This is a genomic window from Cupriavidus necator N-1, assembly GCF_000219215.1.
Taxonomy (GTDB): domain Bacteria; phylum Pseudomonadota; class Gammaproteobacteria; order Burkholderiales; family Burkholderiaceae; genus Cupriavidus; species Cupriavidus necator.
Genome location: NC_015726.1, coordinates 3,267,754 through 3,381,814 on the forward strand (window position 1 = coordinate 3,267,754; position 114,061 = coordinate 3,381,814).

At 65.9% G+C, this 114,061-nt stretch carries 99 protein-coding genes, 1 tRNA gene, 2 rRNA genes and 2 pseudogenes (2 of these 104 running past the window's edge); 34 read left to right on the top strand and 70 right to left on the bottom strand.

Annotated features, from left to right (window positions below; all coding sequences use genetic code 11):
- On the bottom strand, positions 1-87 hold the 5' end (the start) of the coding sequence (locus tag CNE_RS15315) for a LysR family transcriptional regulator (RefSeq protein WP_013958007.1). The gene continues 792 nt to the left of window position 1, outside the view; only the first 87 of its 879 coding nucleotides appear in the window; its start codon is at positions 85-87; the stop codon falls past the left edge of the window.
- A 130-nt stretch (positions 88-217) separates the two neighbouring features.
- On the opposite strand from CNE_RS15315, the gene CNE_RS15320 reads away from it, so the two are divergent.
- The 3 genes from CNE_RS15320 (at position 218) to CNE_RS15330 (ending at position 3,134) form a co-directional block, all read left to right on the top strand.
- Positions 218-610 carry a tautomerase family protein gene (locus CNE_RS15320; protein ID WP_013958008.1) on the top strand — a complete coding sequence of 131 codons (393 nt, stop codon included), beginning with the start codon at positions 218-220 and terminating at the stop codon, positions 608-610.
- 203 nt (positions 611-813) lie between these two features.
- Positions 814-2,205 (top strand): GntP family permease, encoded by a 1,392-nt coding sequence (locus CNE_RS15325; protein WP_013958009.1) that lies wholly within the window; start codon positions 814-816, stop codon positions 2,203-2,205.
- Positions 2,206-2,300: 95 nt separating this feature from the next.
- Entirely contained in the window at positions 2,301-3,134 is an 834-nt protein-coding gene (locus CNE_RS15330; RefSeq protein WP_041228465.1) for an aldo/keto reductase, read from the top strand.
- A 22-nt stretch (positions 3,135-3,156) separates the two neighbouring features.
- Here the strand turns inward: CNE_RS15330 and CNE_RS15335 are convergent, their stop codons facing one another.
- The gene (locus CNE_RS15335; protein ID WP_013958011.1) at positions 3,157-3,579 is read right to left on the bottom strand and encodes a hypothetical protein; all 423 of its coding nucleotides are present in this window, start codon (positions 3,577-3,579) and stop codon (positions 3,157-3,159) included.
- Between the two features lie 203 nt (positions 3,580-3,782).
- Between CNE_RS15335 and CNE_RS15340 the strand changes: the two genes are divergently transcribed.
- Both CNE_RS15340 and CNE_RS15345 read left to right on the top strand, forming a co-directional pair.
- The gene (locus CNE_RS15340) at positions 3,783-4,361 is read left to right on the top strand and encodes a BPSL1445 family SYLF domain-containing lipoprotein (RefSeq protein WP_041228137.1); all 579 of its coding nucleotides are present in this window, start codon (positions 3,783-3,785) and stop codon (positions 4,359-4,361) included.
- 109 nt (positions 4,362-4,470) lie between these two features.
- The gene (locus CNE_RS15345; RefSeq protein ID WP_013958013.1) at positions 4,471-5,370 is read left to right on the top strand and encodes a recombination-associated protein RdgC; all 900 of its coding nucleotides are present in this window, start codon (positions 4,471-4,473) and stop codon (positions 5,368-5,370) included.
- Between the two features lie 54 nt (positions 5,371-5,424).
- Here the strand turns inward: CNE_RS15345 and CNE_RS15350 are convergent, their stop codons facing one another.
- Complete coding sequence (locus tag CNE_RS15350) at positions 5,425-5,868, bottom strand: thioesterase family protein (protein ID WP_013958014.1); 444 nt, start codon at positions 5,866-5,868, stop codon at positions 5,425-5,427.
- Positions 5,869-6,152: 284 nt separating this feature from the next.
- On the opposite strand from CNE_RS15350, the gene CNE_RS15355 reads away from it, so the two are divergent.
- Together CNE_RS15355 and CNE_RS15360 are read left to right on the top strand one after the other, a co-directional pair.
- Positions 6,153-7,145, top strand: coding sequence for a Bug family tripartite tricarboxylate transporter substrate binding protein (locus tag CNE_RS15355; protein ID WP_013958015.1), 993 nt, complete (start codon positions 6,153-6,155; stop codon positions 7,143-7,145).
- Between the two features lie 241 nt (positions 7,146-7,386).
- Entirely contained in the window at positions 7,387-8,889 is a 1,503-nt protein-coding gene (locus CNE_RS15360; protein WP_013958016.1) for a methyl-accepting chemotaxis protein, read from the top strand.
- Between the two features lie 12 nt (positions 8,890-8,901).
- Here the strand turns inward: CNE_RS15360 and CNE_RS15365 are convergent, their stop codons facing one another.
- Positions 8,902-9,609 carry a FadR/GntR family transcriptional regulator gene (locus CNE_RS15365; protein ID WP_013958017.1) on the bottom strand — a complete coding sequence of 236 codons (708 nt, stop codon included), beginning with the start codon at positions 9,607-9,609 and terminating at the stop codon, positions 8,902-8,904.
- 93 nt (positions 9,610-9,702) lie between these two features.
- Positions 9,703-11,037, bottom strand: coding sequence for an MFS transporter (locus CNE_RS15370; protein WP_013958018.1), 1,335 nt, complete (start codon positions 11,035-11,037; stop codon positions 9,703-9,705).
- 345 nt (positions 11,038-11,382) lie between these two features.
- Between CNE_RS15370 and CNE_RS15375 the strand changes: the two genes are divergently transcribed.
- Positions 11,383-11,931 carry an ureidoglycolate lyase gene (locus tag CNE_RS15375; RefSeq protein ID WP_013958019.1) on the top strand — a complete coding sequence of 183 codons (549 nt, stop codon included), beginning with the start codon at positions 11,383-11,385 and terminating at the stop codon, positions 11,929-11,931.
- 49 nt (positions 11,932-11,980) lie between these two features.
- On the opposite strand, the gene CNE_RS40995 is transcribed toward CNE_RS15375, so the two are convergent.
- The 8 genes from CNE_RS40995 to CNE_RS15410 all read right to left on the bottom strand — a co-directional run bounded on the left by CNE_RS40995 (position 11,981) and on the right by CNE_RS15410 (position 19,556).
- Positions 11,981-12,163 (bottom strand): nuclear transport factor 2-like protein, encoded by a 183-nt coding sequence (locus CNE_RS40995; RefSeq protein ID WP_148271590.1) that lies wholly within the window; start codon positions 12,161-12,163, stop codon positions 11,981-11,983.
- Between the two features lie 301 nt (positions 12,164-12,464).
- Positions 12,465-13,325, bottom strand: a complete 861-nt coding sequence (locus CNE_RS15380; protein ID WP_013958021.1) for a c-type cytochrome — start codon at positions 13,323-13,325, stop codon at positions 12,465-12,467.
- A 288-nt stretch (positions 13,326-13,613) separates the two neighbouring features.
- On the bottom strand, positions 13,614-14,087 hold the full coding sequence (locus CNE_RS15385) for a cupin domain-containing protein (protein WP_080569556.1): 474 nt from the start codon (positions 14,085-14,087) through the stop codon (positions 13,614-13,616).
- A gap of 310 nt (positions 14,088-14,397) precedes the next feature.
- On the bottom strand, positions 14,398-15,213 hold the full coding sequence (locus tag CNE_RS15390; RefSeq protein WP_013958023.1) for an enoyl-CoA hydratase/isomerase family protein: 816 nt from the start codon (positions 15,211-15,213) through the stop codon (positions 14,398-14,400).
- Positions 15,210-16,445, bottom strand: coding sequence for a CaiB/BaiF CoA transferase family protein (locus CNE_RS15395; protein ID WP_013958024.1), 1,236 nt, complete (start codon positions 16,443-16,445; stop codon positions 15,210-15,212). The genes CNE_RS15390 and CNE_RS15395 overlap by 4 nt, the downstream gene beginning before the upstream one ends.
- Before the next feature lie 76 nt (positions 16,446-16,521).
- Positions 16,522-17,487, bottom strand: coding sequence for a Bug family tripartite tricarboxylate transporter substrate binding protein (locus tag CNE_RS15400; protein WP_013958025.1), 966 nt, complete (start codon positions 17,485-17,487; stop codon positions 16,522-16,524).
- Between the two features lie 62 nt (positions 17,488-17,549).
- A complete protein-coding gene (locus tag CNE_RS15405; RefSeq protein WP_013958026.1) occupies positions 17,550-18,488 on the bottom strand; it encodes a LysR family transcriptional regulator in 939 nt (312 codons plus the stop codon).
- A gap of 222 nt (positions 18,489-18,710) precedes the next feature.
- Positions 18,711-19,556 (bottom strand): GDSL-type esterase/lipase family protein, encoded by an 846-nt coding sequence (locus tag CNE_RS15410; protein WP_063712334.1) that lies wholly within the window; start codon positions 19,554-19,556, stop codon positions 18,711-18,713.
- Between the two features lie 597 nt (positions 19,557-20,153).
- On the opposite strand from CNE_RS15410, the gene CNE_RS15415 reads away from it, so the two are divergent.
- The gene (locus CNE_RS15415; RefSeq protein WP_041228469.1) at positions 20,154-21,197 is read left to right on the top strand and encodes an SGNH/GDSL hydrolase family protein; all 1,044 of its coding nucleotides are present in this window, start codon (positions 20,154-20,156) and stop codon (positions 21,195-21,197) included.
- Positions 21,198-22,301: 1,104 nt separating this feature from the next.
- Here the strand turns inward: CNE_RS15415 and dapA are convergent.
- Positions 22,302-23,198 carry a 4-hydroxy-tetrahydrodipicolinate synthase gene (gene dapA, locus CNE_RS15425; RefSeq protein WP_013958029.1) on the bottom strand — a complete coding sequence of 299 codons (897 nt, stop codon included), beginning with the start codon at positions 23,196-23,198 and terminating at the stop codon, positions 22,302-22,304.
- Positions 23,199-23,516: 318 nt separating this feature from the next.
- Positions 23,517-24,491, bottom strand: a complete 975-nt coding sequence (locus CNE_RS15430; protein WP_049800577.1) for a LysR family transcriptional regulator — start codon at positions 24,489-24,491, stop codon at positions 23,517-23,519.
- Between the two features lie 98 nt (positions 24,492-24,589).
- Here CNE_RS15430 and CNE_RS15435 point away from each other — a divergent pair, with 98 nt between their 5' ends.
- The 3 genes from CNE_RS15435 (at position 24,590) to CNE_RS15445 (ending at position 28,841) form a co-directional block, all read left to right on the top strand.
- Positions 24,590-25,930: a D-serine ammonia-lyase gene (locus CNE_RS15435; RefSeq protein WP_013958031.1), complete on the top strand. Its 1,341-nt coding sequence runs from the start codon at positions 24,590-24,592 to the stop codon at positions 25,928-25,930.
- Between the two features lie 141 nt (positions 25,931-26,071).
- Positions 26,072-27,283 (top strand): MFS transporter, encoded by a 1,212-nt coding sequence (locus CNE_RS15440; RefSeq protein WP_013958032.1) that lies wholly within the window; start codon positions 26,072-26,074, stop codon positions 27,281-27,283.
- A gap of 34 nt (positions 27,284-27,317) precedes the next feature.
- Positions 27,318-28,841 carry a M81 family metallopeptidase gene (locus CNE_RS15445; protein ID WP_013958033.1) on the top strand — a complete coding sequence of 508 codons (1,524 nt, stop codon included), beginning with the start codon at positions 27,318-27,320 and terminating at the stop codon, positions 28,839-28,841.
- A gap of 34 nt (positions 28,842-28,875) precedes the next feature.
- Here the strand turns inward: CNE_RS15445 and CNE_RS15450 are convergent, their stop codons facing one another.
- On the bottom strand, positions 28,876-29,499 hold the full coding sequence (locus tag CNE_RS15450; RefSeq protein WP_041228145.1) for a hypothetical protein: 624 nt from the start codon (positions 29,497-29,499) through the stop codon (positions 28,876-28,878).
- A 266-nt stretch (positions 29,500-29,765) separates the two neighbouring features.
- Between CNE_RS15450 and CNE_RS15455 the strand changes: the two genes are divergently transcribed.
- Positions 29,766-30,608 (top strand): PGN_0703 family putative restriction endonuclease, encoded by an 843-nt coding sequence (locus CNE_RS15455; protein ID WP_013958035.1) that lies wholly within the window; start codon positions 29,766-29,768, stop codon positions 30,606-30,608.
- 1,117 nt (positions 30,609-31,725) lie between these two features.
- On the opposite strand, the gene CNE_RS15465 is transcribed toward CNE_RS15455, so the two are convergent.
- From CNE_RS15465 to CNE_RS15495, 7 genes are all read right to left on the bottom strand, one after another.
- Positions 31,726-32,910 carry a ribonucleotide-diphosphate reductase subunit beta gene (locus CNE_RS15465; RefSeq protein WP_013958036.1) on the bottom strand — a complete coding sequence of 395 codons (1,185 nt, stop codon included), beginning with the start codon at positions 32,908-32,910 and terminating at the stop codon, positions 31,726-31,728.
- 138 nt (positions 32,911-33,048) lie between these two features.
- Positions 33,049-35,982 (bottom strand): ribonucleoside-diphosphate reductase subunit alpha, encoded by a 2,934-nt coding sequence (locus CNE_RS15470; RefSeq protein WP_013958037.1) that lies wholly within the window; start codon positions 35,980-35,982, stop codon positions 33,049-33,051.
- A gap of 493 nt (positions 35,983-36,475) precedes the next feature.
- A complete protein-coding gene (gene ampD, locus CNE_RS15475; protein ID WP_013958038.1) occupies positions 36,476-37,093 on the bottom strand; it encodes a 1,6-anhydro-N-acetylmuramyl-L-alanine amidase AmpD in 618 nt (205 codons plus the stop codon).
- Positions 37,090-38,712: a sigma-54-dependent transcriptional regulator gene (locus CNE_RS15480; protein ID WP_013958039.1), complete on the bottom strand. Its 1,623-nt coding sequence runs from the start codon at positions 38,710-38,712 to the stop codon at positions 37,090-37,092. Before CNE_RS15480 ends, ampD begins: the two co-directional genes overlap by 4 nt.
- Before the next feature lie 25 nt (positions 38,713-38,737).
- On the bottom strand, positions 38,738-40,843 hold the full coding sequence (locus CNE_RS15485; RefSeq protein WP_013958040.1) for a sensor histidine kinase: 2,106 nt from the start codon (positions 40,841-40,843) through the stop codon (positions 38,738-38,740).
- Positions 40,840-41,145, bottom strand: a complete 306-nt coding sequence (locus CNE_RS15490; RefSeq protein WP_013958041.1) for a PP0621 family protein — start codon at positions 41,143-41,145, stop codon at positions 40,840-40,842. Before CNE_RS15490 ends, CNE_RS15485 begins: the two co-directional genes overlap by 4 nt.
- A 6-nt stretch (positions 41,146-41,151) precedes the next feature.
- Positions 41,152-42,090: a cytochrome C assembly family protein gene (locus CNE_RS15495; RefSeq protein WP_013958042.1), complete on the bottom strand. Its 939-nt coding sequence runs from the start codon at positions 42,088-42,090 to the stop codon at positions 41,152-41,154.
- A gap of 132 nt (positions 42,091-42,222) precedes the next feature.
- On the opposite strand from CNE_RS15495, the gene ffh reads away from it, so the two are divergent.
- Positions 42,223-43,617 carry a signal recognition particle protein gene (gene ffh, locus CNE_RS15500; protein ID WP_013958043.1) on the top strand — a complete coding sequence of 465 codons (1,395 nt, stop codon included), beginning with the start codon at positions 42,223-42,225 and terminating at the stop codon, positions 43,615-43,617.
- 54 nt (positions 43,618-43,671) lie between these two features.
- Positions 43,672-44,214, top strand: a complete 543-nt coding sequence (locus tag CNE_RS15505; protein WP_013958044.1) for a hypoxanthine-guanine phosphoribosyltransferase — start codon at positions 43,672-43,674, stop codon at positions 44,212-44,214.
- Between the two features lie 47 nt (positions 44,215-44,261).
- Here the strand turns inward: CNE_RS15505 and CNE_RS15510 are convergent, their stop codons facing one another.
- From CNE_RS15510 to CNE_RS15520, 4 genes and pseudogenes are all read right to left on the bottom strand, one after another.
- Positions 44,262-44,876: a LysE family translocator gene (locus CNE_RS15510; RefSeq protein WP_013958045.1), complete on the bottom strand. Its 615-nt coding sequence runs from the start codon at positions 44,874-44,876 to the stop codon at positions 44,262-44,264.
- 106 nt (positions 44,877-44,982) lie between these two features.
- Positions 44,983-45,465 carry a type II secretion system protein gene (locus CNE_RS15515; RefSeq protein ID WP_202947887.1) on the bottom strand — a complete coding sequence of 161 codons (483 nt, stop codon included), beginning with the start codon at positions 45,463-45,465 and terminating at the stop codon, positions 44,983-44,985.
- Positions 45,437-45,828: pseudogene (locus CNE_RS39280) on the bottom strand (type II secretion system protein). The gene CNE_RS15515 and the pseudogene CNE_RS39280 overlap by 29 nt, the downstream one beginning before the upstream one ends.
- Positions 45,803-46,213 (bottom strand): general secretion pathway protein GspG, encoded by a 411-nt coding sequence (locus CNE_RS15520; RefSeq protein ID WP_013958047.1) that lies wholly within the window; start codon positions 46,211-46,213, stop codon positions 45,803-45,805. Before CNE_RS15520 ends, CNE_RS39280 begins: the two are co-directional and overlap by 26 nt.
- Between CNE_RS15520 and CNE_RS41000 the strand changes: the two genes are divergently transcribed.
- A complete protein-coding gene (locus CNE_RS41000) occupies positions 46,213-46,641 on the top strand; it encodes a general secretion pathway protein GspG (protein ID WP_013958048.1) in 429 nt (142 codons plus the stop codon). The genes CNE_RS15520 and CNE_RS41000 overlap by 1 nt on opposite strands.
- A 16-nt stretch (positions 46,642-46,657) precedes the next feature.
- Here CNE_RS41000 and CNE_RS15530 read toward each other — a convergent pair whose 3' ends face one another.
- Genes CNE_RS15530 through CNE_RS15540 form a run of 3 tightly spaced genes read right to left on the bottom strand, consistent with a single transcriptional unit; the run spans position 46,658 to position 50,018 of the window.
- The gene (locus CNE_RS15530) at positions 46,658-47,551 is read right to left on the bottom strand and encodes a 2OG-Fe(II) oxygenase (RefSeq protein WP_013958049.1); all 894 of its coding nucleotides are present in this window, start codon (positions 47,549-47,551) and stop codon (positions 46,658-46,660) included.
- The gene (locus CNE_RS15535) at positions 47,548-48,291 is read right to left on the bottom strand and encodes a lytic transglycosylase domain-containing protein (RefSeq protein WP_013958050.1); all 744 of its coding nucleotides are present in this window, start codon (positions 48,289-48,291) and stop codon (positions 47,548-47,550) included. Before CNE_RS15535 ends, CNE_RS15530 begins: the two co-directional genes overlap by 4 nt.
- A 5-nt stretch (positions 48,292-48,296) precedes the next feature.
- A complete protein-coding gene (locus CNE_RS15540) occupies positions 48,297-50,018 on the bottom strand; it encodes a proline--tRNA ligase (protein ID WP_013958051.1) in 1,722 nt (573 codons plus the stop codon).
- A gap of 192 nt (positions 50,019-50,210) precedes the next feature.
- Between CNE_RS15540 and CNE_RS15545 the strand changes: the two genes are divergently transcribed.
- A complete protein-coding gene (locus CNE_RS15545; protein WP_013958052.1) occupies positions 50,211-50,894 on the top strand; it encodes an RNA pyrophosphohydrolase in 684 nt (227 codons plus the stop codon).
- Positions 50,887-51,468, top strand: a complete 582-nt coding sequence (locus tag CNE_RS15550; RefSeq protein WP_013958053.1) for a CNP1-like family protein — start codon at positions 50,887-50,889, stop codon at positions 51,466-51,468. The genes CNE_RS15545 and CNE_RS15550 overlap by 8 nt, the downstream gene beginning before the upstream one ends.
- A 90-nt stretch (positions 51,469-51,558) precedes the next feature.
- Here CNE_RS15550 and proB read toward each other — a convergent pair whose 3' ends face one another.
- From proB to rplU, 4 genes are all read right to left on the bottom strand, one after another.
- Entirely contained in the window at positions 51,559-52,677 is a 1,119-nt protein-coding gene (gene proB, locus CNE_RS15555) for a glutamate 5-kinase (RefSeq protein ID WP_013958054.1), read from the bottom strand.
- 97 nt (positions 52,678-52,774) lie between these two features.
- Positions 52,775-53,872 carry a GTPase ObgE gene (obgE, locus tag CNE_RS15560; protein ID WP_013958055.1) on the bottom strand — a complete coding sequence of 366 codons (1,098 nt, stop codon included), beginning with the start codon at positions 53,870-53,872 and terminating at the stop codon, positions 52,775-52,777.
- A gap of 133 nt (positions 53,873-54,005) precedes the next feature.
- Positions 54,006-54,266 (bottom strand): 50S ribosomal protein L27, encoded by a 261-nt coding sequence (gene rpmA / locus CNE_RS15565; protein ID WP_010814747.1) that lies wholly within the window; start codon positions 54,264-54,266, stop codon positions 54,006-54,008.
- Positions 54,267-54,305: 39 nt separating this feature from the next.
- Positions 54,306-54,617 carry a 50S ribosomal protein L21 gene (gene rplU, locus CNE_RS15570; RefSeq protein ID WP_006576525.1) on the bottom strand — a complete coding sequence of 104 codons (312 nt, stop codon included), beginning with the start codon at positions 54,615-54,617 and terminating at the stop codon, positions 54,306-54,308.
- A 530-nt stretch (positions 54,618-55,147) separates the two neighbouring features.
- Between rplU and ispB the strand changes: the two genes are divergently transcribed.
- Positions 55,148-56,077 (top strand): octaprenyl diphosphate synthase, encoded by a 930-nt coding sequence (ispB, locus tag CNE_RS15575; RefSeq protein ID WP_049800579.1) that lies wholly within the window; start codon positions 55,148-55,150, stop codon positions 56,075-56,077.
- 130 nt (positions 56,078-56,207) lie between these two features.
- Positions 56,208-56,284 (top strand) — tRNA-Pro (locus CNE_RS15580).
- Positions 56,285-56,356: 72 nt separating this feature from the next.
- Here the strand turns inward: CNE_RS15580 and CNE_RS15585 are convergent.
- The gene (locus CNE_RS15585) at positions 56,357-56,677 is read right to left on the bottom strand and encodes a helix-turn-helix domain-containing protein (RefSeq protein WP_013958057.1); all 321 of its coding nucleotides are present in this window, start codon (positions 56,675-56,677) and stop codon (positions 56,357-56,359) included.
- 240 nt (positions 56,678-56,917) lie between these two features.
- On the opposite strand from CNE_RS15585, the gene pilB reads away from it, so the two are divergent.
- From pilB to CNE_RS15615, 6 genes are all read left to right on the top strand, one after another.
- Positions 56,918-58,648 carry a type IV-A pilus assembly ATPase PilB gene (gene pilB / locus CNE_RS15590; RefSeq protein ID WP_013958058.1) on the top strand — a complete coding sequence of 577 codons (1,731 nt, stop codon included), beginning with the start codon at positions 56,918-56,920 and terminating at the stop codon, positions 58,646-58,648.
- Between the two features lie 79 nt (positions 58,649-58,727).
- The gene (locus CNE_RS15595) at positions 58,728-59,999 is read left to right on the top strand and encodes a type II secretion system F family protein (RefSeq protein ID WP_013958059.1); all 1,272 of its coding nucleotides are present in this window, start codon (positions 58,728-58,730) and stop codon (positions 59,997-59,999) included.
- 3 nt (positions 60,000-60,002) lie between these two features.
- Positions 60,003-60,905, top strand: a complete 903-nt coding sequence (locus CNE_RS15600) for a prepilin peptidase (RefSeq protein WP_013958060.1) — start codon at positions 60,003-60,005, stop codon at positions 60,903-60,905.
- Positions 60,906-60,968: 63 nt separating this feature from the next.
- Positions 60,969-61,595 carry a dephospho-CoA kinase gene (coaE, locus tag CNE_RS15605; RefSeq protein ID WP_013958061.1) on the top strand — a complete coding sequence of 209 codons (627 nt, stop codon included), beginning with the start codon at positions 60,969-60,971 and terminating at the stop codon, positions 61,593-61,595.
- Between the two features lie 209 nt (positions 61,596-61,804).
- Positions 61,805-62,563, top strand: coding sequence for a cell division protein ZapD (gene zapD / locus CNE_RS15610; protein WP_035826777.1), 759 nt, complete (start codon positions 61,805-61,807; stop codon positions 62,561-62,563).
- Positions 62,564-62,580: 17 nt separating this feature from the next.
- The gene (locus CNE_RS15615) at positions 62,581-62,769 is read left to right on the top strand and encodes a DNA gyrase inhibitor YacG (protein ID WP_013958063.1); all 189 of its coding nucleotides are present in this window, start codon (positions 62,581-62,583) and stop codon (positions 62,767-62,769) included.
- Positions 62,770-62,800: 31 nt separating this feature from the next.
- On the opposite strand, the pseudogene CNE_RS15620 reads toward CNE_RS15615, so the two are convergent.
- The 5 genes and pseudogenes from CNE_RS15620 to secA all read right to left on the bottom strand — a co-directional run bounded on the left by CNE_RS15620 (position 62,801) and on the right by secA (position 70,528).
- Positions 62,801-64,840, bottom strand: a pseudogene (locus tag CNE_RS15620) (OPT family oligopeptide transporter).
- Between the two features lie 94 nt (positions 64,841-64,934).
- Positions 64,935-65,381 carry an NUDIX domain-containing protein gene (locus tag CNE_RS15625; protein WP_013958064.1) on the bottom strand — a complete coding sequence of 149 codons (447 nt, stop codon included), beginning with the start codon at positions 65,379-65,381 and terminating at the stop codon, positions 64,935-64,937.
- Positions 65,378-66,283, bottom strand: coding sequence for an ATP-binding protein (locus CNE_RS15630; RefSeq protein WP_013958065.1), 906 nt, complete (start codon positions 66,281-66,283; stop codon positions 65,378-65,380). The genes CNE_RS15625 and CNE_RS15630 overlap by 4 nt, the downstream gene beginning before the upstream one ends.
- Before the next feature lie 90 nt (positions 66,284-66,373).
- Positions 66,374-67,600, bottom strand: coding sequence for a bifunctional glutamate N-acetyltransferase/amino-acid acetyltransferase ArgJ (gene argJ, locus CNE_RS15635; RefSeq protein ID WP_013958066.1), 1,227 nt, complete (start codon positions 67,598-67,600; stop codon positions 66,374-66,376).
- A gap of 150 nt (positions 67,601-67,750) precedes the next feature.
- Positions 67,751-70,528 carry a preprotein translocase subunit SecA gene (gene secA / locus CNE_RS15640; protein ID WP_013958067.1) on the bottom strand — a complete coding sequence of 926 codons (2,778 nt, stop codon included), beginning with the start codon at positions 70,526-70,528 and terminating at the stop codon, positions 67,751-67,753.
- Between the two features lie 294 nt (positions 70,529-70,822).
- Between secA and CNE_RS15645 the strand changes: the two genes are divergently transcribed.
- Positions 70,823-71,326, top strand: a complete 504-nt coding sequence (locus CNE_RS15645; RefSeq protein WP_013958068.1) for a hypothetical protein — start codon at positions 70,823-70,825, stop codon at positions 71,324-71,326.
- Positions 71,327-71,390: 64 nt separating this feature from the next.
- Here CNE_RS15645 and lpxC read toward each other — a convergent pair whose 3' ends face one another.
- The 18 genes from lpxC to coq7 all read right to left on the bottom strand — a co-directional run bounded on the left by lpxC (position 71,391) and on the right by coq7 (position 92,021).
- Entirely contained in the window at positions 71,391-72,308 is a 918-nt protein-coding gene (lpxC, locus tag CNE_RS15650) for a UDP-3-O-acyl-N-acetylglucosamine deacetylase (RefSeq protein ID WP_013958069.1), read from the bottom strand.
- A 153-nt stretch (positions 72,309-72,461) separates the two neighbouring features.
- Positions 72,462-72,968 (bottom strand): peroxiredoxin, encoded by a 507-nt coding sequence (locus CNE_RS15655; RefSeq protein ID WP_013958070.1) that lies wholly within the window; start codon positions 72,966-72,968, stop codon positions 72,462-72,464.
- 450 nt (positions 72,969-73,418) lie between these two features.
- On the bottom strand, positions 73,419-74,612 hold the full coding sequence (gene ftsZ / locus CNE_RS15660; RefSeq protein ID WP_010814764.1) for a cell division protein FtsZ: 1,194 nt from the start codon (positions 74,610-74,612) through the stop codon (positions 73,419-73,421).
- A 179-nt stretch (positions 74,613-74,791) separates the two neighbouring features.
- Entirely contained in the window at positions 74,792-76,024 is a 1,233-nt protein-coding gene (ftsA, locus tag CNE_RS15665; RefSeq protein ID WP_010814765.1) for a cell division protein FtsA, read from the bottom strand.
- Positions 76,021-76,935, bottom strand: a complete 915-nt coding sequence (locus CNE_RS15670; protein WP_010814766.1) for a cell division protein FtsQ/DivIB — start codon at positions 76,933-76,935, stop codon at positions 76,021-76,023. Before CNE_RS15670 ends, ftsA begins: the two co-directional genes overlap by 4 nt.
- A 27-nt stretch (positions 76,936-76,962) precedes the next feature.
- Positions 76,963-77,946: a D-alanine--D-alanine ligase gene (locus CNE_RS15675; RefSeq protein WP_013958071.1), complete on the bottom strand. Its 984-nt coding sequence runs from the start codon at positions 77,944-77,946 to the stop codon at positions 76,963-76,965.
- Positions 77,943-79,376 (bottom strand): UDP-N-acetylmuramate--L-alanine ligase, encoded by a 1,434-nt coding sequence (gene murC, locus CNE_RS15680; protein WP_013958072.1) that lies wholly within the window; start codon positions 79,374-79,376, stop codon positions 77,943-77,945. Before murC ends, CNE_RS15675 begins: the two co-directional genes overlap by 4 nt.
- Before the next feature lie 22 nt (positions 79,377-79,398).
- Positions 79,399-80,469 (bottom strand): undecaprenyldiphospho-muramoylpentapeptide beta-N-acetylglucosaminyltransferase, encoded by a 1,071-nt coding sequence (gene murG / locus CNE_RS15685; RefSeq protein WP_013958073.1) that lies wholly within the window; start codon positions 80,467-80,469, stop codon positions 79,399-79,401.
- Positions 80,466-81,707, bottom strand: a complete 1,242-nt coding sequence (ftsW, locus tag CNE_RS15690; protein ID WP_013958074.1) for a putative lipid II flippase FtsW — start codon at positions 81,705-81,707, stop codon at positions 80,466-80,468. Before ftsW ends, murG begins: the two co-directional genes overlap by 4 nt.
- Positions 81,704-83,215, bottom strand: a complete 1,512-nt coding sequence (gene murD, locus CNE_RS15695) for a UDP-N-acetylmuramoyl-L-alanine--D-glutamate ligase (protein WP_013958075.1) — start codon at positions 83,213-83,215, stop codon at positions 81,704-81,706. The genes ftsW and murD overlap by 4 nt, the downstream gene beginning before the upstream one ends.
- A gap of 70 nt (positions 83,216-83,285) precedes the next feature.
- On the bottom strand, positions 83,286-84,455 hold the full coding sequence (gene mraY / locus CNE_RS15700) for a phospho-N-acetylmuramoyl-pentapeptide-transferase (protein WP_013958076.1): 1,170 nt from the start codon (positions 84,453-84,455) through the stop codon (positions 83,286-83,288).
- Between the two features lie 13 nt (positions 84,456-84,468).
- On the bottom strand, positions 84,469-85,869 hold the full coding sequence (locus tag CNE_RS15705) for a UDP-N-acetylmuramoyl-tripeptide--D-alanyl-D-alanine ligase (RefSeq protein WP_013958077.1): 1,401 nt from the start codon (positions 85,867-85,869) through the stop codon (positions 84,469-84,471).
- A complete protein-coding gene (locus CNE_RS15710; RefSeq protein WP_013958078.1) occupies positions 85,866-87,428 on the bottom strand; it encodes a UDP-N-acetylmuramoyl-L-alanyl-D-glutamate--2,6-diaminopimelate ligase in 1,563 nt (520 codons plus the stop codon). The genes CNE_RS15705 and CNE_RS15710 overlap by 4 nt, the downstream gene beginning before the upstream one ends.
- Positions 87,425-89,230 (bottom strand): peptidoglycan D,D-transpeptidase FtsI family protein, encoded by a 1,806-nt coding sequence (locus CNE_RS15715; RefSeq protein WP_013958079.1) that lies wholly within the window; start codon positions 89,228-89,230, stop codon positions 87,425-87,427. The genes CNE_RS15710 and CNE_RS15715 overlap by 4 nt, the downstream gene beginning before the upstream one ends.
- Positions 89,227-89,544 (bottom strand): cell division protein FtsL, encoded by a 318-nt coding sequence (gene ftsL / locus CNE_RS15720; protein ID WP_013958080.1) that lies wholly within the window; start codon positions 89,542-89,544, stop codon positions 89,227-89,229. The genes CNE_RS15715 and ftsL overlap by 4 nt, the downstream gene beginning before the upstream one ends.
- Positions 89,541-90,542: a 16S rRNA (cytosine(1402)-N(4))-methyltransferase RsmH gene (gene rsmH / locus CNE_RS15725; RefSeq protein ID WP_013958081.1), complete on the bottom strand. Its 1,002-nt coding sequence runs from the start codon at positions 90,540-90,542 to the stop codon at positions 89,541-89,543. The genes ftsL and rsmH overlap by 4 nt, the downstream gene beginning before the upstream one ends.
- Positions 90,543-90,549: 7 nt before the next feature.
- Positions 90,550-90,978, bottom strand: coding sequence for a division/cell wall cluster transcriptional repressor MraZ (gene mraZ / locus CNE_RS15730; RefSeq protein ID WP_013958082.1), 429 nt, complete (start codon positions 90,976-90,978; stop codon positions 90,550-90,552).
- A 419-nt stretch (positions 90,979-91,397) separates the two neighbouring features.
- Entirely contained in the window at positions 91,398-92,021 is a 624-nt protein-coding gene (gene coq7 / locus CNE_RS15735) for a 2-polyprenyl-3-methyl-6-methoxy-1,4-benzoquinone monooxygenase (protein ID WP_013958083.1), read from the bottom strand.
- A 336-nt stretch (positions 92,022-92,357) separates the two neighbouring features.
- On the opposite strand from coq7, the gene CNE_RS15740 reads away from it, so the two are divergent.
- The 4 genes from CNE_RS15740 to CNE_RS15755 all read left to right on the top strand — a co-directional run bounded on the left by CNE_RS15740 (position 92,358) and on the right by CNE_RS15755 (position 95,760).
- Positions 92,358-93,497 carry a porin gene (locus CNE_RS15740; RefSeq protein ID WP_013958084.1) on the top strand — a complete coding sequence of 380 codons (1,140 nt, stop codon included), beginning with the start codon at positions 92,358-92,360 and terminating at the stop codon, positions 93,495-93,497.
- A gap of 184 nt (positions 93,498-93,681) precedes the next feature.
- Positions 93,682-94,683, top strand: a complete 1,002-nt coding sequence (locus tag CNE_RS15745) for a tripartite tricarboxylate transporter substrate binding protein (protein WP_013958085.1) — start codon at positions 93,682-93,684, stop codon at positions 94,681-94,683.
- Between the two features lie 130 nt (positions 94,684-94,813).
- Positions 94,814-95,317: a MarR family winged helix-turn-helix transcriptional regulator gene (locus CNE_RS15750; protein WP_013958086.1), complete on the top strand. Its 504-nt coding sequence runs from the start codon at positions 94,814-94,816 to the stop codon at positions 95,315-95,317.
- The gene (locus tag CNE_RS15755; protein ID WP_013958087.1) at positions 95,314-95,760 is read left to right on the top strand and encodes a hypothetical protein; all 447 of its coding nucleotides are present in this window, start codon (positions 95,314-95,316) and stop codon (positions 95,758-95,760) included. Before CNE_RS15750 ends, CNE_RS15755 begins: the two co-directional genes overlap by 4 nt.
- Before the next feature lie 72 nt (positions 95,761-95,832).
- Here the strand turns inward: CNE_RS15755 and CNE_RS15760 are convergent, their stop codons facing one another.
- The 4 genes from CNE_RS15760 to CNE_RS15775 form a co-directional block, all read right to left on the bottom strand.
- Complete coding sequence (locus tag CNE_RS15760) at positions 95,833-97,515, bottom strand: long-chain fatty acid--CoA ligase (RefSeq protein ID WP_013958088.1); 1,683 nt, start codon at positions 97,513-97,515, stop codon at positions 95,833-95,835.
- 189 nt (positions 97,516-97,704) lie between these two features.
- The gene (locus CNE_RS15765; RefSeq protein ID WP_013958089.1) at positions 97,705-98,367 is read right to left on the bottom strand and encodes a TetR/AcrR family transcriptional regulator; all 663 of its coding nucleotides are present in this window, start codon (positions 98,365-98,367) and stop codon (positions 97,705-97,707) included.
- A 32-nt stretch (positions 98,368-98,399) separates the two neighbouring features.
- On the bottom strand, positions 98,400-99,533 hold the full coding sequence (locus CNE_RS15770) for an aminopeptidase (RefSeq protein ID WP_013958090.1): 1,134 nt from the start codon (positions 99,531-99,533) through the stop codon (positions 98,400-98,402).
- Positions 99,530-101,638, bottom strand: coding sequence for a molybdopterin-containing oxidoreductase family protein (locus tag CNE_RS15775; RefSeq protein ID WP_013958091.1), 2,109 nt, complete (start codon positions 101,636-101,638; stop codon positions 99,530-99,532). Before CNE_RS15775 ends, CNE_RS15770 begins: the two co-directional genes overlap by 4 nt.
- A gap of 287 nt (positions 101,639-101,925) precedes the next feature.
- On the opposite strand from CNE_RS15775, the gene CNE_RS15780 reads away from it, so the two are divergent.
- Positions 101,926-103,128, top strand: coding sequence for an ABC transporter substrate-binding protein (locus CNE_RS15780; protein ID WP_013958092.1), 1,203 nt, complete (start codon positions 101,926-101,928; stop codon positions 103,126-103,128).
- Positions 103,129-103,175: 47 nt separating this feature from the next.
- Here CNE_RS15780 and CNE_RS15785 read toward each other — a convergent pair whose 3' ends face one another.
- The 5 genes from CNE_RS15785 to CNE_RS15805 all read right to left on the bottom strand — a co-directional run bounded on the left by CNE_RS15785 (position 103,176) and on the right by CNE_RS15805 (position 108,899).
- Positions 103,176-104,207: an ABC transporter ATP-binding protein gene (locus tag CNE_RS15785; RefSeq protein WP_167540182.1), complete on the bottom strand. Its 1,032-nt coding sequence runs from the start codon at positions 104,205-104,207 to the stop codon at positions 103,176-103,178.
- Between the two features lie 26 nt (positions 104,208-104,233).
- Positions 104,234-105,232 (bottom strand): ABC transporter ATP-binding protein, encoded by a 999-nt coding sequence (locus CNE_RS15790; RefSeq protein ID WP_013958094.1) that lies wholly within the window; start codon positions 105,230-105,232, stop codon positions 104,234-104,236.
- A 13-nt stretch (positions 105,233-105,245) separates the two neighbouring features.
- Entirely contained in the window at positions 105,246-106,178 is a 933-nt protein-coding gene (locus CNE_RS15795; RefSeq protein ID WP_013958095.1) for an ABC transporter permease, read from the bottom strand.
- A gap of 3 nt (positions 106,179-106,181) precedes the next feature.
- Complete coding sequence (locus CNE_RS15800) at positions 106,182-107,159, bottom strand: ABC transporter permease (protein WP_013958096.1); 978 nt, start codon at positions 107,157-107,159, stop codon at positions 106,182-106,184.
- Between the two features lie 153 nt (positions 107,160-107,312).
- Positions 107,313-108,899 carry an ABC transporter substrate-binding protein gene (locus CNE_RS15805; protein WP_013958097.1) on the bottom strand — a complete coding sequence of 529 codons (1,587 nt, stop codon included), beginning with the start codon at positions 108,897-108,899 and terminating at the stop codon, positions 107,313-107,315.
- A 330-nt stretch (positions 108,900-109,229) separates the two neighbouring features.
- Here CNE_RS15805 and CNE_RS15810 point away from each other — a divergent pair, with 330 nt between their 5' ends.
- A complete protein-coding gene (locus tag CNE_RS15810; RefSeq protein ID WP_013958098.1) occupies positions 109,230-110,423 on the top strand; it encodes a M20 aminoacylase family protein in 1,194 nt (397 codons plus the stop codon).
- 49 nt (positions 110,424-110,472) lie between these two features.
- Positions 110,473-111,498 (top strand): DUF2891 domain-containing protein, encoded by a 1,026-nt coding sequence (locus CNE_RS15815; protein WP_013958099.1) that lies wholly within the window; start codon positions 110,473-110,475, stop codon positions 111,496-111,498.
- Between the two features lie 18 nt (positions 111,499-111,516).
- Here the strand turns inward: CNE_RS15815 and CNE_RS15820 are convergent, their stop codons facing one another.
- The 3 genes from CNE_RS15820 to CNE_RS15830 form a co-directional block, all read right to left on the bottom strand.
- Positions 111,517-112,467, bottom strand: a complete 951-nt coding sequence (locus CNE_RS15820) for a DUF3047 domain-containing protein (RefSeq protein ID WP_013958100.1) — start codon at positions 112,465-112,467, stop codon at positions 111,517-111,519.
- Positions 112,468-112,744: 277 nt separating this feature from the next.
- A 5S ribosomal RNA gene (rrf, locus tag CNE_RS15825) occupies positions 112,745-112,857 on the bottom strand.
- 126 nt (positions 112,858-112,983) lie between these two features.
- Positions 112,984-114,061 (bottom strand): 23S ribosomal RNA (locus CNE_RS15830); it runs 1,803 nt beyond the window's last position.

A 114,061-nucleotide genomic window follows, 5' to 3' on the forward strand; every position in this document is an offset into this window, starting at 1 on the left:
GAACAGTCTGGGCGCCGCCGCTGACAGGCTGCCGCTGTCCGCGACCGTGACAAAGGTGCGCAACTGGTCGGTTTCGAATCCACGCATGGCAAGGCTCCGGCAAGGGTGGCATTACTTCGGATAACCCGATGGTCCACATCGGATATTCCCGCTTTTCCGATACTACACCACCCCCTACCATGGCATCACCCACCCACGCAAAAGCAAGGAGCCAGCCATGCCCCACATCGTCCTGCACCTGTCCGGCCAACCCGATGCCGCCCTCACCCGCCGCAGCGCCAGGGCGATCGCCGACCTGACCGAGCGCGTGCTCGGCAAGAAGCGCGACGTGATTGCCGTCACGGTCCAGTACATCCCGCACGACAGCTGGATCATCGCCGACATGCCGCTGTCGGAGCAGGGCCGCAACGCCTTCCACCTGGACATCAGCGTGACCGATGAAACCAACACCAAGGCGGAGAAAGCGCAGTTCATCGAGGCCGTGTTCGAGACCATGTCGGGGCTGCTGGGCAAGCTGCATCCGGTGTCGTACGTGCACGTGATCGACGCCCGCGCAGCGGCCTATGGCTACGGCGGGCGCACGCAGGAGTATCGCCACCAGCACGGCTGAAACAGCGCATCGCCTTCATGCCGGCCGCTGTCATCCCAGTGCCCCGCGGCGAGACCAGAGGTTTCGCTGCGGGCCAAGCTGTGGCACAGTCGCCCGCTGATCCCTTTTCCTGACGGACTGACAGAGACAAGGCGCCACAAGCGCCAGCCCCCGCGCGGCAAACGGACCGCACCTCAGGACAAGGCAACCCTGAAGGAGATCCGATGTCGTTTCTGATCGTGCTGGCAGCCCTTGCCTTTCTGATGTTCGCCGCGTACCGCGGCTACAGCGTGATCCTGTTCGCGCCCATCGCCGCGCTGGGCGCGGTGCTGCTGACCGACCCGTCCGCGGTCGCACCGGTGTTCACCGGCATCTTCATGGAGAAGATGGTCGGCTTCGTGAAGCTGTATTTCCCCGTGTTCCTATTAGGCGCGGTATTCGGCAAGGTAGTTGAGCTGTCCGGCTTCTCCGAGTCCATCGTCGCCGCAGCGATCCGCTATATCGGGCGCTCGCGCGCCAACGCGGTGATCGTCACAGTGTGCGCGCTGCTGACCTATGGCGGCGTGTCGCTGTTCGTGGTGGTGTTCGCGGTCTATCCGTTCGCGGCCGAGCTGTACCGCCAGAGCAACATCCCCAAGCGGCTGATGCCGGGCGCGATCGCGCTGGGCGCGTTCTCGTTCACCATGGATTCGCTGCCGGGCACGCCGCAGATCCAGAACATCATCCCCACCAACTTCTTCAACACCACCTCCTGGGCCGCACCGGTGCTGGGCGTGGCCGGCTCGCTGTTTATCCTGGTGGGGGGCCTGAGCTACCTGGAATGGCGCCGCCGCGGCGCCGCCGCGCGTGGCGAAGGCTACGGCACCAACCTGCGCAACGAGCCCGAGCGCAGCCAGTCCGGCAAGCTGCCGCACCCGCTGCTGGCGCTGCTGCCGCTGGTGGTGGTGGGCGTGGCCAACTTCTGGCTGACGCGGATGATCCCGCTCTGGTACGGCCCTTCCAACAGCGTGGCGCTGCCGGGCCTGCCCAAGCCGGTGGAAACCAAGATCGCCAGCGTGACCGCGATCTGGGCAGTGGAAGGCGCGCTGCTGCTGGGCATCGCCGTGGTGCTGGTGACCGCCTTCGGCGCCCTGCGCGAGCGCTTTGCCGAGGGCACCAAGGGCGCCGTCGGCGGCGCGCTGCTGGCGTCGATGAACACGGCATCGGAATACGGCTTCGGAGGGGTCATCGCCGCCCTGCCCGGCTTCCTGGTGGTCAGCGACGCGCTGCGCGCGATCCCCAACCCGCTGGTCAATGCCGCGGTCTCGGTCAGCACGCTGGCCGGCATCACCGGCTCGGCCTCGGGCGGCATGAGCATTGCGCTGGCGGCGATGTCGCAGACCTTTATCGCGGGCGCGCAGGCCATGCAGATCCCGCTGGAAGTACTGCACCGCGTGGTGTCGATGGCCAGCGGCGGCATGGACACGCTGCCGCACAACGGCGCCGTGATCACGCTGCTGGCGGTGACCGGCCTGACCCACCGCGAGTCCTACCGCGATATCTTCGCCGTCACAATGATTAAGACCGCCGCGGTGTTCTTCGTCATCGCCGTGTATTTTCTGACCGGACTGGTCTGAAGCAATCCCGGCCCACGCGGCTTGTACATTCCAGGTGTTGTTAACAGTGTGGTTGGATGCCGCCGGGCACCGGCCCGGCAAACCAGGAAGCCAACATGAAGCAAGTCACCCTGCCCGACGGCGAGCGCGTCCCGGCGCTCGGCATGGGAACGTGGAATATGGGCGAGTCGCGCGCAGCGCGCGCCGAGGAAGTCGCCACGCTGCGCCTGGGCCTGGACCTTGGCCTGCGGCTGATCGATACCGCCGAGATGTATGGCGAGGGCCAGTCCGAGGAAATGATCGGCGAGGCCATCGCCGGGCGCCGCGACGAGGCCTTCCTCGTCAGCAAGGTCTATCCCTTCAACGCCAGCCGGCGCGGCACCGTGCAGGCCTGCGAGCGCAGCCTGAAGCGGCTGCGCACCGACCGCATCGACCTCTATTTATTGCACTGGCGCGGCGGCGTGCCGCTGGAAGAGACCGTGCAGGCCATGGAGGCGCTGCAGCGCGACGGCAAGATCCGCCGCTGGGGCGTGAGCAACCTGGACCTGTCCGACCTGCAGGAGTTGTGGGACGCGCCGGGCGGCGACCGACTGGCCACCAACCAGCTGCTGTACAACCTGGGCCGGCGCGGCATCGAATGGGACCTGCTGCCGTGGCTGCGCCAGCGCGGCGTGCCGGTGATGGCCTATTCGCCGATCGAGCAGTCGCGCCTGTTGGGCAACCCCGGGCTGAAGCGCTTTGCGCGCGACCACGGCATGACGGCGGCACAGGCGGCACTGGCCTGGCTGCTGGCGCAGGACGGCGTCATCGCCATCCCCAAGACCGGCCGGCGCGAGCGCCTGCAGGAGAACCTGGGCGCGCTGTCGCATACGCTGTCGGCCGCCCAGCTGGCCGAACTCGACCGCATCTTCCCGCCGCCCGACGGCCCGGGCCTGCTGGAAATGCTCTGACCAGGCTGCCGGGCGCGTGCCCTCAGGGCACGCGGGCCACGTAGCGCTCGCGCTCGACGTAGCGCACCAGGTAGCTGCGCGCCTTCTCGCGCGTGTCGGTGGTCACGCGCGCCGCTGCCTGGCGCGCGCTGCTCTTGCCGTGCGACGACGACATCTGCGCATCCAGGTAGGTGCGAAAGGAATCATGCATGGCGTTCAGTTCAGGCTCGCACGCAGCCAGCGCCAGGTTGGCCACGTCCTTGGGCTGGCCCTTGGCCGACAGGTTGTCGTTGGCCTTCTTCTGGGCGCAATCCATGTATTTGGCGCGCAGCGCCTGCCAGCCGCTGCTGTCGACGGCCGACTGCGATCCGGCACCCGCGGCGTCGGCGTCATTGGAAGAACCCGAAGGATGTGAAGCGCACGCGGCCAGGAAGGCCAGCGGCAGGGCGGTCAGGAGTTTTTTCATGGAAGGATGATGCTGTCACGGCGCATTGGCCACCCCATGTGTCAGCCATGGGACGTTCCGGGCGCAAGACTGACTATTCTTGCCGCGAATGCCCCCCGGCACCACCTTCGTCACAAATGGAAACGTCTCTGCGCGGTCCGGCATTTGCCCGGGTGCTTCCGGCGCCTATGCTTCAAAGACGACAACAACACCAAGGAGACGAGATGAAACGTCGAACCTTCCTTTCGGCCAGCGCGGGTCTGGCCCTTGGCAGCCTGGCCCTGGGTGCCTGCACCACCACCAAACCCGAAGCCACCAGCGACAAGGCCGCGCGCCGGCGCGAGCTGGATTCCGGCGTGGACGGCACGCTGTCGCGCCTGTACGACTCGGTCAAGGGCTCGCGCGAGCTCGGCAACCGAGCACGCGGCATCCTGGTGTTCCCGAAGACGCTGACGGCAGGCTTTATCGTCGGCGGCGAGTATGGCGACGGTGCCCTGCGCTCGGGCGGCGCCACGCGCGGCTACTACCGCCTGATCGCCGGCTCGGTGGGCTGGCAGATCGGTGCGCAGTCCAAGGCCGTGATCCTGATGTTCCTGACGCCGGATGCCTACGACAAGTTCGTGCGCAGCAGCGGCTGGACCGCGGGCGTCGATGCCACTGTGGCGGTGGCCACCATTGGCGCAAACGGCGTGCTGGACACCAACACCGCCCAGCAGCCCATCGTCGGCTTCGTCATGACCAATGCCGGCCTGATGGCGGGCCTGAGCTTCGAGGGCAGCAAGATCAGCAAGCTCGACCTGTAAGGGCGGACCTTCGGTGACCGCCGCGCGGCTTGCGTGCTGCGCGGCGCCCTCCTTTTTTCGCGTCCGCGGGCCGCGAGAGGATAGAATTCGTCCCTTTGGCCGAATTCCCATGTGGTTCAAGAATCTGCAGGTCCATCGTTTCTCCGCCCCGTGGTCGCTGAGCGCCGACGAGGTTGAAGCCAGCCTGGCGAAGCACGCCTTCTTCCCCGGCACCAGCCTCGAAATGCAGACCCAAGGCTGGGCCTCGCCGCGTGACAACGGCCAGCTGGTCCATACCGTCGGCGGCCAGATGCTGCTGACGCTGCGCACCGAAAAGAAGCTGCTGCCCACCACCGTGGTCAACCAGGTCACGCGCGCCCGCGCCGCGGAAGTCGAAGAGCAGCAAGGCTACAAGCCGGGCCGCAAGCAAATGAAGGAACTGAAGGAGCAGGTCACCGAAGAACTGCTGCCGCGCGCCTTCAGCATCCGCCGCGACACGCGTGTGTGGATCGACCCGGACAACGGCTGGCTTGCCATCGACGCCGCCGCCACGGCCAAGGCCGATGAAGTGCGCGGCATGCTGTTCAAGGCGCTGGATCCGCTGCCGCTGATCAACCTGCACGTCAACCAGTCGCCGGTGGCGGCCATGACCGAATGGCTGGCCGGGGATGCGGCACCGGGCGGCTTCACCGTCGACCAGGAAATCGAGTTGCAATCCGGCGCGGAAAGCAAGGCCACCGTGCGCTATGTGCGCCACCCGCTGGACCCGGAAGACCTGCGCCGCCATATCGCCGCCGGCAAGCGCTGCACGCGCCTGGCGATGACGTGGAACGACCGGGTGTCGTTCGTGCTGACCGACGGGCTGGTGGTCAAGAAGATGGCCCCGCTCGACGTGATCAAGGAACAGGCCGATGGCACGGCGCACGATGAAGATGAGCGCTTCGACGCCGATTTCACCATGATGGCCGGCGAACTCTCCGGCATGCTCAGCGACCTCACCGAGGCGCTGGGCGGCGAGCGCAAGGCGTAAGCCGAATTTCTTGCAGGAACGTGTCGCTGTCGAAAGACAGCGCCACGCTGGCGGTTACTCGACCCAGTTCACCTTCGGGAACCGCCCGGCAAACCCCTCCGGCATCGCCACAACATTCTTCCCCACGTAGTCGAAGAAGACAAAGCCCGACTTGGCCATCGCGATCAGCGCGCCATCGGCCGGCCGCGTGATGCGGAAGATGATGTCGCCGCCGTACTTGTTGAAGTCCATCACCCCCACCTCGAACTGCAGCTGGTCGCGCGCATGTGCCTCGTTGCGGTACATCGTGGCCAGGTCGGTCACGATGATGCCCACCCCTTCCTGCCGTACATCCTCGCTGCCGAATTCATACAGGAACCGCGCCCGCGCCTCGGAGATCATCGAGATCATCGAATCGTTGGCAAGGTGGTTGGCCGAGTTGATGTCGGTCACGCGCACGGTCAGGTGCGTGGCGTAGCAGAACTGGTCGGCAGGCAGGTCGAGTTTGAGGCGGGCCATGATGGAACAAGCAAGAAATGGATCGGGCGCCGCACGGGATCAGGCAGGCAAGCGGCAGAGACGGCGGCGGCGCCCATCATAAGGGAAACGCCGGTTCGGATTGCGGCACTGCCGCATAAACCCTCCCGCACATGCCCCCGGGTAAGTACTCCCCACTCTTTTCGTCCATCCCGCCGATGCCCCGGCATGGCGCTGCCTCGTAGGCTGCGGGTTGCCGTGGTCACTGGCGCCCTGGCGCACCCGTACCGCGCACCGACACGATGTCAACGACTGGAGGAAACACGATGCAAGCCGACCGCCGCAAAGTCCTGCACTGGCTGGGAGCAGGTTCCCTGGCCGCCACCGCCTCGACCCTTGGAATCAACCGGGCGCGGGCCCAGCAGGCTTACCCGTCGCGCCCGGTGCGGCTGGTCGTGCCCTACCCGCCCGGCGGTGCCACCGACGTGCTGGCGCGCGCGCTGGGCGACCCGCTCAGCAAGCTGTGGCAGCGCCCGGTGATCGTGGAGAACCGCCCCGGCGTGGGCGGCATGATCGGCGCCGACGTGGTCGCCAAGGCGCCGGCGGACGGCTACACCCTGCTGCTGGCCCTGCCCAGCCTGGTGCAGACGCCCTATATGGTGGCCAAGCCGCCGTTCGACCCGCTGCGCGACCTGACCGCCATCAGCCAGCTATGCACCACCAGCCTGGTGCTGACCGCCAGCAGCGCCATGCCGCGCACGCTGCCGCAGATGATCAGCCTGGCCAAGTCCCAGCCCGACAAGTATTCCTATGGCACCTATGGCATTGGCACCGGCGCCCATCTCTACATGCAGGTCTTCCTCAAGGGCGCGGGCGCCCAGCTGGTCCATGTCCCGTACAAGGGCGAAGCCCCCATCGCCACCGACCTGATCGGCGGCCAGATCTCGCTGGGCACGCTGTCGCCGATGACCGTGCGTCAGCATGCGCGCACCGGCAAGCTCCAGCCGCTGGCCGTTACCGGCAATACCCGCGCGCCGATGCTGCCGGATGTGCCAACCTTCCAGGAACTCGGCTACAAGGGGCTGGATGGCCCGGCCTGGTTTGGCCTGTTCACCACCGCCGGCACGCCGCAGGCCATCGTCGACAAGATCTCGGCCGATGTGGAAACGGTGATGGCCGCGCCGGAGATCCGCCAGCGCCTGGCCGAGCTGGGGCTGATCGTCAAGACGACGCAGCCGGCGGCGTTCGCGGCGGCGACCAGAGCGGATCAGGCGTACTGGGGCAACGTGATCAAGGAAAACAATATCCGGCTGGACTGAGGCATGGCGACTGAAGCAGCGCCGCGGGCCGCGCCGGCACATCGTAGCGCCTGGCGCCGGCTCTGAACATCACTCAATTGCAGCAATTTTCCCGCGGTGTTGCGCGGCTGCGCCATGGCCTGTCGCAGCCGATAGGCGTCGATATAATCAGCCGCGCAACACCATAAAGTAAGACATTAGAACAATAAGCCATCAGGCGAACGGGGTGCAGCGTCTTCTCGACTTACGCTGCGAGGGAACCATGATCAGCGCTGACCACGCCCTGACCGGACGGCTGTCCGCGACCATCCCTGCCCGCCGTGCCGCGGGCAGTTCCGTTTCTGCGCAAGCCGCGCCGCACACCCCGCTGCTGCAAGGCGTGCACCGCCGCGCAGACCAGTTGATGACGGCCATGCTGTGGGTGCTGAGCCTCCTGTCGCCGATCGTCGGCAATCACTATGGGTCGACCGGGCTGACGCTGGCGCTGGGCTTGCCGATGGCGCTGCTCGGCACGCTGATGGCGGTCACCCTGCCCGCCCGCCTGGCTACGCGGCTGGCGATGGCCGTGCTGCTGATGATCTTCGTCGCATTGCTGATCCACCAGGCGCACGGGCAGGTGGAATTCCACTTCCTGGTGTTCGTCTCGCTGTCGCTGCTGCTGGCCTACCGCGACTTCCGCGTGATCCTGCTGGCGGCGGCGGTGATCGCGTTGCATCACCTGAGCTTCAACTTCTTCCAGCAGTGGGGCTGGAACACCATCTGCTTCACCGACCCGAGCTTCAATATGGTGCTGTTCCACGCCGCCTTCGTCATCGTGCAGACCGGCGTGCTGTGCGTGATCGCGTGGCGGCTGGAGCGCGATGCCCACTCCACCGATGAACTGAGCGCCCTGGCCGCGGGCATCGAACGCGAACCCGGCTACCTGACGCTGACCGCCGATGGCACCCACCCGGACAGCGACTTCGCGCGCGCCTTCCGCAAGACGCTGGACACTGTGCGCCAGACACTGCTGCAGGTACGCAACACCGCCGGTACCGTGGCCGACGCGGCTGGCAACATCCTGGACACCAGCGCCACCGTCGTCCGCCGGACCGACGAACAGGCTCGCACCGTGGCGCACACCATGCAGGACATGCAGGCGCTGACCCAGGCCGCCCGCGCCAGCGCCGACCAGGCCCGCGGCGCGTGCGAACTGGCCGGGGCCTCCAGCACCGTGGTCGCGCGCGGCAGCGGCGAGATCCTGTCGGTGATCCACACCATGGGCGAGATCAACGAGGCCTGCGGGCGCATCACCGAGATCATCGGCGTGATCGACAGCATCGCCTTCCAGACCAATATCCTGGCGCTGAACGCCGCCGTGGAGGCCGCGCGCGCGGGCGACCACGGCAAGGGCTTTGCGGTGGTGGCTGGCGAGGTCCGGCAACTGGCGCATCGCTGTGGCGCCGCGGCCAAGGAGATTCGCGGGCTGATCAATACCTCGGTCGAACGCGCCCACGCCGGCACCAAGTTGGTCGGCCATACCGGCGAGACCATGAACGAGGTGGTGGCCAGCATCGGCAAGCTTGCCACGTTGGTAGAGGAACTGGCGACGCTGGGCGACAACCAGCGCAGCGGCATCGACGGCATGGCCCGGCGCGTGGCGGAGATCCAGGCGGCATTCGAGGAGAATGCAGAGTTGGTGGCCAGTGCCGCCGAAGCTGCGCGGGTGCAGCGGCAGCAGACGGAGGGGCTGAACCGGGCGGTCGGGGTGTTCCGGCTGGGCTGACACCCGCTCAGCTCAATCCTCTTTCTCGTCCCCCGTGGGGAAATGCACGCCTGCACGGCGCGCCGCCAGCATGATGTGGCGCTCCATCGCGCGCTGCGCCTGCTCCGGCTGGCGGGCGGCCAGCGCCTCGATGATGGCGCTGTGCTCGGTGAAGGTGGCATTGCGCGCGCCGCGCCGGTAGTACGGCAGGCGCTGGCTCTCGCGCATCACCTCGGCGCTTTCGCGCAGGATCTCGCGGATGACCTGGTTGCCGGACACCGTGACGATCAGCGTGTGAAATTCATAGTCGAGCTGCGAGGCTTCGTCATAAGCATCCGCCTCGATCGCCCGCTGCATCGTGGCCGCGTTCTGGCGCAGCTGTTCGATCTCGTTCTCGGAGATGGCCAGCGCGGCCAGCCGTGCGGTCAGCCCTTCCAGCGCGAAGCGCAACTGGTAGATATCGATCAGCGAATGCGTGGCCGCAAAACGCCAGGGCGGCGTGGCTGCGGCGCTGTCGCCGGCGGCCGTCACGTAGACGCCCTTGCCCGGGCGCGACACCACCACGCCCATTCCCTGCAAGGTAGAGATCGCCTCACGCAGTGACGCGCGGCTGATGCCGACCTTCTCCGCCAGCTCCCGCTGCGCCGGCAGCAGCGTGCCCGCGGGGAACGTGCCGTCGCGCACCCATTGCTGGATAAGGCTGACAGCCTGGTTGGCGACGGAGGTGGAAGATCCTGTCATACGTGAGGGGGGGTGACCAGTAAGAGGTGACGCACAAGGGGCGCGAAGCCGGTTGCCGGAAATTCTAGCCGACAAACCGGCCTGCCCTGCCCCTTACTTGTTGACCAGCCTGGCCGGCACCGAATAGGTCAGCAGCGCGCCGCACAGCAGCACCGCCGCCAGCACGAACATCGCGGCATCCGTGCTCCGGGTGGCATCCTTGATCAGGCCGATCATGTACGGGCTGATAAAGCCGGCCAGGTTGGCGAACGAGTTGATCAGCGCAATGCCCGCCGCCGCGCCCACGCCCGACAGGATGGACGTCGGCAGGCTCCAGAACAGCGGCGAGGTAGCTAGGCTGCCGCCGGCGGCCAACGCCAGCGCTGCCAGCGACAGCGCAGTGTTATGGCTGAAGACCGCGCTCAGCACCAGGCCCGTGGCCGCGCAGCAGAACGGCACGATCAGGTGCCAGCGGCGCTCGCGCATGCGGTCAGAGCTACGGCTGACCAGGATCATCGAACACACCGCCACGCCAAACGGGATCGCGGTCAGCAAACCCACGTCCAGCACGCTCTTCACGCCGGTCTGCTTGATCAGCGTGGGCAGCCAGAAAGTCAGCCCGTACTGGCCCATCACCGTGCAGAAGCAGATCATCGTCATCTTCAGCACGCGCGAGTCGGTCACCAGCGTGCGCAGCGACATATGGGCGGACTTCTGTGCGTTTTCGGCGGCGATATTGCGCTCCAGCAGCGCCTTTTCATCGGCCGTCAGCCAGCGCGCCGACTGGATGTTGTTGTCCAGGTACCAGAGCACGGCCACGCCCACCAGCAGCGACGGCACGGCCTCGATCACGAACATCCACTGCCAGCCGCGCAGGCCGTTGACGCCGTGCATGGCCTCCATCACCCAGCCCGACAGCGGCCCGCCGAAGATGCCCGAGATCGGAATCGCCGCCATGAACAGCGCCACCATGCGCGCGCGCCGGTGCGACGGGAACCAGTAGGTCAGGTACAGGATCATGCCGGGATAGAAGCCCGCCTCCGCCGCGCCCAGCAGGAAGCGCAGCACATAGAACTGCGTGCTGGTCTGCACGAACATCATCGCCGCGGAGATCAGGCTCCACAGGATCATGATGCGCGAGATGGTGGCCTTGGCGCCGATGCGGTGCATCAGCAGGTTGCTGGGCACCTCGAAGAAGAAATAGCCGATAAAGAACAGCCCCGCGCCCAGCCCGTAGACCGCCTCGCTGAACTGCAGGTCGGCCAGCATGCTCAGCTTGGCAAAGCCCACGTTGACCCGATCCAGGTAGGCCACCACGTAGCACAGCATCAGGAACGGCAACAGCCGCCAGGCCACCTTGCGGTACACCGCGTCCTCCCTGGCCTGTGCCTGCGCCTGCGGCACGGAAATGGCATCCGGCCCGGCATGGGCGGTTTCAGTCGGAATCATGGAAGTCTCCTTGGTTTTGTTCGAGTCATCGGCGTGGCAAAGCCTGGATCGCATCCGGCACGACGCCAAATCGTCATACCGGTCTGACCAGTAGATGCCGAATGGTAGGGAGGCACCTTGCCGGTGTCAAGGAGCGATTGGACTGGGGAAAGCCCGTATCTGCAGGCCGATTTTGGCGAGAATGCCCGCTGCGTGGGGATCGCACCAAACTCCGCCGCTTGTGCAAAATCGAGACTTGCTGCAAAATCCGGCACAACTGGTCCGACCAGTTGAGGCTGGCCCACATGATGCGTGCCACAGGGCAGCCAGCCGCTTGCCGGCCCGACCTTCAGCTAGGAGACTTTGATGGGAACCACGCCCCCGCTCATGGCATCAGCCATGGTGCGCCTGCATCCGCTGCCGCTGAGCGCGGCCGCCTTTGCGCCCTTCGGTGACGTGATCGAGGCGCGCCCAGCCGGCGACCCCGGCGCCTTTCCGATCAACGGCGGCATGGTCATGCGACACCACGACCTGGCTGCCGTCGAACTGGAAGGTGGCCGGGCCCTGATCAACCTGTTCGAGGCCAAGCCCTACGCGTATCCGCTGGAGATCGCAATGCTGGAACGCCATCCGCTCGGCAGCCAGGCCTTTATCCCGCTATCGGAGCAGCCCTTTGTGATCGTGGTGGCGCCAGCTGGCGACGTGCTGGATCCCGCTTCGCTGCGCGCCTTCATCACCAACGGGCGGCAGGGCGTCAACTACCGCCGCGGCGTCTGGCACCACATGCTGCTGGCCGTGGGCGTGCCGGCGCGCTTTGCCGTGATCGATCGCGGTGGGGATGGCAACAACTGCGAGGAGCGCACGCTGGCGCAGCCGTTGCTGCTGGAACTCCCGCCGGCGCTACACGCCGCATGAGTGTGTGGAGGCAACCGCGACAGGCCGCGGTTGCACCAGCCCGTCGCGCTTACTTGGCGTCCGGCCAGGAGACCTGCTTCCAGTAGGCCTCTTTCGAGCGGATCTTGCCATTCACCACCCGGTAGACCTCCAGCCCGGCTGCGTCCACTTTCTTCTTCCCGCCGCTGGCCGGCACCCGCACGCGGAAGCGCATGATGGCCAAATCACCGCTGTACTCAAGCTTGACGTCCACTAGATGGGCAATGACTGGTTGTCAAGTGACACCAGAAAATAAGCACAATCCGAGTGGATCGGAGCATTGTATTTGGACTGGCCCGAGCGGGCGTTGAGAGGACTCTGGAATCGGCGGAAACGAAGTCGTAGCCAGCATCTTGCTACGCTGGTCGAGGGCTTGCCATCATGCGGATCTCCTGCGCGCTGGCAGAATGAGTCAGCCAACGGGCCGGAGCGCAATACTTGCCTAGCGCAGCGGTATTGGGAGACGAAGATCCCGCAAGGCAGCGCGCAGAGATTTGTCGACGCGGCCGGGCCGGTTACTCCTTGCCGCCGAATGGCTGCGGCTTGAGCGAGCCAAGGTAAGCGACCAGCGCGTTCATGTCGGCACCACTGATGTTCTTGTACCAGTCGAACGCCATGGGCGGCTTGTAGTGCATGCCGTTCTTGCCTGTGCCTCGGATGGCCTGGGCGATCTCTTCCTTGCTCCAGTTCTTGAGCCCGCTCTCATGGGGAGTCAGATTGCGTGCCACACTCTCGCCCCAAGGACCTTTGAACACCTGGCCGCCGGCGCCCAGACGCGTGAGCACCAGCTCTCCCTTTTCATCCCGCGGCGTGTGACATTCCATGCAATGCCCGATATCGGCGAGGTACCGGCCATACGTGATCGTCTCCTTGGGCGAGGGCGCGCTAACGCCTTTCACAGCCGGGCCGTAGCCGGGCGGCAACGGGATGTTGTACTCGGACTTCCTGACGGTATTCTTCACGGGCGGCTGTACCCTCAGATAGGCGATGATCGCTGCCAGGTCTGCGTCAGACATGCGCCGGTAGAACTCGATAGGCATCGGCGGACCGATGATGGTCCCGTCCGGCCGGATACCTTCGCGGATCGCCTTGCCGAGCTGTGCATCGGTCCACTTGCCGATCCCTGTCTCAGGGTCTGGCGTAATGTTGGCCGCGTACGCCTTGAACGGCGGGTGATCGAAGACCATGCCACCCGACAGGCCCCTGGAGAAGACAGGCGCCCCATTTTCCGCTCGGGCAACATGGCAATTGCCACAAGCCACCACCCCCTCCATCAGGTATTTGCCACGCGCGATGCGCGCCTGGTCCTGCCCGCTGCTTGCGCCAATTTGAGACATCAGGAACAAGCCTGCGGCCAACCTCAGGAATATCGCCATGGTTACCCCTTGCCTGGATTCCTGGCCAATGCGCCCGGACTGAATCCATCGAAGTATCGGCAAATCCTGTCTGAATGGAATCCTCCAAACAGTTGAGTACGGCGGTGGAGGGGGCCGATATCCAGCGCTGCGGCAGGAGTTCGGCGATGTCACCGGTCTCCTGGACAGGCAGGCGCTGGAGCACGTCCGTAGCCCCCTGCCCCACGGCATCTGCCAGCCCGAAAGCTGCCCCGGCCTATCCGGCGGTGTGCCGAATGTTGCCTCGCCCGGATCGCCCGGCACCAGGCATCACTTCTTCTTCCTGGGATCATCAGCCGGGTTGACGAAGTTGAAAGCCCAGGGCCCCGTCGCATTGATCTGGATAATGGTTTCGTCCTTCGTCCAGCCAAAATGGTGCATCTTGGGTGGCATGACAATCAGGCTGCCGGGGCCGAGCGGCGAGGTCTTTTCCGGGTCGAGCTTGTCGCCCATGCCATAGTTGAACGTCCCTGAAAGCACGGTCACCCGCTCCACGCCTGGGTGCCAGTGCGCTGCCACCTTAGCATCCGCGGGTAGCTTGATCCGGGCCGTGAACGGCTCTTTCTTGTCCATCTGCCCCTCGAGAACGGCGAGTTTGGCACCCGGTATCAGTGGCAGGTCCGCCCATTTGATCTCGTCGGCGGTGACCTTGATCATGCTGCCCGCAGGGGCAGCCAATGCCGCAGACACCGTCAGGCAGACGCCGAAGGCCAGTGTGGCAATCGGGGGAAGCTTGTTTTTCATGGCGCGCTCCTTCCTGAGACGGCAACCAGACAGCCGGAGCGGTGACGGCACAGACCGCATTGATGCCATCTGGCACCCGATTCCGCCACCAGCCGCGCTGGAGACATCCACTGCATGGCACAGGTTCAGGCATGCAGGCTCGAGCGTCTTCATCGCCCGAAGCAATAATCTGATGCATATCGCGGGCCACCCGTGGTGGGAGGCTGACGGGCGGGTGCGTGACGCTTGCCCGGTGTGTCGGTTGCGCGGTAAATCGCCCAGATCGTTTCAGTTGTGAAACACCGGCGGCTAGCGTACCAGGCCCCGACTTTCAACTCCCCTTCCACACCGGCGACCGCCGGCCCACAAACGCATCCACTCCTTCACGAAAGTCGCTACTGCCATAGCACAACCGCACCAGATCGTCCGTGTCGGCCACCGACTGCACGGTCTGGCGCCGCAACGCCTCCTTAACGACCGTCTGCGTGACAGGCGCCAGCGCGCCAAGCCGGTCGCATAGCGAAGCGACCTCGGCCTCTAGCGCCTCCGCGGCATATACGCCCTCCAGGAAACCGCAGGCCAGCGCGGCGTCCGCGTCGAGGATCTGCGCCAGCAGCAGCATGCGGCGCACCGGCTGCAGCCCCCAGGCCGCTCGCAGCTTGGCAAGATTCAACGCCGACAGCGTATTGCCCAGCGTGCGCGCAATCGGCACGCCAAAGCGGCCCTTGGGAGTAGCGACACGGAAGTCGCACGCAGTAGCGATAGCCAGGCCGCCGCCCACCGCCCAGCCTTCGATAACCGCCACAGTTGGCATCGGCAGTTGCTCGACCAGGCGGATGCCTTCGTCGATACGCGCTTCGTAGGCAACCCCGTCGTCGCCGCTGGAGAACAGCTGGAACTGCGCGATGTCGGTACCGGCAACAAAAGCCTCACCGCCCGCGCCGCGCAGCACCACCACGCGCGCACCCGCATTGCCTTGCGCCGCAAGCCTGCGGCAATGCGTGCCGAGTTGCTCGTACATGGCCCACGTCATCGCATTGCGCGCGGCAGGACGGTCGAACGTCAGCGTCGCGACCTGCCCCTGCATCGTGAGCGTGACCTGTCCGTCGTTGCCGGAACCGCCTTCCGGCGGCAGCGCGGCCTTCATGATCCGAATGCGCCGGCTACAGCCAGCGACTGCTGTTCGTCCTTCGGAATACCCAGTTCGGCCAGGATTTCTTCCGTGTGCTGGCCAAGCAGCGGCGGGGGGCGCCGTACCTGCTGGGGCGTGCCGCCCATCTTCACGGCGAAGCCGATATTGGGCACCTTGCCCTCGATCGGATGATCGATCTCGATGCGCATCTGGCGGTGCCGGCCGTGCTCGCTGTCGAAGGCCTGCGGGTAGGTCAGGATCGGCCCGGCCGGGATGCCTACGCCGAGCAGGCGTTCGATCCAGTAGTCGCTGCTCTCCTTGACGAAGCTCGCCTCCAGCGTCGCGATCAGTTGCTGCCGGTTGGCCAGGCGCAGCGCCACGGTGGCAAAGCGCTCGTCCGCCAGCAGATCGGCCCGCTCAAGCGTGTTGCACAGCAGCTGCCACAGCTTCTGGTTGGTGGCCCCCATGACGAAGTAGCCGTCGGCGGACTTCATCGCCTGGTAGGGCGCGCTCATGCGGTTGGCCGTGCCCAGCGGCTCGGGCTCGCGGCCCGTGCCCCAGTATTCGCAGGTGTCCCACACCGAGAACGCCAGCGCGGAATCGAACAGCGACGCATCGACATACTGCCCCTTGCCCGTCTCCCTGGCGCCGATGTAGGCAGACAGCATGCCGTAGGTCGCGAACAGTGCGCAGCCGATATCTGCCACCGGCACGCCCGCCTTCACCGGCGCGCCACCCGGGTAGCCGGTGACGCTCATCACGCCCGACATCGCCTGAGCCATCAGGTCAAAGCCCGGCCGCCCGGCCCACGGCCCGCTCTGGCCAAAGCCCGAGATGCTGCAGTAGACCAGCTTCGGATTGATCCTGGCGAGGGTCTCGTAGTCGATCCCCAGCCGCTTCATCACGCCGGGGCGGTAGTTCTCCACCAGGATGTCAGCCGTTTCCGCCAGGCGATAGAGCACCTGCCGGCCGGATTCGGTCTTCAGATCCAGCGTGACGCTGCGCTTGTTGCGGTTCATGTTGAGGAACCCCATGCTGTCCGAGCCCTTCATCTTGAAGCCCATCGCGCCGCGCGTCTGGTCGCCTCCATCGGGCGGTTCGATCTTGATCACATCGGCGCCGAGGTCGGCCAGCAGCATGCAGGCGTAGGGCCCGGCCATGACCTGGCTGACGTCGAGCACGCGCACGCCGGCCAGCGGCAAGGTGGAGGCAGGCGCCTGTGCGCCGGAGTCGCGGAAATCTGTCATGGGGTGCTTCTTCCTGGATAAATGGATGGGGCAACGTGCGCGCGTGCGTCGGTTCTCGGCCATCGTCTTGCAGCGCTCAGCTCTCGGCCTTTACGCCGGCGTCCTTCACGACCTTGGCCCACTTGGTGGACTCAGAGGCGATGAATGCGCCGAACTGCTGGTTGGTGCCGCCGGAGTCCTCGGCGCCAAAGCTCTTGAGCCGCTCGGCAACGTCGGGCATGGCCAGCACGCGGTTGACGTCCGCGTTCATGCGCTGCACCAGCGCCGGCGGCATATTTTTCGGGCCCACCAGGCCGTACCACGACGCCGCGTCCAGCCCGGGAAAGCCGGACTCAGCCAGCGTCGGCACATTGGGATGGCTGGCCGCGCGCTTCAGGCGCGTCTGCGCGATCGCAATCACCTTGCCCTGCTGGATAAATGGCGTGGCGGCGGTCATGGTGTCGAACGCATAGTCGATCTGCCCGCCGATCAGGTCCGCCACCAGCGGGCCCGAGCCCTTGTAAGGCACGTGCACCACGTCGAGCCTGGCTTGCAACCGGAACATCTCCAGCGCCAGGTGCTGCGCCGAACCGATGCCGGACGAACCAAAGGAGATCTTCCCCGGCTTCTGCCGGCACAGCGCCACGATGTCCGAAACGCTGCGCACCTTCTGTTCCGGACGGCAGGTCAACATATTGGGCGTGACGCCCACCATCGAAATCGGCGTGAAGTCGGTGCGCGGGTCGTACTTGACGTCCAGCAGCGCCGGGGCGATCGCGTGGCTGTTCACATGCGCCATCAGCAAGGTAGTGCCGTCAGGCGGCTGCTTGGCCACATAGGCGGCGGCGATGGCGCCGGTGGCGCCGGGCTTGTTCTCCACCAGCACGCTGGTGTTCCACATGACCCCCAGCTTCTGCCCGATCACGCGTGCCAGCACGTCGGTGCCGCCCCCGGGGGCGAAGCCCACCACAATGCGCACCGGGCCGGCGATATCGGCGGCGCGCACCAGGCTGGGCATCGCCAGCCCAGCCGCTGCCGCCAGAATGAATTGTCTGCGCTGCATTGCGTGTCTCCGTCCTGTAGTTATGGAGCCATCATCCGCAATGCATCCGCCGCGGGCTATCGCTATTTGGGGGATTCTGGTTTCGCGTTTTGCGCAAGCACCGCCAGCACGCTGACCGCCGCCGAGGAAAGTGTCCCATGGGGCCGATGGCACAGCACAAACTGCCGCTGCGCCCAGGGCGCGGCAATGGGCAGCCGCACAAAGCGGCTGCCGCCCGCCACCTCACGCGCAATCGCCTCCGGCATCACCCCGCCGCCCAGGTTCTGCGCCACCAGCGCGACCATGCTGTCGAAGCCGCCCACGCGCATGCGCATGCGCAGCACGCGGCCGGCCTCCTCCGCCAGCCGCTCCAGCACGATCGAGATCGCCGAGCTCTCGCTGAGCACGATCAGGTCGCAGTCCAGCACGTCGTCCGGCGTGACCTTGCGGCGCCGCGCCAACGCATGGCCGCGCGCCACCACCAGGACCAGTTCGTCATTCCGATAGGGCGCGGTCGGCAGGTCGATCACGCCCAGGCTGCCGTCGTAAATGCCGATGTCCACGGTGCCGCGGCGCAGCGACTGCTGGACTTCCGCGCTGTTCATTTCCTGCAGGTCGATGCGCACGCCGGGGCAGGCGACGGCGCAGCGTTGGATGTCGAAGGGGAGGAACTGGATGACTGCAGACTTTGGCGCCGCTACCCGGACCACGCCCAGGTCGCCGCCGACGAAGGAGGCGGCGTCGTCCTGCATGCGCTGGACGGTATGGGTGATGCCGCGGGCGTGGGCCAGCAGTGCGCGACCGGCTTCGGTCAGGGCCATGCCGTGGGGGAGGCGTTCGAAGAGGGAGACGCCTAGTTGGGCTTCCAGTTCGAGCACGCGTCTTGACGCGGCAGCGGGGGCCAGATGGAGACGCTCCGCGCCGCGGGTAATGCTGCCGGCGTCGGCCACGGCGATGAAAAGCTGGACGGTGGTGAGGTCAAAATGCAGGCGGGTGGTGCGCAAGGGGGGTGAGGACGTCACGATGGTCGGCGCTTATGCAGGCGTCGTCGCAGGGGGCGAGCTACGGATTGAGGGAAGAGGAAACCGTTACGGGCGCCTTGGAATGCGGTACCGCGCGCCATCTGATTCTCCACTTATCAAGCGGCGTCAGCAACTGCGGATTTCCCGCGCAACCCTCGCGAGGGTGTCCGGCGTGACTGGCAGACCAGACCACGCGTCGACGGTGGAACTGCGAGCTTTCGCTCAGGGAATATGGAGAACCTCCGCGATCTTGTCGACGAACTTTACCCCGAGCTTTCCGTAGCCGTCCGCAGTCGGGTGAATCTCGTTCTCCCAGTCTGCCGTGGCGCCATCGTCGTCGGTCCCGGCCGGGTCCAACGTGTCGCGCGTCTCGGCCACATGAAAATTCGGGATACCGGCCTGGCGAATGACTTCATCGGCAAGTCGGTCGGTGAATTCATTGGCCAGGTCAATCCAATTTCCCTCGGGAATGCCATAAACCTGCAGCGCCGGAAACAACCATGGCCCACGGCCCAGCCCCGCACCGCTGTTGCGCGGCGTGGCGTAGTCGTAGGTGTGCGTGATGATCGGCGTGTTCTGGTTCTGCGCGCTGATCCGGCGCAAGAAATCCAGGGCTCGGTACTGGTCCAGCATATACCGTGTGAATGCAATCCAGCCCGGTCGGGAGATAAATGTACTGATCGCGTCAGGGCCATCCCATTCATCTTCGGTCAACAGCAGTCTGTCGTTGGGCGGCCTGCGATGGCCGTTGGCATCGTTCGGCGTGGTCTGGATGGCGTCGATCAGGTCATTGCCGCCACCGGACAACAGGATGACGCTCCAGGCCTGGTCGTGCGGACCGACGAGGAAACTGTAGAACAGGGGATCCTGGCGGCTGTCGAGCATATGCGCCAGGGTATCGCCAGGATCCGCGCAATCCACGGCGATGGCGCTGCGCGACAGCCACATGTTCATCAGCAGATTTGAGCCGCTAAACGGCCTCAACGTATTAATGGAGAACCAGGAGTCCCCCTGGGCCAGGCATTGCAGGCTGAAGTCGCCGAGCATCGGCGCGCCTTCGCGCATCATCTCAAAGGACTGCACTGGCTTGAGTCGGTTGGGGCGTTCAGCTGATCCCGGCATCGCACATCTCGCTCTACTCTCGACAACTTTCCAAACCCGCCTGGTCGGTCATCAGCCGTCGTTGAAGGAAATCGTAGGCGCTGCCATGGCAATACCAAGTCATCGCGCTTGAAGTCTGGTCTGCACGGAATTAACAATGCTTCAGTCATGAAACATCTCGCACGTGCAGCGAGCATTATTTACACGGCGCATCGAGCGTCCCTGGTGGCAGCCGGGGCTCCACCTGTACACAGCGTTTAGCAGTCGTTGGGCAAACGCCTGCGGCTCGCAACGCCCTGGCTGCTGCCTGCTTCTATTCCACTTGCCTTTCCCGTGAAACCCAATAGCTTTGTACTAAACAGAGTTCGATTGCCCCGCTAGTGACAAGGCAACTGTCGAGGCTGCGGTTCCAGGCCTGGGAAGTCGAGCAAGCGCGCGTAAAGACTTTGCTGACTGACAGTAAAGGGGCGGTTTCTTTGTCTGTTACGTCATACAAGCGCGTTTCACTCCATTGGCGCCTTGATGGGCGCGAACGACTGGGGCACTTACCATTGGACGGTTCCCATGAAAGCACGCCATCAATCCCTTTTCGATCTCGTCCGCTCAGGGCTTCTATGTGTCACTGTGGCACTGTTCGCCGCCTGCGGCGGAGGTGACGACGGGAAACCAGCTGTCAATCCGCCTCTCCAATTCCAGGTGGTGTCGTTTGGCGACAGCATTTCTGATGTAGGAACCTATGCGCCAGTTGCGCAACTGGTCGGCGGCGGGCGTTTCACCACCAACCCTGGGCAGGTGTGGACCCAGGATGTTGCAAACTTCTTCGGCGGGACGCTGACCGCGGCGCAAACCGGTGGCTATGGTGCGCCAGTGCGGAATCACGCAGACGGATTGGGTTACGCCCAGGGAGGCGCCCGTGTAACGGATCCCAATGGCATCAACTTCAAGGCGAATGGACTCGGCGCGTTGACGGTGCCGATTGCAACGCAGCTGCAAAACCACCTTTCAGCGCACGGCAACTTCAATGACGGCCAGCTTGTTCTTGTCCAGGGAGGCGGCAGTGATATCCTGATCCACGCCGACGCGGTTGTAGGAGGAAGTGAGACACTTGGTGATGCGAATCAGGCCGTGACGCTTGCCGCGCAGCAATTGGCGGCAATCGTCGGAAAGATCCTCCAATCCGGTGCCAAGCATGTCGTTGTCTCAAACGTTGGCAATATCGGCGTGTCGCCGTTGGGAGTCAGCGACAACAGCCTCGGGTCCCTTCTCACCGGGATGACGCTCACCTTCAATTCTGCGTTGACGAACGCGCTCCAGACTGCAGGCATCCAGAACCAGGTCATCAACATTGATCAGTTCGGCTTCATCAACGATGTCCTTGCCCATTTCAAGGAGAAGGGATTCCAGGTCAGCAATACCGGGACCGGCTGCAACCTGCAGCTTCTGTCCAAGGAGATCGAAGTGAGTTCGCTGTTCTGCTCACCGAAGACCTACACGGTGCCGGACGCTGATCAGACCTATATGTTTGCTGATGAGGTCCATCCGACCACGCATCTTCATGCGCTGTTTGCGACGCTGGTGGAGCAGGCAGTGCAGGCGGCGAGCAAATAGGAGAGCGGATGGGGGCAAATCGATCGTTCCACATACTTTAGTTGCGCACCGACAACGGCACGCATCGCGGCCTCGACCCAGCCCCCCCACTTATCGCGGCACAAACAATTGCGGATTCGCCGCATAACCTCGCGAGCATGTCGGGCGCGACTGGAGAACCGGCCCGGCGGATCATCGGAGCGCTACAGATGAACGGCTATCGTATCGATGCCCCCCGCCATTCGCCTTACAGCCATGGCGGTCTTGCGGCACGATGGAAGCGGTGTGCGCATCAAAATATATGCCATCGTACCGGCCTCCGGAATAAAGAAACGTGTAGAGCAGCTTACGTTTGAATTGCCCCCTCAGGCGAAGCACGGGACTTGCGCAAGCCTCGGCAGACAAGGCGCTGACATTCCGATATTTGAGCAGCGGTTTGTCAGACCCCTTGTACAGCACGACAACATCCCATCCGATAAACCGCATCGGGGTATCGCTCTCGTTGCCGAACGTTCTGGCATGTGTCTGGCCGTTCGCGTCGCCAGCCTTTAGCACTCGATACTGTACGTGGCACTCTCCGCAGGCATACTGCATATGTATGACATCGACTGTTGTGTCTTTTTCCGACAGCTGAAAGGGGTATAGGAACGCAGCCAGGAGCTCACGCATGCCTCCGGTACTGGTCACCTCTCCATTTCGTAGCGCGCAGCGAACGTCAACCATAGTTCTCCTCGTTCGTCATTGAACTGAAGATCTATAAGCTACGTGCATAGTGCCGGCTGTAGGCCACGTCCTAAAATGAGGTCGAAATTTCCGCTGCTTGAGCGGAGTTACGCGGCTCTCGCGATGCGGGACGGTGATATCCACGCTTCATGCCCGTGAGTTGTTGGAATACCTCTGTTTTCCTGTGGAGAAAAGGTTGGATTTCCTGCATGCACCCGAGCGGTACCGCCTGGCTAGCTGAACCGGTGCGCATAGTGTATCTGCGGGCAACTTTCCCCCGCATCTGGTGCTGTGGTGCCTTTCATACGCGCAGCTCTCACCGAGACACGCCTCTGCCGAACTTCTGCCTTGAACATGGCAGGCATACGGCAGTGACCGTACGCCTACCTCTAGCCTGCGCAATTACAACGCATTCGCACGTACTGAATCCAACGCGTCACATGCAATTGCCAATTGCTCGGCGAGCGCGGTTGAAGCCGACGTCATTGGCAAACGCAGTTCATCAGACAGCCAGCCATGCCTGGCCAGTAATGTCTTGACCGGACCTGGGTTAGGTTCTGCAAACATGAGTCGAATCAGGGGAATTAAGGCATGGAAAAGGTGGCGCGCGACGCTCAGACGCTGCTCAGCCACAGCGCGCCACAACGCCGAGAAGAGATCAGGCCGAATGTGCGCTGACGCAACGATTGCGCCCTGACCGCCCATGCACAGCGTGGCAAGCAGTTGGTGGTCCTCTCCCGAAAGGACAGCTAGGCGGCCATCGGCGATCAACGCCTGTGTAGTTTCAGCGTTACCGCCGCAGTCCTTGATACCTCGAATATTGCCGTGGTTCGCCAACGAGAGCAGCGTTTCGGCGCTCAGCGTCACACCGGTTCGGTAGGGGATGTCATACAGCACCAGCGGTGCCGTAGATCTATCGGCCAGGTCGCGAAAGTATCCCTTCAATCCTTCCTGCGACGGTCTTATGTAGTACGGTGCAGGCGCTAAGACCCCCGCCAGCGGACGCTCGCCAATCCTGTCCAGACGGCTCAACACATCCCGAAGATTGTTGCCAGCCAAGCCCATCATGACCGGCAGTTCCCCGGCCTCGGCCAGCACGGTATCCAGGACGGCCAACTGTTCCGCCTCATCGAGCGCGGCGGCTTCGCCGGTGCTCCCGCACACCACCAACCCCGCCAAGCCGCTACCGCGGTAATGGGCCACTAGCCGCCGCAGCGCGACGTGATCCACCTCATGGTTGCGAAAAGGGGTGACCAGGGGTAGCCAGATACCACGATAGAGATAATCCACTTCTTGCATTGCATGCTCCGGATCGACCGATTCGGAAACCGCGCAGGCAAGCGACGGAGCAAGATGCGCTCAAGACGGCAAGGGAGGGATTGGCAGACCGTCTTCTACACTGATGCTGTTCCGTCGCTCAACTGACGGAACAGCACGCTCCGGTCAGATGAGCGACTGTTTTTTGGATTTGGCGCGCGCGCCCCACTGCGGCTGGTTCGCAGTGAGATCAAGAGAGAGGGAGGCGGGGCGGCGGCTCATGGTTGCGTCAATCTATCCGCTTCTCGGCAAGCTCGTCAAGCCTGGCCTGGGAGGGCTCTCTTCCAAGGGGCTATCGAATCAACGCCCCAACCTGGCTCTTCGCGGTACTCCATCCAGCGAAAGCAACTCCATTCGCGCGGTATCGAAGCGCGCACACTCTGCCTTGAGCCACGTCGAGAAAATGATCACGCGCCTATCCTCAGGATTACGAGAAAGCAGCATGTAGCGCGCCGGCGCGCGTACGTGCTTGCCGAAGACATTCACCAGCCGTCCGCTCCTGATCTCGTCATAGACCAGGGCCGTACGCCCCATCGCCACCCCCTGGTGGTTCAACGCCGCGCTGATGGCAAGGCTCGACAGATTGAACTGCGGCCCCTCCAGATGCCCAATCCATGTCGGGTGAAAGGCCTCAAGCCATGTCCGCCATTCCACAAACTCGGCTGCGCCGACCCATGGCGATGCGTCATGCAGCAACACGACGCCGTCGAGCGAAGCCCCGTCAGATAGCCCAGGATGCTGGGTGAGGTACTCGGGTGTGGCCACCGGAATCAGGTACTCGTCCAGCAAAACGTCAGCTTGCAACTGGCTGTAGCGGACGGGGTCGTAACGCACTGCCACGTCAATGTCTTCCGCCTCCATCGATTGCCTGTCCAGGGCCTGGAACTCGGCTTTCAGGCGCACGGATACGTCCGGCTGCTCGCGGTGGAACTCAGTCAGGCGCGGCATCAGCCATTGCAGCGCATACGACGGCAGGCAATTGACCTGCAAAGGCGCATTTGGCAGGCCGAGTCGCTGGATCGTCTGCTGAATCTCGTGCAGTGCGCGCGTGGTCGTCTCGAACATAGCCTCACCCTTTGGCGTCAGTTTCAAGTTGCGCGGCTGGCGCACGAAGAGCATGTAGCCGAGACGGTCTTCCAGATGGCGAATCTGCTGGCTCACCGCGCTTTGGGTGAGGCTCAGCGATTCGGCGGCCTTGGTAAAGCTCAGCAAGCGCCCCGCGGCTTCGAAACACCGCAACGCGCCGAGAACAGAGGAATCGAGCTGCATTCGTATTAGCCTTACTAATGCATGCGTTAGAAACGATCGCTATTTTTGCACGATTACAGCGCCTACGATCACGGTTCATAAGGAATTCCTTGGAGAAGGACGTGATGGCCACCCTGCCGCTCACTCGTGATCTATTAGCAATACTTCAATCGAGACAGCCGCTGCTTTGGCTGAATCCGAGGCTGGGGCAACCCCTGCCGGCTTCCGCCCCATCGACGGAACTGATCGCATCGGCCGAGGCGCGCCTTGCGCGCTGTGCACCGCTCATGGCGACGCTGTTTCCCGAACTGGGGTCAAGCCATAGGCAAGTGGAATCGCAATTGATGCCGGCCACCGCACTCCAACACGCGATCGTCGGCAACGATGGCGCCGAGGGGGCATGGTTCATCAAGCGGGACGACGAACTGCCGATTGCAGGTTCCATCAAGGCTCGCGGCGGCTTTCATGAAGTGCTGGCGATTGCCGAATCTATCGCGATCGAGCACGGTGTCCTGAAGCCTGCGGGTGATCGCCGCCTGCTGGCGACGGCGGCAGCGCGCGCGCTGTTCTCGCAATACTCGGTAACGGTCGGCAGCACGGGCAACCTCGGCTTGAGCATCGGCGTGATGGCGGCTGCTCTCGGGTTCGATGCGGTTGTACATATGTCCGCGGACGCCAAGGCGTGGAAGAAGGACCGCCTGCGCAAACGCGGCGTACGCGTCGTGGAACATGAAGGCGACTACGCTGAAGCAGTGGCAGCTGGCCGGGACCAGGCGCTGGCAGCGCCGCGCTGCCATTTTGTTGATGACGAGCGCTCCGCCCTGCTCTTCTTCGGATACGCTGCCGCGGCACGCCACCTGGCGCGCCAGCTGGCCGAAGCCGGCCGCGTCGTGGATGCCGCGCATCCGCTCTTCATCTATCTGCCCTGCGGTGTCGGCGGCGCACCCGGTGGTATCACTTACGGGCTCAAGGCACTGTTCGGCGAGCATGTGCACTGTTTCTTCGCCGAGCCCGTGGCCTCGCCATGCGTACTGGTGCAGTTGGCCTCAGGTGCGCAAGCTCCCGTATCCGTCTACGACATCGGCCTGGATAACCGGACCGACGCCGATGGCCTCGCCGTCGGCCAGGCATCCCATCTGGTCAGCCCGTTGATGGCTTCCCAACTCGCCGGCGTGTTCACCGTCCCCGACGATCAACTCTACGTTCAGTTGCTCGCGCTCAAGACGTCGATGGGCGTGGAAGTCGAGCCGTCAGCGGCCGCCGGCATCGGAGGCCCGGGCTGGCTGCGTCGCTCGCCCGAGGGCCAGGCGTATGTGCGCGATCACGGATTGCACATGCACGACGCCACGCATGTGATCTGGGCCACCGGCGGCTCGCTCGTCCCGCCCGAGGAGCTTCGCCGGTTCCAGGATTACGCCGCAACACTGGCCGGCCATGCTTCTGGCGCGATGCAACAGGCAGCCTGACCCTCTCGTCGTCGCGCCCCCCACAATACAAGGAGACACTTTCATGGAGCAGCATCGCCCGATGTTCAGGGGCGGCCTGATACTTACGCATTTGAAGACGCCACCTATCGCAAGGTCGCCCTGCGCTTCATCCCGTTCCTGATGCTGTGCTACGTCGTCGCGTATCTCGATCGCGTGAATATCGGCATCGCCAAGCTCAACATGCTGGCCGACCTACAATTCAGCGAGGCGGCCTATGGGCTCGGCGCAGGGCTGTTCTTTATCGGCTACATGCTGTTCGAGGTACCGAGCAACCTAATCATGCATCGTGTCGGCGCGCGACGCTGGATTGCCCGCATCATGATCTCCTGGGGCCTGCTCTCAGGAGTCATGGCATTTGTCACGACACCGTTGCAGTTCTACACGGTACGCTTCCTGCTCGGCGTCGCCGAAGCCGGCTTCTACCCCGGCGTCATTCTCTATCTGACGTACTGGTTTCCGAATCGCCGCCGCGCCAAGGTCACGGCCATATTTCAGGCGGGCATTCCAATCGCCGGCTTGCTCGGCAGCCCTTTGTCGGGCTGGATCCTGGAGCGCTTTCACCTGGTCGGCGGTCACGCCGGCTGGCAATGGGTGTTTGTGCTCGAAGCCCTGCCGACGCTCCCGCTGGCAATCGGCGTGCTGTGGATCCTGACGGATCGCGTCAAGGACGCCAAATGGCTGACACCGGCGCAACGCCAGTTGATCGAGAACGATATCGCACAGGATGATCATGGCCGGGAACACATACCGCTGACCGGCATTCTGCGGGACATGCGGATCTGCAAGATCATCCTGATGACGTTTCCCGCGATGATGGCGTTGTACACACTCGGCTTCTACCTCCCCACGCTGATCAAGGACGCTGGGGCGGTCAGTGGCGTACAGATCGGCCTGCTCAGCGCGATTCCGTATTGCGTGGCCGTGGTGGCCATGGTGCTGGTGGGACGAAGTTCGGATAGGCATGGAGAGCGTCGCTGGCACCTTGCCAGCATCATGCTGGTGGGCGCTTTCGGGCTCGTGGCGAGCGTTTTCGCGGGGCAGAATCTCGTACTCGCCGTGATCTCGCTGTCGATCGCGGCGGCGGGGATCATCAGCTTCTCGCCGATCATGTGGACGTTGCCGACGGCATTCCTTGGCGGGGCGACGGCTGCAGCGTGCATCGGCGCGATCAACAGCCTGGCAAACCTTGGCGGCTTCGTCAGCCCGTACCTGATCGGCTGGATCCGCGACACGTACCACAGCACCGCGCCGGCCATCTTTATCATCGCCGGCGCGCTTGTCGCCAGCGCCCTGATCGCCCTAAGCTTTGATCCAAAGAAGGTCAATCGCTGATCGCGCGCAGACCATACCTTCCGGAGGCATTCCCTTGACTTCAGACCAATTGCCCGTCCGCATCGCCGTTGCCGGACTCATCCACGAGACCAACACGTACGCCGCCGAATTCGCGGGCATGACGCCACTGCGCGCGTTCGAGCAGCATCGGGGCAACGAGATCCTGGCGGCGTTCGACAAATCGAATCATCAGGTCGGCGGCTTTATCGAGGGCGCGCGCAGGAGCGGCGCCACGCTCATTCCCACCTATGTCGGGCAGGCGACGCCGTCGGGCACGATCGAAGCCGGCGCGTATGCGGCCATGAAGCATGAGATCCTCGATGGCATTCGCGCTACGCTGCCGGTTGACGGCGTGCTACTGGCCCTGCATGGCGCCGGTGTCGCCGACGGCACTGAAGACGTCGAAGGCGATCTGGCGCTTGCCGTTCGTGCGCTGGTCGGGCCAGGTGTCCCGATCGCCGCGGTCTACGATTTGCACGGCAACATGACGGACGCGATGCGCGACGCTTGCGACCTGACGTTGCCGTGCAAGCTGTATCCGCATACCGACTTCCATGACCGGGGCGTCGAAGCCGTCGAACTGCTGCTTGAGATGATTCGGGGAGGACTCACACCGGTCACCGCAACGCGACGCCTGCCGATGCTGCCGTACATCGCGACGACACAGGAAGGGTTCATCCCGGCGGAAGTCAACGACGTTTGCCGGAAGCTGGCCGCACAGCCCGGCGTGATCGACTGCTCGTGGTTCCACGGTTTCCCCTACGCGGACATCGCGGCCCCCTGCCCGGCGGTCGTGTGCACCACAACCGGAGACGCCGCGCTCGCGCAGCGTTGCGCCGACGAAGTCGCGCAATGGATCTGGTCGCATCGCGAGGCGTTCCGTCCGACGTTTCCGCCCCCCGCACAGGGCGTCGCCCTTGCCCTGTCGGCAGCAGAGGGGCCTGTCGTTGTCAACGAGTACGCAGACAACCCGGGCGGCGGCACACCCGGAGACGGCACGCATCTGCTTCGCGCGTTACTGGACGCCAATCCGCCCGCCGGCACGTGCTGTTTCGCGTCGATCAACGACGCTGCTGTGGTTGCACAAGCACAGCGCGCGGGGGTCGGCGCCACGATCAGGGTCTCGCTGGGTGGCAAGCAAGGCCGCTTCCAGGGCACGCCGATCGAGGCCGATGCCTATGTGAAATGCATCACGGACGGTCGTTTTGTCAATCGCCCCGGCGCGATGTTCGAAGGCGTTCGCTTCGACCTGGGCGCGATGTGTCGCCTGATCATCCATGGTGTCGATGTCATCGTGGCTTCGCGCGCCGAGCAGATCTATGATGTCGAGCCGTTTGCGCTGCACGGGCTGGACGTTACGGGGTACAAGCTCATTGCGATCAAAGGAGCCAACCACTTCCGTGCGGGCTATCGGACGGTGGCTAAGCAAATCATTTCTGTCGACAGTGAAGGCTTGAGTACGGCGGCGATTGCGTCGTTTCCGCGTGAAAGGCTCGTCGGAGAGTTTTGGCCCTTGTGGGATGAGGTGCAGTTCGACGGCGGTGCCGATGTCGCATGACGGCGGGAGCCAACGGCTGGGGCGACGTGGGGCGCTAGGCTCCCGATCTCGGACAGTAGTGAGGATGCGTCGTCGATTGGGCACGGCGGCCATTGCCCAGTGTAGCGCCGAATATCTCCGGGCTGCGCTTATGAAAGGCGAAGATTGCGCGGTCCAATTCGCGGAGAGTCCACCTGTTCAGCTCCACTTGGGTCGAGATGAGGTACTCGCGAAATCGATAGTAGTTGTTCACACTGAAGGATTTCCCGAGGTCGGCGCCAAGATAGCGAAGCGCTTCCAGGGTTCGAATGTCGAAAATCGGGTAGGTGTCCGGATAGATGAAATGCAGTATTGTCGATCCAACGCGCTCTCGAACACCCGGCAATTTGCAGATGGCGTCCAGTCGATCATCCCCGTGCATTGAGAGACAGTCCCTCACAGTCTCGATGTAGAGACCGTAGTTCCACCAGTGCACATGGCCCTTGGTGCGGGCGGATTTCCATTCAAGTATCCGCCTGAGGGTCGCTTCCCTTATGGCATCAATGGAATCGACGTCCTTGCGTACTGCTTGGACGACGGACTGGTATTCCGCTTCATCGTGCGCGATCGCGTCATACTGAGGCTCCCACAACTGGACAAAAGCGTCATCGAAAAGCAGCGCATCAATCAGGTCGAACATGGGAGCTCGCAGGTGGTTCGGCTGCACAATCCTTTCCTGGGCTCATGCATATGTCTGTGCGTTGGCGAACGCCTGCTGAGCCTTGATGACCTTACGACCACGGCGTGGATTGAGCGGGTGTCAGCTAGGTCATCAGGCCTGGCTCAATCCCCGTTCCGCCATATGGCGGATTCCCTCCCCTGCCCCGGCTGACAAACAATCGTCACCGTAACCACGACCCCTCGCAAGACCACCGGTCGGGGGAACGCGCTCGACGGAGGCCATTCATGTCTGTAGCAGCCATTTACACGGAACAGCAGGAGTGGGCAGCGAACCGGGGCATCGCCTTTGACACACGCGGTTATGTCCCCAATCTGGACCTGAATCTGATGCGGCCACTCTCGCCAGCAACATTTGCGGCGTTTGCAAATGGCGACGGTGGCGAACTGGTGGAGCGTGGGGACAAGCCAGCAAAGATGCGAGCCCTGCATTCGTCCTCTGCGCTGGCCGCGAACATCTTCGATTTCTGGACCGATTGCGCCGATGCCACGCCATTGATGAATGCGCTGGCGCTGCCCTCCTGCCCCACCGCAGCGCTATTCGAATCCAAACTGTCCACGGGACTCGACAGTCACGCCAATCTGGATGTGTGCCTGCCACTTGCGAACGGCATCATGGCCGGCTTGGAGAGCAAGTTCACGGAGTGGCTGCGCGGCAAGGCAACGCAGGCGGGCAAGGCGTTCAGGCCGCCATACCTTGCGCAGGGGCGCAGCCGCTGGGAAGAGGTCGGGTTGCCGAGGGCACAGGCACTAGCGGAAGCCCTGCAAGCGGGCCGGGAGGCCTTCCGGCACATTGGCGCGCCGCAGCTACTCAAGCATGCCCTTGCGCTGGCCCGTCAGTACGAAAGCCGTTGGGTACTCCGGTATGTGTACTTCGATTGGCCAGGACCACACGGGGAACGTCATCGGGACGAGATCCGGAGGTTCCATGAACTGGTTGGCGATGAACTGAAGTTCAAAGCCATCAGTTACCAAGCGATCTTTGGAGAGCTTTGTTCGGCTAGTCGACCAGAGCATCAGCCCTATCTGGCCTATCTGGGGGGGAGATACTTTCGCCAGCCCATGGGCTAGGCGACAGGAAAGATTGGCGTCGCCCCTGGGTTCGGGCGCTCATCCCATGTAGATCGAAGGCCTTCTTTGCCGGTGCCTTGTCCGCACTCTTCTCGGAGAAATATCCTTGCGCAACGACAATCTTCTGGCCAGTTTTATCGATTTCGATAAAATCGAGGCACTTATCGTTACCACCATCGGTTAGTGAGCGAGCTGCCAAAGCATCCAAATCCGACTCGTCAAGATAAAGGCCAAGAACCCGCAACATGTATGCGTTTGAGCCATACTTTGATTGAAGCCCTGTATGCTTTTTGAACTCTTTCTGATGATGCATCGCCAAAAAGAGAGGTATTGTTTATAAAATTGGTAATTGCAAGGCGCTAAATAAAGCTCCCAGTCGACTAACTAATCGTCCGAACAGGGATACCTCAACGCGCCTAAGAGACAAATCGATTTGGATCAGTTTGGAAAAGGCGGAGTAATGCCCAGCTGATGTCGATCTTGATAGGTTTGTTCCAACCTAGAAAGTCAGATCAGTACTTCTGGCAAGGGATCAACCTGGCCTTTTACGACCATTCCTGACTTTTCGGCTACTGCAGTTTTACGAACAAGGTCAAAGATAGCAAGTACAGCTCGAAGCTCAGCACGAATTAACAATAGTTGCCGATAGCCCCAACTGCGGCCAACTGCGAATTCGACAAATCCGCCTTGATGTTCCCGGTCGTTACTCCTGAGCGAGCGGTCGGCGCAAGTCTAAGCATTCCGTTCCTTCCTTTTCCTGCAGTCCAGTCACAAGCAAAAAGCGCATGACGTCCGCCACCCCAACCTCGGTTTTTTCGCCCGCCCGAACAACCATCAATCCATCTACCGGCCCCTCCTTCGGAGCGCCCGTCATTGACCCAGCCGCCAGCACCATCTCCCGATGCTCCCGAAGCCATTCCAGCGCGCTTCAAAAAAGGCGGTTTTCGTATTTCTAGTTAACTAAGCTTGCCATCAAACCGCACAGTAAAACAGTATTCTTTCACTCCGTCCGTCCGCTTGTAATCCGCCGAAAGCGGCATTAAGTTTGGCGAAGGCAAAAAAAAAATTGGGAGCCAATTGACTCCCAATTCATATTAAAACTTAGAACAACAACATCTCAATCCCAAGACAACGCCCCACCCGTCTGATACTCAATAACCCGAGTCTCAAAGAAGTTCCTCTCCTTCTTCAGATCGATCATCTCCGACATCCACGGGAACGGATTCTCCTCATTCGCGAACAACTGATCCAACCCAATCTGCTGGCAACGACGATTGCAAATGAAGCGGAGGTAACCCTTAAACATCGGCGCATTCAACCCCAACACCCCACGCGGCATCGTGTCCTCAGCGTAGCGATACTCCAGGTCCACCGCCTTCTTGAACAGCTCAGTAATCTCAGCCTTGAACTCCGCCGTCCACAAATGCGGGTTCTCCAGCTTGATCTGGTTGATCAGGTCGATACCAAAATTGCAGTGCAGCGACTCATCGCGCAGGATGTACTGATACTGCTCGGCAGCACCAGTCATCTTGTTCTGCCGGCCCATCGCCAGGATCTGCGTAAAGCCCACATAGAAGAACAGCCCTTCCATGATGCAGGCGAACACGATCAGGCTCTTCAGCAGCTTCTGGTCGTTTTCCGGCGTGCCGGTCTTGAACGACGGGTCGGTCAGGGTGTCGATGAACGGGATCAGGAACTCGTCCTTGTCGCGGATCGACTGCACTTCGTGGTACGCGTTGAAGATCTCGGCTTCGTTCAGGCCGAGGGACTCCACGATGTACTGGTAGGCGTGGGTGTGGATGGCCTCTTCAAAGGCCTGGCGCAGCAGGTACTGGCGGCATTCCGGCGCGGTGATCTGGCGGTAGGTGCCCAGGACGATGTTGTTGGCGGCCAGCGAGTCGGCGGTGACGAAGAAGCCGAGGTTGCGCTTGATGATGCGGCGCTCGTCTTCGGTCAGGCCGTTGGGGTCTTTCCACAGGGCGATGTCGCGGGACATGTTGATTTCCTGCGGCATCCAGTGGTTGGCGCAGCCGGCCAGGTATTTTTCCCACGCCCACTTGTACTTGAACGGCACCAGCTGGTTGACGTCGGTCGAGCCGTTGATCACGCGCTTGTCGGCGGCATTGACGCGGCGGTTGCTTTGCGCGGCGGCGGCGTTGGGATTGTCGCCCAGGATACCGGGCTGCGTGGCGGCCGGCGGCAGTACGCCTTGCTGGTCGGCCGTGGCGGCAACAGCGGGTTGCAGGGCAGGCTGCGGTGCGGCCTGCGGGGTGGCTTGAACGTCGTCGTCCCAGCTCAGCATGATGTGGTTCTCCGTGATTCGATTTGGGGGCGGCGGTTTGGTCGGATTTGACGCTTCACTTCGTGGTGGCGCCGGCCCTCACCCCCGCCCCTCTCCCGCAAGCGGGAGAGGGGCGGGGGTGGCTTTTACTCTCTTACGTTATTGGCAGGCTTCGCACTCTTCAAAGCCAGGGTCACCCGGGCGCATCGTGCAGACCGCGCCTTCGGCTTCCGGCATGGCCGGGGCCGATGCTGCGGCTGCGTCCAGGGCGGAGCTGCTGTCGCTGCCCGACGACACTGCGTTCAGCGAGCCGCGCGACACGGTGGACTTCTCCACGTGCGTCGCAGCCATGGTGCGCAGGTAGTAGGTGGTCTTCAGGCCGCGCAGCCAGGCCAGCTTGTAGGTGTCGTCCAGCTTCTTGCCCGAGGCGCCGGCCATGTAGATGTTCAGGGACTGGGCCTGGTCGATCCACTTCTGGCGGCGGCTGGCGGCTTCCACCAGCCAGGTCGGCTCCACTTCGAACGCGGTGGCGTAGATGTCGCGCAGGTCTTGCGGGATGCGGTCGATGCGCGACAGCGAGCCGTCGAAGTACTTCAGGTCGGCAACCATCACCTCGTCCCACAGGCCGCGCTCCTTCAGGTCGCGCACCAGATAGTCGTTGACCACGGTGAACTCGCCCGACAGGTTGGACTTGACGTACAGGTTCTGGAAGGTCGGCTCGATGCAGGCCGACACGCCGATGATGTTCGAAATGGTCGCGGTCGGGGCGATCGCGATGCAGTTCGAGTTGCGCATGCCGTGCTGCTTGATGCGGGCGCGCAGCGCGTCCCAGTCCATCGTGCTGGACAGGTCCACGTCCAGGTAGCCGCCGCGCTCTTCGGCCAGCAGCTTGAGCGAGTCTTGCGGCAGGATGCCACGGTCCCACAGCGAGCCTTCATAGGTGCTGTAGCGGCCGCGCTCTTCGGCCAGCTCGGTCGAAGCCTTGTAGGCGTAGTAGCACACCGCTTCCATCGAGGTATCGGCAAACTTGACGGCGGCGTCGCTGGAGTACGGCGTGCGCAGCACGTGCAGGCAGTCCTGGAAGCCCATGATGCCCATGCCGACCGGACGGTGGCGCAGGTTCGAATTGCGCGCCTTGTCCACGGCGTAGTAGTTGATGTCGATCACGTTGTCGAGCATGCGCATGGCGGTGCGCACGGTCTTCTGCAGCTTGGCGTGATCCAGCGCGTAGGTGCCGTCGGCCTGCTTGGTCATGTGGGCGACCAGGTTGACCGAGCCCAGGTTGCACACGGCGATCTCGCTCTCATTGGTATTGAGCGTGATTTCCGTGCACAGGTTGGAGCTGTGCACCACGCCCACGTGCTGCTGCGGGCTGCGGATGTTGCACGGATCCTTGAAGGTGATCCACGGGTGGCCGGTCTCGAACAGCATACCCAGCATCTTGCGCCACAGTTGCAGCGCCGGCAGCTTCTTGAACAGCTTCAGTTCGCCGCTGGCGGCCTTGGCTTCATAGCCCAGGTAGGCCTTTTCGAATTCCTTGCCGACCTTGTCGTGCAGGTCCGGGCAGGTGGCGGGCGAGAAAAGGGTCCATTCGCCGGCTTCCATCACGCGCTTCATGAACAGGTCCGGAATCCAGTTGGCCGTGTTCATGTCGTGGGTGCGGCGGCGGTCGTCGCCGGTGTTCTTGCGCAGTTCCAGGAATTCTTCGATGTCCAGGTGCCACGTTTCCAGGTAGGCGCAGACGGCGCCCTTGCGCTTGCCGCCCTGGTTCACCGCCACGGCGGTGTCGTTGACCACCTTCAGGAACGGCACCACGCCTTGCGACTTGCCGTTGGTGCCCTTGATGTGCGAGCCCAGTGCGCGCACGTTGGTCCAGTCATTGCCCAGGCCGCCGGCGAACTTGGACAGCAGCGCGTTTTCCTTCAGCGCTTCATAGATGCCTTCCAGGTCGTCCGAGACGGTGGTCAGGTAGCACGACGACAGCTGCGAGCGGCGGGTGCCGGAGTTGAACAGGGTCGGCGTGGACGACATGAAGTCGAACGACGACAGCAGCTGGTAGAACTCGATGGCGCGCGCTTCACGGTCCTTCTCGTTCAGCGCCAGGCCCATGGCCACGCGCATGAAGAAGGCTTGCGGCATTTCGATGCGGGTTTCATCGATATGCAGGAAGTAGCGGTCGTACAGGGTCTGCAGGCCCAGGTAGTTGAACTGGAAGTCGCGGCCGGCGTCCAGCGCCGCGCCCAGGCGGGCCAGGTCGTAGGTGGCCAGTTGCTCGTCCAGCAGTTCGGCTTGAATGCCGCGGGCGATGAACTTGGGGAAGTACTCGGCGTAGCGGCTGGACATCTCGGCCTGGGTCACTTCGGTGCCCAGGATTTCCTTGCGGATGGTGTGCAGCAGGATACGGGCGGTGACCTGGCTGTAGTCCGGGTCCTTTTCGATCAGGGTACGCGCGGCCAGGATGGCGGAGTCGTACACCTGCGTCATCGGTACGCCGTCGTACAGGTTCTTCAGGGTTTCCTTCAGGATCGGCTCGGCGCTCACTGCATTGCCAAGGCCGCTGCAGGCATTGTCGATCAGGGCGTGCAGCGCGGCGATGTCCAGCACGTGCGTGACGCCGCCATCGGTCACGTTGACCGAGATGCCGCCTTCCTGCACGCGGGCCACGGCCTGGGCGTTGGCCTGGGCGCGCTCGTCCTTGCGCTTCTCGCGGTACAGCACATAGGCGCGGGCCACTTCATGCTCGCCCGAGCGCATCAGCGCCAGTTCCACGTGGTCCTGCACGTCTTCGATATGGATGGCGCCGCCGTTGGGGCGGCTGCGCACCAGTGCGCGCACGACGTTGTCAGTCAGTTGCTCGACGATCTCGCGCACACGCGCGGACGCAGCGCCCTGCCCGCCGTTCACGGCGAGGAAGGCCTTGGTCATGGCAACGGCGATCTTGGACGGCTCGAAAGCCACCACGGCGCCGTTGCGTCGAATGATCTTGTGATCCGGGTAGTTCGTATTGGCGGCGTTGGCGGGGGTCTGCTGCGCGGTCGGTGCAATACCGGCGGCGGCGCCACCCGTGGTGATTTCGTTCTGGGCCGTTTGCATGAGAACTCCTGTTTTTACCCTGGAAATAAGAGACAAAAGAGTCCCTGGCGAAATGCGGCGAAAAGAACGTCCCTCCCGGCGTGAAGTCAGGGCGGACAGACTGCCTTTACGTGAACATTTCGCCAGGGACTCTTGTGATTCGCTGGCCTTAGCGGGCGGTTTCGAGACGATGCACGAACTTCGTGATCCCTGACTCGCCCTTGGGCCGGCTCCCCGGTTTGACTACTAGATATAGTGTGTGACGCGTGAAACTGGGCTAAGTATAGTGAAACGAATCCGAATGACCAGTCTTGACAAGCGCTATTTCGGAGGCGGTTGCGCCGATGCGGCAGCGCCACATGCCCGCAAGCCTAATACTCGCAAGGGTTTTCGCCAGACCGTTCGCAACTGCACATTTCACAAAAATTTTTTTGATTGTTGCGAGGTTGCGATAGCCCCACCCCGAGGTAGGGCATGTGCGCCGGAACGGGGCGTACGGGGATGGGGAATGACGTTAAGAATTCGTCACCTGGCCAGCCGCGCCAGGGCACTGGTAGGGCAACATGCCCGGCGCCACGCCCGCCTGCCTGGCGAAGCGCGCCCAGTCGAAATGCGGGCCGGGATCGGTCTTGCGCCCCGGGGCGATGTCGCTGTGGCCGGCAATCGCGCGCACCGGGTAGGCGACCAGCAGCGCGGGCACCAGCGCGGCCACGGTGTCGTACTGGGCCAGGGTGAACGGCAGGTCGTCGCAGCCCTCGATCTCGATGCCGATGGAAAAATCGTTGCAGCGGGCGCGGCCGAAGAAGTCTGACTGCCCGGCGTGCCAGGCCCGCTGCGTGCACGGGACGAACTGCACCAGTTCACCCTCGCGGGTGACCAGGAAGTGCGCGGACACCTGCACCTGGTGGATGGTGGCAAAGAACGGGTGTTTATTGGGATCGAGCCGGTTCTGGAAGAAGGCCTCGATGTCGCCGCTGCCGAACTGGCCGGGCGGCAGGCTGATGTTGTGCAGCACCACCAGGTCCACCGGCATGCCGGCCGGGCGCTCATCGAAATTGGGCGACGGCACGCGGCGCGCGGCGGGGACCCAGCCGTCGGCATCGGGCAGGTAGCGGTGCTCAGGCTTGCTCATGGCGTGCCCTCGCCTTCCACGGCGCTGCGGTCGGCGGCGTCCATGGCTTCGCGGATGCCCAGTTGCTGGATGCGGTAGCGCAGCTGGCGCAGGTTCAGGCCCAGCAGCGGCGCGGCCGCGGTGCGATTGAAGTTGGTCTGCGCCAGCGCCTGCAGAATCAGCTCGCGCTCCACGGCTTCCAGCCTGGCCGGCAGGTCGATCGGGAAGACGATGCCGCGGCAGGCACGTTCGGCGGGGTCGCCGGCGGGCTCGGGTTCGGGCGCGCTGGCTGGGGTCGGTGCCACGGGCGGCGGTTCTGCCAGGGCCGGCGCGGGCGCGGCGGCCGGCGGCACCGGCGCCCACATGCCTGCGGCACCCCAGGGTGCATAATAGTTAGGCGCCATCGCCGGCGCGGGGGCATGCATCAGCCCGGCCCGTTCGGCACCGGCGTCCAGCGGGCCCAGATCGGCCAGCTCGATCTCTTCGCTCTCGGCAAAGGCGTAGGCGCGCTCCAGCAGGTTCTCCAGCTCGCGCACGTTGCCCGGGAAGGGATAGGCCACCAGCCGTTGCAGCGCCGCCGGCGACAGCCGCTTGGGGCGCGGGTCGCCGTAGCGCACCGCCAGGTGGTCCAGGATGGCGCGCGCCAGCACCGGGATGTCTTCACCGCGCTCGCGCAGCGTGGGCATGCGCAGCGCCAGCACGTTCAGGCGGTAGTACAAGTCCTGCCGGAACTGCCCGGCCGCCACCATCGCGGCCAGGTCCTTGTGGCTGGCGCACATCACGCGCACGTCGACGGCGTCTTCGCGGCTGGCGCCGATCTTGCGCACGCGGCGCTCCTGCAGCGCGCGCAGCAGCTTGACCTGCATCGGCAGCGGCAGGTCGGCCACCTCGTCCAGCAGCAGCGTGCCGCCGTTGGCGGCCTGGAAGAAGCCGCCGCGCTCCCCGTCGGCACCGGTGAAGGCGCCTTTGACATGGCCGAAGAACTCGGACTCCATCAGGTTCTCGGGGATGGCGCCGCAGTTGACGGCGATAAAGGGATGCGCGGCCCGCCCGCTGGTGGCGTGAATGGCGCGCGCGGCGCGCTCCTTGCCGCTGCCGGATTCGCCGCTGATCACCACCGGCGCCATGCTGCGCGCCAGCCGCGACAGCGAGCGGCGAACCTCCTGCATGGCGGCGGAATGGCCGGGCAGCAGGGCCGCGGCGCGGTCGGCGGCCTGCTCGGCCGCGGCGGCTTCGGCATCGGTGCTGTCGCGTTGCTGGCGGCCCAGCGCGTTCAGCACCAGGCTGCGCAGCTGCTCCAGCGAGACCGGCTTGGCGATGTAGTCGAAGGCGCCGGCCTTGAGTGCTTCCACGGCGTTGTCGGCGCTGCCGTAGGCGGTGATGACCGCCACCGGGATGCGCTCCGGCGCGGCCGACAGCTGGCGCACGATCTCTATACCCAGGCCGTCGCCCAACCGCATGTCGGTCAGCACCAGGCTGTAGCGGCCCTGTGCCAGCTTCTCGCGCGCCTCGGCCAGGGAGCCGGCCAGCACCACGTCATGGCCCATGCGGCGGATCGAGATGTCCAGCAGCTCGCGCAGGTCGGCCTCGTCGTCGATGACCAGGATGGGGTCGGGCGCTCGGGGCATTCGGGGTGGCATGGGGTGGTGGCTGGGTTGGGACAGGTCAGGCGGCGGCCGCATCGGCACTCTCGATGCGCAGCGTCAGCACGAAAGCCTTGGCCGGCAGTGTATCGCGCGCGGCGGGGGCCAGCATGCCGGTGCGCTCGAGCAGCGCCGGCAAGGCGATGGCGCCGTAGCGCACCTGGGCGTCATTGGCGCCGCACAGCTCGCGCGCCATGAACAGGCCCAGCCCGGTGCCCTGGGCGTTGCTGGTGAAGAACGGTTCGAACAGGCTGCGCTGGTGCTCGCGCGCGACTTCGGCGCCGTCGTTCCAGACGATCAGCTCGGCATGGTGCTGGTCCAGCGCATGCGCCAACAGCCGGATCGAGCCCGGCAGCCGGCTGCAGTAGCGCCAGGCGTTGTCCAGCAGGTTGCCCAGTACCTGTTGCAGCTGCGAGGCGTCGAACACCACCGGCTGGGCCACGTCCACGGTCAGCCGGATGGCATTGGCGTTGATGTCGGCCCGGCCCGCCGGGCGGGTCTCGCCGGCGCGCGGGCGGCGCGAGCGCATTTCGGCGCGCCAGCGCTCGACGATCTCGGGCAGCGCCTGCGCCAGGTGCACGGTGCTGCGGCCGGTGCGCGGGCGGCGCGACATCTGCAGCACGTCTGACACCACCTGGTCCAGCCGGCGCACGTTGTCGTTGATGATGCGCAGCAGGCGGGCGTCGATATCGACATCGGCGCCGCCATGGTCCTGGGCGGCGGGGTCGCGCCGGCCGGAATCGCCCAGCAGCTCGCTGGCCTGGCTGATCGCCGCCAGCGGGTTGCGGATTTGGTGCGCGATGCTGGCCACCAGCCGGCCCATGGCGGCCAGCTTTTCCTGCTGCACCTGCTCGGCGATGCGTTCCCAGCTTTCGATGTGGACCAGCACGGTGTCGCGCATCTCGTTGCGCAACAGGGCCTCATCCTCCTGCGACCATGCCATGGCCTCGTTCTGGGCGATGGCCAGGCGCAGGCGGCCGGCGGCTTCGGGCGACAGTTCGCTCCAGGCGGCCGTATCCAGCGTGGCCGGCACGGTGCGGCCATGCGCCATGGTCGAACGCAAACCTGCCAGCCCCGGCAGCACAAAGCGCAGCCGCAGCCGGGTGTGCTGCATGGTGCCGTCTGCCAGCGCGGTGCCGGACGCCATCGGCAGCAGCTGCAGGATGCGCGGCACGTCGTCCTTGCTGTGCAGCCAGTCGCGCAGCATCTCCATCAGCGGCTGCAGGCGCGGGATGCGGCGCAGGTCGAACAGCACGGCTTCGCCGCCCTGCCCTGCCGCACCACCCAGCCGGCGTGAGTAGATACGCTCATGCGGCTGCACGCCCAGCAGCACCACCGCCGCGGGGTTGGCCGCCACCACCGCGCCGTTGGCGCGCACCAGCATCACGCCGTCCTGCATATCGTTGACCATCAGCCGGTTGACCAGCTGCTGCAGGCGCAGCTCCTGCTCGCGCGCCAGCGCCAGCCGCTCCTGCGCGATCTGGCGGTTGGCCAGCATATACATCAGCAGCGCCGCGATCATGAACACCAGCCCGAACAGGCCCGAGCCCAGCAGCCCGGCATCGGCCTGGCGCAGCAGGATGGTGTGCATGAAGGGCCCGCTCATCACCACCAGCGCGGAGATCGAAGCGGCAAACAGCGCGAACAGCAGGCTGGTCAGCGCGCCGGCTTCCAGCGCCGGCAGCAGGAAGATCATGGCCAGGCCCTCGGCCTGCCCGCCCCGCCCCAGCACGCTGAAGACCAGCGCCAGCAGGGCCAGGTCGGCCAGCACCTGTACCCGCACGCGCAGATGGAAGTGCCGGCGCCACAGCGTGCCGGCCAGCATCGCCAAGGCAATGCCAAGATAGGGCACGGCGATGGTCATGGCCGCCGCGTGCTCGATGCCGCCCAGGGCCCCAAGGTCGAACGGCACGGGCGGGATCGCATTCGTGACGGCGGTGACGGATGCCGGCTCGCCGCGCCGCATCAGCGCAAAGCCGACCAGCAGCAGGCCCACGGCCACGCGGGTCCAGCAGAAATAGCGCAGCAGGCGCCAGTGGAAGTCAGGCGGTTCGGGCTGGCGCCACAGCTGGGCCAGGCCGCGCCAGGCGTTCAGCCGCTGCCAGCCCGACGACGCCGGCTCTGTCATGGGCGGGGGCCGCTGCTGCCGTCACCGCCTTCAGCCCGACTCTCGTCAGGCAGATGGCTGCGGCGGCAGTAGTGCAGGCCGCGCCAGGCAATGGCCTCGCCCTGCGGCAGGTGCACGCCGCACTGGGCGCACTGGACCATGGGTTCGGCGGTGGCGTCGTCGGCCGGGCCGGCTGCGCCAGTGCGCTCGCCGGCCTGGCGGGCCTGGCGTGCGCGGTGTTCAGCCAGCCGGGCCTCGGCGCGGGCGCGCAGCCACCAGATGACGCCCAGCACCACGGCCAGCAGGATCAGGATACGTGCCATGGAAGATCAGAGACGATGCAGGACGACTTCAATCACGAAACGGCTGCCGACATAGGCCAGCAGCAGGATGCCGAACGAGGCGATGACCCAGCGCAGCGCCACCTTGCCGCGCCAGCCGCGGAAGATGCGCCCGGCCAGGATGCCGCCGAACATGGCCCACGAGATCAGCGCGAACACCGTTTTGTGGTCCAGCCGGAAGGCGCGGCCGAACAGCTCTTCAGAGAACAGCAGGCCCGAGCCGATGGTCAGCGTCAGCAGCACAAAGCCGGCGCCGATCAGCCGGAACAGCAGCTTCTCCAGCGTCAGCAGCGGCGGCAGCAGGTCAAGCCAGCGGCCCAGCCATTCGCTGGGTTGCTGCTCCGGCGGCCGCGCGGGCGCGTGCCGGAAGCCGTGCAGGCGCCGTTCGGCCAGCAGCATCAGGAAGGCGTGGAACGCCGCCAGCGTGAACAGCCCGTAGGCCACGTTGGCGATGATGAAATGCAGCTTGAACAGCGGCCGCGCCGCGTAGCCCAGGATCTGCGAGCCGGGGAAGGCCAGGGGCATCAGGCTGGCTACCAGCGCCACCGGGATCACGATCAGCCCCAGGCCCGCCAGCGAGAAGAAGAAGCTTTCTATCCAGTAGATGCCCACGCCCAGCCACAGCATGGCCGACAGCGCAAAGGCAAAGCCGAACATCATGCGCTCGGCCGGGAAGATGGTTTCATGCAGCAGCAAGCCGTGGCTGGCCAGCGCCGCCAGCATCAGCACGTGCCACCAGGCCGGGCGCCCTTCGCCATGCGCGCCGCCTGCCGGGGGGATGGGGCCACCGCCGGCCACCAGCACGGCCGAGGTCGCCCCCCCTGCCTGGCCGGCAGCGGTGGCAACGTGTGGATGGCGCGTGGCCCAGCCGTGATAGGCCAGGCCGCAATAGAGAAGTGCCGTCAGGGCATACAGTACAATGACCATTTACGCAGTTTACCTTAGTGCCCACGGACGGTGGCGGCCGGTTGAACCGGTGTTCCAGGCCCGCCCCGTGTGCCAGACTGCCTCCGAATTTCAGCCCCGAGCCCTGCTCCGACTTCTCCCCCGATTCCTGCCATGCTGGACAATCTCACTCAACGCCTGGCGCGTGTGGTCAAGACCATGCGCGGCGAGGCGCGCCTGACCGAGGCCAACACTGCCGAGATGCTGCGCGAAGTGCGCCTTGCCATGCTCGAAGCCGACGTGGCGCTGCCGGTCGTGCGCGAATTCGTTGCCCGCGTGAAGGAAAAGGCCATGGGCGAGGAGGTTGTCAGCAGCCTCACCCCGGGCCAGGCCCTGGTCGGCGTGGTCCAGCGCGAGCTGACCGCCGTGATCGGCGGCGCCGACGCGGCCAGCGGCAACAACAAGGAAGCCGAGCTGAACCTGGCCGTGCAGCCGCCCGCCATCATCCTGATGGCCGGCCTGCAGGGCGCCGGCAAGACCACCACCGTGGGCAAGCTGGCCAAGTGGCTCAAGGAAAACAAAAAGAAGAAGGTGCTGACGGTCTCGTGCGACGTCTACCGCCCCGCCGCTATCGCGCAGCTGAAGACGGTTTCCGAGCAAGTCGGCGCTGACTTCTTCCCGTCACAGCCGGACCAGAAGCCGGTGGACATCGCCCGCGCGGCGGTGGACTGGGCGCGCAAGCACTACCACGACGTGCTGATCGTCGACACGGCCGGCCGGCTCGGTATCGACGAGCTGATGATGCAGGAAATCGCCGCGCTGCACGCGGAGCTGAAGCCCGCCGAAACCCTGTTCGTGGTCGACGCCATGCTGGGCCAGGACGCCGTCAACACCGCCAAGGCCTTCAACGACACCCTGCCGCTGACCGGCGTGGTGCTGACCAAGCTGGACGGCGATGCGCGCGGCGGTGCCGCACTGTCGGTGCGCCATATCACTGGCCGCCCGATCAAGTTCGTCGGCGTCGGCGAAAAGCTGGACGGCCTGGAGCCCTTCTACCCCGACCGCATGGCCCAGCGCATCCTGGGCATGGGCGACATCCTCGCGCTGGTCGAGGAAGCCCAGCGCGGCGTGGACATGGAAGCGGCCGAGAAGCTGGCCAAGAAGATCAAGAAGACCGGCGACTTCGACCTGGAAGACTTCAAGGCCCAGATCGGCCAGATGAAGAAGATGGGCGGCCTGGGCAGCCTGGTCGACAAGCTGCCGGCGCAGTTCGCCCAGCAGGCGCAGGGCGCCAACATGGACCAGGCCGAGAAGCAGGTGGCCCGCATGGAAGGCATCATCAACAGCATGACGCCCACCGAGCGCGCCAAGCCCGAGCTGATCAAGGCCAGCCGCAAGCGCCGCATTGCCGCGGGCGCCGGCGTGCCGGTGCAGGAAGTGAACCGCCTGCTCAACCAGTTCGACCAGATGCAGTCCATGATGAAGAAGCTCAAGGGCGGCGGCATGATGAAGATGATGCGCCAGATGGGCGCGATGAAGGGCGGCATGAAGGGTCTCTTCAACCGCTAGAATCCGTCTGCGCACCTCGACTTGCCTCCCCCGCAAAAGAACAGGAAAGACATCATGATGAGCGCCGTACAGGCCCGCGAGCTGTGGGCCAACTCCGAAGAAATCGTCTCCGCCGCGGAAGTCCAGGCGTCGCTGGACCGCATGGCCACGGAAATCACCGCCAAGATGGGCGATGCCTTCCCGCTGGTGCTGTCGGTGATGGGCGGCGCGGTGGTCTTCACCGGCATGCTGCTGCCCAAGCTGGCCTTCCCGCTGGAGTTCGACTACATCCACCTCTCGCGCTACAACAACAAGACCGTGGGCGGCGAGATGCAGTGGCGCGTGGCCCCGCGCGAGTCGGTCAAGGATCGCGTGGTGCTGGTGCTGGACGACATCCTGGATGAAGGCGAGACCATGGCCGCCATCCGCGAGCGCATCATGGACATGGGCGCCAGGGAATTCCACGCCGCCGTGCTGTGCGAGAAGACGCTGACCAAGATCAAGCCCATGCATCCGGACTTCTGCGGCTTTGCAGTGCCGGACCGCTATGTCTTTGGCTGCGGCATGGACGCCAAGGGCTACTGGCGCAACCTGGACTCGATCCGCGCGCTGGTTTGATCAGTTGAATACAGGCACCCGCCCGGGTGCCTGCCCCGGCGCCATCCTCAGGCGCCCAGGATCGGCCACAGCGAGGCCAGCAGCAGCACGGCCATGCCGATATTGAAGGCGCGCAGCACCCGCGGACGCGCCAGCCAGCGCCGCAGCGCCGAGCCGCACAGCGCCCACATCGCCACGCTGGGCAGGTTGACCACCCCGAAGATCCCCGCCAGCAGCAGCACGTTGAGCAACAGGTTGCCGTGCAGCACGTAGGTGCTGCACGCGCCCACCGCCATCACCCACGCCTTGGGATTGACCCACTGGAACGCCGCCGCGGCCCAGAAGCCCATCGGCCGCTTGACCTGCTGGTCCTGCACGCCGCCGGCAGTGGCCAGCTTCCACGCCAGCCATATCAGGTAGACCGTCGCCACCACGCGCAGCACCTGCCAGGTCCACGGGAAGGCGTGGAACAGCGATCCCAGCCCGAGCCCGACCAGCCCTACCATCAGCGCAAAGCCAATGCTGACGCCAAGCAGGTGCGGCACCGTGCGCACGAAGCCAAAGTTCACGCCCGAGGCGAGCAGCATCGTGTTATTGGGACCAGGGGTGATCGACGACACCAGCGCAAAGCCGGCAAACGCGGCAAAGACACCGGTTCCGGCGGCGAGTTGTGATACTTCCATGACCGACTCCAAGGCATTCAGGGAATCAGTCTACGGTCAGCAAACGGTACAGTACCGGTACACTTTGACGGAAATACGCCGATACAGGGATGCCGCCGGCCGCCGGTCAGTTTGCTTCCGGCTGGTGGACAAAGATCCACTCCTGGTAGCTGCCCTTGTCGGCAAACCCTGCGTTTGCCGGCGTAAAGCCGCCCACGCGAAGCGGGGTGCCTGGGGCCTGGCTGTACACGCCGACGATGCCGTTGTCCGGTCCGGGGACGATGCCCCACTCGCCGCCTTTCGGGAGCGGGTCGCGCCAGGCCCGGCGCAGGTAGCGCGCGACTACCGGCTGCCTCGGATCGAGCACCAGTTCATCAAGGCGCTTCGGGTACTGCCCGGCTGGGTTGGCATCGTAGTAGGCGCCGATTGCACGGCGGATCTTGTTGCCGTGCGCGAGCAGGTCAGCCTCGCGCGCGCGCCGGTCCTGCGTGGCCCACAGCACGCCGAACTGGCTCAGCATCTCGCCCAGGATAGCCAGCGCCACCAGCGCGCCGATGTAGACGGAGCCGCGGCTGTGCCGATCACCAGCTTGCATAGTCGGTCCCGTCATGCGCCTTGCCGGGCGCGCCGCTGTGCACGTCGGCAATGCCGCCCTTGGGCGAGCGCTCGAACACCCAGCTGTCGCGCCGGTTGTGAGAGGGTCCAGCGGCAGCTCGCGCAAGTAGCGGCGCTGCACCAGCTCGTCGAGCGATTCCGGGGATTTGCCACGGTCGTCGCGGTAATCGTCCAGCGCCTTGCGCAAGGTCACCAGGTTGTGGCGCAGCACGGTCTCGCGCGCCTTGTCCTGCTGGCGGAAGTACTGCGGCATGGCAAGCGACAGCAGCGTGGCGATAATGGCCAGCACCACCAGCAGCTCGATCAGCGTAAAGCCGCGGCGGCGCATGCCGTCACCACTGGTCATAGTGGTTGCCATCCAGCGCCTCGCCGCTATTGCGCGACATCACGTCGAACACAACGCCCCCCTCGCGCGGATCGTCGGGCGGGCTCTGGTAGCTGCGCAGGCGCCAGTTGCGCGCGGCGGGCTCATCGGGGCAGCCGCACAGCGGGTCGCGCGGCAGGCGCCGCAGGAAGTAGAGGCGGCGCTCGCCGCCGGGATCGGTGGCGTCGGGCACGCCCTCGGCCAGCGCTTCCAGCGACGGCGGATAGCCGCTGTCGCCGACCTTGCGCTGGATCTTGCCGGCGTCCGCCGCGTCCTTGTAGTCGTCGATGGCCTTGCGCAACTCGCGCAGTACGCGGCGCAGCTCGTTTTCCTGCGCGCGACGCACCGTCAGTTCGGCGGACGGCTCGGGCGTGCCCAATGCCGCTTGCCGCGAGGCCTTCCGGCGCAGCGGCGCCTATCCCTTCCAGCAATGGAACGAGATCACCGGGGTTCCCGCAGGACTACAGCCAGGCCTCGGTCGAGCAAGCCATCAAGGACTGCACGCCGTGCAGCGGCGGTGACCTCAGGAAGGCGGGGCTCGACGTGCGCTCGACGCAGTGGCACAAGACCCCGATCAAGCCCCAGAGCGGCAAGATCCGCGTGATGTTCTACGCCACGCTGCGGGCCCTGCGCGCGCTGCGGCAGGAAGCCGGCGCGGCCGAGGACGACCCCCACCTGCTGGCGCGCATCGATGCGCTGCTGGAGTTGCTGACGCTGCTCGGCGGCTGGATGCACGGCATGCAGCGGCTGGACGATGAGGCCGTGCAGCGCGCATTGTGCCATGGCGCTGCGCCGGAGCCGCCCTAACGGGCCATGGGGTGGCTCACCGCTCGCTGCGGTACGGGCGTTCGCGCAGCCATTTGGTGGCGATCCACTTCTCGCCGGACGCCACCGGCAGGCCGGCGTGCAGCGTGCGTTCGTCCAGCGTGCCGTCGGGCAGCAGGTAGCTGAAGTACACCGCGTTGCCCTTGACCGGCGCCACCTCCAGCCCCACGCGCGGGAACGCCGTGGCGCCGCCCGCCTCGGGCGTGTTCAGGTAGATCACCAGGGTGGCGATGCGCTGCCCGCCGACGGACAGTTGCCGCGCCTCGCCCGGGCGCTGCGGGTTGAAGTAGTCGAAGTGCGGCTGGTACTCGCCGCCGGGCTTGTAGTTGAGGATCTGCAGCCCTTCGCCGTGCTCGGCGGGTACGCCGGTGACGGCGGCGATGCGCGCCTCGATGCGCGCGATCAGGGCGTGCTCGGCCACCTGGAACATCGCGCCCATGCTGGTGCGGGCGTCGATCAGGTTCTCGTCGCCGGTATCGGGGTTGACCACCGGCGAGCGCGCCAGGCGGCCGCGCGACAGCGCCACCAGGGCATCGCACTCGTCGTCGGTCAGCAGTTGCTGGAACAGCTGGACCTGCGGCGACGCCAGCCGGAACAGGATCGGGACCTGGCGGTCGCCGCCATCGGCCGCGTAGACCGCGGGCGTGCCGGCGGTGGCGGCAGGGCGGGCCGGCGCGGGCCTGGCCGGCGCGGCGCCATCGGCGCCTTGTGCAAAGGCCGAGGCCACGGCCCGGCGCGCAAAGGCCTCGTCATAGCCCGAGCGCAGCATCGACAACACCAGCGCATCGGCGGCAAAGCCCTGGGCGATATGCCGGGCCAGCCATTGTTCAAGTTCGGGCGAGGATTCGGTGTAGCCGGTCTTGCCGCCGGCAACGGAGGCTTCGCGGATCATGACGGATTGGCGGCGACGCGTTGCGACGAGAACGGGTTGCGGGCAGGCGGCTCGGACACCGGTGCGCGCGGGCGCGACGGCGCGATCTCGGGATCGCCGGCCACGGTGACCGTGGCTTCGGAATACTGCCAGCGCTTCCACGCCGCCAGCACCGCGTTCGGGTATTCGGGGCGGCCGCGGCTGCCGTTGTAGCGGCCCAGCGCCAGATACAGGTCGCCCTGCTCGCGGTCCAGGTAATAGCGCAGGATGGTGCAGCCGTAGCGCAGGTTGCTCTGCAGGTGAAACAGCTTGCGCGGGTCGCTGTCGCCGATGGCGCGCACCCAGAACGGCATCACCTGCATCAGCCCGCGCGCACCGGCCGAGCTGATCGCGTACTTGCGGAAGTTGCTTTCGACCTGGACCAGGCCCAGCACCAGCGCGGGCTCCAGCCCGGCGCGCTTGGCCTCGTAGTAGGCCACCTCGATCAGTTCCACGCGCACCTGCGGCTCGGGGATGCGCGAGGCCAGGCGGGCGGACATCTCGCCCAGCCATTTCAGGTAGGCCAGGCGCTCGCCGCCGGACGCAAATACCGGCCGCGTGGGCCGGTCATCGGCAATGGCGGCGGCCAGCGCGCCGCGCACGGAATCGGCCAGGTCTTCTTCCTTTTGCGCGCCGGCGTGGGCTGCCATGGCCGCCAGGGCCAGCAGCAACCCGCCCGCGCAGCGGCGGGCGGCGTCGGTCATGCCGCGGGCGGCGCGCATGGGGCTCAGTTCGCCAGCTGGCTGCGCACGTGGCCGACCACATCGGCCACGCTGACGGCGGTGGCCTGCGCGTCGCGCCGGCCCTGGTACTCGACCTTGCCTTCCTTCAGGCCGCGGTCGCCCACCACCACACGGTGCGGCACGCCGATCAGCTCCCAGTCGGCAAACATCACGCCCGGGCGCTCGCCGCGGTCGTCCAGGATGACGTCCACGCCGGCGGCCAGCAGCTCGGCATGGATGCGGTCGGCCTCGGCCTTGACGGCTTCGGAGCGGTCGTAGCCCACCGGGCAGATCACCACCGCGAACGGCGCGATCGCGGCCGGCCAGATGATGCCGCGCTCATCGAAGTTCTGCTCGATCGCCGCGCCCAGGATACGGGTGACGCCGATGCCATAGCAGCCCATCTGCATCGGCTGGGTCTTGCCGTTCTCGTCCAGGAAGGTGGCGTTCATGGACTCGGAATAGCGCGTGCCGAGCATGAACACGTGGCCCACCTCGATGCCGCGGCAGATTTCCAGCGTGCCCTTGCCGTCCGGCGAGGCGTCGCCTGCGACCACGTTGCGCAGGTCGGCCACGATCGGCTCGGGCAGGTCGCGACCCCAGTTGACGCCGGTGTAGTGGTAGTCGCGATAGTTGGCGCCACAGACGAAGTCGCTCATGTTGGCGACGGTGCGGTCGGCCACCACCTTGACCGGCTTCTTCATGTCGATCGGGCCCAGGTAGCCCGGCGGCGAGCCGAAGGCGTCGACGATCTCGTTCTCGGTGGCAAAGCGGAAGTCGGCCAGGCCCGGCACCTTGGACGCCTTGACCTCGTTCAGTTCGTGGTCGGCACGGATCAGCAGCAGCCAGATTTCGGCGCCCGCTTCGGTATCCTTGGCCAACACGATCGACTTGACGTTGCGCTCCAGCGGGATGTTCAGGAATTCCGCCACCTGCTCGCACTTGACCTTTTCCGGGGTGAAGGTCTTGACCAGGTCTTCCTTGGGCGAGGCGCGCTCGGCAAGCAGGGGCAGCGCCTCGGCTGCCTCCATGTTGGCGGCGTAGTCCGAGGTCGGGCAGTAGACGATGGCGTCTTCGCCGGTGTCGGCGATCACATGGAACTCATGCGAGCCCGAGCCGCCGATGGCGCCGTTGTCGGCCGCCACGGCGCGGAATTCCAAGCCAAAGCGGCGAAAGATGCGCACGTAGGCGTCGTACATGTTCTCGTACGACTTGCGCAGGCCGTCCGTGTCGCGGTCGAAGGAATAGGCATCCTTCATGGTGAACTCGCGCCCGCGCATGATGCCGAAGCGCGGCCGGCGCTCGTCGCGGAACTTGGTCTGGATCTGGTAGAAATTGACCGGCAGCTGCTTGTAGCTGCGGATTTCCGAGCGGGCGATGTCGGTCACCACCTCTTCCGAGGTCGGCTGGACTGCGAAGTCGCGCTCATGGCGGTCTTTCAGGCGCAGCAGTTCGGGGCCCATCTTGTCCCAGCGGCCGGTTTCCTGCCACAGCTCGGCCGGCTGGATCACCGGCATGGACAGCTCCACCGCGCCGGCGCGGTTCATTTCCTCGCGCACGATGTTCTCCACCTTGCGGATCACGCGCAGCCCGATCGGCATGTAGTTGTAGATGCCGGCACCCAGCTTCTTGATCATGCCGGCGCGCATCATCAGCTTGTGCGAAACGATTTCCGCGTCGGCGGGCGCTTCCTTGAGGGTGGAAATGAAGAATTGCGAGGCTTTCATCCGTAATTTCTCTCTGGGCCGCTAGGTTCGGGAAAATCCGTCCCGGCAAAATCCGGGGGCCGGCGGCACTGAATTGTGTGCACGCGCCTGAAACTGCCCTTCCGCTCGGGGAAAACCAGCATCCCCCGGTCCGGGCCCGGCTGCGCGCTTCCTTTATAATCAGCGTAATTCTAAAGGATTCGAGGTGCAGTCATGCTCGATCGTGAAGGCTTTCGCCCGAACGTCGGCATCATCCTCCTCAACGCACGAAACGAGGTTTTCTGGGGCAAGCGAATCGGCGAACACTCCTGGCAGTTCCCGCAAGGTGGCATCAAGTACGGCGAAACGCCTGAACAGGCCATGTACCGCGAACTGCATGAGGAAATCGGCCTGCTTCCGGAGCACGTCAGGATCGTCGGTCGCACGCGCGACTGGCTGCGTTACGAGGTGCCGGACAAGTTCATCCGCCGCGAGATCCGCGGCCACTACAAGGGCCAGAAACAAATCTGGTTCCTGCTGCGCATGGCCGGCAGGGACTGTGATATCCATCTGCGTGCCACCGAGCACCCTGAGTTCGACGCCTGGCGTTGGAGTCATTACTGGGTGCCGCTGGAGGCGGTGATCGAGTTCAAGCGCGATGTCTACCAGCTGGCGCTGACGGAGTTGTCACGCTTCCTGAACCGGCACGCGCGTGTGCCGCTGAGTCCGTATGGCACACACGGGACGCACGGCCCCCACGGCATGCATGGCCGCCACGGCGGACCACGCAGCCAGGCGCTCAGCCGCGCCCAGCAGGCGCAGCAGGCCGACGCCGACTGCAATGCCGAGGCCGAGCACGCGACAGAGCACGATTCACCGGCAACGCCGGTTTCCACCTCACGGAGCACTGATGACTAGTTTCACCGGCCTGGGCCGCCGCGGCGGCCTGACCGCTGCCGGAATGCTGATTGCCGCGGCCAGCCTTGCGCTGGCCGGCTGCAAGACCACCGGCAAGGAAATGGCGGAGGAAGAAAGCACCTGGATCAACCCGTTCGGGGCCAAGACCTTTGAAGAGGCCAAGGCCATGCTGCCGGCGCCGCCGCAGGACGCCAACCTGATCCCGTTCACGGTGTCGGGTACCGGCTCGCTGTCGTTCGCGGTGGACGGCAAGTCGGTCTCGGTCGGCAAGGACAACGTGGTGCGCTACACGGTCGTCACCACCAGCCAGAGCGGCGCGCGCAACGTGACCTTCGAAGGCCTGCGCTGCGATGCGTTCGAGCGCAAGCTCTACGCCACGCTGCCCAAGGGCGCGACGGAATGGGTGCCCAACAGCAGCGACTACGGCGAGACCTGGCACCGCATGGAGACTGGCGTGCGCAATGCCTACGCCGCCACGCTGGCGATCGATTTCTTCTGCGAGGGCCGTACCGTGGCCGGCACCGCCGACGCCATGGTGCGCGACCTGCAATCGCGCGCGCCGCGCAAGCGCTGAAGCGCACAGCGTCGGCATGAAAAAACGGCGGGACTGCCTGGCAGCCCCGCCGTTTTCATTTCCGCCTGGCCTTTGCGCCGGGATGCCGGATCAGACCAGCACCAGGTTGTCGCGATGGATCAGTTCGGGCTCGTTCAGGTGTCCCAGCACGGACTCGATCTCGGACGAGGGCTTGCGCGCAATCAGCCGCGCCTCGGCACTGGAATAGTTGGTGATGCCGCGCGCCACCTCCTTGCCCTGGGTGTCGACGCAGGCGATTACCTCGCCACGGGCGAACTCGCCCTGCACTTCCGTCACGCCGATCGGCAGCAGCGACTTGCCGCCGCTGGTGAGCTTCTCGACCGCGCCGTTGTCGATCACGACCCGGCCGCGCAGTTGCAGGTGATCGGCCATCCATTGCTTGCGCGCCGTGAGCCGCCCGGTCGGCGCCAGCAGCTGTGTGCCGATGGCCTCGCCCGCGGCCAGTCGCTCCAGCACGTTGGCCTCGCGCCCGGAGGCGATGGTGGTGTGGGCACCGGACTTGGCCGCGCGCTTGGCCGCCAGGATCTTGGTCAGCATGCCGCCGCGCCCGATCGACGTGCCGGCGCCGCCGGCCATGGCTTCCAGCTCGGGGGTGCCGGCCAGGGCCTCGTCCACGAACTGCGCGGCCGGGTCCTTGCGCGGATCGGCGGTATACAGGCCGCGCTGGTCGGTCAGGATCACCAGCGCGTCCCCTTCGATCAGGTTGGTCACCAGCGCGCCCAGCGTGTCGTTGTCGCCGAACTTGATTTCGTCGGTGACCACGGTGTCGTTCTCGTTGATGATCGGCACCACACCCAGGGACAACAGCGTGAGCAGGGTCGAGCGGGCGTTGAGGTAGCGTTCGCGGTCGGCCAGGTCGGCGTGTGTCAGCAGCACCTGCGCGGTGCGGATGCCGTAGCGGCCGAACTGGCTTTCATAGACCTGCGCCAGGCCCATCTGGCCGACGGCGGCGGCGGCCTGCAGCTCATGGATTTCCTTCGGGCGGCGCACCCAGCCCAGGCGCTGCATGCCTTCGGCGATGGCGCCGGAGCTGACCAGCACCACTTCCTTGCCGGCTACGCGCAGCTTGGCGATCTGGGCCGCCCAGCGGGCGATGGCGTCGTGATCCAGCCCCTTGCCGTCGTTGGTGACCAGGCTGGAGCCGACTTTAACGACGATGCGCTTTGCCTGCGCGATGACCGATTGCATGAAGGGAATCCTGTCTCCCGGGCAGCCGGCGGCGGGCGCCGCGCCCGAATTGTCCGTGGGTATTCTTCTGTGGTGGGGCGCCAGCGGCGGCCCCGGCTTATGCCTCGCCCTGCCCCTGGTCGACGTTGTGCAGCCGCTCGTCCAGGCGGATGTCCGGCTCGGCCAGCGCCGCGGCCTCTGCGGCCTTGATCGCCAGCAGGTGATCCTTGATCGCGTAGATCAGCTCGCGGCAGCCTTCGCCGGTCAGCGCCGAAATCTGGAACACCGGCCCCTTCCACTTGTAACGCTTGATGAAATCCTTCACGCGGGCGGCGCGCTCTTCCCCGGGAACCACGTCGAGCTTGTTCAGCACCAGCCAGCGCGGCTTGTCGTACAGGGTTTCGTCGTACTTCTTCAGCTCGTTGACGATGGCCTTGGCCTCAGCCACCGGGTCGACTGCCTCGTCGAACGGCGCCAGGTCGACGATATGCAGCAGCAGGCCGGTGCGCTGCAGGTGGCGCAGGAACTGGTGGCCCAGGCCCGCGCCTTCGGCGGCGCCTTCGATCAGGCCGGGAATGTCGGCGACCACGAACGATTGCTCATGGTCCACGCGCACCACGCCCAGGTTCGGGTGCAGCGTGGTGAACGGATAGTCCGCCACCTTCGGACGCGCGTTGGAGATATGCGAGATAAAGGTCGACTTGCCGGCGTTGGGCATGCCCAGCAGGCCGACGTCGGCCAGCACCTTGAGTTCAAGCTTGAGCATGCGTCGCTCGCCCGGCTTGCCGTCCACCTGCTGGCGCGGCGCGCGGTTGGTACTGGACTTGAAATGCAGGTTGCCCCAGCCGCCCATGCCGCCTTCGGCCAGGCACACGCGCTGGCCGTGCTCGGTCAGGTCGGCGATGACTTCGCCGGTGTCCATGTCGGTGATCAGCGTGCCCACCGGCATGCGCAGCGAGATGTCCTCGCCGGCGGCGCCGTAGCAGTCGGAGCCGCGGCCATTCTCGCCGTTGCGGGCCACGTGCTTCCTGGCGTAGCGGAAGTCGATCAGGGTATTGATGTTGCGGTCCGCCACGGCGAACACGCTGCCGCCGCGGCCGCCATCGCCACCATCCGGGCCGCCGAAGGGCACAAACTTCTCGCGCCGGAACGAGGCGCTGCCATTGCCGCCGTTGCCGGCGATGGCTTCGATTCGGGCTTCGTCTATGAACTTCATGATGATGGGTTTCCGTGATGGATCGGCGGATCAGCGGCTGGAAGCCTCCAACCGGGCTGGCGAACTGACATTGTCGCCAGAAAAGAAAAGGCCCCGCAAGCGTTGCGGGGCCTTCATCCTGCAAAGGCTGTTATCAGGCCGCCGGAACGACGCTGACTTGCTGCTTCTTGGCAGGGCCCTTGACGGCGAACTGCACGTGGCCGTCCACCAGGGCAAACAGCGTGTGGTCCTTGCCCACGCCGACGTTGTCGCCGGCATGCACGCGGGTACCGCGCTGGCGGATGATGATGCCGCCGGCGTTGATGGCCTGGCCACCAAACACCTTCACGCCCAGACGCTTCGATTCGGAATCACGGCCGTTCCGCGTGGAACCGCCGCCTTTTTTCTGTGCCATGTCTTACTCCTGTCGCTTTACCTGGTTACGCTCGATCGATCAGGCAACGATCGCTTCGATGCGCAGTTCGGTGTAATTCTGACGATGGCCTTGACGCTTCTGGTAGTGCTTGCGACGGCGCATCTTGAAGATCTTCACTTTGTCGTGACGACCTTGGGAGATAACGGTAGCCTTGACGGAAGCCCCGCTAACCAGCGGCGTACCAAACTTGATTTGGTCGCCGGCGCCCACTGCGAGCACCTGGTCGAGCGTGATTTCTGCGCCAATGTCTGCCGGTATCTGTTCTACTTTCAGTTTTTCGCCAGCAGCAACCTTGTATTGCTTGCCGCCGGTTTTTACGACCGCGTACATTGTCGAACCTCTCGGATGTGAATAAAACGCCGTATGCCGGCACTGGCGCATCCTGCGCGGCCGGTCAATTGCACGGCCTGGCGTCTGGATGGGCTCACTGCGGCCCGGTTATCTCCCGCCGGCCAGAACCCGCAAAGCGAGCGCAGCTACCGGAGGAAACCGGGAATTGTAAACGAGATCAGGGAAAAGCGCAAAGAAAACAGGCACATAGCCTGCGTGCGGCGGCATCGCCACAAAGGAACCGCGCCCTGGCTCAGGTCAGGTCGGCGAGCAGGAATCCCGCCAGCGCCGCAAAGGCCACCCAAAGGGCAGTGCGGCGCAGGTGGCGGCGAGGAACAGACTTGTTCATGGCTGCATTATAGATGCGCGCCTTGCGAACACCCTGAGCGCATACCCTGAGCACGAATCTTTAGAAGAGCCCCATAAGTAGAACGCCACGCGCATCGCATATAATCGTCCGGTTTTGCGTAACGGTGATCATCTTGTCCCAGCCTTCCGCCACTGCCTTGCTTGCCCCGGTCGCTGCAGACATGCGCGCGGTCGATGCTGTTATCCGCCAGCGGCTGTCTTCTGAAGTCCCCCTGATCGAGCAGATCGGCGAATACATCATCGGTGCCGGCGGCAAGCGCCTGCGCCCGGTGATCCTGCTGCTGACGGCGCGCGCGATGGGTTACGACGGCAATCGCCACCATGAGCTGGCCGCCGTGGTGGAGTTCATCCACACCGCCACCCTGCTGCACGACGACGTGGTCGACGAGTCCGAGCTGCGGCGCGGGCGTGATACCGCCAATGCCGTGTTCGGCAACGCCGCCAGCGTGCTGGTGGGCGACTTCCTCTATTCGCGCGCGTTCCAGATGATGGTCGATGCCGGCAGCATGCGCATCATGGAGATCCTGTCCAACGCGACCAACGTGATCGCCGAGGGCGAGGTCCTGCAGCTGCTGAACATGCACGACCCCGACGTCACCGTCGAGCGCTACCTGCAGGTGATCCGCTACAAGACCGCCAAGCTGTTCGAGGCCGCCGCGCAACTCGGCGCCGTGCTGGCCGGCGCCGACGCCCAGATGGAAGAAGCCGCGGCAGAGTATGGCCGCCGCATCGGCACCGCCTTCCAGCTGATCGACGACATGCTGGACTACACCGCCAGCGCCGAGCAGATGGGCAAGAACGCCGGCGACGACCTGCGCGAAGGCAAGCCCACCCTGCCCCTGCTGCACCTGCTGGAACACGGCACGCCCGAGCAGCGCCAACTGGCGCGCGACGCCATCGTGCAAGGCGGCACCGAGCATTTCGACGCCGTGTTCGCCGCGATCCACGCCAGCGGCGCGCTGGACGTCACCTTCGAAGCGGCACGGCGCGAGGCCGAAGCCGCCGAACAGGCAGCACGGCAGTTCCCGCCGTCGGAACTGAAGGAAACCCTGATCCAGCTCTGCGCGTTCTCATTGCAACGGCAGTCCTGACGCAACCGCGGGGAAGGCAGCGGAAGCGGGCTGAACGGCGATTTTCCTCGCCCTCTTCCATTCCCTAAAAAACGCTGCTAAACTTACATTCTTTGCTGCAGACGGTCAGACGTTTGCCAGCAAACCAAATCGGGGTGTAGCTTAGCCTGGTAGAGCGCTACGTTCGGGACGTAGAGGCCGGAGGTTCGAATCCTCTCACCCCGACCAGATTTAAAAGGCCGAACCAACGTCAGTTGGTTCGGCCTTTTGTCTTTCTGCCCCCTCCCGCCCTCCGGCAACTCATCCCTTGATCGCCTTGCGCTGACGCTTGAATGCCTTCAGGTCGGCCGCGGAGAACAGCTGGCTACGCCCACTTCCGCATGAGGCGCCAGCTTGCCCGTCGCGCACCCTCCGCCGGAAGGTGGCAATTGAAACTTCGAGGTATTCAGCCGCCTCCGCGGCGGTGAAGTCTGCTTCAGCGAGGTGGCCAAAGACTTCCTCGTGCGAGAAGTTCTCGTCCTTGAAAGCCTGCTCGCCCGCCAGCGTGAAGAACTTGACGCGCTCCTGCGCGGGCATCTTGCTGACGGCCTTCATCAGGTCTTCTGCGGTCATGATGGTCATCTTTCTCTCCCTCTCTCAAAAGGACACCACCCCGCGCGCAAGGCAGCTGCCTGAAACGCCCCTTCTTCCCCGCGCAAGTAGGGTTGCGCCCGTGTCGCGCAAACGCCAACACCACGCCCGCATCGGCTTTACAAAAAGTGACCCCGGCGGCAAACTGCCCCGATCCGGGGACGTGGGTCCGTCCGCCCCCGCCTGCGTGGCATCCGCCACCGCCTAACCGCACCGCACAGCGCACCTGCCATGACACTCGGTCTTGCCCTGGCCCAGAGCCGGCGTATCGCGCCCGCCCTGCTTGCTCAGCTGGAGCAGGCCGCGCGTGAAAAGCAGTCGCAGCTGATCGACGAGATCGTCGGCAGCGGCACCATGAGCGCGCACGACCTGGCGCTGTTTGCCGCGGACAAGTACCAGCTGCCGCTGCTAGACCTGGCCCAGTACAACCTGACCAAGGTGCCGCCGGCGCTGGCCGGCAACCGTGAATTCCACGCGCACCGGTTGCTGCCGCTGGGCCGGCGCGAGAACCGGCTGGTGCTGGCGATGTCCGACCCGTCCAACCAGGCCGGGCTGGATGCGATCAAGGAAAAGTACAAGCTGCCGGTCGAAGCGGTGGTGGTCGAGCACGACAAGCTGATGAAGCACGTGCGCTCCGCCGGCGAGGCCCTGGGCACGCTCAAGAACATCTCGCCGGTGCAGGCCGAGCGCAAGATGATCGAATACGATCCGGTGGCCGCGGCCGGCAACCAGCGCAACCGCACCACCGCCGACAATATCGACGACGCCCCGGTGGTGCGCTTCCTGCAGAAGCTGCTGACCGAGGCCTTCCACCGCGGCGCGTCCGACCTGCACTTCGAGCCGTTCGAGACCTTCTACCGCGTCCGCTTCCGCGTGGACGGGGTGCTGCAGGAAGTTGCACGCCCGCCGCTGGATATCCGCGACAAGATCGCCACCCGCATCAAGGTGCTGTCGCGCTTGGACATTTCTGAAAAGCGCGTGCCGCAGGACGGCCGCATGAAGCTGCTGATTGCCCTGCCCAAGGACAAGGACGCCAAGGAGACGGTCGAGCGGGCAGTGGATTTCCGCGTGTCGACGCTGCCGACGCTGTTCGGCGAGAAGATCGTGATGCGGATCCTGGAATCTTCGTCCGACAAGCTCGACATCGACCAGCTCGGCTATGAGCCCGAGCAGAAGGCGCTGCTGCTAGACGTGATCAAGCGCCCCTACGGCATGGTGCTGGTGACCGGCCCCACCGGCAGCGGCAAGACGGTGTCGCTGTACACCTTCCTGAACCTGCTGAACCAGGGCGACATCAATATCTCCACCGCGGAAGACCCGGCCGAAATCCAGCTGCCCGGCATCAACCAGGTCAACGTCAACGACAAGGCGGGCCTGACCTTTGCCGCGGCCCTGCGTTCGTTCCTGCGGCAGGACCCGGACATCATCATGGTCGGCGAAATCCGCGACCTGGAAACCGCCGACATCTCGATCAAGGCCGCGCAGACCGGTCACCTGGTGTTGTCGACGCTGCACACCAACGATGCGCCGACCACGCTGACGCGGTTGATGAACATGGGCGTGGCGGCCTTCAATATTGCGTCGAGCGTGCTGATGATCACCGCGCAGCGGCTGGCGCGGCGGCTGTGTACCTGCAAGCGCGAGGGCGAGGGCGAGATCCCGCGCGAGGCGCTGCTGGAGGCGGGCTTCCGCGAACAAGACCTGGACGGCAGCTGGCAGCCCTACCACCCGGTCGGCTGCGAGCGCTGCAACGGCACCGGCTACAAGGGCCGCTGCGGCATCTACCAGGTCATGCCGATCACCGAGGCCATGCAGGAGATCATCCTGACGCACGGCACGGCACTGCAGATCGCCGAGCAGGCGCGCAAGGACGGCGTGCTATCGTTGCGCGAAGCGGGGCTGCTGAAGGTGAAGCAGGGCGTCACGTCACTCGAAGAAGTGCTGGCGACAACGAATACTTAGGGAAGCAGGACAGGCGGGGCAAGACACAACGTAAATACAAGACGCAGAACAAGCGTCATTTACATCGGGGGTCAATATCATGGCGACGCGTGCACCAGCGGCGGGCGCCCGGACGGCGGCACCGTCACGGGCAAAATCAGGGAAGGGGCGCAAGGCACCCACCCAGTACATCTTTGAGTGGGAAGGCAAGGACCGCAAGGGCAAGACCTTCACCGGCGAACTGCGCGCCGAGAACCAGGCGGAGGTCACCGCCACGCTGCGCAAGCAGGGCCTGACCATCGTCAAGTTGAAGAAGCGCAAGGCCGCGCGCGGGCGCAAGATCACCGAGAAGGACATCGCCTACTTCACCCGGCAGCTGTCGACCATGCTCAAGGCCGGCATTCCGCTGCTGCAGTCGATCGACATCATCGCGCGTGGCCACGTGAACCCCAACTTCACCCAGCTGCTGTCCGACATCCGCTTCGACATCGAGGCCGGCAGCAGCATGGCCGCGGCATTCCGGCGCCATCCGAAGTACTTCGATACGCTGTACTGCAACCTGATCGATGCCGGCGAACAGGGCGGTATCCTGGACTCGCTGCTGGAGCGCCTGTCGCTCTACATGGAAAAGACCATCGCGCTGAAAGGCCAGATCAAGTCGGCGATGATCTATCCGATCGCGGTGCTGACGGTGGCCTTTGCCGTGACCGTGATCCTGATGCTGTTCGTGATCCCGGCGTTCAAGGGCGTGTTCTCCAGCTTCGGCGCCAACCTGCCGGCGCCGACGCTGCTGGTGATCGCCATCTCGGACTTCTTTGTCCAGTACTGGTACCTGGTGATCGGGGTGCCGGTGGCCGCCATCTCCTTCTACCTGCGCTCGCTGAAGAAATCGGAGAAGGTGCAGCGCGTCACCGACCGCGCGCTGCTGAAGCTGCCGATCTTCGGCAGCCTGTTCCGCAAGGCCGTGATCGCGCGCTGGACCCGCACGCTGGCCACCATGTTCGCCGCCGGCACCCCGCTGGTGGAGTCGATGGAGTCCGTGGCCGGCGCGGCCGGCAACTGGGTCTACTACGACGCCACGCGCGAGATCGAGCAATCGGTGCGCATCGGCACCAGCCTGACCAACGCGATGCAGGCCACCCATGTGTTCGACAACATGGTGCTGCAGATGACGCAGATCGGTGAGGAGTCCGGCGCGCTGGACAACATGCTGCTGAAGGTGGCGGAGTTCTACGAGCGCGAGGTCGACGATGCCGTGGCCGCGATCTCCAGCCTGATCGAGCCGCTGATCATCGTGGTGCTAGGTGTGCTGATCGGCGGCATGGTGGTGGCGATGTACCTGCCGATCTTCAAGCTGGGACAGGTGGTGTAAGCGATGTTGTCTGCGTGGTCTGCTTCTCCGTATCCGACCGGTGGCGCGCCGCTGGTGGAGGCACTGGCGGCGCTGCCGCCCGCCTTTCTGGTGGCTGCCGCGGCGCTGCTCGGGCTGGTGGTCGGCAGCTTCCTCAACGTGGTCATCCACCGGATGCCGCGCATGATGGAGCGCGACGAGGCCAACTATATCGCCGAGCTGCGCGGCGACCCGCTGCCCCACCCCGGCCGCTACAACCTGATGGTGCCGCGCTCGGCCTGCCCGCATTGCGGCCACGCGATTGCACCCTGGGAGAACGTGCCGGTGCTGAGCTACCTGTTCCTGCGCGGGCGCTGCTCGGCATGCAAGGCGCCGATCAGTGTGCGCTATCCGCTGGTCGAGCTGGCCTGTGGCGTGCTGAGCGCGCTGGTGGCGTGGCGCTTCGGCCCCGGCGGACAGGCCCTGGCCGCGCTGGTGCTGGTGTGGGCGCTGCTGGCGCTGACCATGATCGATGCCGATACGCAACTGTTGCCGGACCAGATCACCCTGCCGCTGCTGTGGCTGGGCCTGCTGCTGAACCTGGGCGGCGTCTTCGTGGCGCTGCCCGACGCCGTGATCGGCGCGGCTGCCGGCTACCTGGTGCTGTGGACGGCCTACTGGCTGTTCCGGCTCGTGCGCGGCAAGGAAGGCATGGGCTTTGGCGACTTCAAGCTGATGGCGGCACTGGGCGCCTGGTTCGGCTGGCAGGCGCTGCCGGCGCTGGTGCTGCTGTCGTCGGTGGTCGGCGTGCTGTTCGGGCTGGCCAATATTGTGCTGCGCCGCCAGGAACGCGACACGCCCTTCCCGTTCGGACCCTTCATCGCGCTGGCCGGGGTGGTGGTGCTGCTGTTCGGCCCCGGCGTGCTGCCGCTGTTTGCATGGCCCTGACGGTGTCCGACGATATCCGCTGAAGCTGGTATCGTTGCGGCAACATCGTCAACAGAGCCTCACATGCTGGAAATCGGACTGACCGGCGGCATCGGCAGCGGCAAGACCCGCGTGGCCGACATGTTTGCCGCGCGCGGTGCCGCGATCATCGACACCGACCTGCTCGCGCACGAGATCACCGCCCCGGGCGGGCGCGCCATCCCGGCGCTGGTCGAGGCCTTCGGCCCGGCCTGCCTGCGCCCCGACGGCGCCATGGACCGCGACGCGATGCGCGCACTGGTGTTTGCCGACCCCGCAGCCAAGGCACGGCTTGAAGCCATCGCCCACCCGCTGATCCGTGCGCTGACCACCGAGCGCGCCCACGCGATCCGCGATGCCGGCGAGCATCCCTACCTGATCTACGTGGTGCCGCTGCTGGTGGAATCGGGCTCATGGCGCGAGCGCGTGGGCCGCGTGCTGGTGGTGGACTGCACCGAGGCCACCCAGGTGGCGCGCGTGATGGCGCGCAACGGCTTCAGCCGCGAGCAGGTGCAGGCCATCATGGCCAGACAGGCCACCCGCGCCGCGCGCCTGGCATGTGCCGACGACGTCATCGACAACGACGGCCCGGTGGAGGCGCTGGTGGACCAGGTCGACCGGCTCGACCGCTACTATCGTGAACTGTCGGCGGCGGCCAGGGTCCATCCATAACGCGCAACCCGGCGCGCCAGCGCATGGCATCATGCACGCGACATTGTCCTCGGCCCTTGTCTCGCATAGAATGCGCTGGAATATGCGGGGAAATCACCGCATACTGCCGGTAACCGCCTGCCATATATCGCCCCTTCCGGCATTTCCCGGGCCTCATTCTGCACCGGGCCGCTCCTGAAAGCGCCCGACGCCCTGCACGGACATTGCACTTGATTCTGTACGAATACCCTTTCAACGAACGCATCAGGACACTCCTGCGCCTGGAGGACCTGTTCGATCGGCTGGAATACTTTCTCGGCCAGGATCATGCCCACCAGCATCATGTCGCGCTGACCACGCTGTTCGAGATCATCGACGTGGCCGGCCGCGCCGACCTCAAGACCGACCTGATCAAGGAACTGGAACGCCAGCGCCAGGCACTGGCGCCGCTGCGCGCCAGCCCGCAGATCGACCAGGAGGCACTGGACGCCATCATCGGCGAGATCGAGCAAGGCATCGCCATGCTCAACCAGACCGTGGGCAAGGCCGGCCAGCTGCTGGCCGACAACGAGTGGCTGACCAGCATCCGCAGCCGCGCGATCATCCCCGGCGGCACCTGCGAGTTCGACCTGCCGGCCTACTATGCCTGGCAGCACCGCCCCGCCGAAGACCGCCGCGCCGATATCCTGAAGTGGGTACGTCCGCTGCTGTCACTGCGCATGGGCACCACCATCGTGCTGCGCCTGCTGCGCGAAGCCGGCCAGAGCGGCAAGGTGATCGCCACCGGCGGCAGCTACCAGCAGATGCTGTCCGGACGCAGCTACCAGCTGATGCAGGTCTACCTGGATGACTCGCTGCTGGCCTTCATCCCCGAGATGAGCGCCAACAAGTACATGCTGTGGGTGCGCTTTACGCAGCAGGACGGCGACCTGCGTCCGCGCTCGGTCGATGCGGATATCCCGTTCCTGCTGAAACTCTGCAATTTCTGAAGCCTGCGCTGAACGCTATGCCTGCTGTCGTCAAATGCCCCACCTGCGGCACCGAGGTGGCCTGGGTGCCCGACAACAAATTCCGCCCCTTCTGTTCCGAGCGCTGCAAGCAGATCGATCTCGGCGCCTGGGCGTCCGAGAAATACGTGATTGGCGGCAAGCCGGGCGAAACCTCCGCCGACCAGCCTGAAGACGAGGACGACTGAAGCGCCCTCGCCTTCAGCGCCCCCCCCTGGTTCAGTGCGCCGCCGCCAGCACGCGGCGGTAGAAGCCCACGCACACCAGTGCGAACACCGCCAGGCCCAGCCACTGCGCGGTCGCTTCAAACCCGGCCCCGACCAGCGCCAGCGGCGCATCCTTGCCCGACAGGCCGATCACCGCGGCCAGCATCACGCCGACCAGGCTTTCCCCCACGATCAGGCCCGAGGCCAGCAGCGTGCCGCGCCGCTCGGCATGTTCCAGCGCCAGCTTGACGTCGTCGCCGCGCGCGGTGGCGCGGCGGCGTTCGCTGCGCAGCAGGAGCCACGACAGCACCGCGCCCACCACCAGCGCCGAGCTGATGGTCGACGGCAGGTAGATGCCGATGCCCACCGCCAGCACCGGCAGCCGCGCCGCGCCGCGGCGGCGGCGCAGCATCTCGTCGATGGCGATCAGCACCACGCCCAGCCCGATGCCGATCAGGATCATGGTCCAGTTGAGCTGGTGGGTGAAGATGCCGGTGGCGATCGCGGTCATCAGCGTCGCCTGCGGCGCGGCCAGCGCCTGGTTGGGGTCCATGCCCGCACGCGGCAGCGCGCCGGCGAAGCCATAGGCGCTGTAGAGCAGTTCCAGCACCGGCGGGATCACCGCGGCGCCGACCACGCAGCCGATCAGCAGCGCCACCTGCTGACGCCACGGCGTGGCGCCGACCAGCCAGCCGGTCTTCAGGTCCTGCAGGTTGTCATTGGCGATGGATGCGACCGCCACCACCGCCGAGGTGGTAAAGATCGCCAGCGCAATCGAGAACTTGCTGCCCTCGGGCGTGGCCAGCAGCCCGTCGGCCTTGCCCGCCACCAGGATCAGCAGCGACACCAGGATCACCGCGATGATGCCGATGCCCGAGATCGGGCTGGCCGACGAGCCCACCAGCCCCGCCATATAGCCGCACGCCGCCGCCACCAGGAAGCCGAAGATAAAGGCGAATACCACCGCGTAGATCACCAGGCGCCAGCGTGCGCCGCCATCGAGCGGCGCCGGCGCGAGGAATCAGGCGAATACCGTCACCAGCACCGCCAGCAGCCCCAGCATCACCAGCCCGATCCATTTGGCCGGCATATCCTGCTGCGTGCGCGGCATCTTGCCCTGCCCCGCCGGCCCGCCCTGCAGCGCGCCGAACGAGGCGCGGATACCGTACAGCATCGGCCCGGCCAGCGACAGCAGCGTCCAGATCGCGGCGATGCCGATGGTGCCGGCGCCGATAAAGCGCGCCTGCTGGCTCCACACCATGGTGCCGAAGGCCGACAGCGTGGCGCCGTCCGGGCGCGGCGTGATGGCCGTCAGCCACGGCACCGCGACGCCCCAGGTCAGCACCAGCCCGAGCAGCATGGCCAGCCCGCCGACGATGCCGACCAGGTAGCCCGCGCCCACCAGCGCCAGCGAGAAGCCCATCGACAGCCTCACCACCGAGGCCCCGGCCGACAGCCAGAAGTTGGCGCCCTCGGCCAGCAGGCGCAGCCCGCCGGCGGCAAAGCTGAACAGCCCCGCCACCAGGCCGCCGGCCATCAGGTCGGCCAGGCCGGTCGCCTGGGGCTTCTGGCCCGGCGCGGCCTGGTCCGGCGCGGCGCTGCCCACGCGCAGGATTTCCGCCGCGGCCACGCCCTCCGGATAGGGCAGCTCGCTCTGCACCACCATCGCGTGGCGCAGCGGGATGCTGAACACCACGCCCAGCATGCCGCCGGCCGCGCAGATCGCCAGCGTCTGCCAGAACGGGAAGCCCTGCCAGTGGCCCAGCATCACCAGGCCCGGCAGGATAAAGATGATCGACGACAGGGTGCCCGCGGCCGAGGCCTGCGTCTGCACCATGTTGTTTTCCAGGATGTTGGCGCCGGGGAAGAGCCGCAGCACGGCCATCGAGATCACGGCCGCCGGGATCGCCGACGAGAAGGTCAGGCCGACCTTCAGGCCCAGGTAGATGTTGGAGGCGGTGAACACGACCGTGATCAGCGCACCGAGGATGATGCCGCGCAGGGTCAGTTCGGGCAGGGAAACGTCGTCGGCGATACGATCGACACGTAGCATGCAGGTTCCTTTCCTGTGGATCAGGGCCTGGTCAGGCCCTGGCGGCGCGCAAGCGGGCGCCGCGGCCGCTTGCCCGACAGCAGGAATGGCAGGGTCAGCCGTTGCCCGATTCCTCGGCCAGCCACTCCACCACGGGAATGGTGGCCGGCAGCAGCGGCCCCACCGTCACCGGCGTGCGCTGCCACGAGAAGGCCTGGCCTTCGCGGCCGACGGGGTCGCCCCGCCAGTCGGTGACCTTGCAGAAATACAGCCGCACATAGGCGTGCGGGTAGTCATGTTCCAGGATGTGCCAACGCTCGCATTGCGTGACATCAAGACCCAGCTCTTCATGCAGCTCGCGGGCGAGTGCCGCCTCTACCGACTCGCCCGGCTCCAGCTTGCCGCCTGGGAATTCCCAGTAGCCCTCGTAGGGCTTGCCGGCCGGGCGCTGCGCCAGCAGGAAGCGTCCGTCGGGCTGCACCAGCACGCCGACCGCCACCTCGGTCACCTTGCGCGGCGGGTTGCCACCGGTCTGCGCGGGGTTCTGCGTGGCCGCGCTCATGCCTTGGCGTCTCCGGCGACATCGGCAATATAGGGCTTGCCATGCTTGCCGCCCCAGTCGCGCGCAAACTGCCAGGCCACGCGGCCCGAGCGCGAGCCGCGCTCCAGTGCCCACACCAGCGCGTCTCCGCGCGCCGCGGCGATGTCCTCGTCGGTGCAGCCGAAGTGCCTGAGCCAGTGGCCGACAATGGCCAGGTACTCATCCTGCTTGGGCGGGTAGAACGACAGCCACAGCCCGAAGCGCTCGGACAGCGAGATCTTCTCTTCCACCACTTCGCCGGGATGGATCTCGCCATCGTCGGTGTGGCGGTAGGTCTCGTTGTCCTTCATGTACTCCGGCAGCAGGTGCCGGCGGTTGGAGGTGGCGTAGATCAGCACGTTGTCCGACTGCGCCGCCACCGAGCCGTCCAGCGCCGACTTGAGCGACTTGTAGCCCGACTCGCCCTCTTCGAACGACAGGTCGTCGCAGAAGATCACGAAGCGCTCGGGGCGCTGCGCAACCAGCTCGACGATATCGCCGAGGTCGCCCAGGTCATCCTTGTCCACCTCAACCAGCCGCAGCCCGTCCTTGACGAAGGCATTGAGGCAGGCCTTGATCAGCGATGACTTGCCGGTGCCGCGCGCGCCGGTCAGCAGCACGTTGTTGGCCGGCAGCTTGCCCACGAACTGGCGCGTATTGCCGACGATGGCATCCTTCTGGCGCTCGATATTCTTCAGGTCGTCCAGGTGGATCGGCGGCAGCTGGCGCACCGGCTGCAGGTAGCCGATATTGCCGAACAGGCTCTGCCGCTTGCGCCAGCGGAACGCCACGGCCTCCTGCCAGTCGGCGTCGCTCAGTTGCGGCGGCAGCCATTGTTCGAGTCGGGCGAGGAAGTTGTCGAGGCGGGCGGCGAGGTCAGACATGGCAGGGGCGATGACAGTAGAGGGTTGGCTTATGCCAATTGTTTTGGCTCCCTCTCCCCTCAGCGGGAGAGGGGAGCAAACCAGCGATGCTTAAGAACGGTAGTCGGCGTTGATCGACACGTAGTCGTGCGACAGGTCGCAGGTCCAGACCGTCGCTTCGGCCTTGCCGCGGCCGAGCGCGATGCGCACGGTGATCTCGGCCTGCTTCATCACGCGCTGGCCGTCTTCCTCGCGGTAGTCGGGGTTGCGGCCGCCGTCGCGGGCCACCCAGACATCGTCCAGCCACAGGTTGACGCGGTCGACGTCGAGGTCGTTCACGCCGGCGTAGCCGACCGCGGCCAGGATGCGGCCCAGGTTGGGGTCCGACGCATAGAACGCGGTCTTGACCAGCGGCGAGTGCGCCACCGCATAGGCGATCTGGCGGCACTCGGCCACGTCCTTGCCGCCTTCGACGCGGATGGTCATCAGCTTGGTGGCGCCCTCGCCGTCGCGCACGATCATCTGCGCCAGCTCCTGCGCCAGCGCGGTCACTGCGTCGCGCAGCGCCTCGAAGGCCGGGCCTTCGGTGCGGTCGACCACGGCGCCGGACTTGCCCGTCGCGATCAGCACGAACGAGTCGTTGGTCGAGGTATCGCCGTCAATGGTGATGCTGTTGAACGAATGGTCGGCGGCGTAGGAGACCAGCGCCTGCAGCACCGGCTGGGCCACGGCGGCGTCCATGGCGATAAAGCCGAGCATGGTCGCCATGTTCGGGCGGATCATGCCGGCGCCCTTGCTGATGCCCGACAGCGTCACGGTCTTGCCGTCGATCTGCACCGTGCGCGACGCGGCCTTGGGCTGCGTGTCGGTGGTCATGATGGCTTCGGCGGCGGCCAGCCAGTTGTCCGGCTTCGCGTTGGCGATGGCGGCGGGCAGGCCGGCCACCAGGCGGTCAACCGGCAGCGGTTCCAGGATCACGCCGGTCGAGAACGGCAGCACCTGCTCGGTGGCCATGCCCAGTTGCGCGGCCAGCGCGTCGCAGCTGGCGCGGGCATTGGCCAGGCCCGGCTCGCCGGTGCCGGCATTGGCATTGCCGGTGTTGACCACCAGCGCGCGGATGCCCTTGCCAGCGGCAAGGTGCTCGCGGCAGACCTGCACCGGCGCGGCGCAGAAGCGGTTGCTGGTGAAGACGCCGGCCACGGTGCTGCCTTCGGCCACGCGCACCACCAGCACGTCCTTGCGGTTGGCCTTGCGGATGCCCGCCTCGGCCCAGCCCAGCTCCACGCCGGCGACGGATTTCAGGTTCTCTGCCTGGGGCAGCGGAAGATTGACGGGCATGTGGACTCCTCTTTCCTGCTTGCGTTATCTGCTTGCGGCTTCTGCTCGCAACTTGCTTGTCATCAGACGAACATGCCCGCTAAGGGCGGGCATGTCGTTTCCATTCGCGTCACGCCGTGCGACGGGCGCGACCTCATACCGGTGCGCGACTCAGCTGAGCCTGCCGTGGCACTGCTTGAACTTCTTGCCCGAGCCGCACGGGCACGGGTCGTTGCGGCCGACCTTGGGCATGCCCGCCAGCGCCAGCTCGGCGGCGGCCATGGCCGCACCGGTGCGCGGCGACGGCGCTTCCTCGACCGGCTCTCGCCCTTCGGCGAACTCGTCGTGCTTGTACTGGACGTTCTCCAGGTGCGACAGGCCTTCCTCGATCTCTTCCGAAGCCTGCTCCAGTTCTTCCGGCGACTGGATCTGCACGTTGAAGGTCACGCGCGTGACTTCGCTCTTGATCAGGTCCAGCAAACGCGCGAACAGCTCGAACGACTCGCGCTTGTATTCCTGCTTGGGATCCTTCTGCGCATAGCCGCGCAGGTGGATGCCCTGGCGCAGGTGGTCCAGCGCGGCCAGGTGCTCGCGCCAGTGCGTGTCGATGCTCTGCAGCATGACCGAGCGCTCGAAGCCGGCGAACGACTCGCGGCCGACCATCGCGACCTTGCTGCCGTAGCGCTCCGCGGCCGCCTTCATGATCAGGTTGAGCAGCTCTTCGTCCTCGATGCTCTGCGCGCCCTCGATGGTCTGCGCCAGCGGCACTTCCAGGCCCCAGTCCTCGCGCAGGCGCGTTTCCAGGCCGGCGATGTTCCACTGCTCTTCCATGGTGTCGGCCGGCACGTGGTCGCGGAACAGCTCAACCAGCACGCTCTCGCGCAGGTTGGTCACCATGTCGCCGACATCCTGGGCTTCCAGCACGTCGTTGCGCAGCTTGTAGATTTCCTTGCGCTGGTCGTTGGCAACGTCGTCGTACTGCAGCAGCTGCTTGCGGATGTCGAAGTTGCGGCCTTCGACTTTGCGCTGCGCCGACTCGATCGAGCGCGTGACGATGCCGGCCTCGATCGGCTCGCCCTCGGGCATCTTCAGGCGTTCCATGATGGCGCGCACGCGGTCGCCGGCGAAGATGCGCAGCAGCTGGTCGTCCAGCGACAGGTAGAAGCGCGACGAACCCGGGTCGCCCTGGCGGCCGGCACGGCCGCGCAACTGGTTGTCGATACGGCGCGATTCATGGCGCTCGGTGCCGACGATATGCAGGCCGCCGGCGGTCTTGACCTGCTCGTGCAGCGAATGCCACTCATCCTCGAGCTGCTTGATGCGCGCGGCCTTCTCGGCGTCGGACAGGTTCGGATCCGCCTCGATAAAACCGGATTGCTTCTCCACATTGCCGCCCAGCACGATGTCGGTACCGCGACCGGCCATGTTGGTGGCAATGGTGATCATCTTGGGGCGGCCGGCCTGGGCCACGATCTCGGCTTCGCGTGCGTGCTGCTTGGCGTTGAGCACCTGGTGCGGCAGTTGTTCGCGATCGAGCAGGCCCGACAGGTATTCCGAGGTCTCGATCGAGGTGGTGCCCACCAGCACCGGCTGGCCACGCTCGTAGCAGTCGCGGATATCGCGCACCACGGCGTCGTAGCGCTCCTTGCCGGTCTTGTAGATCTGGTCCTGCTGGTCCTTGCGCTGGGCCGGGCGGTTGGTCGGGATCACCACCACTTCCAGGCCGTAGATCTCCTGGAACTCATACGCTTCGGTGTCAGCCGTGCCGGTCATGCCGGCCAGCTTGCTGTACATGCGGAAGTAGTTCTGGAAGGTGATCGTCGCCAGCGTCTGGTTCTCTTGCTGGACGGTGACACCTTCCTTGGCCTCCACGGCCTGGTGCAGGCCGTCGGACCAGCGGCGGCCGGTCATCAGGCGGCCGGTGAACTCGTCGACGATCACGACTTCGTCGTTCTGCACCACGTAGTGCTGGTCGCGATGGAACAGGCTGTGCGCGCGCAGGGCCGCGTACAGGTGGTGCATCAGCGTGATGTTCTGCGGCGCGTATAGCGATTCGCCCTCGCCGATCAGGCCCTGCTGCGACAGGATCTCTTCGGCCTTCTCGTGGCCGGCTTCGGTCAGGTAGACCTGGTGGCCCTTCTCGTCGACGTAGTAGTCGCCCGGCTTCTCCACGCCGGTGCCATCGGCCTTCTCTTCACCGATCTGGCGCTCGAGCAGCTTGGGGATGCCGTTCATGCGCTGGTACAGGTCGGTCTGGTTCTCAGCCTGGCCGGAGATGATCAGCGGGGTGCGGGCCTCGTCGATCAGGATCGAGTCCACTTCATCGACGATGGCGTAGTTGAGCGGGCGCTGCACGCGCTGCGACGGGTCGTAGACCATGTTGTCGCGCAGGTAGTCGAAGCCGAACTCGTTGTTGGTGCCGTAGGTGATGTCCGAGTTGTACGCCGCCTGCTTGGCGTCGTGCGGCATCTGCGACAGGTTCACGCCCACCGACAGGCCCAGGAAGTTGTACAGCCGGCCCATCCACTCGGCATCGCGCTGCGCCAGGTAGTCGTTGACGGTCACCACGTGCACGCCCTTGCCGGTGATGGCATTCAGGTACACGGCCAGTGTCGCGGTCAGCGTCTTGCCTTCGCCGGTGCGCATTTCGGCGATCTTGTTGTCGTTCAGCACCATGCCGCCGATCAGCTGCACGTCGAAGTGGCGCATCTTCATGACACGCTTGCTGGCCTCGCGGCAGACGGCGAAGGCCTCGGGCAGCAGCGCCTCGAGCGATTCGCCGCCGGCGTGGCGCTGCCGGAAGGTCTCCGTCATGCCGCGCAGCTCGTCGTCCGAGAGCTGCTCGAACTTCGGCTCCAGCGCATTGATCTGCGCCACCGTGCGGCGATATTGTTTGATCAGCCGCTCATTGCGGCTGCCGAAGACTTTCTTGAGAAGGCCGGTGATCATCGATTGCTTTCACCTGCGCGGAACCGGGTGCACCCCAGGGATGCGGGCTGCTCCGGCGGCCGGGCGAGGAATGGATAGATTGGCGCAAAACGCCGAGTTTATCATGTGCCGGGGTCACGGCCGGAACGCGCCTGGCCCCGTCCCGCAAGGGCAGGCAAGCCCGCCGAATGTTGACCATGCGTGTCGTGCGCATGATTGCCCGCGCGCCCCGTCAGCCACAGTTTGGGGCGGCCGCCGCAGCTTCAATCCGCGGTCGGGCAAGGCGGCCCCCGCGCCCCTTGCTAGAATGCATGCATGCGCCGCTTCACCCACCACGCCCTGCAGACCCCCGCCGCCAAGCCGCTCAACGACTGGCTGGCCAAGGCCGGCCCGGTTTCGACGCTGATGCAGACCGCGCGCCAGCTGTCGGTGCTGGAGGCCGAGGTGCTGGCGCTGCTGCCCGCCGGCATGCGCGACGGCCTGGCCGTGGCCGGCGTCAAGCGTGACGCCACCGACCCGAACGCCCAGGTGCTGCTGTTGCTGGCCGCGCACGGCGCCGCCGCTGCCCGCGTGCGCCAGGTGGTGCCGACGCTGCTGGCACGGCTGCACCAGCGCGGCTCGCACATCACCGCGATCCGGGTGCGGGTGCAGCCAGAGGTGTCGCGCCACGCGGACTGGGAAGTGGAGCCCGTGCAACGTCAGCGCACCGGCGGCCGCATGACGCCCACGGGACTCGCCAACCTCGACCAACTGGCGCGCAGCCTGCCGGATTCGCCGCTGCGCGACGCGCTCAATACGCTGCTCGCCCATCACCGCTAGCCCGGTGCCGATCACGAAAAAGCCGACCCTCGGGTCGGCTTTTTTTTGCGCCAGTTCGCCAGGATCAGGCAAACGCCGGCTGCGCCTGCGGCAGGAACGCGGCCGGGGCTTCCTCGACGCGGTCGAAGGTGACCAGCTCGTAGGCTTCCTGGTCGGCCAGCAGCGCGCGCAGCAGCTGGTTGTTCAGGCCGTGGCCCGACTTGTTTGCCACATAGGCGCCGATCAGCGGATGGCCCACCACATACAGGTCGCCGATCGCATCCAGGATCTTGTGGCGCACGAACTCGTCGCCGTAGCGCAGCTCTTCATTGTTGAGCATGCGGTGCTCGTCCAGCACGATCGCGTTGTCCAGGCTGCCGCCGCGCGCCAGGCCCATCTCGCGCAGGGCTTCCACCTCGTGCGCAAAGCCGAAGGTGCGGGCGCGGGCAATCTCGCGCACGTAGCTGGTGTCGGCAAAATCGATCGAGAAGGTCTGGCCGGTCTTGTCGACCGCCGGGTGGCGGAAGTCGATGGTGAACGACAGCTTGAAGCCGAAGAACGGCTCCAGCCGCGCCAGCTTGTCGCCCTCGCGCACTTCCACCGGTTTCTTGACACGGATGAAGGTCTTCAGCGCGTTCTGCTCTTCAATGCCGGCCGACTGCAGCAGGAACACGAAGGACGCGGCGCTGCCGTCCATGATCGGGATTTCCTCGGCGTCGACATCGACATAGAGGTTGTCGATGCCCAGGCCGGCGCACGCCGACATCAGGTGCTCGACGGTCGAAACGCGCGCGCCATCCTTCTGCAGCACCGATGCCAGGCGCGTGTCGCCGATGGCCGACGCGGCCACGGGAATCTCGACGGCCTCGGGCAGGTCGACGCGGGTAAAGACGATGCCGGTGTCCGCCGACGCGGGACGCAGGGTCAACGTGACCTTGCGCCCCGAGTGCAGGCCGATGCCAACGGTCTTCACCAGGGATTTGATCGTGCGCTGTTTGAGCATGACAGCCTCAACTATTATAAAAATCTATCGTGTAGCTTTTCTGATTAAGGGATTTTACCACCACATCAAGGGCGCTGCAGCCGGGTTTTGTTTCCGGCTGTTAACACCCCCTTAATAAGTTGCGTATTATCCACGTTTACCCGGATGACTGTGTCAGCCACGCAACGCCGCCAGCACTGCCTCGGCGCTGCTGACGCGGAATTCGCCCGGTGCCTCGACGTCGAGCCGGGTGACGACGCCGTCGTCGATCACCATCGCGTAGCGCTTGGAGCGCACGCCCATGCCGCGTGCGGTCAGGTCCTGGTCCAGGCCCAGCGCACGGGTCCACTCGGCGCTGCCGTCGGCCATCATGCGCACCGTGCCGCCCGCCTGCTGCTCACGGCCCCAGGCGCCCATCACGAAGGCGTCGTTGACCGACACGCACCAGACCTCGTCGACGCCGGCCTCGCGTAGCGCCGCGGCATGCTGCACAAAGCCCGGCACATGCTTGGCCGAGCAGGTCGGCGTGAAAGCGCCGGGCAGGCCGAACACCACGATCTTGCGGCCGCGGACCAGGTCCGCCACCTTGAAGGCATTGGGGCCAAGGGCACAGCCGTTGCCTTCGGTTTCGAAGAATTCCTGCAGCGTGGCGTCGGGGACGCGGGAACCGACAGTGATCATGGGTCGTGGTCCTCCTGGGTTTTCTGAAGAATAGTCCGGATGCCGGGGCGCAGACGCCCGCACTCAGGCAGATGGGCAATCTCAAGATCATAGGCGCCTTGCCCGCATTGCCAAAGCCGGCTCACATCCGGTGACATCCGGCGCGGATCCGATACACCTTGCTACAAAGACGTCCGCGCGGCGCACCTCTTGGGTGCGCCGCGCGGACGCTGATACATCCCGACCGGGAAGGCGGGAAACCAGTCCGGGGAGGCGGCCAGCGGCACGCCCGTCCCGGCGACGGGATGCGGGTGAAGCTCAGTCCGGCGCAGGCGCGGCGCCGCCAGCGGCCCGGCGGTTCACGTCAGTCCATGCAAGGCACGCGCGGATGGGGAGCGCACGTGCATCGCGACAAGGCGACGCGTTCCGTCAGGCGGCCGGTGGAGGCACCGATGCCGCGCCAGGCAGGGCTCAGTCTGCCTGCTTGCGCAGGAAGGCCGGGATGTCGTACGTATCCACACCCTTTTCCTGCAGCGCCGCCACGTGGGCCGACGCCGACTCACGCGAGCTGCGCCACACTGCCGGCGTATCCAGGTTGCTGTAGTCCGGCGAGCTGTGCGTGGCCGCGGCGGCGGTCATGTTGGCCATCATCTGCACCGGCATGTTGTCCGTGCCGGTCTTGAGCAGGGTCATCGGCTGTTGCTTCTTGGCCGAGCGGCCCAGGCCCGTGGCCACCACCGTCACGCGCAGCGCATCGCTCATCGAATCGTCGTACACCGTACCGAAGATCACGGTCGCATCTTCCGCGGCGTAGCTGCGGATGGTGTTCATGACTTCCTTGGTTTCCGACAGTTTCAGCGAACGGCTGGCGGTGATGTTGACCAGCACGCCGCGCGCGCCGGACAGGTCCACGCCTTCCAGCAGCGGGCTGGCAACGGCCTGCTCGGCCGCCAGGCGGGCGCGGTCAACGCCCGACACGGTGGCCGTCCCCATCATGGCCTTGCCTTGCTCGCCCATCACCGTCTTCACGTCTTCGAAGTCGACGTTCACCAGGCCGTCAACGTTGATGATCTCGGCAATGCCGGCCACCGCGTTGTGCAGCACGTCGTCGGCGCACTGGAAGCACTTGTCCATCTCGGCGTCGTCGCCCATCACTTCGAACAGCTTCTCGTTGAGCACCACGATCAGCGAGTCGACGCTCGATTCCAACTCGCTGGAACCGTGTTCGGCCACCTTGGCGCGGCGCGCGCCTTCGAAGTCGAACGGCTTGCTGACCACACCCACGGTCAGGATGCCCATCTCCTTGGCCACTTGCGCGACGATCGGCGCGGCGCCCGTGCCGGTGCCGCCGCCCATGCCGGCAGTGATGAAGACCATGTGCGCGCCGCGCAGGGAATCGGCGATCTGATCACGGGCCGATTCGGCGCAGTTGCGGCCGACTTCCGGCTTGGCGCCAGCGCCCAGGCCCGTATTGCCAAGCTGCAGCACGCGTGAAGCGCTCGAACGCTTGAGCGCCTGGGCATCGGTGTTCATGCAGATGAATTCGACGCCTTGCACGCCGCGGCTGATCATGTGCTGCACGGCGTTACCGCCCGCACCGCCCACGCCGACCACCTTGATGATGGTGCCGTCCTGCACTTCCGTTTCGATCATGTCAAAGTCCATCACTGCCTCCGAGAAAAATCAGTCCCCAGACGATGCAGCCTCCCCGCCGCAACCCCTGGTTTCTGAACAAGAAACCAAAAAAAGAAAACCAGAAAACTTCCACTCAGCACACAGGCCTGTCCGGTAGACCGCCCTGCCTGCGCGCCGCTGCATCGTCAGCGCGTCAATTTCCGCATTGATCAGAAATTGCCGACAAACCATTCCTTCATGCGCGTCCACACCTGCTTGACCGACCCGCTCTGCACCGCGACCTTGCGCCCGCGCATGCGTTGCACGCGGCCTTCCAGCAGCAGGCCCATCACCGTCGCATAGCGCGGGCTCTTCACCACCTCGTGCAGGTTGCCGCGGTACTCCGGCACGCCCACGCGCACGGGCTTGAGGAAGATGTCCTCGCCCAGCTCGACCATGCCCGGCATCATCGCGGTCCCACCGGTGATGACCACGCCTGACGACAACAGTTCTTCATAGCCGGACTCGCGCACCACCTGGTGCACTAGCGAGTACAGCTCTTCGATGCGCGGCTCGATCACCGCGGCCAGCGCCTGGCGGCTGAGCGTGCGCGTGCCGCGGTCGCCCACGCCGGGCACCTCGATCATGTCGTCCGGGTCGGCGATCGCCTGCTTGGCGATGCCGTACTGGATCTTGATGTCCTCGGCGTCGGGCGTCGGCGTGCGCAGCGCCATCGCGATGTCGTTGGTGATCTGGTCGCCGGCGATGGGGATCACGGCCGTATGGCGGATCGCGCCTTCGCTGAAGATGGCGATGTCGGTGGTGCCGCCGCCGATGTCGACCAGCACCACGCCCAACTCCTTCTCATCCTCGGTCAGCACCGCCAGGCTGGAAGCCAGCGGCTGCAGGATCAGGTCGTGCACTTCCAGGCCGCAGCGGCGCACGCACTTGACGATGTTCTGCGCGGCGCTGACCGCGCCGGTGACAATATGCACCTTCACTTCCAGGCGGATGCCGCTCATGCCGATGGGCTCGCGCACGTCTTCCTGGCCGTCGATGATGAATTCCTGCGTCAGGATGTGCAGGATCTGCTGGTCGGTCGGGATATTGACCGCCTTGGCGGTCTCGATCACGCGCGCCACGTCGGTCTGCGTGACCTCCTTGTCCTTGATCGCCACCATGCCGCTGGAGTTGAAGCTGCGGATGTGGCTGCCGGCAATGCCTGTGAAGACCTCTGAAATCTTGCAGTCGGCCATCAGCTCGGCCTCTTCCAGCGCCTTCTGGATCGACTGCACGGTGGCCTCGATATTGACCACGACCCCTTTCTTCAGACCCTTGGACTCTGACTGGCCCATCCCGATCACCTCGTAGCTGCCGTCGGGGCGCAGTTCTGCCACCACCGCCGCCACCTTCGAGGTGCCGATATCCAGACCGACCAACAGGTCCTTGTATTCCTTGCTCATCGGGTTTTCTCCGCGTTCTTGCTCTTCAGTCGCGTCGGATTGTTGTTGGAAGTACCTGAAACCGCTGCTGCCGCCGGCGCCGGCTTGGCCGCCTTCGCTGCCTTCGCCGCCTTCTCTGCCCTGACCGCCGCTGCGATCTGCGCCTCGGTCAGGAAGCGGGCATTGGCGGCGCGGATGGCAAAGCCGTTGGGATAACGCAGGTCGGCATACTCGATCTGGCTGCCCCATTGCTGGGTGACCTGCGGCCAGGCCGCGACGAAGCGCCGGACCCGCTGGTCCATCGCCACGCGATCCTCATCGTTCTGCTCGCGGCCCAGTTCGACCTCCATGCCGTTGGACAGCTTCGCGCGCCAGGCATAGCGGCCGGACAGGGCCACCGCCAGCGGCTCGGCCTTGAGCGGCTTGAACCACTGGCGCATGACCTCGAGCTTCTCGATCACGTCGCCCTCGCTGTCCGGCGGCCCGTCCAGCGCCAGCAGCTGTGCGTCTTCTTCCGCCTCGGCGGTGTTGGCGACAAAGACCTCGCCATAGGTATTGATCAGGCGCCCGCTGTCGGGCGTGCCCCAGGTGCCCAGCGCCTCGTGTTCCTCGACTTCGACCGCCAGGCCGTTGGGCCATTCGCGCCGCACGCTGGCGCGCCGCACCCAGGGCACCGACTCGAACGCCTGCCGGGCCGCGTTCAGGTCCAGCGTGAAGAAATTGCCGGTCAGCTTGCCCAGCGCGCTGGCGCGCACGCTGGGCGCGTTCACGTGGCGCAGGGCGCCGCCGTCCAGCGGGCCGATCTCCACATGGGTGATGGCGAACACCGGCCGCTGCGCCAGCCACAGCAGGCCTGCCGCGAGCGCCATCAGCACCACCAGCGCGTACAGCGCGGAGGCGATCAGGTTGAGCAGGCGTGCGTTATGCCACATGGTCCGGTGCGGTCCTGTTCGGTTGCGTTATTCGGGTTTCCAATGCTCGTTGGGATGCAGGTCCAGCGTGGCCGCGGCCACCACCTGCATCACGAAGTCCTCGTAGCTGATGCCAACCGCGCGCGCCGCCATCGGCACCAGCGAATGGCCGGTCATGCCGGGCGAGGTATTCATCTCGAGCAGGAAAGGCTTGCCGTCGGCGCGCAGCATCAGGTCGGCGCGCGCCCAGCCGCGGCATCCCAGCACGCGGTAGGACTGCACCGCCAGTGCCCGGACCTCGCGTTCGACTTCAGGGTCCAGGCCCGACGGGCACAAGTACTGGGTATCGTCAGTAAAGTACTTATTTTGATAGTCGTAGTTGGCTTCGGGCGCAACGATGCGGATCACCGGCAGCGCTTCGGCGCTGTCGCCCTCCCCCACGATCGGGCAGGTCAGCTCGGCGCCGTCGATAAAGGTCTCGGCAATGACGTCGTTGTCCAGCGCCGCGGCCTTCTCGAACGCCGCGCGCATCTGGTCGGCGGCAGTGACCTTGGTCAGGCCGATCGACGAGCCCTCGCGCGCCGGCTTGACGATCAGCGGCAGGCCCAGGTCGGCCGCCACGGCATCAAAGTCAGTGTCCGCATGCAGCATGGCAAAGCGCGGCGTGGCCAGGTCATGGGTCATCCACAGGCGCTTGGTGGCCTGCTTGTCCATGGCCATGGCCGAAGCCAGCACGCCGCTGCCGGTGTACGGCACGCCCAGTTGCTCGAGCAGGCCCTGCATGGTGCCGTCCTCGCCATAGCGGCCGTGCAGTGCGATAAAGACGCGGTCAAAGCCGGCCGCGGCCAGCTCGGCCACGCCCTGCAGGCCCGGGTCGAAGCCGTGCGCATCCACGCCGCGCGACTGCAGCGCTGCCAGAACGCCCTTGCCCGACATCAGCGAGATCTCGCGTTCGGCCGAGCGCCCGCCCAGCAGCACGCCGACCTTGCCCAGCGACTTGGGATCGATATTGGGATGGGCGACGAAGCTCATGCCTGGCCTCCCTGCGTTGATTGCGTCGATTGCTGGTGCGACACCAGCTGCCCCGGCACGGCCCCGATCGAGCCCGCGCCCATCGTCACGACCACATCGCCCGGCCGGACGGCATCCAGGATGGCCTGCGGCATTTCTTCCATCTGCTCCACGAAAACAGGTTCGACCTTGCCGGCCACGCGCAGCGCGCGGGTCAGCGCACGGCCGTCGGCAGCCACGATCGGGGCTTCGCCGGCGGCGTAGACCTCGGCCAGCAGCAGGGCATCGACGGTGCCCAGCACTTTGACGAAGTCCTCAAAGCAATCCCGCGTACGGGTAAAACGGTGCGGTTGGAACGCCAGCACCAGGCGGCGCCCCGGGAACGCGCCGCGCGCGGCGGCCAGCGTGGCCGCCATCTCCACCGGGTGGTGGCCGTAGTCGTCCACCAGGGTGAAGGTGCCGGCGCCATCGGGCGTGGCCACCTCGCCATAGCGCTGGAAGCGCCGGCCCACGCCGTGGAATTCGCGCAGCGCCTTGACGATGGCGGCATCGGGCACTTCCAGCTCGGTGGCGATGGCGATCGCCGCCAGCGCGTTCTGCACGTTGTGCAGGCCGGGCAGGTTCAGCACGATCTCCAGCGGCGGCTCGGCATGGCCGTCGAGGTGGCGCTGCACGGTGAAGTGCATCTGGCCGTCGACCGCGCGCGCGTCCACGGCGCGGATCTGGGCATCCTCGGCAAAGCCGTAGCGCACCACCGGCTTGGACACGAACGGCAGGATCTCGCGCACGTTGGGGTCATCCACGCACAGCACCGCGATGCCGTAGAACGGCAACCTCTGCGTGAATTCGATGAACGCCTGCTTGAGCCGGGCAAAGTCGTGCCCGTAGGTGTCCATGTGGTCGGCATCGATATTGGTAATGACCTCGATGACCGGGAACAGGTTCAGGAAAGATGCGTCCGACTCGTCGGCCTCGGCCACGATGAAGTCGCCGGTGCCCAGGCGCGCATTCGCGCCGGCCGAGTTCAGGCGGCCGCCGATCACGAAGGTGGGATCGAGCCCGCCCTCGGCCAGCACCGACGCCACCAGGCTGGTGGTGGTGGTCTTGCCGTGCGTGCCGGCGATGGCCACGCCCTGCTTCAGGCGCATCAGTTCGGCCAGCATCACCGCGCGCGGCACCACCGGGATGCGCTTGCTGCGGGCGGCCAGGACTTCGGGGTTGTCGCCGCTGACCGCGGTCGACACCACCACCGCGTTGGCGCCGGTCACGTTGGCCGCGTCATGCCCGTGCATGACCGTGGCGCCCAGCGAGGCCAGGCGCCGCGTGGCGGCATTGTTGCCCACGTCCGAGCCCGAGACCTTGTATCCCAGGTTCAGCAGGACCTCGGCGATGCCGCTCATGCCGGCGCCGCCGATGCCCACGAAGTGGATGTTTTTGACGATATGCTTCATTCGATTGCTGCTTAATTAGGCTTCAGTCCCTGGCCAGCTGACTGCAGATCTCGGCGACGCGCCGGGTTGCCTCAGGCTTGGCCAGTCCGCGCGCCAGGCGCGCCATGTCTTTCAACTGCGGCCGGGTCAGGCTGGCGATGGTTTGCGCCAGCCCCTCGGCCGTCAGGTCTTTCTGCTGCACCAGCAGGGCCGCGCCCTGCTTCGACAAAAATTCCGCGTTGGTGGTCTGGTGGTCGTCCACCGCATGCGGGAACGGCACGAACATCGCCGCCACGCCTGCGGCAGCCACTTCCGAAACCGTCATCGCGCCGGCGCGGCAGATCACCAGGTCCGCATCGGCGTAAGCGCGCGCCATGTCGTCGATAAACGGCAGGGTCTGCGCGGGCACCTGCGCGGCCGCGTAGTTGGCGCGCAGCGTGTCGATCTGCTTCGCGCCCGCCTGATGCGTGACCACCGGGCGCTTGCCCTCGGGCAGCAGCGCGATGGCCTTGGGTACCACCTCGTTCAACGCCGCAGCGCCCAGGCTGCCGCCCACCACCAGGATGCGCAGCGGGCCGCTGCGCTGGTCATAGCGCGCTTCGGGCGCGTCCAGGTGCGCCAGTTCCTCGCGCACCGGGTTGCCGGTCCATTCGCCGCCGGGCAGCGTGTCCGGGAATGCGCACAGCACGCGGTCGGCCACCTTGGCCAGCACCTTGTTGGCCAGACCGGCGATCGAGTTCTGCTCGTGCAGCACCAGCGGCCGCCCCAGCAGCGACGCCATCATGCCGGCCGGGAAGGTGATATAGCCGCCCATGCCCAGCACCACGCTCGGGCGCACCCGGCGCAGCGCGACTATGCTCTGCCAGAACGCGCGCAGCAGGTTCAGCGGCAGCAGGAACTTGGTCACCAGGCCCTTGCCGCGCAGCCCGCCGAACTGGATGAACTCCATCGGGATGTCGTGCTTGGGCACCAGCGTGGCTTCCATGCCGGTGCGGTTGCCCAGCCAGACCACCTTCCAGCCTTGCTCGCGCAGCGCGTGCGCGACCGCAAGCCCCGGGAACACGTGCCCCCCGGTGCCGCCGGCCATCACGAGCAAGGTGCGCGGTGCGGTCATACCTTCCCTCCGCGCATCAACACTCGATTTTCATAATCAATGCGCAGCAGGATCGCCAGCGCCACGCAGTTCATCAAGATCCCCGACCCGCCATAGCTCACCAGCGGCAGCGTCAGCCCCTTGGTCGGCAGCAGGCCCAGGTTCACGCCCATATTGATAAAGGTCTGCCAGCCGATCCACACGCCGATGCCCTTGGCCACCAGCCCGGCAAAGGTGCGGTCCAGCTGCAGCGCGGTGCGGCCGATATTGAAGGCGCGGCGCACCAGCCAGTAGAACAGCACAATCACCACCAGCACGCCGATAAAGCCGAATTCCTCGCCGATCACCGCGAGGATGAAGTCGGTATGCGCCTCAGGCAGGTAGTGCAGTTTCTCGATGCTGCCGCCCAGGCCCACGCCGGTCCACTCGCCGCGGCCGAAGGCGATCAGCGAGTGCGTCAGCTGGTAGGCCTTGCCCAGCGCATTGCTCTCTTCCCACGGGTTCAGGTAGGCGAAGATCCGCTCGCGCCGCCAGGGCGACGCGGTGATCAGCAGCGCGAACGCGCCCACTGCCACGCCGACCAGCCCGGCGAACAGCTTGCCGTTGATGCCGCCCAGGAACAGGATGGCCATGGCCACGGCCGCGATTACCAGGAATGCGCCCATGTCCGGCTCGAGCAGCAGCAGCATGCCGACCACCACCACGGCCACGCCCATCGGCAGGAAGCCCTTGGACACGGTCTGCATCCACTCCTGCTTGCGCACCGTGTAGTTGGCGGCATACAGCACCACCGCCAGCTTCATCAGCTCCGATGGCTGGAAGTTCATCACGCCCAGCGGGATCCAGCGCCGCGCGCCGTTCACGCCCTTGCCGACGAACGGCACCAGCACGATCACCAGCAGGATCAGTGCGACGATAAAGAGCTTGGGCGCGTAGCGGTCCCACACCTTGACCGGGATCTGGAACGACGCCAGCCCGACCGACAGCCCGATCCCCAGCGCGAACGCATGGCGCATCAGGAAGTGGCTCTCGCGGTAGTTGGCGTAGCGCGGCGAGTCCGGCAGCGCGATCGAGGCCGAATAGACCATCACCAGGCCGAGCGCGAGCAGCACGATCGACACCCACAGCATGGGCTGGTCGTACTCCATCATGCGCGAGCGCGTCGGCTTGACGCCGGACACGGCGTCGCGCAGGCCACCCCAGGCATTGCCGATGGTGGCGCCGATAAAGCCGCTGCGCTTGACCTGTGCTTCGCTCATGGCAGGATCCCCCGGGACAGCGCCAGTTCTTCCACCGCGCCGCGGAACACCTCGGCGCGATGCACGTAGTTGCGGAACATGTCGAGGCTGGCGCACGCCGGCGACAGCAGCACCACGTCGCCGTTCTCGGCCAGTCCGGCAGCCTTCGTCACGGCCTCTTCCAGCGTGGCGGCGTCGACCAGGCTGGCACCGCTGCCCTGCAATGCATCGCGCAGCTCACCCGCGGCGCGGCCGATCAGCACCACCGCGCGTGCGTACTGCGCCACCGGCGCGGCCAGCGGCGAGAAATCCTGGCCCTTGCCTTCGCCACCGGCGATCAGCACCACGCGCTTGTCCAGCCCCGACAGCGCGGCCACGGTGGCGCCGACATTGGTGCCCTTGCTGTCGTCGAAATACTCGACGTCGTCGATGGTGGCAACCCACTCCACGCGGTGCGGCTCGCCGCGGTATTCGCGCAGGCCGTGCAGCAGCGCGTTCATCGGCAGGTCGATGGCACGGCACAGCGCCAGCGCGGCCATGGCGTTGGTGGCGTTGTGCATGCCGCGGATATGCAGCGCGTCGGCCGGCATCAGGCGCTTGTGGCGCGCCGGCACGGCTTCCTGGACCACCTCGGCGGCCTTGCGGCGGCGCGGCTTGCCCTCCCCTTCCGCGTCCGGGTCGGCTTCGGCCAGCACCAGCCAGGGCATGCCGCCCTCGCGCAGGATGCCGAAGCTGCCCGGCGTTTCCGGCAGGTCGGTGCCGAAAGTCAGCGGCGAGCGCCCGGGCCGCGCCATGTCCATGGTCAGGCGGTCGTTGCGGTTGAGCACCTGCACGCACTCGCTGCCAGCCGGCCCGAAGATGCGCGCCTTGGATGCGGCATAGGCTTCCATCGAGCCATGCCAGTCCAGGTGGTCCTGGGTGACGTTGAGCACGGTGGCCGCGGCAGGCGCCAGCGTGTGCGTGGTTTCCAGCTGGAAGCTGGACAGCTCAAGCACCCACACTTCCGGCAGCGATGCCGAGGCGATGCAGGCCGACAGCTTGTCCAGCGCCGACGGGCTGATATTGCCCGCCACCGCCACGCTCTTGCCGGCGCGCTCCACCAGCCGGCCGGTCAGCGCGGTGGTGGTGGTCTTGCCGTTGGTGCCGGTGATCCCCAGGATCTTCGGCGCGTAGCCGGACTCAGCTTCCAGGTGGCGCAGCGCGCGCACGAACAGTTCGATCTCGCCCCACACCGGGATGCCGCGCGCCTGCGCCGCGGCCAGCAGCGCGCCGGTGCCGGCTTCCAGCGGCGACAGGCCCGGGCTGATCGCCACCAGGCCGATGCCGTCGAGCAGGCTGTCGGCGAACGGGCCGCCGACGAACTCGGCCGAAGTCAGCTCGGCCTGCAGGAAGACAAGGTTGGCGGGCGCCTCGCGCGTGTCGGCCACGCGCACCGCGCAGCCGTTCAGGCCACACCAACGCGCCATGGCCAGGCCCGATTCACCGAGGCCCAGTACCAGCACATGAGGTTTTTGCAGCTCGCCAAACACTTCGATTTCCTGCCTTTGATTTCCTGAATCTATATAGAAGAGCGCCGTCAGTCCCTGACCCGCGCAACCGTTAACGCAACTTCAGTGTCGACAACCCGATCAGCACCAGCAGCATGGTGATGATCCAGAAGCGCACCGTGACCTGGGTTTCCTTCCAGCCGCCCAGTTCGAAATGGTGATGCAGCGGCGCCATCCTGAAGAGCCGCCTGCCTTCGCCATAGCGGCGCTTGGTGATCTTGAACCACGTGACCTGCGCCATCACCGACAGTGTTTCCACCACGAAGATGCCGCCCATCACGAACAGCACGATCTCCTGGCGCACGATCACCGCCACCGTGCCGAGCGCGCCGCCCAGCGCCAGCGCGCCCACGTCGCCCATGAACACCTGCGCCGGGTGCGCGTTGAACCAGAGGAAGGCCAGCCCCGCCCCGCTCAGCGCCGAGCAGAAGATCAGCAGCTCGCCCGCGCCCGGGATATGCGGGAACAGCAGGTACTTGCTGTAGACCGAACTGCCCATCACGTACGCAAACACACCCAGCCCGCTGCCGACCAGCACCACCGGCATGATCACCAGCCCGTCCAGGCCGTCGGTCAGGTTGACAGCGTTGCTCGAGCCCACGATCACCAGGTAGGTCAGCACGATGAAGCCGGCCACGCCCAGCGGGTAGCTGATCTCCTTGAAGAAAGGCACGATGAGGTTGGACTTGTACGGCATGTCCAGCGACAGCCCGCCCTCGACCCAGCTCAGGAACAGGTCCCACACCTTCACGTTGCTGCTTTCCGACACCGAGAACGCTAGGTAGACCGCGGCCACCAGGCCGATCAGCGTCTGCCAGAAAAATTTCTCGCGGCTCGACATGCCGCGCGGGTCGCGATACACCACCTTGCGGTAGTCGTCGACCCAGCCGATAGCGCCGTAGCCGAAGGTGACCAGCATCACCACCCAGATGAAACGGTTGCCCCAGTCGCACCACAGCAGCGTCGACACCGCGATCGAGACCAGCACCAGCACGCCGCCCATGGTCGGCGTGCCGGCCTTGACCAGGTGGGTCTGCGGACCGATGGTGCGCACCGCCTGGCCGACCTTCAACTCGGTCAGCTTGCGGATCACCCACGGACCGAACGCCAGCCCGATCAGAAGCGCGGTGAGGTTGGCCATCACCGCGCGGAAAGTCAGGTAGTTGACGACCCGGAGGAAGCTGTAGTCGTTTTGCAGCCACTGGGCCAGAGCCAATAACATCGTGTTGTCTTATTTAGTGTGCGGAAGAGTCTGCGACCAGCGCCGCGACCATCCGTTCCATGCGCATGAAGCGCGATCCCTTCACCAGCACGGCGCCCGCTTGCGCCACCATGCCCCTGCTGTCTTCCTCCAGTGCCTTTGCCAGTGCTTGCGCGCTGCCGAAATGCCGGCCGCCCGCGCCGAATGCCTGCACCGCATGCACGGCCAGTTCGCCGGTCGCCCACAGCGTGCCAACGCCGCGCGCCTTGGCGTAGGCGCCGATCTCTTCGTGGAACGCCGGGCCCTGGTCGCCCACTTCGCCCATGTCGCCCAGCACCAGGATGCGCGGCGCGGCAAAGCCGGCCAGCACGTCGATGGCGGCGCGCATGGAGTCGGGGTTGGCGTTGTATGTGTCGTCGATGACGACCGTCCCACCCGGCGTGTACTTGACCTGCAGCCGGCCCTTGACCGCATGAAAGCCGGCTAGGCCCGACTGGATCGCCGGCACGTGCACTCCCGCGGCCAGCGCGCAGGCGATGGCGGCCAGCGCGTTGCGCACGTTGTGCTCACCCAGCAGCGCCAGGCGCACGTCGAAGCCATGGCCGGGCGCGCGTACCTGCATCACTTGTGCGCCGTCGACCAGCGTCACGGTGGCGTGCACATCGGCGCGCTGCGAGGTGCCGAACGACAGCGCGCGGCGCGCGCCCGCGGCTTCGCGCCACAGCGGCGCGTGGGCGCCGCCGCTTTCCGCGTCGAGCGGGTACACCGCCACGCCGTGGGCCGGCAGCGCCGCGATCGCGGCGGCGTGCTCGTGGGCGACGGCTTCCACGTTCACCATGAACTCCTGGTGCTCGCGCTGCGCGTTAGTGATCACCGCCACGGTGGGCTGGGCGATGCCGGCCAGGTAGACCGTCTCGCCCGGGTGGTTCATGCCGAGCTCCAGCACCGCCAGCTTGTGCGTGGCGCGCAGGCGCAGCACCGTCAGCGGCAGGCCGATATCGTTGTTCAGGTTGCCGCCGGTGGCCAGGCGCTGGTCCTCGCCCACCGCCGCGGCAAAGATGGCCGCGATCATTTCCTTGACCGTGGTCTTGCCGTTGCTGCCGGTCACCGCCACCGCCGGCAGCGTGAACTGGCGGCGCCAGCCGGCGCCCAACTCGCCCAGCGCGAGGCGCGTGTCCGGCGCGACGATGGCCGGCACGCCGGCATCGACTTCGCGGCTGACCAGCACGGCGGCAGCGCCGCGTGCCACCACGTCGGCGATGAAGTCATGCGCGTCGAAGCGCTCACCCTTGAGGGCGACGAACAGGTCGCCCGGCTCGACGCTGCGGCTGTCGGTATGCACGCGCGAAAACTTCACGGCGCCGTCGCCGCAAACGCGCGCGCCGGCGATCCAGCCGGCGGCTTGCTGCAAGGTGGTCATTGGGGTCTGGCTCATGCCGATACTCCACGGGTGGCAAGCGCCAGTCGTACGTGTTCGCGATCGGAGAACGGGCGCTTGCGGCCCTGGATCTCCTGGGTGGCCTCATGGCCCTTGCCCGCCACCAGCACCACGTCGGCCGGTGCCGCGTGCTTGACGGCATAGAGGATGGCGGCGGCGCGGTCTTCGATCTGGCGAGCGCGCGCGCGCTCGGCCATGCCGTCGGCAATGGCGTCCAGGATGTCCTGCGGGTCTTCGCTGCGCGGGTTGTCGCTGGTCAGGATGACCTCGTCGGCCTCGCGCTCGGCCACTGCGCCCATTAGCGGGCGCTTGATCGGGTCGCGGTCGCCGCCGCACCCGAACACGCACCACAGGCGGCCGTTGCGCGCCTGCGCCACCGGGCGCAGCGCGGCCAGCGTCTGCGCCAGCGCGTCCGGGGTATGGGCGTAGTCGACCACGGCCAGTGGCGCATCCGGGCCGCCGGCGGCACCGAACAACTCCATGCGCCCTTCCACCGGCGTCAGCGCGCGCAGCGCGGCGATGGCCGCGTCCCACGCCACGCCGTTGGCGAGTGCCGCACCCAGCACCGCCAGCAGGTTGCTGACGTTGAAGGCGCCGATCATCGGCGTGGCCATCTCGGCGCTGCCGAAGCTGCCGTCGATATGGAAGGCGGTGCCGGTGGGCGTGGCGCGCACGTTGGTGGCGCGCAGCCACTCGCCGCGCGGGCGGCGCACCGTGGCCGCGTCGGGGCCGTCGATGCCGTATTCGATCACGTGCGGCGCACCGATGGCGGCGGCGTCCGCCGCAAGCAGGCGCTGGCCCATGGCGTCGTCGCGGTTGATCACGGCAGTGCGCAGGCCGTCCCAGCGGAACAGGCTCTCCTTGGCGGCCTCGTACTCAGCCATCGAGCCGTGGTAGTCGAGGTGGTCCTGGGTCAGGTTGGTCAGCACCGCCACCGAGAAATGCGTGCCGGCCACGCGCTCCTGCTCCAGGCCGTGCGAGGACACCTCCATCGCCACAGCGCGCGCGCCGGCGTCGTGCAGGGACGCCAGGCTGGCCTGCAGCTGCACCGCGTCGGGCGTGGTGAAGCCGGTGGCCTGCAGCGCGCCCGGGAAGCCGGTGCCCAGTGTGCCGATGGTCGCGCAAGGCGTGCCGGCGGCCTGCAGCACCCGTGCCAGCCACTGGCTGCACGAGGTCTTGCCGTTGGTGCCGGTAATGCCGGTCACGGCCAGGCCGCGCACCGGGTTGCCATGCCAGCCGGCGGCGATCGGGCCGGCCAGCTGGTGCAGGCGGCTCACCGCGAGGTGCGGCACTACGTCGCCGAAGGGCCAGTCGAAGCCGTCGGCCTCATGGACGATGGCCCCCGCGCCGGCGGCGATCGCCTGGGCGATATAGGGCCGGCCGTCGGTGGCCAGGCGCTCGTTGCCGAGCACGTAGGCGAAGAACACATCGCCGCGCGCCAGGCGCCGGGTATCGCCGGTCAGCTGCGCGGCGGCGGCCACGTTGGTACGCAGCCAGGCCAGCGCGTTGCTGGCCTGGGCGGTGACCTCGAGCGGGAGCAGTGGCTTGGCCGTCATTGGGTCGAGCTCCACGGTTCGCTCTCCTGCACCTTGTCGCTGACCACCAGCTGGCGGATCGGCGAGTCGGGCTGCACATTCAGTGCGCGCAGTGTGCCGCCGGTGATGGCCGCGAACGCCGGGCCGGCCACCAGGCCGCCGTAGTGGCTGCCGGCCGTGGGCTCGTCCACGCTGACGGCCACGATGATGCGCGGATTCGACATCGGCGCCAGGCCGATGAACGAGGCGCGGTACTTGCTGCGGTTGTAGCCGCGGCCTTCATGCTTGTAGGCGGTGCCGGTCTTGCCGCCGACGCGGTAGCCCATCACCTGCGCCTCGGGGGCGGTGCCGCCGGGCGCGGTCACGGTTTCCAGCATGGCGCGCACATCGCGCGCCACCTGGGGCGACAGGATGCGTTCGCCGGCGACAGGACCGTTGGTGCGGAACATCGACACCGGGATCAGCTCGCCGTCATGCGCGAAGATGGTGTAGGCATGCGCCATCTGGAACAGCGACACCGACAGGCCGTAGCCGTACGACATGGTGGCCTGCTCGATCGGGCGCCAGCTCTTGAACGGGCGCACGCGGCCGGCCACGGCGCCGGGGAAGCCGATCTTGGGCGCCTGGCCAAGGCCGACGCTGGTGAACATGTCCCACATTTCCTGCGGCTTCATCATCATCGCGATCTTGGTCGTGCCGATGTTGCTCGACTTCTGGATCACGCCGCTCACCGTCAGCGCCCCATAGTTGTGGGTATCGCTGATGGTGGCGCCTTCGAAGTTGTACTTGCCGGTGGTGGTGATCACCGTGGACGGCGTCACGCGCTTGAGCTGCAGCGCCAGGCCGACCGTGATCGGCTTCATCATCGAGCCCGGCTCGAAGGTATCGGTCAGCACGCGGTTGCGCAGCTGCTCGCCGGACAGCCGGGTACGGTCGTTGGGGTTGTAGGTGGGCCAGTTGGCCAGCGCCAGCACTTCGCCGGTCTGGGCGTCGAGCACCACCGCGCTGGCGGCCTTGGCCTTGTGCTTTTCGACCACGGCCTTGAGTTCGTTATAGGCCAGGTACTGGATCTTGGCGTCGATCGACAGCTGGATGTCCTCGCCGTCACGCGGGGTCTTCAGCACGCCGACGTCCTCGACCACGCGGCCCAGGCGGTCCTTGATCACCTGGCGCGCGCCGGCACGGCCGGCCAGGCCGGGTTCGCGCGCCAGCTCCACGCCTTCCTGGCCGCGGTCTTCCACGTTGGTGAAGCCGACGATGTGGGCCATCGCCTCGCCTTCCGGGTAGAAGCGCTTGTATTCGCGGGTCTGGTGGATGCCTTCGATCTTCAGCGCGGCGATCTTGTCGGCGACGTCAGGCAGCACCTGGCGCTTCAGGTAGACGAAGCCCTTGTCCTCGGACAGCTTCTTGCCCAGGTCTTTCTCGGACATGCCGAGCAACTTGGCCAGCTGGCGGATCTTGGCGGCATCGACCTGGTTGGGCACGTCCTCGGGCACCGCCCAGATGGCCTTGACCGGCAGGCTGGTGGCCAGCACCAGGCCGTTGCGGTCCAGGATCTTGCCGCGCGTGGCCGGCAGCTCCAGCGTGCGCTGGAAGCGCTTCTTGCCCTCGGCCTCGTAGAACTGGTTGCCGGGGCCCTGGATCCAGGCCGCGCGCACGGCCAGCGCGCCGAAGGCCGCGAACATCATGAACACCACCAGCTTGGAGCGCCACATCGGCAGGCGCAGGCCCAGCACCGGGCTGGCCGAGAACTGGCCGCTGCGCGGGCGCGACGCGGTGCCGTTGCGGTCACGGCGGGGCGGGTTGGGACGGGCCATGCTCATCGGCGCGCCTCCGCGGCACTGGCCGGCGCCGCCTCGGCGGGCGCCGGCAGCACGATGCCGGACAGGTACTGGGTCTTGCCGGGGTTGACCGGCGCCATCTTCAGCTGCGCGCGCGCCGTGTCGGCGATGCGTGCGCTCTTGCCCAGCGCGCTCTGCTGGTACTGCAGGCGCGACCAGTCGATATCGAGCTGCTTCTCTTCAGCCTGGGCCCGCTCCAGTGCGACGAACAGCGTGCGCGCCTGGTGCTGCGCGCTCACCAGCGACAGCGCGCACAGGATCAGCGCGGCGAGCAGGAAGAAGGTCAGGCGGTTCATGCGCGTGCGCCTCCGCCCGCAGGAGTCGCGGCAGGGGCCAGCTTCTCGGCCACGCGCATCACGGCCGAGCGCGCGCGCGGGTTGGCGGCCACCTCCTCAGTGCCCGGCTTGTAGCGGCCGAGCAGGCGCAGCGTCGGTTGCGGCAGGTCGGCCGCGCGCAGCGGCGCACGGCGCAGCGCCGGGTCGGCATCCTGCTGGGGACGGGCGTGCGCCGCCATGAACCGCTTGACGATGCGGTCCTCCAGCGAGTGGAAGCTGATCACCACCAGGCGCCCTCCGACCTGCAGCAGTTCATACGCCGCCTTCAGCCCTCTTTCGAGGTCCTCAAGCTCTTGATTGACGTGAATCCGTAGAGCCTGAAAGGTGCGGGTCGCAGGGTCCTGACCCTTCTCGCGTGTCTTGACGGCTTTCGCCACGAGCGCGGCAAGGTCGGCAGTAGTGGCGATGGGTCCGCCATCGCCGGGTTCGCTCCGGCGAGCAACAATCGCCTTTGCAATCTGTACAGCAAACCGTTCTTCCCCATAGTCTCGTATCACCCTGGCAATGTCCTGCTCATCCGCCTGCGCCAGCCACTGCGCGGCAGTGATGCCGCGCGTCGTGTCCATGCGCATGTCCAGCGGGCCCTCGAAACGAAAGGAAAACCCCCTCGCCGCCTCGTCGATCTGGGGCGAGCTGATCCCCAGGTCGAGCAGCACGCCAGCGACGTGGCCGCGCCCCGACAGGCGCTCGGCCATGGCCGCAAAGCTCGCGTGCTCAATGGAGAAGCGGGCATCCTTGATGGTGCCCGCTTCTGCGATTGCTGCTGGGTCCTTGTCGAACGCAACCAGGGCCCCGTCTGGCCCCAGCCGGGCCAGCACCGCCCGGCTGTGCCCTCCCCTGCCGAAGGTGCCGTCGACGTAGACCCCGTCGGGCCGCCAGACCAAGGCGTCGACGGCCTCGTCCAGCAGCACGGTGCGATGGCGCAGGGCGGGGGTTGCCGGCGTTCCGGTAGGACTCATGACCTCGTCAGAAAGAGAAATTCTTCAATGCTTCGGGCATGCCCTGCGCCATCGCCTGCTGTTCCTTGGCGGCGTAGGTCGCGGCATCCCACACTTCGAAATGGCTGCCCATGCCGAGCAGCATGACTTCCTTGTCGAGCAAGGCGGCACTGCGCAGTTCCGGGGCGATCAGCACCCGGCCCGCGCCGTCCATTTCCACGTCGGCGGCGTTGCCCAGGAAGATGCGCTTCCACCAGTGCGCATCCATCGGCAGCGCTGCAATGCGCGTGCGGAAGGTTTCCCACTCGGGCCGGGGAAACAGCAACAGGCAGCCATCCGGGTGCTTGGTCAGCGTCACCCGGCCCTCGGCCTGCTGTTGCAGCGCCTCGCGGTGCCGGGACGGAATGGACATCCGCCCCTTGGCATCCAGCGAGAGTGCCGATGCTCCCTGAAACAAGCTTGCTCCCGGTCCATGCCGGCCGGTTGTCGGCCAGCATGCGCGTGAATCCCTTCTGTTCCGACTATGGCGACATCATCCCACGGCCGGGGCCCAATTTCACACAAAAATACACTTCCTCACACTATTTCCCACTTTAGAGGAAGCGATATGGCGGGTCAAGGCTGGTTGCAGGGCAGCAAACGAGTTTTTTTGAATCAGAACAATGACTTAGCGCGCACACTTCACGCACCGAAAAAGTGAATCCTTAATGAAATGAAGATCTTAGGGAGGAAAGCCGAGAAACCACCTGAGAACCACTTGCGGAGGAACTGCCGGCGGCACGGGAAAGACCTGCCCCGTCGCGCGAAGAAAGGATACAACAATTGCCCGCCAGCCCCGCCGGAACCAGGGCCAGCGAGGGGCAAGCAGGGGCCGGCTCAGATCCGGTAGGCGGCGGTGGTCATCACGCGCGAGGCGCCGCGCATCAGTGCCCGCACCGGGGCGGGCAACGGGATCCCGCCGGCATCGCGCGCGGCATCGCCGTGGCGGATCTCGTCGTCGCGCATCTGCTCGAGGATGGCGCGCGAGCGGCCGTCGGCCTCGGGCAGGCGGTCCAGGTGCCCGCCCAAGTGGTGCTCGACCTGGCGCTCGGTCTCGGCGACGAAGCCCAGGCTGACACGATCGCCGGCGCGGCCGGCCACCCAGCCGATGGCGAAGGCGCCGGCGTACCACAGCGGGTTGAGCAGGCTCGGGCGCGAGCCCAGTTCGCGCAGGCGCTCGGCGCACCAGGCCAGGTGGTCTTCCTCTTCGCGCGCGGCGGCATCCATCTGCGCGCGCACCGCGCCGTTGCGGGCGGTGAGCTTCTGGGCCTGGTACAGGGCCTGCGCGCAGACCTCGCCGACATGGTTGATGCGCATCAGCCCGGCCACGTGGCGGCGTTCATCGGCGCTCATCTGTTCGGTGTCCGGTGCCAGCCGGTCAGCCGGGTTGGCGCGCGCGGTGCGCGTGGCGCCGGCAATGGCGCGCAATGCCACGTCGAATTCTTTGATCAGGGTGTCCATGTCGCAGAGGCAGTTGGTCGTCGTTCCCGGCAGCCCCTGTCATCGTGGGGTGCGCGGCCGCGGCGCGGCACGCGCAGGGGCCATCGGGATTACCCGCATTGTAGCTTGCCTCTAATCGGCGCCAACCCGCATCCCGCCTTGCATTGATGCGCCTGGCTACTCAGAAACCCTGAGTTGTTAAAAGAAGACAAGGGGGATTGGCCTGACTAGTGAATTAAGGGTTGTTTGTTACAGTACTTCGCAACTTCCAAGGAAGTTTGACGCACGGGGGATGGAGACCAACAGGAGGTTCTCCCGGGCCGTCACCAATAATTCTTACAGTGGAGATCAACGAGCATGAAGAAATCGCTTCTGGCGCTGGCAGCGCTTGGCGCATTTGCTGGGGCGGCGCAGGCCCAATCGAGCGTGACCCTGTACGGCGTGGCCGATGCGAACCTCGAATACGTCAGCAATATGTCGACGACGAACCCGACCAACGCCAGCCCCACCAACCCGTTCCCGGGCGCAGCGCACAACCTGTTCCGGATGTCCTCCGGCGGCCTGTCCGGCTCGCGCTGGGGCCTGCGAGGCGTCGAGGACCTGGGCAGCGGCCTGAAGGCGCTCTTTGTGCTTGAAAGCGGTTTTGGGCTGGATGACGGGAAATCGCAGCAAGGTGGCCGCCTGTTCGGTCGTCAAGCCTACGTCGGCCTGGAAAGCGACCAGGTCGGCCGCGTGACCTTCGGTCGCCAGTACACCTCGCTGTTTGACATGATGGCCAACTTTTCGCCGACCGGCTATGCCACCCAGTACGAGCCGGTGGTCGCTCAACTGGGCCTGAACTTCCGCTCGGACAACACTGCCAAGTACACCGGCAAGTTCGGCCCGGTGACCGCGGTCGCGCACTGGTCGTTCGGTAACGGCGTTGCCGGCGGCGGCGAAGTCCCCGGCCAGTTCCGCCGCGACACCGGCTACGGTGCCGGCCTGGCGTGGGCCGCCGGCCCGTTCGGCATTACCGCCGCCTATGACCAGTACAACCCGACCCTGAACGCCGCCGGTGGCACCGGTGACTTCAAGAAGGCCGCGGTTGCCGCCAGCTATGCCTTCGGCCCGGCCAAGCTGATGGCCGGCTATCGCTGGGGCATGAACAAGGCACCGAATGACAATACGATCCTGAAGGACAACTACTACTGGGTCGGTGCCAACTACCAGGTCACGACGGCGCTGGGCCTGACGCTGGCTTACTACTACGACGACGTCAAGAACCTGAACCTGGCCGCCACCGGCGCCACCAACAATATCAAGAACCCCTGGCAGATTTCGTTCGTCGCCGACTACAACCTGTCCAAGCGCACCGACCTCTACCTGACCACCGCCTATTCGAAGAACGCCGGCCTGAACTTCGACACCTCGGCCATCAGCTTCGCCAACGGCTACTTCCTGGGTGCCGGCAAGGACAACATGGTCGGCGTCGCCCTGGGCATCCGCCACAAGTTCTGATCGCCTGTCGATCCCGGTCGCAAGGCCGGTCTGCAAAGGCACCTCCGGGTGCCTTTTTTCATTGGCGCGCCCCCCACTCCCATAGGGCATCACCTCATCGGCGCCACCCCGGCAGCGGACTAGAATGCACTTACCGTAGCCGCCCCACCGACCTCACGAGCGGACAACACCAGGAGACTCACGCATGCAACCCAATCGCCGGCGCGCCGTCGCGCTGCTGCTGTCCGCCAGCCTTGCCGCGCTCGCCAGCCAGTCGGTGCTGGCCGCCGACCCGTACCCGGCCAAGCCGATCCGGCTGGTGGTGCCCTTTGCCGCCGGCGGCACCACCGACATCCTGGCCCGCGCCGTGGCCGCGGAGCTGGCCAGGCTGCCGGGCTGGAACGTGGTGGTCGACAACAAGCCCGGCGCCGGCGGCAATATCGGCGCGGACCTCGTCGCCAAGGCCGCGCCGGATGGCTACACGCTGCTGATGGGCACCGTGGGCACCCATGGCATCAACCAGTCGCTGTACGGCAAGCTGCCGTTCGACCCGATCAAGGACTTCGCTCCGATCACCGAGGTGGCGGCCGTGCCCAACGTGCTGGTGCTGAACCCGGCGTTTGCGCAGCAAAATAAGATCGACAGCGTCAAGGACCTGATCGCCTACGCGCGCGCCAACCCCGGCAAGATCAACATGGCCTCCAGCGGCAACGGCACCTCGATCCACCTGGCCGGGGAGCTGTTCAAGACGCAGACCCGGACCTTCATGGTCCACTTCCCGTACAAGGGCAGCGGGCCGGCGCTGACGGACCTGGCCGGGGGCACCGTGCAGGTGATGTTCGACAACCTGCCGTCGTCGATGGCGCTGATCAAGAGCGGCAAGCTCAAGGCGCTGGCGGTGACCAGCGCCAGGCCGTCGCCGGCGCTGCCGGGCGTGCCGACCATAGCCCAGGCCGCGGGCCTGCCGCAGTATGAAGCCAGCTCCTGGTTCGGCATGCTGGCGCCGGCCGGCACGCCGCCGGATGTCATCCACCGCATCCAGCAGGAAGTGGCCAAGGCGCTGAATGCCCCGGCCGTGCGCGAACGCCTGCAGGCGCAGGGCGCCGAGCCTGTCGGCAACACCCCGGAGCAGTTCGCCGCGTTCATCCGCGCCGAAACCGCCAAGTGGGCCAAGGTGGTCAAGGATTCCGGCGCCAAGGTGGATTGACGCCGATTTGATCGCCGGCAGGGCGGCGGCCCGTATCGCGCATATACTTGAGGCATCAAATGTCGGCTGCCCGCCCCGTGGGCGGCCCCTGGCGGCTGCGGCCGCACCCCTGCGCACCGATGCACTGAAGATGCCAAACCCGTCCCCTGCCGCCGGCGCCGAAAGCGCGCCGGTCGACCTTGAAACCCGCGCCGACCAGACCGAGCACGAAGCCCTGCGGCTGTGGTTGCGGCTGTTGACCTGCACCACCCTGATCGAGGGCGATATCCGTTCGCGGCTGCGCCAGGATTTTGCCTGCACCCTGCCGCGCTTCGACCTGATGGCACAGCTCGACCGCCACCCTGAAGGCCTGAAGATGGGCGAGCTGTCGCGCCGCATGATGGTGACAGGCGGCAACGTCACCGGCATCACCGACCAGCTGCAGCAGGAAGGCCTGGTCTCGCGCGAGGCCCTGCCCACTGACCGCCGTGCCTACCTGATCCGCCTGACCCCGGCCGGGCGCGCCGCGTTCTCGCGCATGGCGCGCGCGCATGAGGACTGGATCGAGCAACTGTTCTCCGGCCTGGCCGAGACCGACCGGCGCGCCCTGTTCCGACTGCTTGGCCGGCTCAAGACCGGCCTGATCTCGCCATGAAGACCCTGCCCTACCTTGTCCTGTGCGGCCTGCTGCCGGCGCTGGCCGCCTGCAGCAGCACGCCGCAGCCGCCGCAGGTCACGCCGGTGAATGCCACCATCAAGCTTGGCCGCGTCACCGAGAAGACGTTCCTGACCCGCCTGGACGTGGCCCAGGTGCCCCCGTACTACGGCGGCGGCACCAGCGTCGGCGTGGGCGCCGCGGGTGGCGGCGGGGGTGGCGGGGTGGGCGTGGGCTTTGCCTTCGACCTGAGCCGGCTGTTCAGCAAGCCCGCACCGGTGCAGCAGGTGGACCTATTCCAGTACAAGGTGCGAACCATGGACGGCGCGATCGTATCGGCCAACGCGCCGGCGGCGCCGGGGCTGGAGCCTGGCGCGTGCGTGCGGGTGATCTACACCGACGGCAGCCAGGAAGCCCGCCTGGCGCCATCGAACGAGTGCTGAGCCGCCGCAACGCGGCCTGAAAGCACAACGGCCTCCACTCGGGAGGCCGTTGTCGTTTGCAGCGGCTGCCGCTCAGGCGGCCTTGCGGCTGTCGCGCAGTTCGCGGCGCAGGATCTTGCCGACGTTGGTCTTGGGCAGCTCGGTGCGGAACTCGACGTACTTGGGCCGCTTGTAGCCGGTCAGGCGTTCCTTGCAGAACTCGATCACATCGGCCTCGGTCAGCCCCGGATCCTTCTTCACCACGAACAGCTTGACCACCTCGCCCGAGTGCGTGTCGGGCACGCCCACGGCCGCCACTTCCAGCACGCCCGGGCACTCGGCGACCACGCCTTCGACCTCGTTCGGATACACGTTGAAGCCCGACACCAGGATCATGTCCTTCTTGCGGTCGACGATCTTGGTGTAGCCGCGCTCGTCCATCACGCCGATGTCGCCGGTCTTGAAGAAGCCGTCCGGGGTCATGACCTTGGCGGTCTCGTCCGGGCGGTTCCAGTAGCCGGCCATCACCTGCGGGCCGCGGATGCAGATCTCGCCCGGCTGGCCGAGCGGCACGTCCTTGCCGTCGTCGTCGCGGATCACCACTTCGGTCGAGGGCAGCGGCATGCCGATGGTGCCGGAGAACACGTTGGTGTCGGTCGGGTTGCAGGTGGCCGAGGGCGAGGTCTCGGACAGGCCGTAGCCTTCGATGATCGGGCAGCCGGTCTTGGCCAGCCACTGCTTGGCCACCGCCTCCTGCACCGCCATGCCGCCGCCGTTGGCCACGCGCAGGCCGGAGAAATCGACCTTGCTGATTTCCGGGTTGTTGAGCAGCGCGTTGTACAGCGTGTTGACCGCTGGGAACATGTTGAACCTGTACTTCTGCAGTTCCTTGATGAAGCCCGGGATGTCGCGCGGATTCGGGATCAGCACGCCGGTGCCGCCGCTGCGCATGCCCAGCAGGCAGCAGACCGTCAGCGCGAAGATGTGGTACAGCGGCAGCGCGGTGATGGTGATGGGCTGGTCGATATGGGCGCCCTTGTCCAGCGCCGGCTGCATCCACGCCTCGGACTGCAGCACGTTGGCCACCACGTTACGGTGCAGCAGCACCGCGCCCTTGGATACACCGGTGGTGCCGCCCGTGTACTGCAGGAAGGCAACGTCCTCCGGCCCCGTGGTGGCCGGCTGCAGCGTCAGCTTGCGCCCTTCGGCCAGCACGCTGTTGAAGCGCACGCAGTTGGGCAGCTCCCACGCCGGCACCATCTTCTTGACGTTGCGCACCACGAAATTGACGATCGCGCCCTTCAGGCCGCCGAGCATGTCACCCATGCTGGCCACCACCACATGCTTGACCGGGGTCTTGGCCAGCACCTGCTGCAGCGTCGAGGCAAAGTTCTCCAGGATCACGATGGCCTCGGCGCCGCTGTCCTTGAGCTGGTGCTCGAGTTCGCGCGGGGTGTAGAGCGGGTTGACGTTGACCACCACGAAACCCGCGCGCAGCACCGCCGCCAGCACCACCGGGTACTGCAGCACGTTCGGCATCATGATCGCCACGCGTGCGCCGGGGCGCAGCCCGCGCGACTGCAGCCACGCGGCAAAGTGGGCCGAGAGCTGGTCCAGTTCGCCGTAGGTGATGGCCTTGTCCATGCAGATGAAGGCCTTGCGGTCGGCATAGGTGCGGAAAGACGCCTCGAGCAGCGCGGCAAGCGAGCGGAACTGGCTGGCATCGATCTCGGCGGGAACGCCGGCCGGGTAGTGTTTCAGCCAAATTCTTTCCATAGCACCGTCTCCTGAATTTCTGAATGGTCGTTCGATTTTGCCGAGATGCTAAACGTGCGCCCCGGTTAAAACAACAACTTAGACGAAGTCCTCGGGGTCACCGGACAGCCCTTGGTGCCCCTGACGGGCATTATGCGCCACCGATCGGGCGCAAGTAGCGGGATAACCCCTAGTGAGGCAAATCCGCACTCACCCGCCGCTGGGCAGCGCCAGCTTCATCATGCTGGCGGCAAGCTCCTGCGCCAGTGTCTCCGGGTCCATGCGCCCGGGTTCATGCCAGGTGTACAGGAAGCCCACCACGCTGCCGATCGCATGCGCCGTCACGCGCGCGTCGCCGAAGGCGAACACGCCATCGCGCCTGCCCTCTTCCAGCAGCGCATAGAGGTCGCGATAGAAGTCCCGCGCCATGCTGTCGAGCCACGCCACGGTGTCGGGGCGCAGGTACTGGTTGTCGCGAAAGCTCAGCGTGGCCGGCACATGGCAGGCAACGCAGCGCCGCGCCATCTCGAGCAGGCAGGCCTGCAGGCGCTCGCGCACCGGCAGCGCCGGGTCCGCGGTCTCGCGGATCACGGGCAGGCAGGTCTGGGCCGACTCGCGGCACAGGATGTCGAAGATCTCGTACTTGTCAGTAAAGTAGTAGTAGACCGCCGGCTTGGTCACGCCCAGCGCGCGGCACAGGTCGTTCATGGTCATGCCGGGATAGCCCTTGCTGTAGAAGAGCTGCGCGGCGGTATCGAGGATCTGGCGGCGGCGGGCCTCCTGGCGCTCGGCGATATGCGGGCGGGCCGGCTGCGGCTCTGGCGGTGCGCTCAACGGCGGGTTCAGCGGTGCGGATCTGGGTGCAATCGACATGATGCAATTCTCGCACGGCGGGACGCGGCAGCTTAGTTGGCCGCCGTCTTGCCGCCCGCGGTCAGCGTGCCGGTGCGCGTGGCTGGCGGCGCCAGCCGCTGCAGCGCGGCCTCGCGCTCGGCGGCGGGCAGCGCGCCGATACGGGCGGCCTCGTCATAGAACCGCTGCCAGTCGCCGTTGCACCGCGCCAGCAACGCGGTGAAGGCCGGCACCCACTGCTGGTAGGTGGCCACCGCGGCCAGATGGGCGTTGGTCAGCGGCTGGTCGAACCAGCGGTCATAGCCGCTGAAGCCGCCCCACTCCGTGCGTAGCCGCGCGTACTCGGTGCGCAGGTCGGCGAAGATCCTGGCCTTGCCCTCGCGCTTGGCGTCATCATCGAGCGGGGTCTGGTACAGCGCCACCAGCCGGTCGCGCGTGCCCAGCAACAGCGCGCGGAACTGCTGGCGCCGGGCATCGTACTGCCGATAGCTGGCGCGCGCGTCCTCCGACGCATCCTCGGACAGCCAGCGCTCCACGCCCGCGGCTTCCACCGCGGTGGCGAAGGACTCGTTGAAGGCGGTGTCGTTGCGCACGTACACCACCTGGTGCGCCAGCTCGTGGAAGATCAGCCGCGCCAGTTCGCCCTCGGGCAGGTAGACGAAGGTATTGAGCAGCGGGTCGTCGAAATAGCCCAGCGTCGAATAGGCGGGGATGCCGGCCACGTACGTCTCCAGCCCGTCGCGGCGCAATCCCTGCGCATACTGCTCGGCATCGGACTGGGCGTAGTAGCCGCGGTAGCTGATGCAGCCGACGATGGGGAAGCACCACTTGCGCAGCTCCATCGACAGCTCGGGCGTGGCGAACACGCTCCACACCACATAGGGCCGGTGCAGGTTGGCGTAGCGGCGGTAGCTCCCGTTCTCGGGCAGCTTCAGTTCGCGCGAGGCAAAGTCGCGCATGCGGCCGGCCAGCGCCAGCCGCTGCGCCAGGCGCGCATCGTTGGCGTCGCGCGCGCTGGCGATGGCGTCGGTCAGCGGCTGTGCCTGGGCCATCACGCCCAGGTGGCCGCCGATCGACTGCGCGTAGTAGCCGACGGCCTCGCACCCGGCCGTCACCAGGACCACCGCGGTGAGGCCGGTCGCCGCCAGGAGTGCCGCCCAGCGCCGGCGGCCAGGCTGCGGCGTCATGCAGGCAGGACTGCCCCTTGCGTGCAGGCCTCGACCTGCACCAGGCAGTCATAGAACACCGGCGCGCGGCCCAGGTCGGTCAGGCGCTGGCTGGTCAGCTCGTTGGCGTTCTTGCCGTCCGAAGCCAGCTTCTTCCACCAGATCGACAGGCCCACCACCAGCCCGCGCCGGGCGCGGTCGGTGACGCGGGCGCGCGCCACCATGCTGCCGCGGTCGTTGAAGACGCGCACCATGGCGCCGTGCACGATGCCGCGCTCGGCGGCGTCGGCCGGGTGGATGTCCAGGTGCGGCTCGCCCTCGGTGGCGCGCAGGCTGTCGACGTTGACGAAGGAGCTGTTGAGGAAGTTGCGCGCCGGCGGCGAGATCATCGCCAGCGGATAGCGCGCCGCCAGCTCGGGCGCGGTCAGCGGCGCCTCGTACTGCGGCACGTAGTCAGGCAGCGGGTCGAAGCCATCGCGCGCCATCGGCTCCGAATAGAACTGGCACTTGCCCGATGCGGTCGGGAAGCCGCCCTCGGCGAACGGCGCCGCCGGCAGCGCCAGCTTCTGCCAGCCCTGCGCCTTCAATGATTCCCAGCTGATGCCGGCCGCGCGCGCATCGCCCGGAATGATGGCCTGCGCGGCGATGGCCTCGTCGCTGTCGGCAAAGCACGCCTCGGTGAAGCCCAGGCGCTGCGCCAGCCGGCGGAAAATCTCGGTATTGGGCAGGGCCTCGCCCATCGGCGCGATGGCGGCGTTGTTGGCCAGAAAATAGGTATGGCCGTAGGCCTTGTGCACGTCGGTGTGCTCAAGCTGCGTGGTCGCCGGCAGCAGGATGTCGGCATAGTCGGCGGTGTCGGTGCGGAAATGCTCCAGCACCACCGTGAACAGGTCCTCGCGCGCAAAGCCCGCGGCGACCTTGCCGGATTCCGGCGCCACCGCGACCGGGTTGCTGTTGTAGACCACCACGGCCTCGATGCGCGGCGCGCCGGGTGCCGGCTCGGCCAGCAGCGCGTCGCCGATGGTGCTCATGTTGACGATGCGCGGCAGCGTCTGCGGCCAGCCAGGCAGCAGGTCGGGGCGCTGCAGCGCGGCTTCGTCGATCGGGAAGAAGCCCGAGGTCGACAGCTGCAGCCCGCCTGCGGGCTGGCGCCAGGCGCCCACCAGCGACGGCAGGCACGCCACCGCGCGCACCGCCTGGCCGCCGCCGTGCACGCGCTGCATGCCGTAGTTCAGGCGGATTGCCACCGGCTGGCGCTCGCGCACCGCCAGCTGGCCGTAGAGGCCGGCCAGCCATTCGATGTCCTCGGCCGGGATGCCGCAGATTTCGGCCGCGCGTGCCGGAGTGTAGGCCTGCGCGCGCTCGCGCAGCGCCTCGAAGCCGACGGTGTGGCGTTCGATGTAGTCGTGGTCGAGCAGGTCGTCGCGGATCAGCACATGGATCAGCGCCAGCGCCAGCGCGCCGTCGGTGCCGGGCATCGGGGCGATGTGGCGGTGGCACTTCTCGGCGCTCAGCGAGCGATACGGGTCGATCGCCACCAGCGTGGCGCCGCGCCGCTTGGCTTCCTGCGCGCGGGTCCAGAAATGCAGGTTGGAAGCAATCGGGTTGCCGCCCCAGATGATCACCAGCCTGGCATCGACCACGTGCTCCATGTCCATGCCCACGCTGGCGCCGTAGGTGTAGCGCAGCGCGGTGGCGCCGGCGCTGGCGCAGATGGTGCGGTCCAGCCGCGATGCGCCCAGCTTGTTGAAGAAGCGCGCGGCCATGCTCTCGCCCTGCACCAGCCCCATGGTGCCGGCATAGCTGTACGGCACGATCGCCTGCGGATCGCGCGCCGCAATCGCCTGCAGGCGCGTGGCGATGGTGTCCAGCGCCTCCTCCCAGGAGATCGGCGCGAACTTGCCTTCGCCCTTCCTGCCGATGCGCTTCATCGGCGTCAGCAACCGGTCCGGGTGGTAGGTGCGCTCGGTGTAGCGCGACACCTTGGTGCACAGCACGCCCTGCGTGCCGGGATGGTCGGGATCGCCCGCTACCTTGACGGCACGGCCGTCCTCGACGGTAACGAGCAAGGCACAAGTGTCGGGGCAGTCATGCGGACAGGCGGCGCGGACGATGCGGGAAGCCATGGGGTCTCCGGGCGGGGTGTGTTGTTTTCGTTCGGTCGTACGGAACTGGAGATGCCGGCGCAGGCGGCGGGTTGCGGCGCCCGAGCCGCGCCGGCGGGCGGCGCTTTCCCGGCCGTGCGGGGTGATGGCGGGGAGTATCTCGATCCGATTGTATTCGATTATGATGTGCCGGCGCGCTGCCGGCACAGACCAGTACGCGCACCATGCCGCACGACGTGAGCAATTTGCCGGCGAGAGACCGGCCGACGCGGCCAACGGGTAACCGAACCACATTTCGCGGGGGGTTTATGTCTTTCCGATCCGGGGTCAATGGCCGGCTTGCCGGCCTGCTGGTGGCGTGCGCCATCGGCACGGGTGGCGCATCCTGCGCTGCCTTCGCAGCCAACACGGCGGGCACCGCCGACACATCCGAAAACGGCGTCACTGCCGACACCATCCTGCTGGGCCAGTCCGCCGCCCTGACCGGCCCGACCGCCGTGCTCGGCAAGCAGATGAACTCGGGCGCGCGGCTGTATTTCGACCACATCAACCAGCAGGGCGGCATCTACGGCCGCAAGATCCGGCTGGAGGCGCTGGACGACTACTACGAGCCCGAGCCCGCCGCCAGGAACACAAAGAAGCTGATCGAGGAAGACCGCGTCTTCGCCCTCTTCGGCTATGTCGGCACGCCCACCAGCCAGGCCGCGCTGCCGCTGGCAACCCAGGCCAAGGTGCCGTTCTTCGGCCCGTACACCGGGGCGCAGTCGCTGCGCGAGCCGCGCAGCCGCTACGTCTTCCACGTGCGCGCCGGCTACAACGAGGAAACCGCGGCCATCCTGCGCCAGATCCAGACCACCGGCCTCAGGCGCGTGGCCGTGGTCTACAACGAGGACGCCTACGGCAAGGCCGGACTGGAAGGTCTGGAGCGCGCGCTCAAGGCCGCGCCCGACAGCGGCGTACAGATCGTCGCGCGCGAGCCCGTGGTCCGCAATACCACGGAAATCGGCGATGCCATACAGGGCTCGATGAAGACCAGGCCCGACGCCGTGGTGATGATCAGCGCCTACCGCACCGCCGGCGCCTTCGTGAAGGAAGCGCTGCGCCGCGGCTACAGCGGCCAGTTCTACAACGTCTCCTTCGTCGGCACGCAGGCGCTGGCCAACGAGGTGGGCGCGCAGGGCAGCGGCGTGATCATCTCGCAGGTGATGCCGCACCCGGGCAACGCCACGCTGCCGATCGTGCGGGAGTACCTGCGCATGCTGCAGGCCGCCGGCAAGCCCAGCGAATTCGACTACGCCAGCATCGAAGGCTTTATCGCCGCCAAGGCCTTCACCGAAGGCCTGCGCCGCGCCGGCAAGGACCTGACGCGCGAGAAGCTGGTGACCGCGCTGGAGTCAATGCGCAGCTATGACCTCGGCGGGTTTATCGTCAACTTCACGCCGGAGAACCACGTGGGCTCGAAATTCGTGGAGATGACGATCATCAATTCGAAGGGCCAGGTGATCCGCTGAGACTCCGGGTTTTCTCCTCCCTGCGCGAGGGAGGAGAAAACTAGGCCCTACTCCATGTCGTTCAAGTGACACGCCGAGAATCGCATCGGCGCAATCTCCTTCAGCAGCGGCTGCTCTTCCCGGCAACGCGGCATCGCATGCGGGCAGCGCGGGTGGAAATGGCAGCCCGGCGGCGGGTTCAGCGGCGACGGGATCTCGCCGCGGATCGCGACATAGGTCTTGCGGGCCACCTCCAGCTTGGGCGCCTCGGCCAGCAGTGCCTGGGTATAGGGATGGTTGGGCGCGGCGAACACGTCTTCGGTCGGCGCGGATTCGACCACCCGCCCCAGGTACATGATCACCACGCGGTCGCTGATGTGCTTGACCACGCCCAGGTCGTGGCTGATGAACAGGTAGGTCAGGTTCAGGTCTTCGCGCAGGCGCATGAACAGGTTCAGCACCTGGGCCTGGATCGACACGTCCAGCGCCGCCACCGACTCGTCGCACACCAGGAACTCGGGCTTCACCGCCAGCGCCCGGGCAATGCCGATGCGCGCGCGCTGCCCGCCGGAGAACTGGTGCGGAAAGCGCCGCAGCACGGTCGGGTCCATGCCCACGCGCACCAGCATGTCTTCCACATAGCCCTTCTGCGCGCCGCGCTCGACCATGCCGTGCACTACCGGCGCCTCGCCGACGATATCCAGCACGCGCAGCCGCGGATTGAGCGAGGCATACGGGTCCTGGAAGATCATCTGGATCGCCAGCTGCTTCTCGCGGCGCTTGTCGGGCGGCAGGTGGTCGAGGTTGGTGCCGCGCCAGAAACGCTCGCCCTCGGTCAGTGAGTGCAGGCCTACAGCCATGCGGCCCAGCGTGGACTTGCCGCAGCCGGACTCGCCCACCAGGCCCACCACCTCACCGGCACGGATGCTCAGGTCGACGCGGTCGACCGCGTGCACCACCTCGTCATGCGCATGGGCGCCGAACAGGTTGGCGATGCGCGCGGCGGCGTCGAGCGACTTGACGAAGCGCTTGGACACGCCGCGCAGCTCCAGGATCGGCGCGCTCGGCGTGGCCCCCTCTTCAGCGGCAGGATTCGTCATCGGTCGGGATTGCAGTTCAGTTGCGCTCATGCCGCCTCCTGGTTGGCCAGCACCGGATGGAAGCAGCGCAGGCGGCGGCCGTCGGCGGCGGTCTCCAGCGGCGGCTCGGTCTTGCAGGCAGCGGTGGCGTAGGGGCAGCGCTCACGGAAGGCACAGCCGCCCGGCAGGTTCAGCAGCGACGGCGTCATGCCCGGGATCTGCCGCAGCGGCGCGCCGCGCGGATTGCGCGACGGCGCCGAGCTGATCAGCCCGTGGGTGTATGGGTGCTCAGGGTGCTCCAGCACCTGGCGCACGTCGCCGGCCTCGACGATCTTGCCGGCGTACATCACGCACACGGTATCGGCCAGCCCCGCCACCACCGACAGGTCGTGCGTGATCCAGATCAGCGCCGTGCCCGATTCGCGGCACAGGGTCTGCATCTCGTACAGGATCTGGCCCTGGATGGTGACGTCCAGCGCGGTGGTCGGTTCGTCGGCAATGATCAGGTCGGGCTTGTTCAGCAGCGCGATCGCGATCGCCACGCGCTGGCGCATGCCGCCCGAGAACTGGTGCGGATAGGCCTGCAGGCGCTCGTCCGGCGACGGGATGCCGACCCGCGCCAGCGCATTGCGCGCGCGTTCGCGCGCCACCGCCTTGCCCACCTTCTCATGGGCCAGCACCGCCTCGATCATCTGCGTGTCGATGCGCAGGACCGGGTTCAGCGTCATCATCGGGTCCTGGAAGATCATCGCGATGCGGTTGCCGCGCACGTCGCGCTGCTGCGCCGGCGTGAGCGCGCGCAGGTCGCGGGTGATGCCGTCGCGGCTGGTCAGCGCGATGCGGCCGTCGACGATCTTCCCGGGCGGGTCGATCAGGCCCATGATCGAATACCCGGTCATGGACTTGCCCGAGCCGGACTCGCCCACCAGCCCCATGATCTCGCCGCGGCCCACGGTGAAGGACACGTCGTCGACGGCCTTGGCGATGCCGCCGCGCGTGTGGAATTGCGTCTTCAGGTGTTCAACCACCAACGTCGGTTGTGCCATGTTCCGCTCCTGGTTATTGCGTCTGCAGGCGCGGGTTGAGGACATCGCGCAGCTGGTCGGCCACCAGGTTCATCGCCACGATGGTGACCACCAGCGCGATGCCCGGGAAGAAGCTGATCCAGTACTTGCCCGACAGCATGTACTGCTGGCCGTTGGAGATCAGCGAGCCCAGCGAGGGCTCGGTGACCGGCACGCCCAGCCCGAGGAAGGACAGCGTCGCTTCCAGCGTGATGGCCGAAGCCACCTGCAGCGCCGCGATCACGATCAGCGGCGGCAGGCAGTTGGGCAGCAGGTGGCGGAACATGATGCGCATCGGCGGCAGGCCCAGGCAGGTGGCGGCCTCGATATATTCCTTGCGCCGCTCCACCAGCGCGGCGCTGCGCGTGGTGCGGGCGTAGTAGGCCCACTGCACCGCCACCAGCGCAATCACGATATTGCCCAGGCCCGGGCGCAGGAAAGCCAGCAGGATCAGCGCCAGCAGGATCGGCGGGAACGACAGCTGCAGGTCGGCCACGCGCATGATGACGGCCTCGGTGCGCCCGCCCAGGAAGCCGGCCAGCAGGCCGAGCGTGGCCCCCAGCAGCAGCGCGATCACGGTGCTGACCACGCCTACGCCGATGCTGATGCGCAGACCGTACATCACCGCCGACAGGATGTCGCGGCCCTGCTCGTCCGAACCCAGCAGGAAGGTCATGCCGTTGCCGGCCTGCTCGCCCGGCGCCAGGCGCGCGTCGAGCACGTCCAGCGTGGCCAGGTCATAGGGGTTCTGCGGCGCCAGCCACGGCGCGAAGATGGCGATCAGGATGATGATGACCAGCGTGGCCAGTCCGGCCACGGCAATCTTGCTGGAGAAGAACTCCGCGGCAAAGCGCCGCCACGGCGATTGTTCACGCGCCGCGGCGGGCGGCGGCGTCTTGTCCTCTTGTTCGGCAGATACGGCACTCATGGCTCAGCCCTTGTTGTCGGCAATGCGCACGCGCGGATCGAGCATGCTGTAGATGATGTCCACCACCAGGTTGATCAGGATAAACAGCGTCACGATCACCATCAGGTAGGCGACGATCACCGGCCGGTCCAGCAACTGGATCGAGTCGATGATGAGCTTGCCCATGCCGGGCCAGGCGAAGATGGTCTCGGTCACGATCGCAAAGGCGATGATCGAGCCGAACTGCAGCGCGATCACCGTGACAATCGGGATCAGGATGTTCTTCAGCACATGCACGCCGACGATGCGCGTGTTCGACAGGCCCTTGGCGCGCGCGAACTTGACGTAGTCCTGCATCATCGCCTCCTGCGTGCCGGCGCGCGTGAGCCGGATCACCATGGCGATATTCAAGAGCGACAGCGTCACCGCCGGCAAGATCAGGTGGCGGATGCCGTCGGCGGTCAGGAAGCTGAGCGGGATGCCGAGCACGCGCACGGTCTCGCCGCGTCCGTTGGAGGGCAGCCAGCCGAGCTGCACCGCGAACACCATGATCAGCATCAGCCCGACCCAGAAGGTGGGCAGCGAGAAGCCCAGGATCGACACCGCCATGATCGACTTGCCGGCGATGCCCTTGGGCCGCAGCCCGGCCCACAGGCCCAGCGGGATGCCCAGCACGATCGCCAGCAGGATCGCGCAGATGGCCAGCTCCATGGTGGCGGGCATGCGCTCGAAGATCAGCTTGAGCGCTGGCGTGCCGTGCGCGAACGAGGTGCCCAGGTTACCTTGCAGCGCATTCTGCAGGAACACCCAGTACTGCTCCCACAGCGGTTTGTCCAGGCCCAGCGCCGCGATGGTGCGCTTGATGTCCTCCTGGTCGGCCTGCGGGTTGATCAGGATGTCGACGGGATTGCCGATGGCAAAGACGCCGAGGAAAACCAGCAGCGACATGACGAAGAGCACGACCACGCTCTGCATCAGGCGCCGGATGATAAAGACCAGCATAATCGAACCACTATCCTTTCGCGCGCGAATGCACGCCACGCCCGGGCCGCGCCGTGGCGCTTCCCGGGTGTGGCGCGGCAGCCATGCGCGGCACCGCAAACTCGGCCAGCAGACAATCCGCGGGCCGAGGCTCCTGTCTGAGCTGACCGGAGCTTACTGGGGCTTGAAGTTGTGCGCGTAGGTGCGCTCGTCGGTACGCGGCACGTAGACGATGCCCTTTTGCGTGGCCCAGGTGGTCACCTGCTGGTGGATCGGGACGATACCGCCATCGTTGATCGCGATTGCGGTGGCCTCCTGCAGCAGCTTGGAGCGCTCCTTGTCATCCACGGTGGACAGCGCCTTCTCCAGCACCACGTCCATCTTGGGGTTGCAGTACTCGCCCCAGTTGGTGGTGCCGAAACCCTTCTTGCTGTCCTCGCACGCCAGCAGCGCGCGCAGCGGCGAGCTGACCTCGCCGGTCTGTGCGCCCCAGCCCAGCAGCCCGAACGACCACTCGTGCTTGATGCCCTTGGACGAGTACGTCGCCATCGGCATGCCTTCGACCTTGGTGGCGATGCCGATGCGGGTCAGGTTCTGCGCAATCGTCTGCGCGATCTTCTCGTCGTTGACGTAGCGGTTGTTGGGCGTATGCAGCGTCACGCCGAAGCCGTTCGGGAAGCCGGCGTCGGCCAGCAGCTTCTTGGCGGCCTCGGGATCGTACTTGACCGTCTTCAGGTTGGGGTTGTAGCCGAACAGCGTCGGCGGCACCAGGTTGTTGGTCGGCTCGGACAGGCCTTCCATCAGGCGGTCCTTGATGCCCTGCCGGTTGATCGCCATGCTGATGGCATTGCGCACGCGCGCGTCCTTCAGCGGGTTCTTGTCCAGCGGTGCGCCTTCCTTGGTGGTGACGTAGGGCGACTTGTCGCGCTTGGCATCGAAATACAGGTAGATCACGCGGTGCGAGATCTTGGAGAAGAACGACAGCTTGGGATCCTGGCGCACCTTCGGCAGGTCAGGCGTGGGCACGTTCTCGATGGCCTGCACGTCGCCCGACAGTAGCGCCGCCAGGCGCGTCGCCGGATTGGGGATGAAGCGCAGCGTGACCTTGTCCCAGGCCGGCTTGGCGCCCCAGTAGTCGTTGTTGCGCACCAGCTCGACCCGGTCGTCGCGGGCGTAGCTGACGAACTTGAACGGCCCGGTGCCGACCATGCCCTTGCCCTGCGCGAAGTCATCCGAGCTCAGCCCCTGCGTGGCCTTCTTCTGCACGATGAAGATCGACGTGAGGTCGTTCAGCATCAGCGGATAGGGCTGGTTGGTGGTCAGCTGGATGGTGTACTTGTCGATGATCTTCTTGTTGACGATCGCCTTGGTGTAGACATCGAACTTGCCCGGGCTGTTCTGGATGGTGGCCGGGCGGTCCAGCGACCAGATCACGTCTTCCGCGGTCAGCTCGGAGCCGTCGTGGAACTTCACGCCCTTGCGGATCTTGAATTCCCAGGTGAGGTTGTTGACCAGCTTCCACGACTCGGCGAGGCCCGGGATGATGCGGCTGTCCGGGTCCATCTTGGTCAGCGAGTCAAAGATATGCTCGGAAACATTGATGTTGGAGAACAGGTTGTAGAAGTGCGGATCCATCGAGGTTGGCGGCGAACTCATGGCCAGTTTGAGGTCCGCGGCCTGGGCGGTGCCGGCAAGCGCCAGGCCAAGGGCCCCGGCTACCGCCACCACACCAATTGCCTTCTTGAAAGTGCGAAGGGACATCGCGCAATTCTCCCTGTAGGAAGTGAAGCAGACGTTTTAGGATCGGCAATGCGCCGCGGGTCACGCGGCGGCGCTGCGTTTTGGTGCGGTTTGGGGTGCGCTTGCGCATCACAAAGCGACGAAATTGCCGGCCGGGCACTTCAAGCATGAACTGTTCCAGCAGTGCGCATGTCGCGGCAATGCGGGGAAACCCACCCGCGCTGGCATATTGCACTGCGCCAACCGGGCAAGCGCGCAGGAAATCGCCGCATTTTGGCGCTTTGCGGAGAGGCATCGTATGATCGGGGTATCCAACGCTAACGCCCCTAACGTCCAGGGCAGCCAGGCATCATGAAGCTCATTCCCGAAATCCTGCAGGCACAAGCCGAAATCCGTGCGATCCGGCGCGACATCCACGCCCACCCGGAACTCTGCTTCGAAGAACAGCGCACCGCCGACGTGGTCGCGCAGAATCTGGAATCGTGGGGCATCGAAGTTCATCGCGGCCTGGGCACCACCGGCCTGGTGGGCGTGATCCGCAACGGCAACAGCCCGCGCACCATCGGGCTGCGCGCCGACATGGACGCGCTGCCGCTGCAGGAAGCGAACACCTTTGATCACCGCTCGCAGCACTCCGGCAAGATGCACGCCTGCGGCCACGACGGCCACACCGCCATGCTGCTCGGCGCGGCGCGCTACCTGGCGCAGCACAAGCCCTTCGACGGCTCCGTGCACCTGATCTTCCAGCCGGCCGAGGAAGGCGGCGGCGGCGCCCGTGAAATGATCAAGGACGGCCTGTTCGAGCGCTTTCCGTGCGACGCGGTGTTCGGCGTCCACAACTGGCCGGGCATGCCGGTCGGCACGTTCGGCACGCGCGCAGGCCCGCTGATGGCATCGAGCAACGAGTTCCGCATCGTGGTGCGCGGCAAGGGTGCGCATGCGGCCATGCCCAACAATGGCAACGACCCGGTCTTCACCGCGGCGCAGATCGTGTCGGCGCTGCAGGGCATCATCACGCGCAACAAGCGCCCGATCGATACCGCGGTGATCTCGGTCACGCAGTTCCACGCCGGCGACGCCACAAATATCGTGCCGGACCAGGCCTGGATCGGCGGCACGGTGCGCACGTTCACGGTGCCGGTGCTGGACCTGATCGAACGGCGCATGGAAGAAGTGGCGCGCGCGGTGGCGGCGGCGTTCGACTGCACCATCGAGTACGAATTCCACCGCAACTATCCGCCGACCGTCAACAGCGAGGCTGAGACCGGCTTTGCCACCGAGGTCGCCGCCGAACTGGTCGGGCCGGACAACGTCGACAGCAATGTCGAGCCCACCATGGGCGCCGAGGATTTCTCGTTCATGCTGCAGCACAAGCCCGGCTGCTACCTGTTCCTGGGCAACGGCGACGGCGGCCATCGCGACGCTGGCCATGGCATCGGGCCCTGCATGCTGCACAACCCGAGCTACGATTTCAACGACGAACTGCTGCCGGTCGGCTCGACGTTCTTCGTGCGGCTGGTGGAAAAGTGGCTGGCGCCTGCGTGACGTTACGTACCTGAGCACAGCACAACGATAACAAGAGGGGAGCATCCGGATGGGCCGCCTGGCGCTGGATCGCGAGACAGCGCGCAGCTTCGCGCGCGTGGCGCTGGACAATATCCTGCGCCGCTATCCGTACAAGCTGGACCACATGATGGCCAGCGCCGGTGACCTGGCCGAACCGGCGGCCTGGCATCCGGTCTTCTGCGGCAGCTACGACTGGCACTCCAGCGTGCACATGCACTGGTTGCTGGTGCGGCTGCTGGCGCTGTCGCCGGACCTGGAGGAGGCGCCGCGCATCCGCGCAACGCTGGATGCCCAGCTGCGCCCAGAGCACATCGCGGTCGAACTGGCCTACTTCCAGCGGCCCCATTCGCGCACCTTCGAGCGCCCCTATGGCTGGGGCTGGATGCTGAAACTGCAGGCGGAGTTGCTGGTGCTGGCGCGGCAGGACGCCCAGGCAGCCACCTGGGCCGAGGCGTGCGCGCCGCTGGCATCGCACCTGTCACGGCAACTGGCGGATTTCCTGGATGCAGCGGTTTTCCCGGTGCGCACCGGCACCCATTACAACAGCGCCTTCGCCCTGGTGATGGCCATGGCCTATGCACGCACGCACCAGGACCTCACCTTGCGGCGCGCCATCGTGCGGCGGGCCCACCGCTGGTTCGGACATGATCAGAAATACCCGGCGCGGTATGAGCCCGGCGGCGATGAATTCCTGTCCGGCGGGCTGACCGAAGCCGTGCTGATGCACGCCGTGATGGACGGCTGCGCGTTTTCAGAATGGTGGGAGTTGTTCGTGCCGGGGCAGGTGGAACTGGCCAACTGGCTGACGCCGGTCGAAGTGACCAATCGCAGCGATCCCAAGACCTCGCACCTGGACGGACTCAATCTGTCTCGCGCTTGGTGCTGGCGCATGCTGGAGCCCGCCCTGCCCGACCCGCTGCGGCCGCTGGCCATCCGGGCATGGTCGGACCATCTCGAAGCGTCGCTGCCGCAGGCGGTCGAGGGCGAGTATGTGTCGACGCACTGGCTGGCCTCGTTCGCGGTGCTCGCGCTGGCCGAGCCGATCGGCGGCTGACGGCGCCGCCAGCGTCCTTCAGTCCAGCGCGATGTCGCCGTACCAGGACTCGGCCTTGCTCTTGGTGTTGTCGGTATCGGTCATGATGCCCACGGCGATGACCCGGCCGGGGTCTGTCCCGAAGGCCTTGCGGTAGTCGGCGCGCAGGTCGCGCTCATGGCAACGCCACTCATTGGCGTGCTTCATGCCGCTATCCACCACGATCATGCGCACCCTGTCAGTGTGCGGATTTTTCACCACTGAGCCTTCCGCGCGCCGTCCGCCCCAGATATACATCAGCGTGGCGTAGGGCATTTCGCGGCCGGTGGTCAGCCGCGCCATCTCGTACATCAGCTGGTCTTTCAAGGACAATGCACCCTTGTCGCCGTCGAAGGCGACAAACAGGCGCAACGGCGAATCCTCGCGCGGGCCGTGGCTGTTGTCAGCGTTGCGGATAATGCCGCTGGTCTTCCAGGTCCAGCGCAGCATGCCGGCATCGCGATCGCGCAGCGGGACATACAGGCCGGAGGCTGAGCTCTCGGCCTGCGCATGGACGACCACGCGCTGGTCGACCTCTACCATCGAATAACGGGTGGGCGTCTTGTTGCGGTTGATGGTCCACGGCTGCCAGCCGACCGGCAACTGGCCGCGATGCGGTGAGACCGAGAACAACGGCAGCGTGGCCAGGGTCGGCGGCGGCGCGGCATCGGCGACTTCGCCGTCGTCACCCGCCTCGGCTTCCGCCGCACTGGTGTTGGCGGCAGCCAGCGGGTCGGGCGACGACACCGCAGGCAGCGCCGGGTCCGTCTGCGCTGCCACGTACGCGGTCATGCGCCTGGCGAACGTCTGGCAATCGATCGCGGAAGTGCCTGCCGTATTGGCCGTGTCATCCGAATGAACCGCGGAAACAGGGGGAGTGGATGCGCATCCTGCCAGCAGCAGCGCGCCGGCGGCGCCAGTCAAAACCAGCCGAAACACCTTGGCCGTCATGTAACCCCTCGAAACCCGAATCCGGACCTGCTCTGTTGGCAAGGGTCCGGCTATTGCCCACTACTTGCTGCAAACACATGTTGCAACCGCCTTCGTGCCGCATGTGGGCACTTGGGTGTCGACCATAGCAGAAGGCGCGCAGTCCCGGAATGCTCGGCGACCCGCGTTGCGGCATGAAAACAACGAGGACGCGCATGCCTGCGCCGGCCACGGCATTTTCGCCGCGCCAAAGCAAAAACCCCCAGCCTTTTGGGGCTGGGGGTTCTGCGGTATAAGAGCCTGGCGATGACCTACTTTCACACGGGTATCCGCACTATCATCGGCGCGGAGCTGTTTCACGGACCTGTTCGGGATGGGAAGGGGTGGTTCCAGCTCGCTATGGTCACCAGGCATAAGGGGTTGCAGCGCTGAGGTTGAGGTCAACGCTGCGAATAGGGATGTAGTTGGGGTTGTGTGTCTTGTGTCAACTGTTTCGGCACAGTCGCGATCACACACCAGGTGAAACACACTGGTTATAGGATCAAGCCTTACGGGCAATTAGTACTGGTTAGCTTAACGCATTACTGCGCTTCCACACCCAGCCTATCAACGTCCTGGTCTCGAACGACCCTTCAAGGAGGTCAAGCCTCCAGGGAATCCTCATCTTCAGGCGAGTTTCCCGCTTAGATGCTTTCAGCGGTTATCTCTTCCGTACATAGCTACCCTGCGATGCCTCTGGCGAGACAACAGGTACACCAGCGGTACGTCCACTCCGGTCCTCTCGTACTAGGAGCAGCCCCCGTCAAGATTCCAACGCCCACGGCAGATAGGGACCAAACTGTCTCACGACGTTTTAAACCCAGCTCACGTACCTCTTTAAATGGCGAACAGCCATACCCTTGGGACCGGCTACAGCCCCAGGATGAGATGAGCCGACATCGAGGTGCCAAACACCGCCGTCGATATGAACTCTTGGGCGGTATCAGCCTGTTATCCCCAGAGTACCTTTTATCCGTTGAGCGATGGCCCTTCCATTCAGAACCACCGGATCACTATGTCCTGCTTTCGCACCTGCTCGACTTGTCGGTCTCGCAGTTAAGCACGCTTTTGCCATTGCACTTTAGGTACGATGTCCGACCGTACCAAGCGTACCTTCGAACTCCTCCGTTACACTTTGGGAGGAGACCGCCCCAGTCAAACTGCCTACCATGCACTGTCCCCGACCCGGATTCACGGGTCAAGGTTAGAACCTCAAACAAACCAGGGTGGTATTTCAAGGACGGCTCCACGTGAACTAGCGTCCACGCTTCAAAGCCTCCCACCTATCCTACACAGATCGGTTCAAAGTCCAATGCAAAGCTACAGTAAAGGTTCATGGGGTCTTTCCGTCTAGCCGCGGGGAGATTGCATCATCACAAACACTTCAACTTCGCTGAGTCTCGGGAGGAGACAGTGTGGCCATCGTTACGCCATTCGTGCAGGTCGGAACTTACCCGACAAGGAATTTCGCTACCTTAGGACCGTTATAGTTACGGCCGCCGTTTACCGGGACTTCAATCAAGAGCTTGCACCCCATCATTTAATCTTCCGGCACCGGGCAGGCGTCACACCCTAT

Bases quoted from the DNA above. Each gene is read 5' to 3' on its own strand.
- CNE_RS15770 (WP_013958090.1), bottom strand. From the start codon at position 99,533: ATGACGCCGCAGCCTGGCCGCCGGCGCTGGGCGGCACTCCTGGCGGCG.
- CNE_RS15485 (WP_013958040.1), bottom strand. From the start codon at position 40,843: ATGACAGAGCCGGCGTCGTCGGGCTGGCAGCGGCTGAACGCCTGGCGC.
- dapA (WP_013958029.1), bottom strand. From the start codon at position 23,198: ATGCAAGAAGTGGATTATCTCTATCGTGGTATCTGGCTACCCCTGGTC.
- CNE_RS15780 (WP_013958092.1), top strand. From the start codon at position 101,926: ATGTCTTTCCGATCCGGGGTCAATGGCCGGCTTGCCGGCCTGCTGGTG.
- CNE_RS15385 (WP_080569556.1), bottom strand. From the start codon at position 14,087: ATGAAAAACAAGCTTCCCCCGATTGCCACACTGGCCTTCGGCGTCTGC.
- murG (WP_013958073.1), bottom strand. From the start codon at position 80,469: ATGACCGCACCGCGCACCTTGCTCGTGATGGCCGGCGGCACCGGGGGG.
- CNE_RS15380 (WP_013958021.1), bottom strand. From the start codon at position 13,325: ATGGCGATATTCCTGAGGTTGGCCGCAGGCTTGTTCCTGATGTCTCAA.
- CNE_RS15340 (WP_041228137.1), top strand. From the start codon at position 3,783: ATGAAACGTCGAACCTTCCTTTCGGCCAGCGCGGGTCTGGCCCTTGGC.
- CNE_RS15530 (WP_013958049.1), bottom strand. From the start codon at position 47,551: ATGATCCGCGAAGCCTCCGTTGCCGGCGGCAAGACCGGCTACACCGAA.
- CNE_RS15810 (WP_013958098.1), top strand. From the start codon at position 109,230: ATGAAGCTCATTCCCGAAATCCTGCAGGCACAAGCCGAAATCCGTGCG.
- CNE_RS15760 (WP_013958088.1), bottom strand. From the start codon at position 97,515: ATGGAAAGAATTTGGCTGAAACACTACCCGGCCGGCGTTCCCGCCGAG.
- CNE_RS15595 (WP_013958059.1), top strand. From the start codon at position 58,728: ATGGCGACGCGTGCACCAGCGGCGGGCGCCCGGACGGCGGCACCGTCA.
- CNE_RS15820 (WP_013958100.1), bottom strand. From the start codon at position 112,467: ATGACGGCCAAGGTGTTTCGGCTGGTTTTGACTGGCGCCGCCGGCGCG.
- CNE_RS15540 (WP_013958051.1), bottom strand. From the start codon at position 50,018: ATGAAAGCCTCGCAATTCTTCATTTCCACCCTCAAGGAAGCGCCCGCC.
- CNE_RS15370 (WP_013958018.1), bottom strand. From the start codon at position 11,037: ATGATTCCGACTGAAACCGCCCATGCCGGGCCGGATGCCATTTCCGTG.
- rpmA (WP_010814747.1), bottom strand. From the start codon at position 54,266: ATGGCACAGAAAAAAGGCGGCGGTTCCACGCGGAACGGCCGTGATTCC.
- CNE_RS15505 (WP_013958044.1), top strand. From the start codon at position 43,672: ATGATGAGCGCCGTACAGGCCCGCGAGCTGTGGGCCAACTCCGAAGAA.
- CNE_RS15390 (WP_013958023.1), bottom strand. From the start codon at position 15,213: ATGAAGGCCGCGCTGCCGCCGGAAGGCGGTTCCGGCAACGACGGACAG.
- ftsA (WP_010814765.1), bottom strand. From the start codon at position 76,024: ATGAGCAAGGAATACAAGGACCTGTTGGTCGGTCTGGATATCGGCACC.
- CNE_RS15585 (WP_013958057.1), bottom strand. From the start codon at position 56,677: ATGACCATCATGACCGCAGAAGACCTGATGAAGGCCGTCAGCAAGATG.
- CNE_RS15395 (WP_013958024.1), bottom strand. From the start codon at position 16,445: ATGACAGATTTCCGCGACTCCGGCGCACAGGCGCCTGCCTCCACCTTG.
- mraY (WP_013958076.1), bottom strand. From the start codon at position 84,455: ATGTTATTGGCTCTGGCCCAGTGGCTGCAAAACGACTACAGCTTCCTC.
- CNE_RS15615 (WP_013958063.1), top strand. From the start codon at position 62,581: ATGCCTGCTGTCGTCAAATGCCCCACCTGCGGCACCGAGGTGGCCTGG.
- CNE_RS15375 (WP_013958019.1), top strand. From the start codon at position 11,383: ATGGGAACCACGCCCCCGCTCATGGCATCAGCCATGGTGCGCCTGCAT.
- CNE_RS15330 (WP_041228465.1), top strand. From the start codon at position 2,301: ATGAAGCAAGTCACCCTGCCCGACGGCGAGCGCGTCCCGGCGCTCGGC.
- CNE_RS15345 (WP_013958013.1), top strand. From the start codon at position 4,471: ATGTGGTTCAAGAATCTGCAGGTCCATCGTTTCTCCGCCCCGTGGTCG.
- CNE_RS15465 (WP_013958036.1), bottom strand. From the start codon at position 32,910: ATGCTGAGCTGGGACGACGACGTTCAAGCCACCCCGCAGGCCGCACCG.
- rplU (WP_006576525.1), bottom strand. From the start codon at position 54,617: ATGTACGCGGTCGTAAAAACCGGCGGCAAGCAATACAAGGTTGCTGCT.
- proB (WP_013958054.1), bottom strand. From the start codon at position 52,677: ATGCAATCGGTCATCGCGCAGGCAAAGCGCATCGTCGTTAAAGTCGGC.
- CNE_RS41000 (WP_013958048.1), top strand. From the start codon at position 46,213: ATGCCGCTTGCCGCGAGGCCTTCCGGCGCAGCGGCGCCTATCCCTTCC.
- CNE_RS15325 (WP_013958009.1), top strand. From the start codon at position 814: ATGTCGTTTCTGATCGTGCTGGCAGCCCTTGCCTTTCTGATGTTCGCC.
- CNE_RS15350 (WP_013958014.1), bottom strand. From the start codon at position 5,868: ATGGCCCGCCTCAAACTCGACCTGCCTGCCGACCAGTTCTGCTACGCC.
- rsmH (WP_013958081.1), bottom strand. From the start codon at position 90,542: ATGAGTCCTACCGGAACGCCGGCAACCCCCGCCCTGCGCCATCGCACC.
- ampD (WP_013958038.1), bottom strand. From the start codon at position 37,093: ATGAGCAAGCCTGAGCACCGCTACCTGCCCGATGCCGACGGCTGGGTC.
- CNE_RS15510 (WP_013958045.1), bottom strand. From the start codon at position 44,876: ATGGAAGTATCACAACTCGCCGCCGGAACCGGTGTCTTTGCCGCGTTT.
- CNE_RS15790 (WP_013958094.1), bottom strand. From the start codon at position 105,232: ATGGCACAACCGACGTTGGTGGTTGAACACCTGAAGACGCAATTCCAC.
- CNE_RS15355 (WP_013958015.1), top strand. From the start codon at position 6,153: ATGCAAGCCGACCGCCGCAAAGTCCTGCACTGGCTGGGAGCAGGTTCC.
- CNE_RS15785 (WP_167540182.1), bottom strand. From the start codon at position 104,207: ATGACGAATCCTGCCGCTGAAGAGGGGGCCACGCCGAGCGCGCCGATC.
- ftsZ (WP_010814764.1), bottom strand. From the start codon at position 74,612: ATGGACTTTGACATGATCGAAACGGAAGTGCAGGACGGCACCATCATC.
- CNE_RS15320 (WP_013958008.1), top strand. From the start codon at position 218: ATGCCCCACATCGTCCTGCACCTGTCCGGCCAACCCGATGCCGCCCTC.
- CNE_RS15705 (WP_013958077.1), bottom strand. From the start codon at position 85,869: ATGAGCCAGACCCCAATGACCACCTTGCAGCAAGCCGCCGGCTGGATC.
- CNE_RS15740 (WP_013958084.1), top strand. From the start codon at position 92,358: ATGAAGAAATCGCTTCTGGCGCTGGCAGCGCTTGGCGCATTTGCTGGG.
- CNE_RS15745 (WP_013958085.1), top strand. From the start codon at position 93,682: ATGCAACCCAATCGCCGGCGCGCCGTCGCGCTGCTGCTGTCCGCCAGC.
- coq7 (WP_013958083.1), bottom strand. From the start codon at position 92,021: ATGGACACCCTGATCAAAGAATTCGACGTGGCATTGCGCGCCATTGCC.
- CNE_RS15750 (WP_013958086.1), top strand. From the start codon at position 94,814: ATGCCAAACCCGTCCCCTGCCGCCGGCGCCGAAAGCGCGCCGGTCGAC.
- CNE_RS15455 (WP_013958035.1), top strand. From the start codon at position 29,766: ATGTCTGTAGCAGCCATTTACACGGAACAGCAGGAGTGGGCAGCGAAC.
- CNE_RS15470 (WP_013958037.1), bottom strand. From the start codon at position 35,982: ATGCAAACGGCCCAGAACGAAATCACCACGGGTGGCGCCGCCGCCGGT.
- coaE (WP_013958061.1), top strand. From the start codon at position 60,969: ATGCTGGAAATCGGACTGACCGGCGGCATCGGCAGCGGCAAGACCCGC.
- CNE_RS15365 (WP_013958017.1), bottom strand. From the start codon at position 9,609: ATGACAGGATCTTCCACCTCCGTCGCCAACCAGGCTGTCAGCCTTATC.
- CNE_RS15710 (WP_013958078.1), bottom strand. From the start codon at position 87,428: ATGACGGCCAAGCCACTGCTCCCGCTCGAGGTCACCGCCCAGGCCAGC.
- argJ (WP_013958066.1), bottom strand. From the start codon at position 67,600: ATGCCCGTCAATCTTCCGCTGCCCCAGGCAGAGAACCTGAAATCCGTC.
- CNE_RS15410 (WP_063712334.1), bottom strand. From the start codon at position 19,556: ATGATGCGCGAAGGCGCGCCGATGCTCGGCGACTTCAGCCTGCAATGC.
- CNE_RS15415 (WP_041228469.1), top strand. From the start codon at position 20,154: ATGAAAGCACGCCATCAATCCCTTTTCGATCTCGTCCGCTCAGGGCTT.
- obgE (WP_013958055.1), bottom strand. From the start codon at position 53,872: ATGAAGTTCATAGACGAAGCCCGAATCGAAGCCATCGCCGGCAACGGC.
- CNE_RS15775 (WP_013958091.1), bottom strand. From the start codon at position 101,638: ATGGCTTCCCGCATCGTCCGCGCCGCCTGTCCGCATGACTGCCCCGAC.
- ftsL (WP_013958080.1), bottom strand. From the start codon at position 89,544: ATGAACCGCCTGACCTTCTTCCTGCTCGCCGCGCTGATCCTGTGCGCG.
- ftsW (WP_013958074.1), bottom strand. From the start codon at position 81,707: ATGAGCGAAGCACAGGTCAAGCGCAGCGGCTTTATCGGCGCCACCATC.
- CNE_RS15335 (WP_013958011.1), bottom strand. From the start codon at position 3,579: ATGAAAAAACTCCTGACCGCCCTGCCGCTGGCCTTCCTGGCCGCGTGC.
- CNE_RS15805 (WP_013958097.1), bottom strand. From the start codon at position 108,899: ATGTCCCTTCGCACTTTCAAGAAGGCAATTGGTGTGGTGGCGGTAGCC.
- CNE_RS15515 (WP_202947887.1), bottom strand. From the start codon at position 45,465: ATGACGGGACCGACTATGCAAGCTGGTGATCGGCACAGCCGCGGCTCC.
- CNE_RS15715 (WP_013958079.1), bottom strand. From the start codon at position 89,230: ATGAGCATGGCCCGTCCCAACCCGCCCCGCCGTGACCGCAACGGCACC.
- CNE_RS15800 (WP_013958096.1), bottom strand. From the start codon at position 107,159: ATGCTGGTCTTTATCATCCGGCGCCTGATGCAGAGCGTGGTCGTGCTC.
- CNE_RS15495 (WP_013958042.1), bottom strand. From the start codon at position 42,090: ATGGTCATTGTACTGTATGCCCTGACGGCACTTCTCTATTGCGGCCTG.
- CNE_RS15360 (WP_013958016.1), top strand. From the start codon at position 7,387: ATGATCAGCGCTGACCACGCCCTGACCGGACGGCTGTCCGCGACCATC.
- murC (WP_013958072.1), bottom strand. From the start codon at position 79,376: ATGAAGCATATCGTCAAAAACATCCACTTCGTGGGCATCGGCGGCGCC.
- CNE_RS15550 (WP_013958053.1), top strand. From the start codon at position 50,887: ATGACTAGTTTCACCGGCCTGGGCCGCCGCGGCGGCCTGACCGCTGCC.
- CNE_RS15545 (WP_013958052.1), top strand. From the start codon at position 50,211: ATGCTCGATCGTGAAGGCTTTCGCCCGAACGTCGGCATCATCCTCCTC.
- CNE_RS15670 (WP_010814766.1), bottom strand. From the start codon at position 76,935: ATGTGGCATAACGCACGCCTGCTCAACCTGATCGCCTCCGCGCTGTAC.
- CNE_RS15815 (WP_013958099.1), top strand. From the start codon at position 110,473: ATGGGCCGCCTGGCGCTGGATCGCGAGACAGCGCGCAGCTTCGCGCGC.
- CNE_RS15450 (WP_041228145.1), bottom strand. From the start codon at position 29,499: ATGTTCGACCTGATTGATGCGCTGCTTTTCGATGACGCTTTTGTCCAG.
- CNE_RS15440 (WP_013958032.1), top strand. From the start codon at position 26,072: ATGCTGTGCTACGTCGTCGCGTATCTCGATCGCGTGAATATCGGCATC.
- CNE_RS15600 (WP_013958060.1), top strand. From the start codon at position 60,003: ATGTTGTCTGCGTGGTCTGCTTCTCCGTATCCGACCGGTGGCGCGCCG.
- CNE_RS15490 (WP_013958041.1), bottom strand. From the start codon at position 41,145: ATGGCACGTATCCTGATCCTGCTGGCCGTGGTGCTGGGCGTCATCTGG.
- lpxC (WP_013958069.1), bottom strand. From the start codon at position 72,308: ATGCTCAAACAGCGCACGATCAAATCCCTGGTGAAGACCGTTGGCATC.
- CNE_RS15755 (WP_013958087.1), top strand. From the start codon at position 95,314: ATGAAGACCCTGCCCTACCTTGTCCTGTGCGGCCTGCTGCCGGCGCTG.
- CNE_RS15625 (WP_013958064.1), bottom strand. From the start codon at position 65,381: ATGAGCGCGGCCACGCAGAACCCCGCGCAGACCGGTGGCAACCCGCCG.
- CNE_RS15630 (WP_013958065.1), bottom strand. From the start codon at position 66,283: ATGTCTGACCTCGCCGCCCGCCTCGACAACTTCCTCGCCCGACTCGAA.
- CNE_RS15765 (WP_013958089.1), bottom strand. From the start codon at position 98,367: ATGTCGATTGCACCCAGATCCGCACCGCTGAACCCGCCGTTGAGCGCA.
- CNE_RS15400 (WP_013958025.1), bottom strand. From the start codon at position 17,487: ATGCAGCGCAGACAATTCATTCTGGCGGCAGCGGCTGGGCTGGCGATG.
- ffh (WP_013958043.1), top strand. From the start codon at position 42,223: ATGCTGGACAATCTCACTCAACGCCTGGCGCGTGTGGTCAAGACCATG.
- CNE_RS15655 (WP_013958070.1), bottom strand. From the start codon at position 72,968: ATGATCACTGTCGGTTCCCGCGTCCCCGACGCCACGCTGCAGGAATTC.
- ispB (WP_049800579.1), top strand. From the start codon at position 55,148: ATGCGCGCGGTCGATGCTGTTATCCGCCAGCGGCTGTCTTCTGAAGTC.
- CNE_RS15795 (WP_013958095.1), bottom strand. From the start codon at position 106,178: ATGAGTGCCGTATCTGCCGAACAAGAGGACAAGACGCCGCCGCCCGCC.
- CNE_RS15535 (WP_013958050.1), bottom strand. From the start codon at position 48,291: ATGCGCGCCGCCCGCGGCATGACCGACGCCGCCCGCCGCTGCGCGGGC.
- secA (WP_013958067.1), bottom strand. From the start codon at position 70,528: ATGATCACCGGCCTTCTCAAGAAAGTCTTCGGCAGCCGCAATGAGCGG.
- CNE_RS15645 (WP_013958068.1), top strand. From the start codon at position 70,823: ATGCGCCGCTTCACCCACCACGCCCTGCAGACCCCCGCCGCCAAGCCG.
- pilB (WP_013958058.1), top strand. From the start codon at position 56,918: ATGACACTCGGTCTTGCCCTGGCCCAGAGCCGGCGTATCGCGCCCGCC.
- CNE_RS15480 (WP_013958039.1), bottom strand. From the start codon at position 38,712: ATGCCACCCCGAATGCCCCGAGCGCCCGACCCCATCCTGGTCATCGAC.
- CNE_RS15675 (WP_013958071.1), bottom strand. From the start codon at position 77,946: ATGAGCTTCGTCGCCCATCCCAATATCGATCCCAAGTCGCTGGGCAAG.
- CNE_RS15435 (WP_013958031.1), top strand. From the start codon at position 24,590: ATGGCCACCCTGCCGCTCACTCGTGATCTATTAGCAATACTTCAATCG.